121 protein-coding genes and 1 tRNA gene (1 of these 122 only partly in view) are annotated in these 111861 nt (G+C 63.7%); 50 read left to right on the plus strand and 72 right to left on the minus strand.

Annotated features, from left to right (window positions below):
* The 5 genes from coaA to mscL form a co-directional block, all read left to right on the plus strand.
* Positions 1 to 800: the 3' portion of a type I pantothenate kinase gene (coaA, locus tag LDO86_RS13880; RefSeq protein ID WP_186447803.1), read on the plus strand. 196 nt of this gene lie to the left of the window's left edge; 800 of the gene's 996 nt are visible here — the last part of the coding sequence; its start codon lies off the left edge, out of view; its stop codon occupies positions 798 to 800.
* Positions 801 to 805: 5 nt separating this feature from the next.
* The gene (locus LDO86_RS13885) at positions 806 to 1669 is read left to right on the plus strand and encodes a M15 family metallopeptidase (protein ID WP_018769180.1); all 864 of its coding nucleotides are present in this window, start codon (positions 806 to 808) and stop codon (positions 1667 to 1669) included.
* A gap of 173 nt (positions 1670 to 1842) precedes the next feature.
* A complete protein-coding gene (locus LDO86_RS13890; protein ID WP_224084031.1) occupies positions 1843 to 2922 on the plus strand; it encodes a hypothetical protein in 1080 nt (359 codons plus the stop codon).
* A gap of 28 nt (positions 2923 to 2950) precedes the next feature.
* Positions 2951 to 4513, plus strand: a complete 1563-nt coding sequence (locus LDO86_RS13895; RefSeq protein WP_018769178.1) for a hypothetical protein — start codon at positions 2951 to 2953, stop codon at positions 4511 to 4513.
* 81 nt (positions 4514 to 4594) lie between these two features.
* Entirely contained in the window at positions 4595 to 4996 is a 402-nt protein-coding gene (gene mscL, locus LDO86_RS13900; RefSeq protein ID WP_018769177.1) for a large conductance mechanosensitive channel protein MscL, read from the plus strand.
* Positions 4997 to 5078: 82 nt separating this feature from the next.
* Here the strand turns inward: mscL and glmM are convergent, their stop codons facing one another.
* A complete protein-coding gene (gene glmM, locus LDO86_RS13905) occupies positions 5079 to 6440 on the minus strand; it encodes a phosphoglucosamine mutase (RefSeq protein WP_026265751.1) in 1362 nt (453 codons plus the stop codon).
* Positions 6441 to 6507: 67 nt separating this feature from the next.
* The gene (locus LDO86_RS13910) at positions 6508 to 7644 is read right to left on the minus strand and encodes an acyltransferase (protein ID WP_081620189.1); all 1137 of its coding nucleotides are present in this window, start codon (positions 7642 to 7644) and stop codon (positions 6508 to 6510) included.
* Between the two features lie 180 nt (positions 7645 to 7824).
* Between LDO86_RS13910 and LDO86_RS13915 the strand changes: the two genes are divergently transcribed.
* Genes LDO86_RS13915 through LDO86_RS13925 form a run of 3 tightly spaced genes read left to right on the plus strand, consistent with a single transcriptional unit; the run spans position 7825 to position 12792 of the window.
* Positions 7825 to 9042: a bifunctional glycosyltransferase family 2/GtrA family protein gene (locus LDO86_RS13915; protein WP_018769173.1), complete on the plus strand. Its 1218-nt coding sequence runs from the start codon at positions 7825 to 7827 to the stop codon at positions 9040 to 9042.
* Positions 9039 to 10916 (plus strand): glycosyltransferase family 39 protein, encoded by a 1878-nt coding sequence (locus tag LDO86_RS13920; protein WP_155845555.1) that lies wholly within the window; start codon positions 9039 to 9041, stop codon positions 10914 to 10916. Before LDO86_RS13915 ends, LDO86_RS13920 begins: the two co-directional genes overlap by 4 nt.
* Positions 10888 to 12792: a glycosyltransferase family 39 protein gene (locus tag LDO86_RS13925; protein ID WP_196804753.1), complete on the plus strand. Its 1905-nt coding sequence runs from the start codon at positions 10888 to 10890 to the stop codon at positions 12790 to 12792. The genes LDO86_RS13920 and LDO86_RS13925 overlap by 29 nt, the downstream gene beginning before the upstream one ends.
* An 83-nt stretch (positions 12793 to 12875) precedes the next feature.
* On the opposite strand, the gene rpsI is transcribed toward LDO86_RS13925, so the two are convergent.
* Together rpsI and rplM are read right to left on the minus strand one after the other, a co-directional pair.
* On the minus strand, positions 12876 to 13379 hold the full coding sequence (gene rpsI / locus LDO86_RS13930) for a 30S ribosomal protein S9 (protein WP_018769171.1): 504 nt from the start codon (positions 13377 to 13379) through the stop codon (positions 12876 to 12878).
* A gap of 38 nt (positions 13380 to 13417) precedes the next feature.
* The gene (gene rplM, locus LDO86_RS13935) at positions 13418 to 13861 is read right to left on the minus strand and encodes a 50S ribosomal protein L13 (RefSeq protein ID WP_015937805.1); all 444 of its coding nucleotides are present in this window, start codon (positions 13859 to 13861) and stop codon (positions 13418 to 13420) included.
* A gap of 334 nt (positions 13862 to 14195) precedes the next feature.
* Here rplM and LDO86_RS13940 point away from each other — a divergent pair, with 334 nt between their 5' ends.
* From LDO86_RS13940 to LDO86_RS14025, 18 genes are all read left to right on the plus strand, one after another.
* Positions 14196 to 14822, plus strand: coding sequence for a prepilin peptidase (locus LDO86_RS13940; protein ID WP_043424896.1), 627 nt, complete (start codon positions 14196 to 14198; stop codon positions 14820 to 14822).
* A gap of 278 nt (positions 14823 to 15100) precedes the next feature.
* Positions 15101 to 15307 (plus strand): Flp family type IVb pilin, encoded by a 207-nt coding sequence (locus tag LDO86_RS13945; RefSeq protein ID WP_018769170.1) that lies wholly within the window; start codon positions 15101 to 15103, stop codon positions 15305 to 15307.
* Positions 15308 to 15454: 147 nt separating this feature from the next.
* Positions 15455 to 15793, plus strand: coding sequence for a TadE family protein (locus LDO86_RS13950; RefSeq protein ID WP_331274137.1), 339 nt, complete (start codon positions 15455 to 15457; stop codon positions 15791 to 15793).
* A complete protein-coding gene (locus tag LDO86_RS13955) occupies positions 15781 to 16794 on the plus strand; it encodes a pilus assembly protein TadG-related protein (protein ID WP_043424895.1) in 1014 nt (337 codons plus the stop codon). Before LDO86_RS13950 ends, LDO86_RS13955 begins: the two co-directional genes overlap by 13 nt.
* A 20-nt stretch (positions 16795 to 16814) precedes the next feature.
* A complete protein-coding gene (locus tag LDO86_RS13960; protein ID WP_026265749.1) occupies positions 16815 to 17597 on the plus strand; it encodes an RcpC/CpaB family pilus assembly protein in 783 nt (260 codons plus the stop codon).
* A complete protein-coding gene (locus tag LDO86_RS13965) occupies positions 17594 to 18796 on the plus strand; it encodes an AAA family ATPase (RefSeq protein WP_018769166.1) in 1203 nt (400 codons plus the stop codon). The genes LDO86_RS13960 and LDO86_RS13965 overlap by 4 nt, the downstream gene beginning before the upstream one ends.
* Entirely contained in the window at positions 18793 to 20268 is a 1476-nt protein-coding gene (locus tag LDO86_RS13970) for a CpaF family protein (protein WP_018769165.1), read from the plus strand. The genes LDO86_RS13965 and LDO86_RS13970 overlap by 4 nt, the downstream gene beginning before the upstream one ends.
* Before the next feature lie 178 nt (positions 20269 to 20446).
* Positions 20447 to 21223, plus strand: a complete 777-nt coding sequence (locus LDO86_RS13975; protein ID WP_224084032.1) for a type II secretion system F family protein — start codon at positions 20447 to 20449, stop codon at positions 21221 to 21223.
* Between the two features lie 15 nt (positions 21224 to 21238).
* Positions 21239 to 22120: a type II secretion system F family protein gene (locus LDO86_RS13980; protein ID WP_018769163.1), complete on the plus strand. Its 882-nt coding sequence runs from the start codon at positions 21239 to 21241 to the stop codon at positions 22118 to 22120.
* 266 nt (positions 22121 to 22386) lie between these two features.
* Positions 22387 to 22620 (plus strand): Flp family type IVb pilin, encoded by a 234-nt coding sequence (locus LDO86_RS13985; RefSeq protein WP_018769162.1) that lies wholly within the window; start codon positions 22387 to 22389, stop codon positions 22618 to 22620.
* Positions 22621 to 22713: 93 nt separating this feature from the next.
* A complete protein-coding gene (locus tag LDO86_RS13990; RefSeq protein ID WP_026265748.1) occupies positions 22714 to 23103 on the plus strand; it encodes a TadE/TadG family type IV pilus assembly protein in 390 nt (129 codons plus the stop codon).
* 59 nt (positions 23104 to 23162) lie between these two features.
* Positions 23163 to 24122 (plus strand): Tad domain-containing protein, encoded by a 960-nt coding sequence (locus LDO86_RS13995; RefSeq protein ID WP_231377422.1) that lies wholly within the window; start codon positions 23163 to 23165, stop codon positions 24120 to 24122.
* A gap of 39 nt (positions 24123 to 24161) precedes the next feature.
* Positions 24162 to 24911, plus strand: coding sequence for an RcpC/CpaB family pilus assembly protein (locus LDO86_RS14000; protein ID WP_026265747.1), 750 nt, complete (start codon positions 24162 to 24164; stop codon positions 24909 to 24911).
* On the plus strand, positions 24908 to 26101 hold the full coding sequence (locus LDO86_RS14005) for an AAA family ATPase (protein WP_018769158.1): 1194 nt from the start codon (positions 24908 to 24910) through the stop codon (positions 26099 to 26101). Before LDO86_RS14000 ends, LDO86_RS14005 begins: the two co-directional genes overlap by 4 nt.
* On the plus strand, positions 26101 to 27597 hold the full coding sequence (locus tag LDO86_RS14010; RefSeq protein WP_018769157.1) for a CpaF family protein: 1497 nt from the start codon (positions 26101 to 26103) through the stop codon (positions 27595 to 27597). Before LDO86_RS14005 ends, LDO86_RS14010 begins: the two co-directional genes overlap by 1 nt.
* A 10-nt stretch (positions 27598 to 27607) precedes the next feature.
* A complete protein-coding gene (locus LDO86_RS14015; protein WP_018769156.1) occupies positions 27608 to 28540 on the plus strand; it encodes a type II secretion system F family protein in 933 nt (310 codons plus the stop codon).
* Between the two features lie 7 nt (positions 28541 to 28547).
* Positions 28548 to 29432, plus strand: coding sequence for a type II secretion system F family protein (locus tag LDO86_RS14020; protein ID WP_018769155.1), 885 nt, complete (start codon positions 28548 to 28550; stop codon positions 29430 to 29432).
* A 93-nt stretch (positions 29433 to 29525) separates the two neighbouring features.
* The gene (locus tag LDO86_RS14025) at positions 29526 to 30005 is read left to right on the plus strand and encodes an Hpt domain-containing protein (protein WP_018769154.1); all 480 of its coding nucleotides are present in this window, start codon (positions 29526 to 29528) and stop codon (positions 30003 to 30005) included.
* A 3-nt stretch (positions 30006 to 30008) separates the two neighbouring features.
* On the opposite strand, the gene LDO86_RS14030 is transcribed toward LDO86_RS14025, so the two are convergent.
* Positions 30009 to 30794 (minus strand): response regulator transcription factor, encoded by a 786-nt coding sequence (locus LDO86_RS14030; protein WP_026265746.1) that lies wholly within the window; start codon positions 30792 to 30794, stop codon positions 30009 to 30011.
* A 252-nt stretch (positions 30795 to 31046) separates the two neighbouring features.
* Here LDO86_RS14030 and LDO86_RS14035 point away from each other — a divergent pair, with 252 nt between their 5' ends.
* Positions 31047 to 32714 carry a sensor histidine kinase gene (locus tag LDO86_RS14035; RefSeq protein ID WP_018769152.1) on the plus strand — a complete coding sequence of 556 codons (1668 nt, stop codon included), beginning with the start codon at positions 31047 to 31049 and terminating at the stop codon, positions 32712 to 32714.
* Here LDO86_RS14035 and LDO86_RS14040 read toward each other — a convergent pair whose 3' ends face one another.
* The 8 genes from LDO86_RS14040 to LDO86_RS14075 all read right to left on the minus strand — a co-directional run bounded on the left by LDO86_RS14040 (position 32715) and on the right by LDO86_RS14075 (position 37963).
* A complete protein-coding gene (locus tag LDO86_RS14040; protein WP_026265745.1) occupies positions 32715 to 33608 on the minus strand; it encodes a tRNA pseudouridine synthase A in 894 nt (297 codons plus the stop codon).
* 32 nt (positions 33609 to 33640) lie between these two features.
* Complete coding sequence (rplQ, locus tag LDO86_RS14045) at positions 33641 to 34222, minus strand: 50S ribosomal protein L17 (RefSeq protein ID WP_026265744.1); 582 nt, start codon at positions 34220 to 34222, stop codon at positions 33641 to 33643.
* Between the two features lie 68 nt (positions 34223 to 34290).
* The gene (locus LDO86_RS14050) at positions 34291 to 35301 is read right to left on the minus strand and encodes a DNA-directed RNA polymerase subunit alpha (RefSeq protein ID WP_013601812.1); all 1011 of its coding nucleotides are present in this window, start codon (positions 35299 to 35301) and stop codon (positions 34291 to 34293) included.
* Positions 35302 to 35431: 130 nt separating this feature from the next.
* Entirely contained in the window at positions 35432 to 35833 is a 402-nt protein-coding gene (rpsK, locus tag LDO86_RS14055; protein WP_018769149.1) for a 30S ribosomal protein S11, read from the minus strand.
* 54 nt (positions 35834 to 35887) lie between these two features.
* Positions 35888 to 36262 carry a 30S ribosomal protein S13 gene (rpsM, locus tag LDO86_RS14060; RefSeq protein WP_003803743.1) on the minus strand — a complete coding sequence of 125 codons (375 nt, stop codon included), beginning with the start codon at positions 36260 to 36262 and terminating at the stop codon, positions 35888 to 35890.
* 184 nt (positions 36263 to 36446) lie between these two features.
* Positions 36447 to 36560: a 50S ribosomal protein L36 gene (gene rpmJ / locus LDO86_RS14065; RefSeq protein WP_009358722.1), complete on the minus strand. Its 114-nt coding sequence runs from the start codon at positions 36558 to 36560 to the stop codon at positions 36447 to 36449.
* 71 nt (positions 36561 to 36631) lie between these two features.
* Positions 36632 to 36853 carry a translation initiation factor IF-1 gene (infA, locus tag LDO86_RS14070; RefSeq protein WP_009358723.1) on the minus strand — a complete coding sequence of 74 codons (222 nt, stop codon included), beginning with the start codon at positions 36851 to 36853 and terminating at the stop codon, positions 36632 to 36634.
* A gap of 171 nt (positions 36854 to 37024) precedes the next feature.
* Complete coding sequence (locus tag LDO86_RS14075; protein ID WP_018769148.1) at positions 37025 to 37963, minus strand: P1 family peptidase; 939 nt, start codon at positions 37961 to 37963, stop codon at positions 37025 to 37027.
* Between the two features lie 215 nt (positions 37964 to 38178).
* Here LDO86_RS14075 and LDO86_RS14080 point away from each other — a divergent pair, with 215 nt between their 5' ends.
* Genes LDO86_RS14080 through LDO86_RS14090 form a run of 3 tightly spaced genes read left to right on the plus strand, consistent with a single transcriptional unit; the run spans position 38179 to position 41465 of the window.
* Positions 38179 to 39138 (plus strand): sugar ABC transporter permease, encoded by a 960-nt coding sequence (locus LDO86_RS14080; protein WP_026265743.1) that lies wholly within the window; start codon positions 38179 to 38181, stop codon positions 39136 to 39138.
* 41 nt (positions 39139 to 39179) lie between these two features.
* Positions 39180 to 40055 (plus strand): carbohydrate ABC transporter permease, encoded by an 876-nt coding sequence (locus tag LDO86_RS14085; protein WP_223995246.1) that lies wholly within the window; start codon positions 39180 to 39182, stop codon positions 40053 to 40055.
* A gap of 60 nt (positions 40056 to 40115) precedes the next feature.
* Entirely contained in the window at positions 40116 to 41465 is a 1350-nt protein-coding gene (locus LDO86_RS14090) for an ABC transporter substrate-binding protein (protein ID WP_018769145.1), read from the plus strand.
* Positions 41466 to 41573: 108 nt separating this feature from the next.
* Here LDO86_RS14090 and map read toward each other — a convergent pair whose 3' ends face one another.
* The 23 genes from map to rpsJ all read right to left on the minus strand — a co-directional run bounded on the left by map (position 41574) and on the right by rpsJ (position 54666).
* Complete coding sequence (gene map / locus LDO86_RS14095) at positions 41574 to 42401, minus strand: type I methionyl aminopeptidase (protein ID WP_018769144.1); 828 nt, start codon at positions 42399 to 42401, stop codon at positions 41574 to 41576.
* 72 nt (positions 42402 to 42473) lie between these two features.
* On the minus strand, positions 42474 to 43043 hold the full coding sequence (locus tag LDO86_RS14100; protein ID WP_018760442.1) for an adenylate kinase: 570 nt from the start codon (positions 43041 to 43043) through the stop codon (positions 42474 to 42476).
* A gap of 5 nt (positions 43044 to 43048) precedes the next feature.
* Positions 43049 to 44359, minus strand: coding sequence for a preprotein translocase subunit SecY (gene secY, locus LDO86_RS14105; protein WP_026265742.1), 1311 nt, complete (start codon positions 44357 to 44359; stop codon positions 43049 to 43051).
* A gap of 210 nt (positions 44360 to 44569) precedes the next feature.
* Positions 44570 to 45055, minus strand: a complete 486-nt coding sequence (rplO, locus tag LDO86_RS14110) for a 50S ribosomal protein L15 (RefSeq protein WP_013601817.1) — start codon at positions 45053 to 45055, stop codon at positions 44570 to 44572.
* Complete coding sequence (gene rpmD / locus LDO86_RS14115) at positions 45056 to 45262, minus strand: 50S ribosomal protein L30 (protein WP_009358731.1); 207 nt, start codon at positions 45260 to 45262, stop codon at positions 45056 to 45058.
* 2 nt (positions 45263 to 45264) lie between these two features.
* A complete protein-coding gene (gene rpsE / locus LDO86_RS14120; protein WP_018769142.1) occupies positions 45265 to 45981 on the minus strand; it encodes a 30S ribosomal protein S5 in 717 nt (238 codons plus the stop codon).
* On the minus strand, positions 45978 to 46361 hold the full coding sequence (gene rplR, locus LDO86_RS14125) for a 50S ribosomal protein L18 (RefSeq protein ID WP_018769141.1): 384 nt from the start codon (positions 46359 to 46361) through the stop codon (positions 45978 to 45980). Before rplR ends, rpsE begins: the two co-directional genes overlap by 4 nt.
* Before the next feature lie 2 nt (positions 46362 to 46363).
* Positions 46364 to 46900 (minus strand): 50S ribosomal protein L6, encoded by a 537-nt coding sequence (gene rplF / locus LDO86_RS14130; RefSeq protein ID WP_018769140.1) that lies wholly within the window; start codon positions 46898 to 46900, stop codon positions 46364 to 46366.
* Between the two features lie 18 nt (positions 46901 to 46918).
* Positions 46919 to 47317, minus strand: coding sequence for a 30S ribosomal protein S8 (rpsH, locus tag LDO86_RS14135; protein ID WP_018769139.1), 399 nt, complete (start codon positions 47315 to 47317; stop codon positions 46919 to 46921).
* A gap of 82 nt (positions 47318 to 47399) precedes the next feature.
* Positions 47400 to 47981, minus strand: a complete 582-nt coding sequence (rplE, locus tag LDO86_RS14140; protein ID WP_018769138.1) for a 50S ribosomal protein L5 — start codon at positions 47979 to 47981, stop codon at positions 47400 to 47402.
* Positions 47981 to 48343 carry a 50S ribosomal protein L24 gene (rplX, locus tag LDO86_RS14145; RefSeq protein WP_015937845.1) on the minus strand — a complete coding sequence of 121 codons (363 nt, stop codon included), beginning with the start codon at positions 48341 to 48343 and terminating at the stop codon, positions 47981 to 47983. Before rplX ends, rplE begins: the two co-directional genes overlap by 1 nt.
* Positions 48344 to 48346: 3 nt before the next feature.
* Positions 48347 to 48715 carry a 50S ribosomal protein L14 gene (gene rplN / locus LDO86_RS14150; protein ID WP_003803789.1) on the minus strand — a complete coding sequence of 123 codons (369 nt, stop codon included), beginning with the start codon at positions 48713 to 48715 and terminating at the stop codon, positions 48347 to 48349.
* A 598-nt stretch (positions 48716 to 49313) separates the two neighbouring features.
* The gene (gene rpsQ / locus LDO86_RS14155; RefSeq protein ID WP_018769137.1) at positions 49314 to 49619 is read right to left on the minus strand and encodes a 30S ribosomal protein S17; all 306 of its coding nucleotides are present in this window, start codon (positions 49617 to 49619) and stop codon (positions 49314 to 49316) included.
* Entirely contained in the window at positions 49616 to 49945 is a 330-nt protein-coding gene (rpmC, locus tag LDO86_RS20250) for a 50S ribosomal protein L29 (RefSeq protein ID WP_018769136.1), read from the minus strand. Before rpmC ends, rpsQ begins: the two co-directional genes overlap by 4 nt.
* 2 nt (positions 49946 to 49947) lie before the next feature.
* On the minus strand, positions 49948 to 50364 hold the full coding sequence (rplP, locus tag LDO86_RS14165) for a 50S ribosomal protein L16 (protein ID WP_015937848.1): 417 nt from the start codon (positions 50362 to 50364) through the stop codon (positions 49948 to 49950).
* Positions 50365 to 51195: a 30S ribosomal protein S3 gene (gene rpsC / locus LDO86_RS14170; RefSeq protein WP_018769135.1), complete on the minus strand. Its 831-nt coding sequence runs from the start codon at positions 51193 to 51195 to the stop codon at positions 50365 to 50367. It lies immediately after the preceding gene.
* Positions 51196 to 51561, minus strand: coding sequence for a 50S ribosomal protein L22 (gene rplV / locus LDO86_RS14175; protein WP_009358304.1), 366 nt, complete (start codon positions 51559 to 51561; stop codon positions 51196 to 51198).
* A gap of 38 nt (positions 51562 to 51599) precedes the next feature.
* On the minus strand, positions 51600 to 51881 hold the full coding sequence (gene rpsS, locus LDO86_RS14180) for a 30S ribosomal protein S19 (RefSeq protein ID WP_003803803.1): 282 nt from the start codon (positions 51879 to 51881) through the stop codon (positions 51600 to 51602).
* 12 nt (positions 51882 to 51893) lie between these two features.
* Positions 51894 to 52733 (minus strand): 50S ribosomal protein L2, encoded by an 840-nt coding sequence (gene rplB / locus LDO86_RS14185; RefSeq protein ID WP_026265741.1) that lies wholly within the window; start codon positions 52731 to 52733, stop codon positions 51894 to 51896.
* Positions 52734 to 52762: 29 nt separating this feature from the next.
* Positions 52763 to 53068: a 50S ribosomal protein L23 gene (rplW, locus tag LDO86_RS14190; RefSeq protein WP_011692807.1), complete on the minus strand. Its 306-nt coding sequence runs from the start codon at positions 53066 to 53068 to the stop codon at positions 52763 to 52765.
* On the minus strand, positions 53065 to 53685 hold the full coding sequence (rplD, locus tag LDO86_RS14195; RefSeq protein ID WP_018769134.1) for a 50S ribosomal protein L4: 621 nt from the start codon (positions 53683 to 53685) through the stop codon (positions 53065 to 53067). Before rplD ends, rplW begins: the two co-directional genes overlap by 4 nt.
* Positions 53686 to 53689: 4 nt before the next feature.
* Positions 53690 to 54340 (minus strand): 50S ribosomal protein L3, encoded by a 651-nt coding sequence (gene rplC / locus LDO86_RS14200; protein WP_018769133.1) that lies wholly within the window; start codon positions 54338 to 54340, stop codon positions 53690 to 53692.
* Between the two features lie 17 nt (positions 54341 to 54357).
* Positions 54358 to 54666, minus strand: coding sequence for a 30S ribosomal protein S10 (gene rpsJ, locus LDO86_RS14205; protein WP_003803825.1), 309 nt, complete (start codon positions 54664 to 54666; stop codon positions 54358 to 54360).
* A 398-nt stretch (positions 54667 to 55064) separates the two neighbouring features.
* Here rpsJ and LDO86_RS14210 point away from each other — a divergent pair, with 398 nt between their 5' ends.
* Positions 55065 to 56501: a GH1 family beta-glucosidase gene (locus tag LDO86_RS14210; protein WP_018769132.1), complete on the plus strand. Its 1437-nt coding sequence runs from the start codon at positions 55065 to 55067 to the stop codon at positions 56499 to 56501.
* Between the two features lie 57 nt (positions 56502 to 56558).
* On the opposite strand, the gene LDO86_RS14215 is transcribed toward LDO86_RS14210, so the two are convergent.
* From LDO86_RS14215 to LDO86_RS14250, 9 genes are all read right to left on the minus strand, one after another.
* A complete protein-coding gene (locus LDO86_RS14215; RefSeq protein ID WP_026265740.1) occupies positions 56559 to 57809 on the minus strand; it encodes an Nramp family divalent metal transporter in 1251 nt (416 codons plus the stop codon).
* A gap of 109 nt (positions 57810 to 57918) precedes the next feature.
* Complete coding sequence (locus LDO86_RS20230) at positions 57919 to 58044, minus strand: hypothetical protein (protein ID WP_018769130.1); 126 nt, start codon at positions 58042 to 58044, stop codon at positions 57919 to 57921.
* Between the two features lie 101 nt (positions 58045 to 58145).
* Positions 58146 to 59336, minus strand: a complete 1191-nt coding sequence (tuf, locus tag LDO86_RS14220; protein ID WP_013601835.1) for an elongation factor Tu — start codon at positions 59334 to 59336, stop codon at positions 58146 to 58148.
* Between the two features lie 257 nt (positions 59337 to 59593).
* Positions 59594 to 61708 (minus strand): elongation factor G, encoded by a 2115-nt coding sequence (fusA, locus tag LDO86_RS14225; RefSeq protein WP_018769129.1) that lies wholly within the window; start codon positions 61706 to 61708, stop codon positions 59594 to 59596.
* 69 nt (positions 61709 to 61777) lie between these two features.
* The gene (gene rpsG / locus LDO86_RS14230; protein ID WP_003803829.1) at positions 61778 to 62248 is read right to left on the minus strand and encodes a 30S ribosomal protein S7; all 471 of its coding nucleotides are present in this window, start codon (positions 62246 to 62248) and stop codon (positions 61778 to 61780) included.
* A 1-nt stretch (position 62249) separates the two neighbouring features.
* The gene (gene rpsL / locus LDO86_RS14235) at positions 62250 to 62624 is read right to left on the minus strand and encodes a 30S ribosomal protein S12 (protein ID WP_009358312.1); all 375 of its coding nucleotides are present in this window, start codon (positions 62622 to 62624) and stop codon (positions 62250 to 62252) included.
* 384 nt (positions 62625 to 63008) lie between these two features.
* On the minus strand, positions 63009 to 66908 hold the full coding sequence (locus LDO86_RS14240) for a DNA-directed RNA polymerase subunit beta' (RefSeq protein WP_018769128.1): 3900 nt from the start codon (positions 66906 to 66908) through the stop codon (positions 63009 to 63011).
* Positions 66909 to 67011: 103 nt separating this feature from the next.
* Positions 67012 to 70521 carry a DNA-directed RNA polymerase subunit beta gene (rpoB, locus tag LDO86_RS14245; RefSeq protein ID WP_018769127.1) on the minus strand — a complete coding sequence of 1170 codons (3510 nt, stop codon included), beginning with the start codon at positions 70519 to 70521 and terminating at the stop codon, positions 67012 to 67014.
* Positions 70522 to 70830: 309 nt separating this feature from the next.
* The gene (locus LDO86_RS14250; RefSeq protein WP_026265739.1) at positions 70831 to 71322 is read right to left on the minus strand and encodes a hypothetical protein; all 492 of its coding nucleotides are present in this window, start codon (positions 71320 to 71322) and stop codon (positions 70831 to 70833) included.
* 255 nt (positions 71323 to 71577) lie between these two features.
* Here LDO86_RS14250 and LDO86_RS14255 point away from each other — a divergent pair, with 255 nt between their 5' ends.
* Complete coding sequence (locus tag LDO86_RS14255) at positions 71578 to 72777, plus strand: acetyl-CoA C-acetyltransferase (RefSeq protein ID WP_026265738.1); 1200 nt, start codon at positions 71578 to 71580, stop codon at positions 72775 to 72777.
* Complete coding sequence (locus LDO86_RS14260; protein ID WP_018769124.1) at positions 72777 to 73274, plus strand: YbaK/EbsC family protein; 498 nt, start codon at positions 72777 to 72779, stop codon at positions 73272 to 73274. The genes LDO86_RS14255 and LDO86_RS14260 overlap by 1 nt, the downstream gene beginning before the upstream one ends.
* A 72-nt stretch (positions 73275 to 73346) precedes the next feature.
* On the opposite strand, the gene rplL is transcribed toward LDO86_RS14260, so the two are convergent.
* The 9 genes from rplL to LDO86_RS14305 form a co-directional block, all read right to left on the minus strand.
* Complete coding sequence (rplL, locus tag LDO86_RS14265) at positions 73347 to 73724, minus strand: 50S ribosomal protein L7/L12 (RefSeq protein ID WP_018769123.1); 378 nt, start codon at positions 73722 to 73724, stop codon at positions 73347 to 73349.
* A 78-nt stretch (positions 73725 to 73802) separates the two neighbouring features.
* Positions 73803 to 74384, minus strand: a complete 582-nt coding sequence (gene rplJ, locus LDO86_RS14270) for a 50S ribosomal protein L10 (protein ID WP_018769122.1) — start codon at positions 74382 to 74384, stop codon at positions 73803 to 73805.
* A gap of 297 nt (positions 74385 to 74681) precedes the next feature.
* The gene (locus tag LDO86_RS14275) at positions 74682 to 75800 is read right to left on the minus strand and encodes a GNAT family N-acetyltransferase (protein WP_018769121.1); all 1119 of its coding nucleotides are present in this window, start codon (positions 75798 to 75800) and stop codon (positions 74682 to 74684) included.
* A 7-nt stretch (positions 75801 to 75807) separates the two neighbouring features.
* Positions 75808 to 76905, minus strand: coding sequence for a GNAT family N-acetyltransferase (locus LDO86_RS14280; RefSeq protein WP_018769120.1), 1098 nt, complete (start codon positions 76903 to 76905; stop codon positions 75808 to 75810).
* 132 nt (positions 76906 to 77037) lie between these two features.
* Positions 77038 to 77745: a 50S ribosomal protein L1 gene (gene rplA / locus LDO86_RS14285; RefSeq protein WP_018769119.1), complete on the minus strand. Its 708-nt coding sequence runs from the start codon at positions 77743 to 77745 to the stop codon at positions 77038 to 77040.
* Positions 77746 to 77923: 178 nt separating this feature from the next.
* Positions 77924 to 78355, minus strand: a complete 432-nt coding sequence (gene rplK, locus LDO86_RS14290) for a 50S ribosomal protein L11 (protein ID WP_003803853.1) — start codon at positions 78353 to 78355, stop codon at positions 77924 to 77926.
* 128 nt (positions 78356 to 78483) lie between these two features.
* Positions 78484 to 79302: a transcription termination/antitermination protein NusG gene (gene nusG / locus LDO86_RS14295; RefSeq protein ID WP_018769118.1), complete on the minus strand. Its 819-nt coding sequence runs from the start codon at positions 79300 to 79302 to the stop codon at positions 78484 to 78486.
* 115 nt (positions 79303 to 79417) lie between these two features.
* Entirely contained in the window at positions 79418 to 79702 is a 285-nt protein-coding gene (gene secE / locus LDO86_RS14300) for a preprotein translocase subunit SecE (RefSeq protein WP_018769117.1), read from the minus strand.
* An 82-nt stretch (positions 79703 to 79784) separates the two neighbouring features.
* Positions 79785 to 79857 (minus strand) — tRNA-Trp (locus LDO86_RS14305).
* A gap of 276 nt (positions 79858 to 80133) precedes the next feature.
* Here LDO86_RS14305 and LDO86_RS14310 point away from each other — a divergent pair.
* Complete coding sequence (locus tag LDO86_RS14310; protein ID WP_018769116.1) at positions 80134 to 81351, plus strand: pyridoxal phosphate-dependent aminotransferase; 1218 nt, start codon at positions 80134 to 80136, stop codon at positions 81349 to 81351.
* A gap of 155 nt (positions 81352 to 81506) precedes the next feature.
* Here LDO86_RS14310 and LDO86_RS14315 read toward each other — a convergent pair whose 3' ends face one another.
* Both LDO86_RS14315 and LDO86_RS14320 read right to left on the minus strand, forming a co-directional pair.
* The gene (locus LDO86_RS14315; RefSeq protein WP_018769115.1) at positions 81507 to 82196 is read right to left on the minus strand and encodes a response regulator transcription factor; all 690 of its coding nucleotides are present in this window, start codon (positions 82194 to 82196) and stop codon (positions 81507 to 81509) included.
* Positions 82193 to 83560 (minus strand): ATP-binding protein, encoded by a 1368-nt coding sequence (locus LDO86_RS14320; RefSeq protein ID WP_018769114.1) that lies wholly within the window; start codon positions 83558 to 83560, stop codon positions 82193 to 82195. The genes LDO86_RS14315 and LDO86_RS14320 overlap by 4 nt, the downstream gene beginning before the upstream one ends.
* 125 nt (positions 83561 to 83685) lie before the next feature.
* Between LDO86_RS14320 and LDO86_RS14325 the strand changes: the two genes are divergently transcribed.
* The 5 genes from LDO86_RS14325 (at position 83686) to LDO86_RS14345 (ending at position 87878) form a co-directional block, all read left to right on the plus strand.
* Complete coding sequence (locus tag LDO86_RS14325; protein WP_018769113.1) at positions 83686 to 85350, plus strand: PspC domain-containing protein; 1665 nt, start codon at positions 83686 to 83688, stop codon at positions 85348 to 85350.
* Position 85351: 1 nt separating this feature from the next.
* Positions 85352 to 85609: a hypothetical protein gene (locus LDO86_RS14330; RefSeq protein ID WP_018769112.1), complete on the plus strand. Its 258-nt coding sequence runs from the start codon at positions 85352 to 85354 to the stop codon at positions 85607 to 85609.
* A gap of 3 nt (positions 85610 to 85612) precedes the next feature.
* The gene (locus LDO86_RS14335) at positions 85613 to 85870 is read left to right on the plus strand and encodes a PspC domain-containing protein (RefSeq protein ID WP_018769111.1); all 258 of its coding nucleotides are present in this window, start codon (positions 85613 to 85615) and stop codon (positions 85868 to 85870) included.
* Between the two features lie 238 nt (positions 85871 to 86108).
* Positions 86109 to 87134: an ATP-dependent 6-phosphofructokinase gene (locus LDO86_RS14340; RefSeq protein WP_018769110.1), complete on the plus strand. Its 1026-nt coding sequence runs from the start codon at positions 86109 to 86111 to the stop codon at positions 87132 to 87134.
* 27 nt (positions 87135 to 87161) lie between these two features.
* Complete coding sequence (locus LDO86_RS14345; RefSeq protein WP_018769109.1) at positions 87162 to 87878, plus strand: GNAT family N-acetyltransferase; 717 nt, start codon at positions 87162 to 87164, stop codon at positions 87876 to 87878.
* Here LDO86_RS14345 and LDO86_RS14350 read toward each other — a convergent pair.
* From LDO86_RS14350 to LDO86_RS14375, 6 genes are all read right to left on the minus strand, one after another.
* On the minus strand, positions 87840 to 89363 hold the full coding sequence (locus LDO86_RS14350) for a DHA2 family efflux MFS transporter permease subunit (protein WP_018769108.1): 1524 nt from the start codon (positions 89361 to 89363) through the stop codon (positions 87840 to 87842). The two genes, LDO86_RS14345 and LDO86_RS14350, sit on opposite strands and share 39 nt — an antisense overlap.
* Positions 89364 to 89414: 51 nt before the next feature.
* Complete coding sequence (locus LDO86_RS14355; RefSeq protein WP_018769107.1) at positions 89415 to 89846, minus strand: ankyrin repeat domain-containing protein; 432 nt, start codon at positions 89844 to 89846, stop codon at positions 89415 to 89417.
* A complete protein-coding gene (locus LDO86_RS14360; RefSeq protein ID WP_026265737.1) occupies positions 89846 to 90928 on the minus strand; it encodes a glycine cleavage T C-terminal barrel domain-containing protein in 1083 nt (360 codons plus the stop codon). Before LDO86_RS14360 ends, LDO86_RS14355 begins: the two co-directional genes overlap by 1 nt.
* Before the next feature lie 22 nt (positions 90929 to 90950).
* Positions 90951 to 91685 carry a flavodoxin family protein gene (locus tag LDO86_RS14365; RefSeq protein ID WP_018769105.1) on the minus strand — a complete coding sequence of 245 codons (735 nt, stop codon included), beginning with the start codon at positions 91683 to 91685 and terminating at the stop codon, positions 90951 to 90953.
* Positions 91686 to 91701: 16 nt separating this feature from the next.
* The gene (locus LDO86_RS14370; protein WP_018769104.1) at positions 91702 to 92310 is read right to left on the minus strand and encodes an FABP family protein; all 609 of its coding nucleotides are present in this window, start codon (positions 92308 to 92310) and stop codon (positions 91702 to 91704) included.
* Between the two features lie 173 nt (positions 92311 to 92483).
* The gene (locus LDO86_RS14375) at positions 92484 to 93251 is read right to left on the minus strand and encodes a hypothetical protein (protein ID WP_043424912.1); all 768 of its coding nucleotides are present in this window, start codon (positions 93249 to 93251) and stop codon (positions 92484 to 92486) included.
* Positions 93252 to 93590: 339 nt separating this feature from the next.
* On the opposite strand from LDO86_RS14375, the gene LDO86_RS14380 reads away from it, so the two are divergent.
* From LDO86_RS14380 to LDO86_RS14425, 10 genes are all read left to right on the plus strand, one after another.
* Positions 93591 to 94289 carry a response regulator transcription factor gene (locus tag LDO86_RS14380; protein WP_018769102.1) on the plus strand — a complete coding sequence of 233 codons (699 nt, stop codon included), beginning with the start codon at positions 93591 to 93593 and terminating at the stop codon, positions 94287 to 94289.
* 34 nt (positions 94290 to 94323) lie between these two features.
* Positions 94324 to 95292, plus strand: a complete 969-nt coding sequence (gene mshD / locus LDO86_RS14385) for a mycothiol synthase (RefSeq protein WP_018769101.1) — start codon at positions 94324 to 94326, stop codon at positions 95290 to 95292.
* Between the two features lie 130 nt (positions 95293 to 95422).
* Positions 95423 to 97672: an RNA degradosome polyphosphate kinase gene (locus LDO86_RS14390; RefSeq protein ID WP_018769100.1), complete on the plus strand. Its 2250-nt coding sequence runs from the start codon at positions 95423 to 95425 to the stop codon at positions 97670 to 97672.
* A 9-nt stretch (positions 97673 to 97681) separates the two neighbouring features.
* Positions 97682 to 98650 (plus strand): NUDIX hydrolase, encoded by a 969-nt coding sequence (locus LDO86_RS14395; RefSeq protein WP_018769099.1) that lies wholly within the window; start codon positions 97682 to 97684, stop codon positions 98648 to 98650.
* Positions 98651 to 98670: 20 nt separating this feature from the next.
* On the plus strand, positions 98671 to 99474 hold the full coding sequence (locus LDO86_RS14400; protein ID WP_018769098.1) for a thymidylate synthase: 804 nt from the start codon (positions 98671 to 98673) through the stop codon (positions 99472 to 99474).
* Positions 99471 to 100055 (plus strand): dihydrofolate reductase, encoded by a 585-nt coding sequence (locus LDO86_RS14405; RefSeq protein ID WP_018769097.1) that lies wholly within the window; start codon positions 99471 to 99473, stop codon positions 100053 to 100055. Before LDO86_RS14400 ends, LDO86_RS14405 begins: the two co-directional genes overlap by 4 nt.
* A 4-nt stretch (positions 100056 to 100059) precedes the next feature.
* Positions 100060 to 100278 carry an NF038396 family protein gene (locus LDO86_RS14410; protein ID WP_018769096.1) on the plus strand — a complete coding sequence of 73 codons (219 nt, stop codon included), beginning with the start codon at positions 100060 to 100062 and terminating at the stop codon, positions 100276 to 100278.
* 91 nt (positions 100279 to 100369) lie between these two features.
* A complete protein-coding gene (locus LDO86_RS14415) occupies positions 100370 to 100696 on the plus strand; it encodes a hypothetical protein (RefSeq protein WP_043424891.1) in 327 nt (108 codons plus the stop codon).
* Positions 100697 to 100736: 40 nt separating this feature from the next.
* Complete coding sequence (locus LDO86_RS14420) at positions 100737 to 101141, plus strand: VOC family protein (protein ID WP_018769094.1); 405 nt, start codon at positions 100737 to 100739, stop codon at positions 101139 to 101141.
* Positions 101138 to 101422: a helix-turn-helix domain-containing protein gene (locus LDO86_RS14425; protein WP_018769093.1), complete on the plus strand. Its 285-nt coding sequence runs from the start codon at positions 101138 to 101140 to the stop codon at positions 101420 to 101422. Before LDO86_RS14420 ends, LDO86_RS14425 begins: the two co-directional genes overlap by 4 nt.
* 266 nt (positions 101423 to 101688) lie before the next feature.
* On the opposite strand, the gene LDO86_RS14430 is transcribed toward LDO86_RS14425, so the two are convergent.
* Positions 101689 to 102612 (minus strand): phosphotransferase, encoded by a 924-nt coding sequence (locus tag LDO86_RS14430; protein WP_018769092.1) that lies wholly within the window; start codon positions 102610 to 102612, stop codon positions 101689 to 101691.
* A gap of 250 nt (positions 102613 to 102862) precedes the next feature.
* On the opposite strand from LDO86_RS14430, the gene asd reads away from it, so the two are divergent.
* The gene (gene asd, locus LDO86_RS14435; protein WP_018769091.1) at positions 102863 to 103993 is read left to right on the plus strand and encodes an aspartate-semialdehyde dehydrogenase; all 1131 of its coding nucleotides are present in this window, start codon (positions 102863 to 102865) and stop codon (positions 103991 to 103993) included.
* Between the two features lie 15 nt (positions 103994 to 104008).
* On the opposite strand, the gene LDO86_RS14440 is transcribed toward asd, so the two are convergent.
* The 9 genes from LDO86_RS14440 to LDO86_RS14480 form a co-directional block, all read right to left on the minus strand.
* Positions 104009 to 105025, minus strand: coding sequence for a type IV toxin-antitoxin system AbiEi family antitoxin domain-containing protein (locus tag LDO86_RS14440; RefSeq protein WP_018769090.1), 1017 nt, complete (start codon positions 105023 to 105025; stop codon positions 104009 to 104011).
* Between the two features lie 130 nt (positions 105026 to 105155).
* Positions 105156 to 106259: a winged helix DNA-binding domain-containing protein gene (locus tag LDO86_RS14445; RefSeq protein WP_018769089.1), complete on the minus strand. Its 1104-nt coding sequence runs from the start codon at positions 106257 to 106259 to the stop codon at positions 105156 to 105158.
* 72 nt (positions 106260 to 106331) lie between these two features.
* Complete coding sequence (locus LDO86_RS14450) at positions 106332 to 107399, minus strand: UDP-N-acetylmuramate dehydrogenase (RefSeq protein ID WP_018769088.1); 1068 nt, start codon at positions 107397 to 107399, stop codon at positions 106332 to 106334.
* Between the two features lie 22 nt (positions 107400 to 107421).
* The gene (locus tag LDO86_RS14455; protein WP_018769087.1) at positions 107422 to 108696 is read right to left on the minus strand and encodes an MFS transporter; all 1275 of its coding nucleotides are present in this window, start codon (positions 108694 to 108696) and stop codon (positions 107422 to 107424) included.
* A 30-nt stretch (positions 108697 to 108726) separates the two neighbouring features.
* Positions 108727 to 109164: a MaoC family dehydratase gene (locus tag LDO86_RS14460; protein WP_018769086.1), complete on the minus strand. Its 438-nt coding sequence runs from the start codon at positions 109162 to 109164 to the stop codon at positions 108727 to 108729.
* A 2-nt stretch (positions 109165 to 109166) separates the two neighbouring features.
* Complete coding sequence (locus LDO86_RS14465; RefSeq protein ID WP_018769085.1) at positions 109167 to 109628, minus strand: MaoC family dehydratase N-terminal domain-containing protein; 462 nt, start codon at positions 109626 to 109628, stop codon at positions 109167 to 109169.
* A gap of 66 nt (positions 109629 to 109694) precedes the next feature.
* Complete coding sequence (locus tag LDO86_RS14470; RefSeq protein WP_018769084.1) at positions 109695 to 109919, minus strand: DUF3188 domain-containing protein; 225 nt, start codon at positions 109917 to 109919, stop codon at positions 109695 to 109697.
* Positions 109920 to 109954: 35 nt separating this feature from the next.
* A complete protein-coding gene (locus LDO86_RS14475) occupies positions 109955 to 110914 on the minus strand; it encodes a DUF2797 domain-containing protein (RefSeq protein ID WP_018769083.1) in 960 nt (319 codons plus the stop codon).
* Between the two features lie 27 nt (positions 110915 to 110941).
* A complete protein-coding gene (locus LDO86_RS14480) occupies positions 110942 to 111805 on the minus strand; it encodes a CoA ester lyase (protein ID WP_018769082.1) in 864 nt (287 codons plus the stop codon).
* Positions 111806 to 111861: the final 56 nt, after the last annotated feature.

The raw sequence follows: 111861 nt of genomic DNA on the forward strand, positions 1-111861 counted from the left end.
GGGATGTCTACCTGCCGCTGTCACGGCTGCTGCACCTGTACGTTGAGGCGGCGGGGCAGCTGCACGCGGCCACTACCACGTTCCTGGGCGAGCAGACCCAGCGCACCCCGTTCGTGATCGGCGTGGCCGGTTCGGTTGCCGTGGGCAAGTCCACCATCGCCCGCGTGCTGCGTGAGATGCTCCGCCGCTGGCCGGGCACCCCCAACGTGGAGCTCATCACCACCGATGGCTTCCTCTACCCCCTGGCCGAACTCAAGCGCCGGCAGCTGCTGGACCGGAAGGGCTTCCCCGAGTCCTACGACCGGCGGGCGCTGCTGCGCTTCGTGAGCGAGATCAAGGGCGGCGCCGAGGAAGTGCGCGCGCCCTGGTACTCCCACGTCACGTACGACATCGTGCCCGGCAAGGAAGTGGTGGTCCGCCGCCCGGACGTGCTCATCGTGGAGGGCCTGAACGTCCTGGCTCCGGCACGGCCCCGGCATGACGGCCGCCAGGGGCTGGCACTGAGCGACTTCTTTGACTTCTCCATCTACGTCGATGCCAAGACCTCCTACATCGAGGAGTGGTACGTGGACCGGTTCCGGAAGCTGCGCAGCACCGCGTTCGCACAGCCGGAGTCCTACTTCCACCGCTACGCCACGCTGTCCGACGAGGAAGCCGAAACCACGGCACGCGACATCTGGAAGCGGATCAACGAGCCCAACCTGGAGGAGAATGTCCTTCCCACGCGGGGGCGGGCGCAGCTGGTGCTGACCAAAGAAGCGGACCACTCCATTCGCCGCATGCTCCTCCGGAAGGTGTAGCACAGGTGTGCTACCAATGCGGGTCCCCCAGCCGGCGCAGCTTCACCCGGTTCCTCGCAGCGGGGGCCGGGCTGACTGTCCTGGCAGCGTGCACGCCTGAGGCACCCAAGGCCGTGCCGGCGTCGTCCGCTGCTTCTTCCGCAGCCCCCTCCCGTGCTGCGGTCACCGCTTCAGCGGGCCCGACGGCGGAAGCCGCCACGGTGGGCCAGTCACCGGAGGTGCCGTCCCCCGCACCGTCACCGTCGCCGTCGGCGGCCCTGGCGCGCCAGTTTTCGCTTGATGACCCGGCCAGCCAGTGGGTCATCGTCAACAAGCACCGGCCCCTGAAGCCGGCGGACTTTGTGCCGGCGGACCTGGCGCGTCCCGCCGTCGCCATTTCCGCCGCGGGCGAGGCGGCGCTGTTGAACAGCACGACGGCGGCGGCGGTCGAAGCGATGTTCGCGGCCGCCGCGCAGGATGGCGTGGCTTTGGTCCTGGCCAGCGGCTACCGCTCGTACAGCACGCAGGTGACCACCTACAACGGGTACGTCGCGGCGCGCGGGCAAGCCGATGCCGACACGGCCAGTGCCCGGCCCGGCCACTCGGAGCACCAGACGGGGTGGGCGTTCGACATCGCGGACGGCGGGGGCGCCTGCAGCTTCCAGCCGTGCTTTGCCGACCAGCCAGCGGCGTCCTGGGCGAAAGCCAACGGCCACCGCTTCGGATTCGTGGTGCGGTATCCCTGGATGCTGCACCCCATCACGGGGTACTACTACGAGCCGTGGCACCTGCGGTACGTGGGCGTGGAGGCGGCCACGGACATGCTGAACCGGGGCATCGGCACTCTGGAGGAATACTTCGGCCTGGAGGCGGCACCGGCGTACCTGTAATGCCGGTGATACCGCTTCACCTGAGCGGGCCGGAGTGTAAAGGGGCCAAGTCAGGCTGCCATTCCTGACAACCCCTAAGTCCAGGCTGGCGAGAGGCCATCGGTGCCTCAAGTATTGCGCAGGATTTGAGCACCAAGATAGTCATTGCTAGCTGCGTCTCATAGATTGACGGCATGGTTATGGATGCCGGAGCCCTTTGGCTCGATCTCGTTAATGACGTTCGCTGGTATCCCTCACCTCATAACTCCCAGCCGATTAAGTTGAGAGCCATCAGTGAGACGGCGGCAGTTATTTATTATGACCTTGACCTCGGATTGCCTGCCGAGTCGTTTGGTATCCCCTTCGGCCATGTCTGTGCGGGTGTATCTTTGGAGTCGTTGTCCGTAGTCGCTGCGGCCCGCGGCTACCGGACAACGGAATTCCTTGAACACTCGGAAATGGATTTCGCCGCCGAAGACCGGCTTCATGTTATTGGCACAGTGCGATTGGAACCCGCTGCCGGTGACGACGCGCTGCAATCTGAGTCTTTACGTCGGCTAGCCGCGTTCCGCGCCAGACGAACCTCCCGCCGACCCTATGACAGCAGGATTGTGGGCGATGAGTTGCTGGTCTCTGCTTCCACAATCGCGGCCGCCCAAGGATTCGAATTCCGATCGACGGTTGATGCCGGCCTTGTTTCTTTACTCGTGCAAATCAATCAAAAGACTCTGTTTTCGGATTTGCGAAATGATGCCGTCTACGCCGAGATTATGCACTGGTTGCGGTTCTCAAAGGAAGAAGCGGCCGCAAAGGCCGACGGCTTGAGTGCGGAAACGATGATGATGCCTGGTCGGATCCTTCGCTTCGCGATGGGTCACCGCGGCATGTGGTCCCTTCCTCTGATCGGCGGTCTCATAAGGGGCCTCTACTTGCGCACAATGCATGGGGTGCGGCAACTCGGGTGGCTGGAAGGGCGGTTCGCCGAGCCCGCCGATTATTTGGAGGCCGGGCGGACGTTCATGCGGATCTGGCTTTTCTTTACGGAGAAAGGCGTCTGCCTCCATCCCTTCGGCACCGTTATCACCAACCCGGCCTCTCACGCCGAGTTTGTACAGGCTGCGGGAATACGTGAAACCGCGAACAGAATGGCTTGGATGCTCTTCAGATTCGGCTATAGCGACACCCCTCCAGCCGCCCACCGCCGCCCCGCCACCTCGACTCTGCTTAGTCCATTGCCTGAAGACATGTCACTACAGGAGCCCCTCCGTGAATAAAAGGTTCATATTCGTATTCGTGTTTCTCATGGACAGGTTTGTTGGACTGTTCACCCCGAGAATCTCCACGCACCGGATCCTGCTGATGCCGGGCATCGAGCCTTTCCGGTGGACAGCCGGCCGCTGGAGGGCATGGCGGACCTTTGAGATGGCAGCCAAACGCGTACCAGCCTATCGCGAGTTTCTCGCCGAAAACGGGGTACCTGGGAAGCTTTCACTCGGAGGCAAAACACTGACGCGGGCCTTCGCAGCGCTGCCGGAGATGGACAAAGACAGCTATATCAAACGTTGGACCATTCCCGCCCGCAGCGTCGACGGGGTGCTTCCCCGCCACGGCGTAGTGGTCGACGAATCCTCTGGAAGCTCAGGTGTTCCCACCAGCTGGGTACGGGGCCTTGAGGAGCGCCTCGCCACACGGCAGCTGCTCCAGGTGGGCTTTTCCCGGACTGCGGAAACGCTCAAGAAGCAGCCCTTCGTGCTCAACTGCTTTTCGCTCGGAGCGTGGGCCACAGGGATGAACGTGACGACTTCCCTCACGGACGTCACGATGATCAAATCCATTGGCCCGGACCGTGACAAAGCAATCGCCACGATGCTCGAATTCGGGCCCGACTACACCTACATCATCCTCAGCTACCCGCCCTTTTTGAAATCCTTGTTCGACGACGACCGGGTCAAATGGGAAGACTACGACATTGTTGCCGCGTTCGGCGGCGAGGGTATCAGCGAGAACATGCGGGCCCACATCACCAAGTACGCCCACAGCGCCTTTGGGTCCTACGGTGCCTCCGACCTGGAAATAAACATCGCCATCGAAACCGATTACACAGTGGAACTTCGCAAGGCGTTAGATGCCAACGCTGAACTGTCAGCACGGCTCACGCGGCAGGACGAATACGGCGTCCTACCGATGATCTTCCAGTTCAACCCGTACGACTACCTGATGGAGACGAACGCGGACGGGGAACTCGTCGTCACTATCGTGCGGAAAGAGAACGTCAACCCGAGGATCCGTTACAACATCCACGATCGAGGGCACGTGCTACGTGTACGTGAAGTCAATGCCGTGCTGAAGGACTTCGGGCTCGAAGACGTTATTCGTCAACAGTTCCTCGATCTGCCGCTGCTCTTCCACTACGGCAGGAGCGACCTGTCCGTCGACTTCAACGGGGCGGTTGTGGCACCGGATGCGCTGCGCGATGTGCTCAGCAGCGACCAAACCCTTCTCGCAGCCGTAGAAAACCACCGCCTCGTCAGTTTCGAAGATGAGCAGGGAAACCGGCAGCTGCACATTGCACTGCAACTGACGGCAAAGGCCACCCACGAGCGCACGTTGGACGAGGCTGCATACAGGAACTACATCCTCGAGCAGCTGAGAAAAATGAACGGCGATTTCAACAACGCAATCCTTACATCGGCGGAATCGAGCCTGCCCACCATTGCGTTCTATGGACGGCGCACCGGCCCGTTCACTTCTGATGGCGTGAAACTCAAGAACGAATACGTTTGGCAGCTCGGTCCCTCAGCTCCCCAAGACTGGACCCTGGACTTGGCCTTTCGGGCGCAGAAGAATCCAGCAGCCGCTATCTGATCCGTGACGTGATGTTTTCTCAAACGTGTGACGCCCCTAACCGGAAGTCCGGGGACTGGGACATGCGCTAGTTTGGTTCGTATGCTGACTGGATTCAAAAACTTCATCATGAAGGGCAACGTGGTTGACCTTGCGGTCGCCGTCGTCATGGGTACTGCTTTCGGCGCCGTGGTGACGGCGCTGGTCAACAAAGTGCTGATGCCCTTCGTCTCAGGCCTGGTGGGTGCGCCCAACTTCGACAGCTTTGGAAGGGTGGAGCTGAACGGCAACGCCATCGAGTTCGGGGTGCTGCTGACCGCTGTGGTGAACTTCCTGCTGATTGCGGCGGCCATCTATTTTGTGGTGGTGATGCCGATGAACATCATGATTGAGCGCCGCAACCGCCGGCTTGGGATCAACAAGGATGTGAAGAAGGACGCTGCAGAGGATCCGCAGGTTGCGCTCCTGACCGAGATCCGGGATGCATTGAAGGACCGGGTCTAAGCCTTTCCAACCGCAAAGTGGCCCGTCTCCCTGTTGGGAGGCGGGCCACTCTTTTTGCTGCGGTTGTTTTGAGCCGCGCCGGCTAGTTGGAGGCGAGCTCCAGCGCGAGTTCGGTGCGGACCACCTGGGCCAGGTGTTCGGCGATGGACTGGGCCGTCTCCTCGTCGGCGGCCTCCACCATGACGCGGACCACGGGCTCTGTGCCGGATGGGCGGAGCAGGACGCGGCCGGTTTCCCCAAGCGCTGCTTCCGCCGATGCCACGGCCTGGGCCAGGACATCGCTGCTGCCCACGCGGGTGCGGTCCACGCCCTTGACGTTGATGAGGACCTGCGGGAGCTTGGTCATCACGGTGGCGAGTTCCTTGAGCGGTTTCCCGGTCAGGGCCACCTGTGCGGCGAGCTGCAGGCCGGTGAGGAGGCCGTCGCCGGTGGTGGCGTGGTCGGCGAAGATGACGTGGCCGGACTGTTCGCCGCCCAGGTTGTAGCCGCCGTCGCGCATGCCCTCCAGCACGTATCGGTCCCCCACCGCGGTTTCCACGATGGTGATGCCGGCTTCGCGGAGGGCGATCTTCAGGCCGAGGTTGCTCATGACGGTGGCTACCAGGACGTCATCCTTGAGTTTGCCGGAGTTCTTGAGCGCGACGGCGAGGATGGCCATGATCTGGTCGCCGTCAACCTCGTTGCCTTCGTGGTCCACGGCCAGGCAGCGGTCGGCATCGCCGTCGTGGGCGATTCCCAGGTTGGCACCGTACTTGATCACGGCTTCCTTGAGCGGGCCGAGGTGGGTGGAGCCCACGCCGTCGTTGATGTTGAGTCCGTCCGGATCGGCGCCGATGACGACCACGTCAGCTCCGGCGTCCTTGAAGAGCTGGGGCGAGCAGCCGCTGGCCGCACCGTTGGCGCAGTCAAGGACCACGGTGAGGCCATCGAGGCGGTGCGGGAGGGTGCGGAGCAGGTGGACGATGTAGCGGTCCTCTGCGTCGGAGAAGCGCTGTATGCGGCCCACGTCGGCGCCGGTGGGCCGGACGGCTTCCTTGCCCATCTGGGCTTCGATGGCGTCCTCCACCTCGTCGGGCAGCTTCTGGCCGCCGCGGGCGAAGAACTTGATGCCGTTATCCGGTGCCGGGTTGTGGGAGGCGGAGATCATGACGCCGAAATCCGCGTCCAGGTCCGCCACCAGGTAAGCGGCCGCGGGGGTGGGCAACACCCCTGCGTCATAGACGTCGATGCCTGAGCTGGAGAGCCCGGCTTCCACGGCTGCGGCGATGAATTCGCCGCTGGCGCGCGGGTCGCGGGCCAGCACGGCGCGGGGCCGGGAGCCGTTGGAGTTGCGGTCGTGGCCGAGCACGACGGCGGCCGCCTGGGCCAGCTGCAGGGCCAGTTCTGCTGTCAGCAGGCCGTTGGCCAGCCCCCGGACACCATCAGTTCCAAATAATCTAGACACCGGTCAAGTGTAGAGGATGGGTTCGCCGGCCTCGCAGCGGGGTCCCGGATAGACGTGCGGCGACTGTCTACGGCTGCGCCATCATAAGATCCTGCTTGCGGGAGCCCATCCTGCCCATGAGACGGCCAACCCGCCCGGCAAGCAAGAGACTGGGCCGCTCGATGAATCGGTAGAAAATTTCGGTTGCTACCAGCGACAACGGGATAGCCAAGGCGGCAATCAGGAATGGATTGGTGATATGGGAAGCGAATCCAATCGATACCACGATTGGTTCGTGCACGAGATAGAGGCTGAAAGACCGAGTCCCCAGCCATTGCAGGATTCGGTTCTTTCCAAGGGCCTCGGTGGGGCGCCAGGCGATGCATGCAAATATAAGCAGCGCCCCGCCAGCGGCACTCAACGCGATGAACCCGGGAAGTTGCGGAAACAGCCATTGTGCACAGAGGAGAACTAAGGAGGCCGCCGTAATTCCTGCCCATCCCCAGGATCCAACTCTCCTACCTGTAACTCTTAGCAATTGGACGCGCGCAGCCAGCATCACCCCAATCCCAAACATCGGCAAGTAGACGGCGAAGGCCGGCAGCCGCTCGCTGGCAAGAGCGATCAAAACGAGGAGACTGAACACTCCGGCCAACCATGCTCTGTTGATTCTTATCGCCACGAAAATGTACAACGGCAAAAGCAGGGAAAATATCATCTCCCACTGCAGGGACCATAGAGGTGAATTCAGGGATCCGGGTCCCGAAAGCAGAAGCGCGTCGGAGAACCACCGCGTTGCTTCGTCATGCATATTCAGCCAGGGGCTCAACCCGCTGCTCGCCTCTCGAGGAATGGCGTCTGCCAGCGCGAGTGCAAAGACAAGGGATGCCCACACCGGCAAGTAGATCCTGACAAGACGCTTGGAGAAGTAGGCTGGCCATTTGGGGCCCGAATTGTTGACGACGGGAAGCGCGAGAACGAAGCCGGACAGAATAAAGAAGACATAGACTGCCTCCTTGCCGGCCCAAATAAGATGGACCGGAGTGTAGGTCATCCACCATAACCATGATGCCATAGGCCCTTGACCGCGACTCTCCACCGCGCCAACCAATGCGGGTGAGACAAGACAGCAATGATGAATCAGCACAACCATCGCGGCCAGGCCCCTCAACGCGTCAAGTGATGAGTAGCGCGGCCCTTTGTCAGTGACACAAATAGCCCCCATGGGCGCGACGATATCGAGTTTCGGGGCAGCAGGCCCCAGTAGCAACTACCTGCATGCAGAGGCTAGCGATTATGTGTACTACTTGGGTTCTTGCTTGCAGTACGTGTCTTTCGAAATAAGCCTCGTCACCGGCCCTTCCGGCACCCTACTCTCTGATGCATGACACCTAGCTATGGGGGCTTGGCGCTCGAAATTGTTGTACCGGTCCACAACGAAGAAGCGGTACTCGAAAGCAGCATCACTAGGCTCGCCGAATATCTCACGAATGAAATGCCGTCGACGTGGAAAATCACCATCGCCGATAATGCAAGCACTGACCGTACGTCAGTTATTGCCGCCCGCCTTAGCGAGCACATGCCGAACGTTGGATATCGCCGCCTTGAGTTGAAAGGGCGGGGTTACGCGCTAAAGGATGCCTGGAGCGCTTCCCAGGCTAAAGTGCTCGCATACCTCGACGTTGATCTGTCAACCGATCTCACTGCGCTGCCTCCACTCGTCGCACCACTCTTGTCCGGGCATTCCGATATCTCGATAGGGACAAGGCTTGGGCAGAGCTCCCGAGTGATCCGAGGTCCCAAACGCGAATTCATCTCCAGGTCTTACAACTTCCTTCTCCGTCGGACAATGCAGGTGCGGTTTTCTGACGCCCAATGCGGGTTCAAGGCCATTCGTGCGGATGTTGCCAAGCGCCTGCTTCCCCATGTCGAAGACACCGGTTGGTTCTTTGACACAGAGTTGCTGATTATCGCTGAGCGTTCCGGACTTCGCATCCATGAGATTCCGGTCGACTGGGTGGACGATCCGGACAGCAGAGTGGACATCCGGCAGACAGCTCTTGATGACCTAAAAGGAATGGTGCGGGTTGCCGGATCGCTAGTAAGGGGCGTGATCCCCGTCCAGGCAATCTACGCAGAGTTGGGGCGTCGTCCAATAGTGCCAGTCGGCCGGCCTAGCTTTTTTGGGCAGGTGCTGCGGTTTGGAGTGGTGGGAGCCGCGTCCACGCTCGTTTTCGCGCTCCTGTACCTGATGATGCAAGGGCCATTTGGTTCCCAGGAAGCCAACTTCCTGTCTCTTTTACTTACCGCTATTGGAAATACAGCTGCAAACCGCAGGTTCACTTTCGGCATCAGCGGGCCAGCAAGACTATTTACTCAGCAGTTTCAGGGCCTGATTGTCTTCTTGCTTGCCTGGGGAATAACCTCATCGTCACTGATGGTGCTGCACGCAGTAAGTCTGGACTCAGCACCGAGCATGGAACTCCTGGTCCTCACCGGGGCCAATGTCCTCGCCACGCTTATTCGATTCGTGCTCCTTCGCCTCTGGGTATTCCGGCCTCGGCACAGCAATAAGCATTCGACTGTGCTGGCCATGCGGCCTGCAGGACAGGCTGTCCGTTGAGTATCAAGGAAAGCCTCCGCCTTCCTACTCCTGCAAACAACATCCAAAAACGCCATCTACCGTGGGAACATATAGGGCTCGCAGTGCTCTTAGCAGGCACCGGAGTGTGCTTCATTTGGGGTCTGGACCAGAACGGCTACGCCAACCCTTACTACTCGGCAGCCGCACTTGCCGGATCGCAGGACTGGACAGCGTTCTTCTTCGGCTCACTCGATGCCGGGAACTTGATCACGATCGACAAGCCGCCACTGAGCATCTGGATCATGTCATTGTCTGTCCGGCTTTTTGGACTTAATTCCTGGGCTCTCCTGCTTCCTCAGGCGCTTATGGGCATCGCCACAACTTGGCTTGTCTACAAGATCATGCGGCGCAATCATGGCGCCGCACCAGCGCTTCTCGGAGGCCTGATCTACGCGACCACGCCTGTGGTTCTGCTGATGTCACGCTTCAACAATCCTGAGCCTCTGATGGGGCTCCTTATGGTAGCGGCAGTCTATTTCACGATCCGTGCGATGGAACAAAACGGGTGGACTTGGTATCTACTTGCCGGCGGAGCATTGGGGCTCGGATTCATGGCAAAGCAGATCCAGGCTTTCCTCGTCATTCCGGGTTTGGTGGTGGCCGTGCTTCTACTGGGTGCGGGCACCTTGAGGTCACGACTTGGCCGACTTCTGGCGGCCTTATTCACGCTGATCCTGACAGGAGCGTCTTGGATGGCGGTGGTGGACCTCACGCCGGCCTCATCGCGCCCATACGTTGGCGGGTCCGTGTCCAACAGCATGTTGGAACTGACACTTGACTACAACGGGCTTGCCCGTTTCTTACGTTTCGGCAGTCAGCCCCAGACGGCGGACGCAGCAAAGTCTCCTCTCGGAGATCTTACGTACGATGGGGGGCTTGGCAGACTCTTCAACGCCAATTTTGCCAACGAGGGTGCTTGGCTGCTCTTCTCTGCACTTATCTGCGCGGTTGCTCTGATGGTTCTCCAGCGGCAGTCAGGACGCGATAGGGCCTCGTCCCGATTGATGATTATCGGCGTCGTATGGCTCCTTTCAGCGTTTTTAGTAGTCAGCTTTATGGGCACCATGACGCACACCTATTACATCTTTTCCACGGCCGCGCCGGTCGCGATAGTGGTTCCTCTTGGGCTGCATCTGCTCTGGAATCAGCGCCAAAGGTTGGTACCTCGTGTTATTGGTGCGTTGTTGATCTCCGGAACGGGATACATAGCGTTTCGCATATTCCAGTACAGTGACGAATGGGGGCAATGGCCCGCTGTTGTGGCTTGCCTAACGGTCTTTGCGACTGTGGGCTGGCTTCTCTGTCAAAAGCCAGTGAGTCAGCTTCTAACACTTAGTCTCGTTACTTTTACCTTGGTCCTCGCACCAATCCTGACGGACGCGATCACCCTTGCAAAACCCCAGGCAGGGACAAATCCACTGTCGGGCCCTGTCAGCAACAACCCACAGGCGCTCTCATCCCATCTTGAGGCTGCACGACTCGGGAACCCGCCCCTATCGCGACATCTTGGTTTCGGGGTCGAGCCTTCCGGCCAGGTGACCGAATTGCTCAAGTCGAGCGGGACCAAGTGGGCCGCTGCGACCTACACCGCGCAAAATGCTGCCCAATACCAGCTTGCCTCCCAGCGGCCGGTCGTGGCTCTTGGTGGCTGGCTCGGTACTGATCCAGCACCCACTTTTGAGCAATTCAAGGCCCTTGCTGGGGACGGTCAGATCGCATATTTCATTTGGCAGCAGCCAATACTGGATGCCGTTCCGCTTGGCAGGGATGCGTTGGCCATTACCGAATGGGTCCAAAAAAACTTCGACGCGAAGGACGTTGACGGTGTCAAACTATACGACCTTAGAAGTTAGAAAATTGCCGACTCCCCCGGAAAAAGAGCGCCGCCGTCCATGGGAGCTTGTAGCGCTATTGGTCATCCTGTTAGTGGCCGCTGGACTGTACACTTGGCGGCTTTCGGAAAACGGGTGGGCGAACGCGTACTACTCGGCCGCAGTGCAGTCCGGTCTTCATGACCCGACCGCCTTCTTCTTTGGGTCTGCAGACTGGGGAAATTCCATATCGGTGGACAAACCGCCTCTGAGCCTCTGGATCATGGGTTTGTCCGTGCGTCTCTTCGGTCTTAACACCTGGGCACTACTGCTGCCGCAGGCCGCGATGACGCTCGGAAGCACACTCATGATCTTCCAACTTGCTCGGAAGTATCTGCCATCTTACGCAGCACTCGTTGCTGCCTTCGTTTTCGCGACAACTCCGATAACGGTTTTGCTGGCCCGCTACAACAACCCGGACCCTCTCATGATCCTGCTAATGCTGTCCGCGTTATATGCAGGGATCCGGGCAACAGAAACCGCAAGGTCACGATGGTTGTATTTCGCGGCCGGCCTTCTCGCCTTGGGCTTCCTCGCCAAGCAGCTTCAAGCTTTCATGGTCTTGCCTGCGCTGGGTCTGGTTTTCTGCCTTTTCGTGGGACGCCCATGGCGGAAAGTGGCAACCTCACTGAGTGTGGCGGGCCTGATTCTTGCCGCAGGGTCTATGGCATGGCCGATAATTGTCGATCTCACACCAACCAGCAGCCGCCCATACGTGGGTGGATCCAAAACCAACAGTATGATCGACCTCACTCTTGGATACAACGGGCTGGACCGCCTGCTCCAACAGCAAGGTGGGCGCTCTGCAGCCCTCACGCCTCAGGAATTTCAAGGTGCCAGCTCAGATGCAGGTCTATTTCGCTTGTTCAATGCGAACTATGGCCAAGAAGCTGCGTGGTTACTGCTGCCGGCGTTAGTCGTTGCTGTTGTTGTTATAGTCCGGTCAATTCAGCGGCGTCGCACTTCCGACAGGCCGATACTAATGGTCGCCGCGGCAACCTGGATGATTTCAGCATATTTGGTGCTCAGTTTCATGGGTAACAGCATCCATTCTTACTACACGGCTTCACTCGTGGCCCCGATGGCACTGTGCATTGGCATCGGGAGCAAGCTGTTGGTTTCGTCTTCCACATCCATTGCCCGGCGTGCCGGAACTTCTGTCGCCTTGCTGCTGGCCGCACTTTTCGCAAACTTGATATGGGGTCTCAGCCCTTCCAACCCAGCCAGCGTCGCCCAGGTTTTACTCCTTGTGACGTTGGTTGCAACATCAGCGCTCACGGTTCCAACGCCCTACAAATGGCTCACCCCGCTTGCCGGCTCGGTAGCCCTAGCGAGTCTGCTTGTAGGACCTATCGTGGGTTCTCTTGTCACGGTATCGACGCCGCAACAGGGATCAAACCCGCTGTCCGGGGGGCTAACCAGAAGCCCAGCATCACTCAGCCATTTTCTCTATCAAGTAAAGAACGGTGATCCCGCAGGCGTCCATGAGCTGGCTATAGGATCCACACCCGGCCCGGGTCTGGAAGCCTACTTGCGGGCTACACCGTCCCGCTGCAAATGGGCGGGCGCAACCTACCCTGGACAGACTGCTGCCCAATTCCAGCTGAGCATTGGGCGCCCCATAATGCCACTTGGCGGTTTTGCGGCGACTGACCCAAGCCCAACGTTGGCGGCGTTCCAGAATCTGGTTCGAACTGGCCAGGTCTGCTCCTACATCCTCCAACCCGAGCAACTCAAAATTCCGGGAGTGAGTGACGAACTCGTAGCGATCCACAACTGGGTGAGCGAAACCTTTCCCGCTAAAGAAATCGATGGCATCAGGGTCTATGACCTTGCAGGCCAGAACACTCGTCCTTAGTTCTGCACACCTGCCCTTCGGGCCGTCTATACAGCAGAAGCCCGCCCCGCTGAATAGCGGGACGGGCTTCTGTGCAAGCGGGTTTAGCGCTTGGAGTACTGCTGGGCCTTACGGGCCTTCTTGAGACCGGCCTTCTTACGCTCGATGACACGGGCGTCGCGGGACAGGTAACCGGCCTTCTTCAGGGTGGCGCGGTTGTTCTCGACGTCGATCTCGTTCAGCGAACGGGCGATGCCGAGGCGCAGTGCGCCGGCCTGGCCGGAGATGCCGCCGCCGTGGATACGGGCGATGACATCGTAGGCACCTTCGAGATCGAGGATCTTGAAGGGCTCGTTGACGTCCTGCTGGTGCAGCTTGTTCGGGAAGTAGTTTGCCAGCTCGCGGCCGTTGATGGTCCACTTGCCGGAGCCGGGCACAACGCGGACGCGTGCAACGGCTTCCTTGCGGCGGCCAACAGCTGCGCCGGCAACGGTCAGGGCCGGGCGCTCCTTCTTGGGAGCAGCTTCAGCAGCTGAACTCTCAGAGGTGTAGCTGGTCAGGTTTTCCTCGGCCTCGACGACCTCGGTGGTCTCTTCGTTCTGAGCCACGATTCTCCTTGTATAGATAAGTTGTTTGGTGGCCAGGACTACTGGGCGACCTGGGTGATTTCGAAAGTCTTGGGCTGCTGGGCGGCGTGCGGGTGCTCGGCACCGCGGTACACCTTCAGCTTGCCGAGCTGCTGGGCAGCAAGGGAGTTCTTGGGGAGCATGCCCTTGATGGCCTTCTCAACGGCGCGGACCGGGTTGGATTCCAGCAGTTCCGCGTAGTTGACGGAGGTCAGGCCGCCCGGGTAGCCGGAGTGGCGGTATGCGCGCTTCTGCTCCAGCTTGGCGCCGGTCAGGGCTACCTTCTCGGCGTTGATGATAATGACAAAGTCGCCCATGTCCATGTGGGATGCGAAAGTGGCCTTGTGCTTGCCGCGCAGCAGGATTGCGGTCTGGCTTGCAAGACGACCAAGGACAACGTCGGTGGCGTCAATGACGTGCCACTGGCGGTTGATATCGCCGGGCTTCGGGGTGTACGTACGCACGGTGTTTGCCTCGTTCTTGTTCTGGCGTTCTTGTTTAGGTGTCGCTAGCTCGCGCACCTACTGTCTGCGCGCTACCGGAACAGAGGTGAGGGCTCCATGTAACCAGTCATCCTGAAGTTCCGAATGTGCACGTTGAGTAGTTATCCTGCAACCGGATTCTCAAGCGGGCACGCACCATCGGAATAGGACACGCACAACGACTACCAAGATTAGCGCGTCAGGGGGTTCAGGGTCAAAATGGGGTAGCCGGCGGCTGGTACATCGCGCGCCGGCCCAAGCTACTTAGGGGGCCGCAGTGGTATCAGCAGGGGGCAACGGTCCGACCGCTGGGCTCATGGTCGTTGCCATCGGCCTCCTGGGGCTCTTCCTCTCCCCCGTGGCCGAGCTCTTGATTTCGCGACTGCTCCCGCGACTGGGTGGCCTTCCTACGTTGCGGGTTCGGATTACGACGGCGGGACTTACCGGCATCGCAAGCGTAGCCTTTACCTTGCATTTTGGAATTTCCTTTAGCCTTCCAGCGTTCCTTTTTCTTGCACTATTAGGCACGCAGCTCGCACGGATCGACGTGGCGCTTCATTTGTTGCCAAACCCGCTCGTACTCATACTGCTTGCCGGCGGCATTCTGCTGTTTCTGTGGCCCGGTATATTCGCTAAGCAATCGGACGATCTGCTTCGGGCTGTCCTTGGAGCAGTCATTTTGTTTGTCGGCTACCTGATTCTGGGGCTTATTTCTCCCCGCGGAATCGGCATGGGCGACGTTAAGCTCGCCGCGCCCGTGGGTCTTTACCTGGGGTACCTAGGTTGGACCCAACTCCTGTACGGCGGCTTACTGGGCTTCATACTCAATGGCCTTGTTACGGTCGCAGTGGTTACCAAAAAGGGCCGGGAACAAGCCCCAGAAGTGGCTCACGGCCCCTCCATGCTGGGTGCCCTGGCCGCCGTAACGCTTCTTGTGAGCTAAGCCCCCCCCAAAGACCGTCGTCAGCTCCTCGCGTCAAGTTCCGACCACGTCCGAGTGGTCGACGAGGTACTCACATTGGTTTCCGAGTACTGACTCCATCTTCCGAGTACGCGCTTTTGCGGTTCCCGAAAAAAGTCGAGTACCACTACGCATTGTTGCCCATGGGATCAAGTGACAATCTTTTCTTAGCGAAGTCCAGCCGCTAAGGATTTATGGGGGCAGCTGGAAATTCGTTGAAATACAAATCACTTCAATTTCACCGAATTAAGGAAAATGCAATGACTTCACTCCTGGTCTCAATGACTGCTTACATCGCCGGCATCAAGGATCGTTTCGCTTCCGAAAAGGGCGCAACAGCGACGGAATACTCGCTTCTGATCGCATTTATCGCGTTCCTCATCATTGCCGGCGTCACGTTGTTCGGCAACGCCCTTAGCGGCTGGTTCTCCACCCTCGGCTCGACCGTGACGGCCTGGACGGTCTAGTTCGATCTTCCGGGATCCATCAGTGTGGGCCGCTCACGCCGCTGGCGGAAGCGGCCCACACCACTTTGTAGGTACACAACATCTTGAGGGGGAACTTTGAGGAAGCGCGGACTTGTCAGGACCGAGCGCTCGCGCGGCGCAGTCGCAGTGGAATTCGCCTTGGTCGCACCAGTACTTCTGGCCCTTGTCGCCGGCATCGTCGAGTTTTCACACACATACAACCTCCAGATTTCAGTGACCCAGGCTGCCAGGGAAGCCGCCCGGGAAATGGCCATCTCAAACAATCAGGCTGCAGCAAGAACCGCCGCGGTAGCCGGGGCACCTGGACTAAACCCGACGGCGTTTTCATACACCTTCAACCCGGGGACCTGCGCCGCAAATACGAACATGACGGTCAGCATTTCGTACACGGGCAACACCATGACGGGGCTTTTCGGCAGCACTATCACCGTTGGTGGAGTAGGAGCAATGCGATGCGGTGGTTGACGCACCCGAAGGAAAAAGAACGCGGTGCCGCTGGAGTATTAGTTGCAGTCATGATGCTCGTCCTTATTGGGGCAGGCGCAATGGCCGTCGACGTGGGCCAGATCTACTCCGAACGGGCACAACTCCAAAATGCGGCCGACGCCGGCGCCCTTTCAGCAGCGCAACAGTGCCATAAAGCCGGCACCTGCAGCGTTTCACAGGCTACGGCTTGGGCACAGGCCCTTGCGGGACCTAACTCGAATGATGGGTCAACCGACGTAACCTCCGTCGACCTATCGGTTCCCAATAAGGTGACCGTAGCCACGGCTACCCGCAACGGCTCGAATGCGTTTCTGACGAAGATGTTTGCGAGCGCACTCAACGCTCCGCCCGTCAGGGTAGGAGCCCACGCGACGGCTTCCTTTTTTCCGCCCGGATCCGGTTCCGGGTTTCCCTTGGCGCTCTCGAACAGCTGCTTCAACCTAACAGCCGCCAGCCCTACCGGCCAGGTTCAGAAGATCTCCTACAAGCCAGGCGGGACATGCACGGGACCCTCGGGGACCCAGATTCCCGGTGGCTGGGGATGGCTGGACCAAGATGCGCCCTGCCAGGCCGTTACGCAGACGGGCAGCAATGAAATTGGTTCGGACCCGGGGAACAATCCGCCGACGGAGTGCCAGACCATTCTTACTCAATGGAAGAACACAATTCTGTCTGGCGGTGAGGTGCGTGCCGTCTTCCCGGTCTTTGATGACGCCACCAATCAGGGCCAGAACGGCAACTTCCACATCATAGGCTACGCCACGTTCAAAATCTGGGGCTGGAAATTCGGCAACAACGGTGTTTATGAGTTCCGCAACAAAGCCAGCGATCCCGGAATGACACCCTCGCTCGCCTGCCCTGGCGGCAACGACCGCTGCGTCATTGGGCAGTTCGTCAAGTTCGAAACCATCAATTCAACTGGGGGAACCCCCGGCACCGGCTCCAATCTTGGAACCGTCGAAATCCGGCTCATCAAGTAGCCACGTTGTAAGGGGAAGAAATGAAAACACGCCTACTGGGAGGCATTGCCGCACTACTTGTGGCGATTATCGGAACTGTCCTCCTTGTGTCCTATGTCCAGGCCGCTGATAAGCGGGCAATGGCCGGCACTGAAACTGAAACTATCTACGTAGTGCAGCAGCCGATCCCGGCTGGATCACCTGCAGATAAAGTCATGTCGTCGGTGACCAAAAAGGAGGTTCCCAAGGCGGCCGTTGCCGACAACACGGTGACTGATCTCGGGACTCTCGATTCGAAGGTAACGTCCGTAGCTCTGGTCCCAGGCGAACAACTCTTGGCCAGTCGGATGGTGGACCAGGATGCCTATCTTGGTCCGGCACGGATCCAGGTGCCTTCAGGCCTTCAAGAAATCACTCTCAAGCTTCCCATCGAAAGGGTGGCCGGAGGCAAGATCAATGCTGGTGACACAGTGGGCGTCTTTCTTTCGCTGAATAGTGCCGGGGGCACTGATGGGCAAACCAGTTCCAGCAAGACCCAGCTCAGCTTCCACAAGGTTCTGGTTACTGCAGCCCAGTTCAGCAATGGTTCGGCCGCCCAAACGGAGGCAACCGCCTCCAATTCGGGGGCCAGTCAGGTTGCGTCGACTTCAAGCACCAAGGAACAGTCCGATGACACGTACCTGATTACGATTGCACGGGACTCAGCAGACGCCGAGCGCATCGTCTTCGCAACCGAGTTCGGGAAGGTATACCTGTCCAAGGAGCCGTCGGATGCCACCGAGTCGGGATCGAGCTTCGTAGACTCCTCAAGGTTGTTCCGATGAGCCGCTTCATCCTGATCACGCCCGACTCAGAGTTCGAAAAGCTCGTTCGTTCCGCCACCGCGGGGATCCACGGCGATCTGCACGTATTCCAAGCCGACTACCTGCCCGAGAGTCCTGGCGATATTCTCCGCCAGATGGTCGGAGAGCCGCCGGAAGTCCTCATGCTGGGGCCCGGTTTACCGGTCGAAGAGTCGCTCAAGTTGGCCGCGGTCATGGATCTGCAGTACCCGGAGATCAGCGTCATCCTTGCTGTTACGACAACTCCCGAGACCGTTCTGCAAGCAATGCGCGCAGGTGTGAGGGATCTGTTGGACCCAGGCTCGGATCCGGACACGATCCGCGTCATGCTCGAGCGGGCCAGCCTGGCCGCGGCAGGCCGGCGACGGGGGCTGGCTCCGCAAACATCCGAACACGCTGACCATGCAGATGGACGTGTCATTGCAGTGATGTCTCCGAAAGGCGGCGTCGGCAAGACAACGGTGGCTACGAACCTGGCTGTTGGTCTGGGCAAGGGCTCTCCCATGAGCGTCGTCATCGTGGATCTCGACCTTCAGTTTGGCGACGTGGCCAGCGGTCTATTGCTCAAACCCGACTTCACCATTACGGATGCGGTTATGGGGGCGGCAAGTCAGGACTCGATGGTCCTCAAGACATACCTGACTGTGCACCCTGCCGGCATTTACGCCCTCTGTGCTCCCAACTCCCCTGTGGAGATGGACCGGATCAGTGCCGCCAATGTCTCCCATCTACTGGAGCAGCTCAAGAAAGAGTTCCAATACGTCGTGGTGGATACGGCGCCGGGTTTGGGTGAACATGTGTTGGCCACACTCGAACAGGCCACGGATGCCGTTTGGATTTGCGGCATGGACGTACCGAGCATCCGGGGAATGCGTACAGGTTTCCAAATCCTTGATGAGCTAAACCTCGTCCCGGAGATGCGCCACATTGTGGTGAACATGGCGGACCGCCGGGCGGGGTTGAGCTTGAAGGATGTTGAAGCCACCATCGGGGCGCCTGTTGACGTGGTGCTGCCTCGTTCCAAGACCCTTCCCTTCTCGACGAATAAGGGTGTTCCTGTCCTGCAGGACGGAGGCCGGGACCCGGCACTTAAAGGGCTGCGGCAGTTGGTTGACCGCTTCAGGCCAGATTGGGAAAGCAGACCCCACAAGCAACTTCACAGAAGGGCGGTAGTGCAATGAGTCTTTCGGACCGGTTCCAGAAGCTTCGCGGCGATTCAGCGTTCGAGCAGGAAGTGGAACCCCGCGCTTCTGCAGATGTGTTTGCTGTGCCCGCCCAGCCAGCCACCCTTGGTCGGATTCTCGAAGCCAAGACGGCGGCCGAAGCGCAGCCGGGCTCCTCCGAGGTTCCACAAATCGCATCGGTGGCCAGCGATGCTTTGAACTCGCTCAAAGAGCGCGCGAGCCAGGCTTTGTTTGAAAGACTCGGCGCACGGATTACCGATTCGTCCATTGACGAGGCCGAGCTCCATCAGTCGGTCAAGGATGAGCTCAAAGCCGTCGTCGAGGCGGAACAGATTCCGCTTACCGCCCTCGAACGCCAGCGGCTAATCCGGGACATCGTTGACGATGTCCTCGGACATGGACCCATTCAACGTTTTCTTGACGACCCTGCAGTAACGGAAGTCATGGTCAACCGCTTTGACCAGATATACGTTGAACGCCAGGGACAGCTTCACCTCACGGACACGAAGTTCACATCTGATGATGCGCTGCGTCGGGTTATCGAGCGCATTGTATCCAATGTCGGTCGTCGTATCGATGAATCATCGCCCTTGGTTGATGCGAGACTTGCCGACGGATCCCGGGTCAATGCCATCATTCCACCTTTGGCGGTAAACGGGCCGGCTCTGACCATACGTAAATTCGGCCGTGATCCGTTGACTGTTCATAATCTGATCGCCATGGGCAGCCTTTCGCCGGAAATGGCCGAACTGCTTAGGGCCTGCGTTCTCGCCCGACTCAACATCATTGTTTCGGGTGGAACGGGAACCGGTAAGACAACGTTGTTGAACGTCCTTTCATCATTCATCCCCGCTGCGGACAGAATCGTCACCATCGAAGATGCCGTGGAACTCCAACTGCAGCAGGACCACGTGGTTCGTCTCGAGAGCCGGCCACAAAACATTGAGGGCAAAGGCGAAGTCTCAATCCGCGATTTGGTCCGGAATTCCCTTCGTATGCGCCCCGATCGCATAGTGGTTGGCGAGGTTCGCGGAGGTGAATGTCTCGACATGCTTCAAGCCATGAACACCGGCCACGACGGTTCCATCTCCACCGTGCACGCCAATTCTCCCAGGGATGCCATCGCACGATTGGAGACCCTCGTGTTAATGGCGGGCATGGACCTTCCTTTGCGTGCCATCAGGGAACAAGTGGCATCCGCAGTGAACCTCATCGTCCACATCTCGCGGCTGCGCGATGGCAGCCGACGCGTTACCCACATCACAGAAGTGCAAGGGATGGAGGGAGATGTGGTCACGCTTCAGGATGCCTTCGTATTCGACTATTCAGCTGGAGTTGACGCAAGCGGCCGATTCCTAGGAAAACCAATTCCGACCGGCGTCCGCCCACGTTTTACCGATCGCTTCGCCGAGCTTGGCATCCCGATTTCGCCTGCTGTCTTCGGCGGCCAAGCCGTCAGGGGGCGGTGAAGTGGATTCCGATCAGTCTCCCCTCCTCCTTGTCGGCGGACTTCTACTCTCCTATCTGGCTTTGGCCCTCTTGATTGCAGTCGCCTTTAGGTCCAGAACACAGCTGCCGTTGTCACGCCGACGGCCAGGCGACACAACGATCCACTCGTCGAACCTCACACGCCTGACAAACCAGGCCGTGGAATCGCTGAACAGGCGCATTCACCTGCGTCGGTTCTCAGTAGTCAGTACTGAGAAGTTTGAGAATGCGGGCCTGCGAAAACAGCCGGGCGATTATCTCCTGGCTGCTGGTTCTATCACTTTCGTGGCTGTCGTTTTTGGTTTCTTGCTCGGTGGTTTGCTCTTTTCGATTCTGCTGCTGGTTCTGACTCCAATAGGCCTGGTCCTGTTCCTAAATCTGCTCGTGGCTCGTCGGAGGAAGAACTTCGACGAGCAGGTACCCGACACTCTGAACATGCTGGCCGGTGGACTGCGAGCCGGGCACAGCCTTCTTCGCTCGATCGACGCTGCCGCCGAGGAAAATGAGGCACCGATGAAGGAAGAACTAAATCGGGTGGTCACTGAAACCAGGATCGGAAGGGACTTAGGTGAATCCCTTGCTGATGTGGGGACCAGGACGAACAATGACGACTTCCGGGCCATTACAAGGGCTATCGAAATTCACCGCGAAGTTGGCGGAGACCTCGCCCATGTGTTGGACAACGTGGGCGAAACTATCCGCGACCGAAACCAGATCAGGGGCCAGGTTCGGGCCTTGAGCGCCGAAGGGAGAATGTCCGCCATCGTTCTCATGGCACTCCCGGTTGTCATGTTCATTGGCCTCACGCTTTTCAACCCGCTCTATTCCAGGGTCTTTCTAACTACGGTTCCTGGTTACCTCATGATCGCCGTGGCCATCATTCTGCTGACTTTGGGCGGTTTTTGGCTCAGCAGACTCATCAAACCGAAGTTCTGAGAAAGGGAGCAACTCATGCAGACCATTGCTTACGCCGCCATACTGGCGGTAATTGCACCTCTCTCGGTCATGACTTGGCTGGCCTTCACCGGCGACCGTGCCGGGCTGCGGAACATCCAGTCAAACTTGGGGCGTATCGCCCGTCCTAACGGTTCAGCTTTCACCGCCAACGGACAACTTGAAGAATTCAGCAGGCGGGTCACACCCAAGGGCTACACGGCATGGCTGGACAAGCAACTTGCGGGTGCCGGGCGTCCGAAAGACTGGCCTCTTGGCCGCATCATCATGGTGAAGCCGCTCCTTGCCCTCTCAGGCGCGATGTTCGGCATCTTCCTGGTGGCAGCGGACCCTTCCGGGATAAAAGTATTCCTCATGGTCGTGATGACGGCCGTGGCCTATTTCCTTCCTGACATTTTGATTCGCAACTACGCGCAAAAACGCCGCGAACGCATCAAACTGGACCTCCCGGACACCTTGGATCAAATGCTCATCTCTGTGCAGGCCGGCCTCGGCTTCGAAACGGCGATGGCGCGGGCAGGACAGAACGGTAGCGGACCACTTGCTGACGAGCTCATCAGGACACTGCAGGACATCCAAGTGGGCCGGTCGCGTAAGGAAGCGTACGCCGCCATGGCAGAACGGGTAGACGTTCCCGATCTCCGATCGTTTGTCCGAGCCGTAGTGCAGGCAGACACCTACGGAATTGCCATAGCCAATGTGCTTAATGCCCAGGCGAAGGATATGAGGGTGAAGCGCCGCCAGCGAGCGGAGGAGCATGCGATGAAGATGCCAGTCAAGATGCTTTTCCCTCTGATCTTCTTCATCCTTCCCACATTGTTCGTTGTAGTACTGGGGCCAACAGTCCTCAGCATCATGGAAGTATTTGCGAACAAATAAACCCAGCACGCAGAAGCCTCGCGCCCCTGCGTCACAAAGACCGGACCCCCTCGGCACCCAGAACCGAGGGGGTCCTTTTGCGTGCCCAGCGCTCATGGAAAGACAGCATTAGCGCAGGAAAAACCCAGCGGCTGCGCATTGAAAGGGCACCCGGTAAAGGCTTTGCGCAGGATGCTGCAAGATCCGGTCAATGTCGCATCAAGCGTTGCTAACTTCGTTTCAGTGCTGGTGCAGGGCCAGCCGATCCGTCTCGCTCAGGAGTCAAAATGCTTTCTCTCTACACCACCCTCACGACCCGCCTTCGCAGCGAAAAGGGTGCAACTGCCGTTGAGTACGGCATCATGGTCGCGCTCATCGCCGTCGTCATCATCGCCGCCGTCACACTTCTCGGGGGAACGTTGACAGATCTCTTCACCCAGGTTCAGTGCACGATGACCAAGGGCACTTTCACCCCTGGTGTTGACGGTGCGGCCGCCACCTGCGCCGCTGCCGCTGGCTAAATAAGAAGTTCCGTTGGCAGAGTGGCGGGTGCGACGCTCCCCACCGCCACTCTGCTTTCGCTCAACAACAATGACCGGTCGAAAGGCACCATCATGTCCCGATCATCCGAACGCGGCGCAGCCGCGGTCGAGTTCGCGATCGTGGTGCCGGTCCTGGTCATGCTGCTGTTGGGCATCATGGAATTCAGCCGGGCCTACAACGCACAGGCCTCGCTATCGGCGGCCGCCCGCGAAAGTGTCCGCGTGATGGCCATTTCCAATGATCCTGTGGCATCGCGCACCGCAGCCAAGAATACGGCTATCGCTCTCAAGCCATCGCTCGCGGATTCCAACATCACCTTCAAGAATCTCGATTCGGGCACCGCAACTTGCGCGTCGGGCACCCGAATGAAGGTCACCATCACCTACACCCTCTCAACCATGACTGGAATAGCAGGACCCTTCACCATGACAGGGCAAGGAGCCATGCTGTGCGGAGGCTGAAACTACCCCCTGAAAACAAGGACATCGAACGCGGCGCCGTGAGCGTCATTGTTGCGCTGATGCTGGTGGTCCTGCTCGGATTCGGTGCCATGGCGGTCGACGTGGCAATGATGTACTCCGAGCGAACCCAGCTGCACAACGGAGCCGACTCCGCCGCGCTGGCTATCGCGCAGAAATGTGCCAAGAATCCCAACGATTCGGACTGTTCCAACACTTCGTCTCTGGCTAAAACCCTGGCGAACAGTAACGCCAACGACGGCCTCAGCAACCTCAAGTCCGTTACGATCGACACGACAAACCGCAAGGTGTCGGTCTCAGTTGCATCCCAGGAGGCAGGGCACACGCCCAATCAGGTGTCCCTCTTCTTCGCCCGCGTCCTAGGGATCAACACGGCTGAGGTCAACGCGCCGGCATCCGTGCAGTGGGGCAGCCCCACCAAGGGCTTGGCTGCTTTTCCCATCACCGTTTCCGTCTGCCAGGTGCGAGGACAGACTGGCGTGCTGCAGCTGCTTCAGTTGCACGGTACCGGCGCCAACCCAAGCTGCAATTACGGTCCCTCCGGCGCAGCGGTGGAGGGTGGCTTCGGGGGTCTCAAACAGGATCCTTCGGCATGCGGCGCCACCATCGACATCTCGAAGAGCACCGCCGGCGGAGACACTGGAAACAACCCCCCGCCCTACTGCGACACCCTCTTGAATTCATGGGCGGCCGATATGACCGCCGGCAAAGACGTTATTGTTCTGATTCCCGTCTTCAACGCCGTCACCGGGACAGGAAATAATGCCGTCTTCGGGCTCACCACCTTTGCCGCTTTCAAGGTATCCGGTTGGAAATTCGGCCCCACAGGCCTTCCCTACACGTTCCGCAACAGGACGCCGGACGTACCGGCCGCGGTGCAGTGCCGGGAACCATGCCGCGGCATTATCGGCACCTTCGTCAAATACGTTTCCCTGGCCAACGGCTACACGCTGGGCCCAGTCAACCCGGACGGCGCCACCATTGTGGCAATAGCAAGCTAAAACGCAACACCCTATCTGTGAAAGCAACAGGAGCAGTCAGTGAAGTCACGTATGTTGGCCGGTGTATCAGCAGTGGTGCTGGCCATCATCGGAGCGGTTCTTATCGTCACCTACGCCCAAGGTGCCGACCAGCGCGCCATGAAGGACATGGACCCCACCGGGGTGATGGTTGTGACCAAGGCCGTGCCGGCCGGCGCTTCCCTCGACACCGTAAAAGCGTCCGTGACCATGCAACAGGTACCCGCCACTGCTGTTTCGAAGACCGCCCTGAAAAACCTCGACGATTCAGCCGGCAAAGTCGCCGCCGTGGACCTGGTCCCCGGCGAGCAACTCCTGGCCGAACGACTGGTTGATCCGAAAGACGTCAAGTCCAGCGGTGCAGTAAAAGTGCCGGCCGGGTTGCAGGAAATCACCTTCGAACTCGAAGCCAAGCGTGTAGTGGGCGGCCGCATCGAGGCCGGGGACCACGTGGGTATCGGTTTCAGCTTTGGCGCGGGCGCTGACAAGACCAAACCAGGCGAAGGAACCACCCAGCTCACCCTCCGCAAGGTTCTTGTCACAGCGGTCCAGAGGGCCCCGCAACCAAGTGCCAAGCCCACGGATGGCACGAATCCCCAGGACACTACGCTCCCGCAGGGATCGTTCATGGTCACCGTCGCCGTGAATGACATCGACGCCACCAAGATCATCTACTCCTCGAACAACGGTGACCTCTGGCTCACCAAGGAGCCCCTTGACGCGCAGGACAACGGCGGCTTCATCGCCAGGAAGGACAACGTGTACAAATGAGCCGCTTCGTCCTCCTCTCCCCCAGCGGCGACTTCGACCAGAAGCTGCGTTCCGCCGTCGCCCATGGCCTGCGCGGCAGTGTGCAGACAATCTCGAGCGACATCCTCCCCGCCGGCCCGGCGGAACTGTTTGCCCTCCTCAACCAGGAACAGCCGGAGGTCCTCATCATCGGCCCCGACGTTCCCTATGAAGAGGCGTTGCGTTTCGCCAAGGTCTTCGACGTCCAGTTTCCGGGCCTCAGCCTGGTCCTGGTCAGCGACGTGGACCCGTCCTTCCTCCTGCACGCCATGCGCGCCGGCATCCGGGACATCCTCAGCCCCCAGGCGGATGCAGCCGAAATACGGGTACTGCTGGAACGCGCCTGCCAGTCCTTTGCCACCAGGCACCGCGGGGCCGAACCGCAGCAATCAGAGAACGGCAAGGGCCTGGTCATCGGCGTCTTCTCCCCGAAGGGCGGCGTGGGCAAAACCACCCTGGCCACCAATATCGCCATCGGCCTGGGCCAGGTGGCGCCCATGAGCGTGGTCATCGTGGACCTGGACCTCCAGTTCGGGGACGTCGCCTCCGGCCTCTACCTCAACCCCGAACACACGGTCACGGACGCCGTCACCCCCGCCGCCGCCCAGGACTCCCTGGTCCTCAAGGCCTTCCTTACCGTGCATCCGGCCGGCATCTACGCCCTGTGCGCACCGCCCAACCCGGTGGACGCGGACCACATCACCCCGGACCAGGTCAGCCGGCTGCTGGAGCAACTGGCCCAGGAGTTCCAGTACGTGGTCATCGACACCGCCCCCGGCATGCCGGAAATCGGCCTCGCCGCCATGGAGCAGTGCACCGACGTGGTCTGGGTCAGCGCCATGGACATCCCCAGCCTCCGCGGCCTGCGCTCCGGACTGGAAGTCCTCCGCCAGCTGGACATCATGCCCGAATCCCGCCACGTGGTCCTGAACATGGCCGACGCCAAAGCCGGCCTGAACGTCCAGGACGTCGAATCCACCATCGGCGCCCCCGTGGACGTCAGCGTCCCACGATCCCGTGCCGTGGCGCTGTCCACCAACCGCGGCATCCCCGTCCTCCAGGAATCAAAGAAGGACCCCGCGGTTAAAAGCCTCCGCCAGCTCGTGGAGCGCTTCAACCCGGCCTGGCGCACGCAGACCCAAAGGAAGCTTCACCGAAGGGTGGTCATCTGATGAAACTCTCCGAACGCATCAACGCGGTCCAGGGCCGCAACCAGGCTTCTGCCGCGGGATCGGGGTCGGCCACGGCCCTGCTTGAGCCCCCGCAGCCGGCGCCTTCCCCAAGCGCCGCAGACGGTGCGGAACGGCACCTTCCGGCGCACGCCGCCGTCGTCCATCCAACGTACGACGACGGCGCGCAGCAGGTGCCCACGGCACCCCGGGTGGACGTCTTCGCAGCCATGAAGGACAGGGCGGCCACCGCCCTCTTCGAACGCATGGGCACGCGGTTCAACGACGCCGCGGTCACGGAACAGGAACTGCGGAGCACCGCCAAGAAGGAACTCACCCGCATCATCGACGCCGAGCAGGTGCCGCTGACGCCGGAGGAGCGCACCCGCCTGGTCCAGGACGTTGCCGACGATGTGCTGGGCTACGGCCCCCTCCAGCGCCTGCTGGACGACCCCGCCGTCACCGAAATCATGGTCAACCGCATGGACCAGATCTACGTGGAACGCAAGGGCAAGCTGACCCTCAGCGAGTCCCGCTTCAGCTCAGAGGAACACCTGCGCAAGGTCATCGAACGGATCGTGTCCAAGGTGGGCCGCCGAATCGATGAATCCTCGCCCCTGGTGGACGCCCGCCTGGAAGACGGCTCCCGCGTAAATGCGGTCATCCCGCCGCTGGCCGTGGGCGGCTCCTCCCTGACCATCCGAAAATTCAGCAAGACCCCGCTGACGGTCCGCAACCTGATCGACTTCGGGACCCTGACCCCGGAGATGGCCGAACTGCTGAACGCCTGTGTGAAGGCCAAACTGAACATCATCGTCTCCGGCGGCACGGGCACGGGCAAGACCACGCTCCTCAACGTCCTGTCCTCATTCCTTCCGCACGACGAACGCATCGTCACCATCGAGGACGCCGTGGAACTTCAGATCCAGCAGGACCACGTGGTCCGGCTGGAAAGCCGGCCGCCCAACACCGAAGGCAAGGGCGAAGTCACCATCCGCGAGCTGCTCCGCAACTCCCTCCGTATGCGCCCGGACCGGATCGTGGTGGGTGAGGTCCGTGGCGGCGAATCACTGGACATGCTCCAGGCCATGAATACGGGCCACGACGGCTCCCTGTCCACGGTTCACTCCAACTCCCCCCGCGACGCCGTGGCCCGCCTTGAAACCCTGGTGCTGATGGCTGGCATGGACCTCCCGCTGCGGGCCATCCGCGAACAGATCGCCTCCGCGGTGAATCTGATCGTCCAGATTTCCAGGCTCCGCGACGGTTCCCGCCGGATCACCCACGTCACCGAGGTGCAGGGCATGGAGGGCGACATTGTCACGCTCCAGGATGCCTTCGTCTTCGACTACTCCGCCGGCGTCGACGCGCACGGCCGGTTCCTGGGCAGGCCGGTGGCCACGGGCATCCGGCCGCGGTTCATCGACCGGTTCGAGGACCTGGGCATCCACGTGTCCCCGGCAGTATTCGCCGGGCCGCTGTCACCGGGCGCCAAGTAGGGACGCGGCCATGATCATCGCCATTGGAAGCGTCCTCCTCCTGGCAGCCATCTGCCTGCTCGGTGTGGCCGTGCTCCTGCCGAGCGCCCCGGCGGTGCCGCTGGACCGCCGTCGTCCGTTTGAACCGGAGCCGCCGTCCTCGCTGTCGCGCCTTGCCCTGTCCGGGGTCAGGTCCTTTGAACGGCTGCTCGCCGGCCGGAACGTCAAGCTCTTCTCCCGCGCGGAGCTGGAGAACGCCGGCCTGCGCCTCAGCCAGGCCGAATTCTTCCTGCTGGTGGGCATCGGCGCGTGCGTCGGGATGCTGGTCGGCACCGTGACGGTGAGCCCCCTCGTGGGGGTGCTGCTGGCCCTGCTGGCACCCTTCGCGGGCAAGCTCGTCCTCGGATTCCTTGCCGGCAAGCGCCGCGGCGCGTTCGACAGTCAGCTGGGCGACACACTGCAGCTGCTCTCCGGCGGCCTCCGGGCCGGCCACAGCATCCTGCGCGCCATCGACGCCGCCGCCACGGAGTCCCAAAAGCCGACATCGGAGGAGATGCGGCGGGTGATCACCGAAACCAGCCTGGGCAGGGACCTGCTGGCCGCGCTGAACGACACCGCGGACAGGATGAAAAACGAGGACTTCGTGTGGATCTCGCAGGCCATCCAGATCAACCGGGAAGTGGGCGGCAACCTGGCGGAGGTGCTGGACCAGGTGAACGAGACCATTCGCGAGCGCGCCGAGATCAAGGGCCACATCAAGGCACTGGCCGCGGAGGGAAAGTTTTCCGCGTACATCCTGATCGCCATGCCGTTCGGCATCGTGGCCATGCTGCTGGCCGTAAGCCCCAGCTACATGAACTCGATGTTCACCCATCCCCTGGGCTGGGTGATGATCGGCGCCTCCTTTGTCCTCATGACCATCGGCGCACTCTGGATGCGCAAGATCATCGACCTGAAGTTTTGAGGACCCCATGAACCTGATCGTCCTCCTCTCCGTTCTCCTGGTCTGCATCCCCCTGGCGGCCCTGGCCTGGTCCGTCCTGACCGTGGACAAGCAGGGGCGCCTGGCCGTCTCTGACCTGCTCTCCCGCGGCGCCCCGCCTGTTGCAACGGCAGCCGCCGGAGCGCCGGGGCTGCTCGAGGCCATAGGCCGGCGCCTCACTCCCCCGGCCTATGTGGCATTCCTCGACCGCCTCCTGTCCCTCGCCGGCCGGCCCGCCTCCATGCCGCTGGGAAAAGTGCTGGGATCCAAACTCGCCATCGGCCTGGCCGGGGTGGCAATGGGCGGCTGGCTGGCAGGCGTGGGAAGCAGCCCGCTGATGAAGCTCGCCGGGCTCTTCGTCCTCTTCCTGGGCTACTTCATCCCGGATCTCCTCCTGTACAGCAAGGGCCTGGAGCGGCAGAAGGCGATGCAGCTGGAACTGGCCAACACGCTGGACCAGATGCTCATTTCGGTTGAGGCTGGGCTGGGCTTTGAAGGCGCCATGGCCCGTGCAGGCGAGAACGGCAAGGGCCCCCTTGCCGAAGAACTTGTCCGCACCCTGCAGGACATGCAGGTGGGACGCAGCCGCCGTGAGTCCTACATCGCCCTGGCGGAACGGACCAACATCCCGGAACTGCGCAGCTTTGTGCAGGCCGTGGTGCAGGCGGACACGTACGGAATCGCCATCAGCCGGGTCCTGCGCGTCCAGGCGAAGGTCATGCGGGTCAAACGGCGCCAGCGGGCCGAGGAAAAGGCCATGAAGCTGCCCGTCATGATCCTCTTCCCGCTGTTGTTCTTTATTTTCCCGGTCCTTTTCATTGCCATTCTGGGGCCGGCCGTGATCAATGCAGTGGTGACCTTCAGCGGCCAGTAAAGATGCTCAGCGCGGCGGCAAGGTTGTCTCAAGGTTTACACAGAATGATGAAAAACAGGACCCCGAAGCATTTCCAGGAAGTAGCCTTGAACAATGAACAGTCCCGATCCCGGTTCCAGCGGAAAGAGCCCCGCTGCGGACTTCCCGCTGTCCGGGGTCGGTTTTCCTCCCGCTCCCGCTCCCGCCGGCGTGGACCCCTCACTGGAAGCGGCCGCCCTCTTGCCGTTGGTTGACGCCGCAGTGCTGGCGGAACTCGAAGATGAGCTGGCCGGGTCCGGACTGGCGCAGCGCTTCGCCAGGGACTACGCGGCCATGTGGGACGTGCGGCTGGCCCGGCTGGGAACAGCGGTGCTGAGCCGGGACGGGGACTCTGCCCTGGACGCGGTCATCAGCCTCAAAATCAGTTCCGCCATGGTGGGCGGGGTACGGCTGGCAAAGCTCGCCGAACTCCTGGAGGGCCTGATCCGGCGGGGTGACTTTGTCCAGGGCCAGGCGATGATGGCAGGCGTGGCCCAGGACGGGGCACGCACCGTGTCCGAACTGCAGTCAACCTACATCATGGAGAACGGCTAGCAGTTAAGCATCGTCCGGCCGCCTCGGCGCCAGCCGGTAACCCACCCCACGGACTGTCTGCAGCCAGCGCGGGGACAACTGGTCCTCTTTGAGCTTGCGCCGCAGGTTTCCCACGTGGACCTCCACCGCCCGCTCGTCCGCCTCGCTGATGTAGGTGTCCCGGTCATAGAAATCGCCCCGCACCGCCCGCACCAGGTCCGCCCTGGTGCACACGGCACCACCGCCCTTCAGCAACACGTGGAGCAGGTCGAACTCGCTGCGGGTCAGGCCCAGCGGCTCGCCCTTGACCTCCACGGTGCGTGTCCGGTGGTTCAACAGGAGTCCGTTGTGCCGCAGGACGCCGGGCTCGAGCTGCGCGGCGGCAGGAACCGGTGCCTGGCCCCCGTGTGACGCGGATTCATGCTGCTCGTTCACCTCGTGGCGCGGCCTGCGCATCATGGCTGCCACCCTTGCCCGGAGTTCCCTGGGCCTGAACGGCTTGGCGATATAGTCATCCGCGCCCGCATTCAGTGCTGACAGCAGGTCCGGTTCGTCGGTCCGGCCAGTCAGCATGACCACGTACGCGTTGCTGAAATTCCGGATTCGCCGCAAAACCTCGAACCCGTCGATATCCGGCAGGCCGATATCCAGCGTCACAACGTTGGCCTGCTTAGTGCGGACCACCTCAACCCCGGCCCGTCCGTCAGCCGCCGTATGAACTTCGAAGCCCGCCTGGGTCAAGACACCTTCGAGGAGGTTGCGTACGTCGTCGTCGTCCTCGATAACCACCGCTACACCAAGATCGTCCATTGCTACCCCTGCGCCAGGCGGAGATGGCCCCCCATTGGCCCAGCGCCAATGCCATTCCCGCTCCAACAATTTATACGCTACTAGTAAGCCCGGCTGTTCACATACGAATCGACACTGAAAATTGAAAAGTCAATTACTATGACAAGACATGTGCATTATCCAAGGGAAAGGGTGCTGGCCAAGGTAACTGGGGGGAATTGCTACACTTGGCGGCGCCTGCTTTCCGGACCTAAAGGGGTACGAGTCAGAAACATGGCCGAGCCGTTGTTCCAGCGTGGACCCGGACGCATCTTCCGGCGGCTGGGAACCCGCGCCCAAGTGGCGCTGTGCCAGCTCCCCCTTACCTTCCTTGTGCTTGTCATTGCCGTGGCCACCCCCTTCGCCTGGCCCTCGCTCATGCACTCCCCCTTGTACGTGGCCGGCCTTGCCCTGAACGCGGTTTTGTTCCTGGGCTGCTTCCTGGTTCCCTGGGAACGCCTGGCGCACCGCCCATACCTGCTGATCCCCGTGCTGGACTTCGCGCTGATCGGGTTCCTGCGCAACGGCGCCGCTCCGCTCCTGCCGGGCCTCGCGGTACTGGTGGTCTTCCCGGTCATCTGGCTTTCCGCCTCCGGCATGCTGGCGCGCAGCAGCCTGGTGCTCAGTTTTGCGGGGCCCTTCCTGATCATGGTTCCATCTGCCGTGGGCCATTTCCCCACCGTCACGGCCTCGGACCTCACCACCGTCCTGCTCTTTCCCGTGATGATGCTCGCTGTATCCCTGGCCATCCGCTTCGCGAGCGTAAGCCTCCGGCAGCAGCAGCGTGAACTGGCGGACAAGGACCGTGAACTCCGCGAACTGCTGGCCGCAAGCCGGGAACGGGAGAAGCTGCTCGAAACTGTATTGGAGGCCACCGACGTCGGAATTGCCGCCGTCGACCGCTCCGGCCACTTCCTGGTGTCCAACAGCCGCCAGCGCAACTTCCGCCGTGTCACGGGCGCTGACGACGCCCTCCCCGGCCAGGGGCACCAGCTCATCTTTGGACAGGACCGGCGCACGCTGCTCCCCCGGGACCGGCGGCCCATCAACAGGGCCATGGCGGGTGAGTCTTTCGCCGACTACCTGGTGTGGGCCGGCGAAGGCCCGGAGCAGCGCGCCATATCCACCGCCGCCCGCCCGCTGGTCGGCGAGGACGGCCGGCTGACCGGGGCAGTGGTGGTCTACACGGACGTCACCGGCTGGGTGGAGTCCCTGGCCGCGAACCAGGAGCTGGTGTCCAACGTCTCGCACGAGTTCAAGAACCCACTGAACTCGATTCTGGGCAACGTGGACCTGGTCCTGGACGACGCCGACAGCCTGCCCCGGCAGGTGTCCCAGCGCCTGCTCGTGGTGCAGCGCAACGCGGAACGGCTGCTGGACCTGGTGGCCGACCTGACGGCCTCCGCCTCCACCACCTTGAACGTCCACCCCAAGCGGACCGACCTGGCCAGCCTGGTGGAGACCAGCCTGGGTTCCGCCCAAGCCCTGGCGCAACGCTCCCACGTGGAGATCGCCGCCGACGTCCCCTCGCCGCTGTGGGCCTACGCGGATCCGCTCAGGATCGGACAGGTGCTGGACAACCTCGTGTCCAACGCCATCAAGTACTCGCCCGACGGCGGCAAGGTCAGCATCAGCGCGGACGCGGACCGGCAGTGGGTCCGGCTGAGCGTCACGGACACCGGGATGGGCATGTCCAGCGAGGACGCGGCGAGGGCTTTCAACCGGTTCTTCCGCGCCGAGACCGCCCGGAAGGCCGCCATCCCGGGCGCAGGTCTCGGTCTGTCAATCACCCGAATGATTGTGGAGCGGCACGGCGGGACGATCGACTGCGAGAGCGGCGAGGGCCAGGGCAGCACGTTTACGGTGACGCTGCCGGCCGAGGGTCCACCCCCGGCGTTCTAGTCAGGGTTCGCGGAGCGCCCGGGTCTGTTCGGCGCGGGCCAGGAGTTCGCTGTCTGAGGGGTAGGCCACTTCCTCAAGCACCAACGGATGCGGGGCGGCCAGGACCGACTTGGCGTCCCGCTTCTGCAGCAGCAGCCGTTCGTGCAGCCAGCCCGGCTCCACAACGCCTTCACCCACGTACAGCGCGGAGCCGATGAGGGCGCGCACCATGTTGTGGCAGAACGCATCAGCCTGGACGGTGGCCACAATGACGCCGTCCTCGCCGCGCCTGAACTCAAACCGCTGGAGTTCCCGGATGGTGGTGGCGCCTTCGCGCGGCTTGCAGAAAGACAGGAAGTTCTGCAGGCCCAGCAGCTGCGAGGCGCCCTCGTTCAGCAGTCCCACGTCCAGCGGATTCTTGTGCCACAACGTGAAATACCGCTCCAACGGATCCCACAGGGCGGGCCCGTCTGCGATCCGGTAGCTGTAGCGGCGCCAGAGAGCCGAGAAGCGGGCGTCAAAGCCCACAGGTGCCAACGAGATGTCATGCACTTCCACGGCCCCGTGAAGATCGCCCAGGGCCCGGTTCAATGCCCCGCGGAGCCTGCGCAGCATGGCGACGGCGGGATCCAGTTCGTGCCCGCGCGGCAGGTTCTGCCACTCGTCTTCGGTGAGGTCCAGGTGGACCACCTGGCCGCGGGCGTGCACGCCGGCGTCGGTCCGTCCCGCCACGGTGACACGCACCGGACGGCGTACCAACAGGGCGATCGCCTCTTCCAAGACGCCCTGGATAGTGCGCCGTCCCGGTTGCAGTGCCCACCCGCTGAACGGGCCGCCGTCGTACGAAAGGTCAAGCCGGATACGCAAAAACCCGCCGCCCCCTGGAACGGGGGCCGCGGGTTTTTGGTGGTTCACAGACCTAAGTCTATGCGAAGAGAATCAGCGAATTACTTCGCGTCCTTCTCTTCGGCGGCGGGAGCCTCGGGAGCTTCCTCAGCGGCGGGAGCCTCTTCGGTTGCAGCCTCTTCAGCCGGAGCCTCAGCAGCTTCGGTCTCCACGGCCTCAGCCTCGGGAGCTTCTTCTGCAACGGGTGCAGCAGCAGCTTCCTTCTTGTCGGCATCGCGCTTGGCCGCGGAGGTAGCCTCGGCTACGACGGCCTGCTTGGCGGAGACCGGCTCGAGGACCAGTTCGATGACAGCCATGGGAGCGTTGTCGCCCTTACGGTTGCCGATCTTGGTGATGCGGGTGTAGCCGCCATCGCGGTTCTCCACAGCCTGGGCGATGTCGGTGAACAGCTCGTGGACGATGCCCTTGTTGCTGATCAGGCCGAGAACGCGGCGGCGGGAAGCGAGGTCGCCACGCTTGGCGAAGGTCACCAGGCGCTCTGCGTACGGCTTCAGGCGCTTGGCCTTGGTCACCGTGGTGGTGATCCGCTTGTGCTCGAACAGGGATGCTGCCAGGTTCGCGAGCATGAGGCGCTCGTGAGCCGGGCCGCCTCCGAGGCGCGGACCCTTAGTGGGGGTAGGCATAATTGTTTCTCCTCATGTGGAAGCCGTGGGCGGCACACCGTGGTGCTGCCCTCCGGCCAAGGTCTGGTTTAGAGTTCGTCGTCGCCGAAGGCGGCGTCGTCCTCTTCGATTGCTGCGGCGCGTGCTGCGAGGTCAAAACCGGGAGGCGAGTCCTTGAGGGACAGGCCCAGTTCAACCAGCTTTGCCTTGACCTCGTCAATGGACTTTGCACCGAAGTTGCGGATGTCCATCAGGTCAGCCTCGGAGCGGGCAACGAGTTCACCCACGGTGTGGATGCCCTCACGCTTGAGGCAGTTGTAGGAACGGACGGTGAGGTCCAGATCCTCGATCGGCAGTGCCATGTCGGCTGCCAGGGCAGCGTCGGTGGGCGACGGGCCGATCTCGATACCTTCAGCTGCGGTGTTCAGCTCACGGGCCAGACCGAACAGTTCCACCAGGGTGGTGCCTGCGGAAGCGACGGCATCGCGCGGGGCGATGGCCTGCTTGGTCTCGACGTCGACAATCAGCTTGTCGAAGTCGGTGCGCTGCTCAACACGGGTTGCTTCCACGCGGAAAGTAACCTTCAGCACCGGCGAGTAGATGGAGTCGACCGGGATACGGCCGATCTCTGCATCGCCGGACTTGTTCTGAGCTGCCGAAACGTAGCCGCGGCCGCGCTCGATGGTCAGTTCGAGTTCGAACTTGCCCTTCGAGTTCAGCGTGGCGATGTGCAGATCCGGGTTGTGGAATTCGACGCCGGCCGGCGGAGCGATGTCCGCGGCGGTGACGACTCCGGGGCCCTGCTTGCGCAGGTAAGCCACGACGGGCTCGTCGTGCTCGGAGGAAACCGACAGGCTCTTGATGTTAAGGATGATCTCGGTGACATCTTCCTTGACACCCGGAACCGTGGTGAACTCGTGCAGCACACCATCGATCCGGATGCTGGTTACGGCAGCACCGGGGATGGAGGAGAGCAGGGTACGGCGGAGGGAGTTTCCGAGGGTGTAGCCGAAGCCCGGTTCCAGCGGTTCGATGATGAAACGCGAACGGTTTTCGGAGACTACCTCTTCGGAGAGGGTGGGGCGCTGTGCAATGAGCACTTAGGTTTCCTTTCGGCGAGCATCCGCTATATGACGCAACACAGGTGGTGGAAATTCGGTCTGAAGACTTAACGCGCTGGGCTTGCCCGGACCATCGCTGGTCCGGGCAAGCTCCTGCTGCGGAAAAGAATTAGACGCGGCGGCGCTTCGGCGGGCGGCAGCCGTTGTGGGCTGCGGGGGTGACGTCCTGGATGGAGCCAACCTCGAGGCCTGCGGCCTGCAGCGAACGGATTGCCGTCTCGCGACCGGAACCCGGTCCCTTGACGAAAACGTCTACCTTGCGCATGCCGTGCTCCTGCGCACGCTTGGCAGCGGCTTCAGCAGCCATCTGTGCAGCGAACGGGGTGGACTTGCGCGAGCCCTTGAAGCCAACCTCACCGGAGGAAGCCCAGGAAATAACAGCGCCGTTCGGATCCGTGATGGAAACGATGGTGTTGTTAAAGGTGCTCTTGATGTGCGCCTGGCCAAGCGCGATATTCTTCTTGTCCTTCTTACGCGGCTTGCGAACCGCGCCACGAGTCTTCGGGGGCATTTTTTCTCCTACAGAAAGTTATTGGGGAAAGTCCGTAAATCCCGAGCGGGGATTTTAACGGGCCTTCTTCTTGCCGGCGACGGTACGCTTCGGGCCCTTGCGGGTACGTGCGTTGGTCTTCGTACGCTGACCGCGTACGGGCAGGCCCTTGCGGTGGCGCAGGCCTTCGTAGCTGCCGATTTCAACCTTGCGGCGGATATCTGCTGCTACTTCGCGGCGAAGGTCACCCTCAACCTTGTAGTTGCCTTCAATGTAGTCACGCAGCTCAACCAGCTGGGCGTCAGTCAGGTCCTTGACGCGAACGTCAGCGCTGATGCCCGTGGCAGCCAGGGTTTCGTGTGCACGGGTCTTGCCCACGCCGTAGATGTAAGTAAGCGCAATTTCCAGCCGCTTTTCGCGGGGAATGTCTACGCCAGCGAGACGAGCCATAGTGGCAGTACTCCTTGATAAACCGGAGGTCGTAGGCAGTACACCCGCATGTTCCATGCGGCCCCAGCCTCCGACCGGGGGTTAGCTGTCCGGACTCTTTCGAGCTCAATGTTCCAGATCAGCTTGTGCTGCCTTTATTTACTTGCGTGGGTTAGCAACCCAGGATTTCCTTCAGGGAAGGAAATTAGCCCTGGCGCTGCTTGTGGCGCGGGTTCTCGCAGATCACCATGACCCGGCCATTACGGCGGATCACTTTGCACTTTTCGCAGATCTGCTTGACGCTCGGCTTGACCTTCATGGCGTTCCTTTGCGTGTAGCAGTGTGGTCAACTGGAGCAGCGGTCAGCTTGTGCTGAAGCCGCCCAGCAATTTACTTGTAGCGGTAGACGATACGACCACGGGTGAGGTCGTACGGGCTCAGCTCCACCACTACGCGGTCCTCGGGGAGGATTCGGATGTAGTGCTGACGCATCTTTCCAGAGATGTGTGCCAGAACGATGTGCTTGTTGGTGAGCTCAACGCGAAACATCGCGTTAGGCAGCGCCTCGGTCACAACGCCTTCGATCTCAATGACCCCGTCCTTCTTGGCCATACCCTCCGCTAACTGTTGTTGCCGCAGTCCCGCCGGAATGCACCGGGCATGACCACGAACGTTTTTGTTGGATCGATTGCCGCCTCCAGGCCCAAAAGGGCGTGGCAGTCCAGACAACCAACAAACAACACTACCCCGTTGGCCGGTAAAAGTTAAATCGGCCATAGTAGCCTACGCCGGGCGGTACGCACCATATTCGCCTGCTGGAGTGCTGACGCCTGCAGCGCTGGCCACGCCGTCCAGGATGGCCAGGCGGACGACGTCGGCTGCCGCACTCTGCAGCGTAATAAGGCTGACCTGCCGGGCAGCTTCGTCCGAGCGGTCCAGTGCCACGGCACCGGTCGCCAGGCAAAAAACGGTGTCCCCGTCGGCGAGGGTGTGGCTGGGATTCAAGGCACGGGCAATCCCCGCGTGCGAGGCAGCCGCCGTGCGCTTGCACTCGGCCGCATCAAGGACGGCGTTCGTGGCCAGCACGGCAAGGGTGGTGTTCGTCGTGGTCGCTGCTTTGATTGGCGCTGGAAAGCCAGGTTTGGTCTGGTCGAACGGGAGCCCGAGTGCGTTGACTATGGCCAGCGCGCCGACCACTACCCCGTTCTCCAGCGTGACCGACGCCGTGCCAACTCCCCCTTTGTAGTGCCCCCTGCCAATAAGTGCCCCGGTTCCGGCACCCACGTTGCCGCGTTCGACGACGTGCCCTTCCTTCTGTGCTGCCGCGGCGGCCGTTGCCGCGTAGCCCATGTCCGGCGTCGGCCGTGCCTTGAAGTCGCCGCCCCTGCCAAGGTCGAAGATCGCGGCAGCGGGGACGATGGGCACGACGCCCCCGGGAACGGCGAACCCCCGCCCGTTCTCCTCGCACCAGCGCTGGGCACCGGCCGCGGACGCCAGCCCGTAGGCGCTGCCGCCGGTCAGCACCACGGCGTCCACCGACCTGACCAGGGTGGTGGGGTCAAGGGCGTCCGTTTCATGTGTGGCAGGGCCGCCGCCCTGGACCTCCACCGAACCCACGCAGCCCGGCGGCGGCAGGACCACGGTGACGCCGGTCAGCCAGCCCCCGCTGTCCTTGTGGACCTGGCCTACCCGGATGCCCGGCACGTCGGTGATGGTTCCCATTCCCCTATTCTCCCCTCTGTGAGCGCGCCCCTGCCGCATCGCGGGACTTTGTGCGAGACTGCATTCAACACAGCGTTAACGGGCGACGAAGCCTTGGATAACAGTCCCCTGACAAGGGCATATGCGGGTTTCAGCCCCCTGACGGTCTGGTGTAGTAGTCCCTAGATCAAGCCAGGGCCGGCCACGAGCAGGCTCCCAACCCGGGAGAGACACGCATGACCCGTCAACTCGCCCCCCACCCCGCCGCCAAACCCAAGAGGCCTCCGGGGCGGTCCGCGAAAATCCCTAAGCGCCGGTGGACTGCACGGACCCGCAGGGACTTCTTTGTCTTCCTGGCCATGGCGCTGCCCAACCTGGTGCTGATCGCCGTCTTCACCTACCGGCCGCTGTTCAGCAATATCTATTACTCCACCCTCGACTGGACCCTTGGCTCCCCCACGGCCACCGTGGTTGGCCTCAGCAACTACGTCACCTTCTTCACCAGCAATGATGCGCCGAAAGTCCTGGGGACCACGGCTGTGTTCACCGTGGTCACGGTGGGCGGCTCCATGGTGCTGGGCCTGCTGGTGGCGCTGGCACTGAACGCGAAGGTCCGCGGCACCACCTTCGCCCGTTCGGCCGTCTTTGCCCCGTACGTACTCTCCGGCGTCGGCGTGGGCCTGGTGTGGCTGTTCATCTTCGACCCCGGCTACGGCGTCCTGGCCTGGCTGCTGCGCGGCATCGGGCAGCAGAGCCCGCAGTGGATCAACGACCCCCAACTCTCGCTGGTCATGGTGATCCTGGTCTACGTCTGGAAAAACCTGGGCTACTGCGCCGTGGTGTACCTTGCGGGGCTCCAGTCCCTCCCGGCGGATGTCATGGAAGCCGCGTCCCTGGACGGCGCCAACGGATTCCGCCGCTTTGTCAGCATCTCGCTGCCGCTGCTGTCCCCCACCACGTTTTTCCTCCTGATCACCACCATGCTCAGCTCGCTGCAGGCCTTCGACCTCATCCGGATCATGACGCCGCTGGGCACCGGCACCAGCACCTTGATCTACGAGGCCTACCTGCAGGCCTTCGGGGCGTACAACAGGGCCGGCTACTCGGCAGCCATTTCCGTGGTCCTGTTCGCAATCCTCCTGGTGATCACCGTGCTGCAGCTGCGGTTCGTGGAACGAAAGGTGCATTACTCGTGACTTCCCTTTCCCCGGTCAGCCCCGACCCCGCAGCTCCCGCCATTGCCGGACCGGAGCCAAGCCTCCACCGTGACCGGCCGTTCTCCCGCCGCAACCTCATCCGGACCGTGGTGGCCGGCTACCTGCCGCTGCTCGTGGCCACCCTGGTGGTGTTCCTGCCCCTCCTGTGGATGGTCCTGAGCTCCTTCAAGACGTCCGGCGAGATCGTCACCACGGACCTGAAGATCCTCCCTGAAAGCCTGGACCTGCAGAACTACCGGACCGCCATGACCACGGTGCCGTTTGGGCAGTTCTTCCTGAACAGCACCATCGTTACCCTGGCCGGGGCCACCATCAAGGTGCTGCTGGCGATCCTGACGGCCTATGCCCTGGTGTTTGTCCGCTTCCCGTTCCGGAACTTCATCTTCCTGCTGATCCTGGTGGCCCTCATGGTGCCGCCGCAGGTGTCCATCCTGCCCAACTTCATCCTGATCGCCGGCATCGGCGGGAAGAACACGCTGTGGGGCATCATCCTCCCCGGCCTTGGCACCGCGTTCGGAACGTTCCTGCTCCGCCAGCACTTCCGCACGCTTCCCGCCTCCATCCTGGAATCGGCCGAGGTGGACGGTGCCGGCCACTGGCGCCGGCTCTGGCAGATCGTGGTTCCCGTCTCGGTCCCGTCCATCGCCACCGTGGCACTGGTGACGATCGTGACCGAATGGAATGACTACATCTGGCCCCTCATCATCACGGACCGCCCCGAAACCATGACCCTGCCCGTGGGTCTCACCCTGCTGCAGAACAACGAAAGCAACGCCGCCGGCTGGGGCGTCCTCATGGCCGGGGCGGTCCTGGTCATCGTTCCCATCCTGATCATCTTCGCGGCCCTCCAGCGCTACATCGTTGCGGGCCTCACCCAGGGCAGCGTAACCGGCTAAGCTGCCGGCCGCCGTCGTACTTTCCAACCTTTACCAAGGCAACAACCGAAAGGAACCGTCATGACACTGCACCTGGACCGGAGGCATTTCCTGGGCCTGGCAGGGGTATCCGCCTCTGCAGCTGCCCTGGCCGCATGCGGCGGACCATCAACAACCGGCGGCGGCCAGGCTACCTCCCAGGCAGCCGAGATCGACTTCAACGGCGTGAAGCCCGCCGCCAAGATCGACTTCTGGTCCAGCCACCCTGGCCAGTCCCAGGAGGTGGAGAAGAGCCTGATCGACAAATTCCACGCCAAGAACCCGGACATCACCGTCAACCTGGTCACCGCCGGTGCCAACTACGAGGAAATTGCCCAGAAGTTCCAGACCGCCCAGGCCGCTAAGTCGGGCCTGCCGGGCGTGGTGGTCCTGTCCGATGTCTGGTGGTTCCGCTACTACACCAACGGCAGCATCATTCCGGTTGACGGCCTTATCAAGCAGCTGGACATGAAGATGGACGACTTCCAGCAGTCGCTGGTCAATGACTACAAATACGACGGAAAGCAGTGGGCACTGCCCTACGGCCGGTCAACGCCGCTGTTCTACTACAACAAGGACCACTTTGCGGCGGCTGGAATTCCCGACCGTGCCCCGAAGACCTGGGACGAGTTCAGTCAGTGGGCACCCAAGCTGAAGGCAAGCTCGGGCGCGCAGTACGCCTATATCTACCCCGCACTCGCCGGGTACGCGGGCTGGACGCTGCAGAACATGCTGTGGGGCTGGGGCGGCGGCTGGTCCAAGGAATGGAACATCACGTGCGACTCCACCGATTCCGTGGCGGCCCTGCAATGGGCGCAGGACTCCATCTACAAGGACAAGTGGGCCGGTGTTTCGTCCAAGGAAGCGGCGGATGACTTCTCGGCCGGGCTGACCTCCACCACCATTTCGTCCACCGGTTCGCTGCTGGGGATCCTGAAGTCGGCCAAGTTCAACGTTGGTGTTGGCTTCCTGCCGGGCGGTCCCAAATCCCAGTCGAACGTGTGCCCCACGGGCGGCGCCGGGCTGGGCATCCCCAGCGGGATCACCAAGGAGGAACAGCTGGCCGCCGGCAAGTTCCTGGACTTCGTCACCCAGCCGGAGAGCACGGCGGAGTTCTCGGCAGCCACCGGCTACATGCCCACCCGCAAGTCCGCGGACATGGCGGCCGTCCTGGCCAAGACGCCACAGATCAAGACCGCCATGGACCAGCTGGCGGTGACCAAAGTCCAGGACAACGCCCGGGTGTTCCTGCCGGGCGCCGACCAGGAAATGGCCAAGGCCGCCGCCAAGATCCTCACCCAGCAGGGCGACGTCAAGTCCACCATGACGGACCTGAAGAACACGCTGCAGAGCATCTACGACCGCGACGTGAAGCCGAAACTGAAGTCGTAGCACCTGGCCGACGCGCAAAAGCCCTGGCGACACCCACTTACAGGTGTCGCCAGGGCTTTTGCGTGTCGTGCGTGAAGGCCCGCGTCGCTTACGGAATCGGCGCGTCGCCTATGGGATCGGCACGGGGGTGACGCCGAGGGGCAACAGGTGCTCCGCGCCGCCGTCGGGAGCTGAAAGCACCCAGATGCCTTTTTCGTGCACGGCCACGGAGTGCTCCCACTGGCAGGAACGCTTGGCGTCGGTGGTTACCACCGTCCAGTCGTCATCCAGGACTGCCGTGTCAATGCTGCCGCGGACCAGCATGGGCTCGATGGCCAGGCACAGGCCCGGTTTGATCTTGGGCCCGCGGTGGCTGGTGCGGTAGTTCAGGACGTCCGGTGCCATGTGCATCTCGGAGCCGATGCCGTGGCCCACGTAGTCCTCCAGGATGCCAAGCGGTTTGCCCGGCACAGATGAAACGTAGTCGTCGATGGCGGCTCCGATGTCTCCCACATGCGTGCCGGTTGCCAGTGCCGCGATCCCCCGCCACATCGCTGCATGGGTGACGTCGGACAGCCGCTGGTCCTCGGGGTCCGCGTTTCCCACGATCACCGTGCGGGCGGAGTCCGAATGCCAGCCGTTGACGATCGCGCCGCCGTCGATGGAGATGATGTCGCCGTCCTGCAGGACGCGGCTGCCGGGGATGCCGTGCACCACTTCCTCATTGACGGACGTGCAGATGGTAGCGGGGAAGCCGTGGTAGCCCAGGAAGTTGGACTTGGCACCTGCCTCGTTGAGGACTGCGGCGAAGACGTCATCCAGGTGCTTGGTGGTGACCCCCGGCACCGCGGCGGCAACGGCGGCATCCAGTGCACGGCTGAGGACCAGGCCGGCCTCATGCATGGTGCGCATCTGGGCGTTGTTCTTGAATTCGATGCGGGGCTGGCCGAAGGCCATGGTGTGTCCTTTCAAATGGCTGAGGCTCCTCCCGGATGCCGGGAGGAGCCTCGATAAACCGGGCGCCTGGGGTCAGGCTGCCTGTGCGGCCTTGATGGCCTGCATTACGCGGTTGGTGACTTCGTCGATGGGACCGATCCCGTCAACCTGGGTGAGGATGCCGCGCTCGGCGTACTTTGCCACCACGGCTTCGGTCTGCTCGTGGTACAGGTCAAGGCGGTGGCGGATGACGGCTTCGTTGTCGTCGCTCCGGCCCGTTTCCTTGGCCCGGCCCAGGAGGCGGTGGACCAGTTCCTCGTCATCGGCGGTCAGCTGCAGGACCACGTCGAGCTTCTCGTCGCCGTCGGCGAGGATCTCGTCCAGGTAGTCCACCTGCGCGGTGGTGCGCGGGTAGCCGTCAAGCAGGAAGCCGTTCTCGACGTCGGACTCGCCCAGGCGGTCGCGGACCATCTTGTTGGTCACGCTGTCCGGAACAAAGTCACCGTTGTCCATGTACTTCTTGGCCTCGATGCCCAGAGGGGTTTCACCCTTCACGTTGGCCCGGAAGATGTCACCGGTGGAGATGGCCACAACGCCGAGGCGTTCTGAGATCCGCTCCGCCTGCGTTCCTTTTCCGGAACCGGGAGGTCCAATAATCAGCATTCTCGTCATCGCAAAAGCCCTTCGTAGTGACGTTGTTGTAGCTGCGCATCAATTTGCTTTACGGTCTCCAACCCAACGCCCACCATGATCAGGATCGAGGTGCCACCGAACGGGAAGTTCTGGTTTGCGTTGATCAGTACCAGTGCAACCAACGGGATCAGCGCCACGAAGCCCAGGTAGAGGGCGCCGGGCAGGGTGATCCGAGAGAGCACGTACTGCAGGTAATCAGCGGTCGGCCTGCCGGCGCGGATACCTGGGATGAAGCCGCCGTACTTCTTCATGTTGTCTGAGACTTCTTCAGGGTTGAAGGTAATCGCGACGTAGAAGTAGGTGAAGAACACGATCAGGACGAAGTAAACCGCCATATAGATCGGGTGGTCACCGCGGGTGAGGTTGTTGTTGATCCATTCAACCCACGGTTGCATCGACTCGCCGTTCCGGGGCTGGTTGAACTGTGCGATCAGCCCGGGAATGTAGAGCATGGAGGAGGCGAAGATCACCGGAATGACACCGGCCATGTTCACCTTGATGGGAATGTAGGTGCTGGTGCCGCCCACGGTGCGCCGGCCGATCATACGTTTGGCGTACTGGACCGGAACGCGCCGCTGGGACTGTTCCACGAAGACCACCAGCGCGACGGTGAGCAGGCCAACGGCCAGGACAATGAAGAAGGTCCCGGGGCCCTGCGAGGTCCAGATGGCACCCAGCGAGGTGGGGAACTGCGCAGCGATGGACGTGAAGATGAGCAGCGACATGCCGTTGCCCACGCCCTTCTCGGTGACGAGCTCACCCATCCACATGATCAGGCCGGTGCCGGCCGTCAGCGTGATGATGATCAGGATGGTGGTGATGATGCTGTTGTCCGGGATCACCGGCAGCTGGCAGCCGGGAAGCAGCTGCCCGGAGCGGGCCAGGGACACCAGCGTGGTGGCGTTGAGCAGGCCCAGCGCGATGGTGAGGTAGCGGGTGTACTGGGTCAGCTTGGACTGTCCCGACGCGCCCTCGTCGTAAAGCTGCTGGAACCGGGGAATGACCACCCGGAGCAGCTGGACGATGATGCTGGCCGTGATGTAGGGCATGATGCCCAGGGCGAAGATGGACACCTGGAGCAGCGCACCGCCGCTGAAGAGGTTAACGAGCTGGTACAGCCCGCCGGCGGTCTGACCGTTTTGCAAGCATTGCTGGACATTCTGGTAGTTCACACCTGGCGAGGGAATGAAAGCACCCAAGCGGAATATGGTGATGATTCCCAGCGTGAACAACAACTTGCGTCGCAGATCAGGCGTGCGAAAGGCCCGGCCAAATGCGCTAAGCAAGCGTCCTCCTGTGGTGTCAATAAGAGTGGGGGTGCGGAACTTGATAAATCCCGACAACCGAGTCTAACGGTTGAATGTGCCGTGCGAACAATCCGCGCCAGCGCGCATGCGCCGGATGGCAGGAAAATATCGCCCGGCGGATGTGAAAAACTCCCGGTATCCGGGGCCGAAGCCCGCGGATACCGGGAGTTCAACAGCTGGCGCCGTCCCTTAGAGGGCGGTGGTGCTTCCGCCTGCTGCAGCAATCTTTTCAGCGGCACTGGCCGAGAATGCGTGGGCGGTGACGTCAACCTTGACGGTGATGTCGCCGGTGCCCAGCACCTTGACGGGCTGGTTCTTGCGAACTGCGCCCTTTTCGACCAGGTTCTCCACGGTGACTGCGCCACCTTCCGGGAACAGCTCGTTGAGCTTGTCCAGGTTTACAACCTGGAACTCAACCCGGAACGGGTTCTTGAAGCCACGCAGCTTCGGCAGGCGCATGTGCAGCGGCAACTGGCCGCCGGCAAAGCCAGCCTTCACCTGGTAGCGAGCAGCCGTACCCTTGGTACCACGGCCGGCAGTCTTACCCTTGGATGCCTCACCACGACCAACACGGGTCTTAGCGGTCTTGGCACCCGGCGCGGGACGCAGGTGGTGAACCTTCAGGGCGTTCTGCTTCTCAGCAGCCTGTGCCTTATCAGCAGTGTTCTCTGCCATTTACTTCGCCTCCTCTACCTTTACCAGGTGCGGAACCGTGTTGAGCATTCCAACGGTCACGGCATCGGCGGTGCGGACAACGGTGTGTCCGATCCGCTTCAGGCCGAGGGACCGAAGGGTGTCGCGCTGGTTCTGCTTGCCGCCAATGGCGGACTTGATCTGAGTGATCTCCAACTGAGCGTCGGAGGGGACCAGGTTCTTAGCCATGACTAAACACCTGCCTTAGGGGCGAGGAGGGCCTTCACCAGTGCCGCCGGAGCGATCTCGTCGAGGGGCAGGCCGCGGCGTGCTGCCACTGCTGCCGGCTCTTCGAGGCGCTTCAGGGCATCAACAGTCGCGTGAACGATGTTGATGGCGTTGGAGGAACCGAGCGACTTGGAGAGGATGTCATGGATACCCACGCACTCCAGTACTGCACGGACCGGACCACCGGCGATAACACCGGTACCGGCGGAGGCCGGACGCAGCATTACAACGCCTGCAGCGGCTTCACCCTGAACGCGGTGCGGGATGGTGCTGCCTACGCGGGGAACGCGGAAGAAGGACTTCTTGGCCTCTTCAACGCCCTTGGCGATAGCAGCGGGAACTTCCTTGGCCTTGCCGTAGCCCACGCCGACCATGCCGTTACCGTCACCAACGACGACGAGTGCGGTGAAGCTGAAGCGACGACCACCCTTGACGACCTTGGAAACGCGGTTGATGGTGACAACGCGCTCTACGAACTGGTTCTTCTCGGCTTCACGGCCACCGTCGCGGCCGCCACGGCCACCGCGGTCGCCGCGGCCCTGGCCGCGGTCGCCACGCTCGCCGCGACGGGCGCCACCACGGCGGTCCTCGGCAGCGGGGGCAGTGGTCTCAGCAGCTGCGGCTTCGGGCGCCTTCTGATCTGCAGACACAGTGTCCTTTTCCTTGTTTGCTTCGGTCACAGTGACAGCCCACCTTCGCGTGCACCGTCAGCGACGGCGGCAATGCGGCCGTGGTACTTGTTACCACCACGGTCGAACACGACAGCCTCGACGCCGGCAGCCTTGGCACGTTCGGCAACGAGCTCGCCGACGCGCTTGGCCTTGGCAGTCTTGTCACCGTCGAATGCACGGAGGTCAGCTTCCAGGGTGGACGCGCTTGCTACGGTCTGGCCAATGCTGTCATCGACAACCTGGACAAATACGTGGCGTGCGGAGCGGTTGACCACCAGGCGGGGGCGGGCAGCCGTACCGGCAATGCGCTTGCGGATACGAAGCTGGCGGCGGCTGCGGGCAGCAGCCTTGCTCTTGTTCGTACGCTTCTTGTTAATGGAGATGGCCATGGTTACTTACCAGCCTTTCCGACCTTGCGGCGGATGACTTCGCCGGCGTAACGGATGCCCTTGCCCTTGTAGGGGTCCGGCTTCCGCAGCTTACGAATGTTGGCAGCAACTTCGCCGACCTGCTGCTTATTGATACCTGAGACAGAGAGCTTGGTCGGTCCCTCTACTGCAAAGGTGATGCCGGCCGGAGCGGAAACGCTGACCGGGTGGCTGTAGCCGAGAGCGAACTCAAGGTCAGATCCCTTGGCCTGAACGCGGTAACCGGTACCGACGATTTCAAGCTTCTTCTCGTAGCCTGCGGTGACGCCCTGGATCATGTTGGCGATCAGGGTGCGGGTCAGGCCGTGGAGCGAACGGGAGGCGCGCTCGTCGTTCGGGCGGCTGACGGTCAGGGTGTTCTCGTCCAGGGCAACCTCGATGGGGCTGGCCACAGTGTGGGTCAGCTCCCCCTTGGAACCCTTGACGCTGACGACAGAGCCGTCAACCTTGACCTCAACGCCGGCAGGAACGGTGATGGGGAGACGTCCAATACGTGACATTATTCTCTTCCTTTCCCGTTACCAGACGTACGCGAGGACTTCGCCGCCCACGCCCTTCTTGCCGGCCTGCTTGTCAGTCAGGAGGCCGGAAGAGGTGGACAGGATTGCGATACCCAGGCCACCGAGCACGTGAGGCAGGTTGGTGGACTTCGCGTAAACGCGGAGACCCGGCTTGGAGATGCGGCGTACACCGGCGATGGAACGCTCGCGGTTCGGACCGAACTTGAGTTCGAGGGTCAGCTTCTTGCCAACCTCAGCGTCCTCTTCCTTCCAGCCGGCGATGAAACCTTCGGCCTTGAGGATGTCGGCAACGCGTGCCTTGAGCTTGCTGTAAGGCATAGACACGGAGTCGTGGTATGCCGAGTTTGCGTTACGCAGGCGCGTAAGCATATCTGCGACAGGATCTGTCATTGTCATGTGGGCTCATGCCCTTCCTCGTAACGGTTTCCGCCGTTCCCTCCTTGATGGAGCGGAGCGGCCGGACCTTTTACGTAGTTAATTAAGCTTCGGTTTTGAACGGGAAACCAAGCGCCTTGAGCAGCGCGCGGCCTTCGTCATCGGTCTTGGCGGTGGTCACAACCGTGATGTCCATACCGCGGACGCGGTCGATCTTGTCCTGGTCGATTTCGTGGAACATAACCTGCTCGGTCAGACCGAAGGTGTAGTTGCCGTTGCCATCGAACTGCTTGCCGCTGAGGCCGCGGAAGTCGCGGATACGGGGCAGGGCCAGGGTGACCAGGCGGTCCACGAATTCCCACATGCGGTCGCCACGCAGGGTTGCGTGTGCACCGATGGGCATGCCTTCGCGCAGCTTGAACTGTGCGATCGACTTGCGGGCCTTGGTAACCTGCGGCTTCTGGCCGGTGATCTGGGTGAGGTCGCGGACAGCGCCGTCGATCAGCTTGGAGTCCTTGGCGGCATCTCCAACACCCATGTTCACAACAACCTTCACCAGGCGGGGTACCTGGTTCACGTTCTCGTACTTGAATTCATCCTGGAGCGTTGCCTTGATGGATTCGGCGTACTTGGTCTTCAGACGAGGAACGATCTTCGTTGCCGGAGTCTCGAGAGTCTCAGTCATTAGATGTCCTTCCCGGAGCTCTTGGACACGCGGATGCGGACGGTCTTCTTGACACCGTTCTTCTCCACCGTGTCGAGGCGGAAGCCCACGCGGGTCGGCTTCTTGGTCGACGGGTCAACCAGGGCCACGTTGGAAATGTGGATCGGGGCCTCTACGACCTCGATGCCACCGGTCTTGGTGCCGCGCTGCGACTGTCCAACCCGGGTGTGCTTGGTGACGCGGTTGATACCCTCAACCAGCACGCGGTTGGTGTCGGTGAATACGCGCAGAACCTTGCCCTGCTTGCCGCGGTCGCCGCCGCGCTCAGCCTTGGCGCCAGTGATGACCTGAACCAGGTCACCCTTCTTGATCTTTGCAGCCATGGACTAGAGCACCTCCGGAGCCAGAGAAACGATCTTCATGAACTTCTTGTCACGCAGTTCACGACCAACCGGTCCGAAGATACGGGTACCGCGGGGGTCACCGTCGTTCTTCAGGATCACAGCTGCGTTCTCGTCAAACTTGATGTAGGAACCATCCGCACGGCGGCGTTCCTTCTTGGTACGGACGATGACGGCCTTGACCACATCGCCCTTCTTTACGTTGCCGCCCGGGATTGCATCCTTGACGGTGGCGACAATGACGTCACCGATGCCTGCGTAGCGACGGCCGGATCCACCGAGAACGCGAATGGTAAGGATTTCCTTAGCACCCGTGTTGTCGGCGACCTTGAGTCGCGACTCCTGCTGAATCACTATTTACTCCTTGCGTCGCGCCGGTTCTCAGGCCGTGATCTTGCTACGGAATGAGCCTTGCGGAACGGTTGATCGGGGTGTCTCTTGACCTGCCTGGATTTTGCCAGACCAGGCCTAAACGCCCGTGCCAGAAGCAGTTGCTCCCATCCGGTCCGGGACGGATCCCGGGCGCACAGGGGCACTATGCTGTGGCACGCTTGTTTACGAGGTTGATGACGGCGCGCGAAAGGCGCCATACAAACTCAATATCCTAGCACGTTTTCCGCCGGTCCCCATATCACCACCGCCCACCACCCCGCAAGACGGACGACGGCGTCACGCAGGGCAGCCTTTCGGCCCACCAAAGGTGCCACTCCCCCGCCAGTCCAGGCGCCGCCGTCGTCCGGCAGTCCACTACGCCCCATCACTACCTGCAGGAAATCCTCCAACGCGCCATCACCTCCCGCTGGTACGTTTCGGCAAGTGATGTGGCGTTTCCGAAAAGCGTGCAGGAAGTGATGGGGCGTCTGTGTGGGACGGACGGCCACGCCCGCTGTCCGTTAAACGAGGAAGCCCCTGCTCCCGGGAGGGAGCAGGGGCAACAGCTAAGCAGCAGGTGCTACTTGGCCTTCTCGAGGATTTCCACGAGCCGCCAGTTCTTGGTGGCGGACAGCGGACGGGTCTCGGCGATGACTACGAGGTCGCCGATGCCGGCGGTGTTCTCTTCGTCGTGTGCCTTGACCTTGGAAGTGCGGCGGATGACCTTGCCGTACAGTGCGTGCTTCACGCGGTCTTCAACCTCGACGACGATGGTCTTTTCCATCTTGTCAGAGACCACGTAGCCGCGACGGGTCTTGCGGTAACCGCGCTGCCCAGCCTTGGCTGCGGTAGCAGTTTCGGTCACGTTCTGGTCCTTTTCACTCACTTGGCGTCCTCCTCGGTCTCAGCCTTTTCAGCCTTGTCGGCCTTCTTGGTTGAAGCCTTCTTGGACTTCTTCTCTTCCTTGGCTTCCACAACCGGTGCGGCAACCTCGGCACGAATGCCCAGCTCGCGTTCGCGGAGAACGGTGTAGATGCGGGCGATGTCCTTCTTTACCGCGCGCAGGCGACCGTGGTTCTCCAGCTGTCCGGTGGCGGACTGGAAACGCAGGTTGAACAGCTCTTCCTTGGCCTTGCGGAGTTCTTCAACGAGACGCTCGTTGTCGAAACCGTCCAGCTGTGCGGGAGCCAGATCCTTGGATCCTACTGCCATTTCTACTCACCACCTTCGCGACGCACAATGCGTGCCTTCAACGGCAGCTTGTGGATTGCCAGGCGCAGGGCCTCGCGAGCTACCTCTTCATTGACACCGGAGAGTTCGAAAAGAACCCGGCCCGGCTTGACGTTGGCGACCCACCATTCCGGTGAACCCTTACCGGAACCCATGCGGGTTTCGGCCGGCTTCTTGGTCAGGGGACGGTCCGGGTAGATGTTGATCCAGACCTTACCGCCACGCTTGATGTGGCGGGTCATCGCAATACGGGCAGATTCGATCTGGCGGTTGGTGACGTATGCCGGGCTCAGGGCCTGGATACCCCACTCACCGAACGAGACCTCGGTGCCGCCCGTGGCAGCGCCGGAACGACCCGGGTGGTGCTGCTTACGGTGCTTGACTCGACGTGGGATAAGCATTTAAGCCTGTCCTCCTTCTACAGCAGCAGGTGCTGCTTCAACTGCCGGTGCTTCGGCAGCAGGAGCTGCGTCAGCGGCCGGGCGGTCGGTGCGACGGCGGCGGTCACCACGGTCAGCGCCACCCGGGCGGCCGGGACGGTCGCCACGGTTACCGCGGGACGGAGCTGCAGCAGCCTGTGCTGCCAGTTCCTTGGCGGTGACGTCACCCTTGTAGATCCAGACCTTCACGCCGATACGGCCGAAGGTGGTCTTGGCTTCGTAGAAGCCGTAGTCGATGTTCGCGCGGAGGGTGTGCAGGGGCACACGGCCTTCGCGGTAGAACTCCGAGCGGGACATTTCAGCGCCACCCAGGCGGCCCGAGCAGGCGATACGGATGCCCTTGGCACCTGCACGCTGAGCGGACTGCATGGCCTTCTTCATCGCACGGCGGAATGCCACGCGGGAAGTCAGCTGCTCTGCAACGCCCTGGGCAACAAGCTGGGCTTCCATCTCGGGGTTCTTGACCTCGAGGATGTTCAGCTGGACCTGCTTGCCGGTGAGCTTTTCGAGCTCGCCGCGGATGCGGTCTGCTTCTGCTCCACGGCGGCCGATGACGATGCCGGGACGTGCCGTGTGGATGTCCACGCGGACACGGTCACGGGTGCGCTCGATCTCGACCTTGGCGATGCCGGCGCGCTCCATGCCCGTGGACATGAGCTGGCGGATGCGGATGTCTTCGCGGACGAAGTCCTTGTACCGCTGGCCTGCCTTGGTGCTGTCAGCGAACCAGTGCGATACGTGATCGGTGGTGATGCCGAGTCGGAACCCGTGCGGGTTTACTTTCTGTCCCACTTAGCGAGCCTCCTCTTTCTCCGGGGTAGCGACTACCACGGTGATGTGGCTGGTGCGCTTCTTGATCTGAAATGCACGACCCTGGGCACGCGGCTGGAACCGCTTCATGGTCGGGCCTTCATCAACAAACGCTTCGCTGATGATGAGGTCGCCTTCGTCAAACGCCACGCCGTCGCGGTCCGCGAGGACCCGGGCGTTGGAGATTGCCGACTGAACTACCTTGAATACCGGCTCCGAAGCTGCCTGGGGGGCAAACTTCAGAATTGCCAGAGCCTCATTCGCTTGCAATCCACGAACAAGGTTGACGACGCGCCGGGCCTTCATAGGCGTTACGCGGATGTGGCGCGCAATTGCCTTGGCTTCCATTGCTTTCCTTCTCTCGTCTTTGACGTAAACGCAGGCGCCTAGCGGCGCTTGCCCTTACGGTCGTCCTTGACATGGCCGCGGAATGTCCGCGTGGGAGCGAATTCGCCGAGCTTGTGCCCGACCATCGACTCAGTGACAAACACCGGGATGTGCTTGCGTCCGTCGTGTACGGCGATCGTGTGTCCGAGCATGTCGGGGATGATCATCGAACGGCGGGACCAGGTCTTGATGACGTTCTTGGTGCCCTTTTCGTTTTCCCTGGCTACCTTCACAAAGAGGTGCTGGTCAACGAAAGGACCTTTTTTCAGGCTGCGTGGCATGTGTCCAGGCTCCTATCGCTTGTTCTTGCCAGTACGACGGCGACGCACAATAAGCTTGTCGCTCTCTTTGTTGGGGCGGCGGGTGCGGCCTTCACGCTTACCGTTCGGGTTGACGGGGTTACGTCCACCGGACGTCTTACCCTCGCCACCACCGTGCGGGTGGTCAACCGGGTTCATGGCAACACCACGGACGGTCGGGCGGACGCCCTTCCACCGCATACGGCCGGCCTTGCCCCAGTTGATGTTCGACTGCTCGGCGTTGCCCACCTCGCCGACGGTTGCGCGGCAGCGCACGTCAACGTTGCGGATTTCACCGGAAGGCAGGCGCAGCTGGGCGAAGCGGCCTTCCTTGGCAACAAGCTGGATGGATGCGCCGGCGGAGCGGCCCATCTTGGCGCCGCCACCCGGACGCAGTTCCACTGCGTGGATAACGGTACCCACCGGGATGTTGAGCAGGGGCAGGTTGTTACCGGGCTTGATGTCAGCACCGGCACCTGCCTCGACAACGTCACCCTGGGAGAGCTTGTTGGGAGCGATGATGTAACGCTTGGTGCCATCAACGTAGTGCAGGAGGGCGATGCGAGCCGTGCGGTTCGGATCGTACTCGATTTCGGCAACGCGGGCGTTGACGCCGTCCTTGTCGTGGCGACGGAAGTCGATCAGACGGTACTGGCGCTTGTGCCCACCACCCTTGTGACGGGTGGTGATCTTACCGGTGTTGTTACGGCCGCCCTTCTTGGGCAGCGGACGTACCAACGACTTTTCCGGCGTCGCCCGCGTAATTTCGATGAAGTCCGCTACGCTCGAGCCACGACGGCCCGGGGTAGTCGGCTTGTACTTACGGATTCCCATAATTTATTTCCTCGTTAAAGTGGTCTCCGCTACGCGAGCGGACCGCCGAAGATGTCGATGGTGCCTTCTTTGAGGGTGACAATCGCACGCTTGGTGTTCTTGCGGGTACCCCATCCGAATTTGGTGCGCTTGCGCTTACCGGCACGGTTGATGGTGTTGATCGATTCGACCTTGACGGAGAAGATCTTCTCCACGGCCAGCTTGATCTCGGTCTTGTTCGAACGGGGGTCCACCAGGAAGGTGTACTTGCCCTCGTCGATCAGGCCGTAGCTCTTTTCCGACACGACGGGTGCAAGCACGACGTCGCGGGGATCCTTGATGGTGGCTGCACTCACTTGGCATCCTCCTCGTTCTTAGCTGCCTTAGCGGCAACGAATGCGTCGTAGGCAGCCTTGGTGAAGACAACGTCATCAGAGACGAGAACGTCGTAGGTGTTCAGCTGGTCTACGTACAGAACGTGAACGCCGGCGAGGTTGCGCACGGACAGTGCGGCAACGTCGTTATCGCGCTCGATGACGACCAGCAGGTTCTTGCGGTCGGACACACCGCGGAGCGTTGCCAGTGCGGTCTTGGCGGAGGGCTTGGTGCCTTCAACCAGTTCTGCGACAACGTGGATGCGACCGTTGCGGGCCCGGTCAGACAGTGCGCCGCGCAGTGCAGCAGCAATCATCTTCTTGGGGGTGCGCTGGCTGTAGTCACGCGGGGTGGGACCGTGGACGATGCCACCGCCGGTCATGTGGGGAGCACGGATGGAACCCTGACGGGCGCGGCCGGTGCCCTTCTGCTTGAACGGCTTGCGTCCTGCACCGGAAACTTCAGCGCGGGTCTTGGTCTTGTGGGTTCCCTGGCGGGCAGCAGCGAGCTGGGCAACGACAACCTGGTGCAGCAGCGGCACGTTGGTCTGAACGTCGAAGATCTCTGCAGGCAGGTCAACCTGGACAGTGTTAGCCATTGAACTAGGCTCCCTTCACGGCGGTGCGTACGAGTACGACCTGGCCGCGGGCGCCGGGAACGGCACCCTTGATCAGGAGCAGCGACTTCTCGACGTCAACCGCGTGGACCGTGAGGTTCAGCGTGGTGTGACGAACGGCGCCCATGCGGCCGGCCATTTTCATGCCCTTGAAGACGCGGCTCGGGGTGGATGCGCCACCGATTGAACCGGGCTTACGGTGGTTCTTGTGGGCACCGTGGGAAGCTCCAACACCGTGGAAGCCGTGACGCTTCATAACACCGGCGAAGCCCTTACCCTTGGTGGTGCCGATGACGTCGATCTTCTGGCCGGCTTCGAAGACCTCTACGGAGAGCTCCTGGCCCAGCTCGTACTCGGCAGCATCTGCGGTACGGAGTTCGACGACGTGGCGGCGAGGCGTGACGCCTGCCTTTTCAAAGTGACCAGCCAGCGGCTTGGTGACCTTGCGGGGATCGATCTGGCCGTAGCCGATCTGAACGGCGACGTAGCCATCGGTCTCAGCGTTGCGCAGCTGGGTGATGACGTTCGAGTCTGCCTGGACCACAGTGACGGGGATGAGCTTGTTGTTCTCGTCCCAGACCTGGGTCATGCCGAGCTTCGTGCCCAACAGGCCCTTTACGTTACGGGTTGCGGTCATAGTTTCTCAGCACCTCCCTACAGCTTGATTTCGATGTTCACGTCAGCCGGCAGGTCGAGACGCATGAGCGAATCAACAGCCTTCGGCGTGGGATCGATGATGTCGATAAGACGCTTGTGCGTGCGCATTTCAAAGTGCTCGCGGCTGTCCTTGTACTTGTGCGGAGAGCGGATCACGCAGTACACGTTCTTCTCCGTCGGCAGCGGCACGGGGCCGACTACCGTTGCGCCTGCGCGCGTGACCGTCTCAACGATCTTCCGTGCTGAAACGTCAATGACCTCGTGGTCGTATGACTTCAGCCGGATGCGGATTTTTTGTCCCGCCATGTCGCCTGACTCTCTTTCAGTCTGTGCTTCCCCGGTTTAGGGCTGCCCTGTTCACTTACTCGTTGTATGGCTGCCGAAGCATTTGAGGTCGTAACCACCATCCGCCGCACAAACTGAATCCGGATGAATCCGGGTTCCTCACCTTGCCGGCGTAACCGACCCCCGCGGTCGGGCGTGTCGCGCTGGGCGCACATATAAATCCGCAGTTCCATGGGGGTGGGTTATGTTTGGTCTTCAGCTTGGACCCTGCACCCGGCATTATCCGGATCGGGACGCGAAGAAGCGCTTGAACAACTCATCTAGTATGCCGGAAATCCGCGGCAGATGCGAATCGGCTCCGGGTCCGGGCTGGTCACCGGCCATTGCCGCGGACCCGAACGCGCTGGATGATAGGGAGCATGACCCTGGAAGGCACTGAATCGGTGACCGAACTGGCCGGACGCGTTCCGCCGTCGTTCACGCTTGGCGTCGCGGCGGCGGCGTTCCAAATTGAAGGCGCACTCAAGGCCGGGGGCCGTGGGCCATCGGGGTGGGATGCCTTTGCGGAGAAGCCCGGCGCCATCCAGGACGGACACTCCCCCGCCGTGGCCTGCGACCATTACAACAGGTTGCCGGAGGATGTGGCGCTGCTCAAGGAACTGGGCGTTGACTCATACCGGTTCTCGCTGTCCTGGCCACGCATCCAGCCGGATGGCCAGGGCGGCTTCAATCCCGAGGGCCTGGACTTTTACGACCGGCTGATCGACCAACTCCTTGAGGCCGGCATTTCCCCCATGGCAACGCTCTACCACTGGGACACCCCGTTGCCCCTGGAACACCGCGGCGGCTGGCTGAACCGTGACACCGCGGAGCGGTTTGGCGAGTATGCCAGGGCTGCCGGCGAGCGGTTCGGCGACCGTGTGGCGCAGTGGGTCACCCTCAACGAACCGGTCTCGGTCACCCTGAACGGCTATGCCCTTGGAGTGCACGCACCGGGGCGCCGGTTGATGTTTGACGCCCTTCCCGCCATCCATCACCAGCTCCTGGCGCACGGGCTCGGCGTGCAGGCACTGCGGGCTGCCGGCGTGGCGGGCGGCATCGGCCTGACCAACCTGCATTCCCCCGTTAGGCCCGCCACCAGGAAGCTTGGCGACCGGCTGGTGGCCCATCTCTACGACCTGCTCATGAACAGGATCTATGCCGACCCCGTCCTGCTGGGCCAATACCCCTCGCTGCCGCTGTACGCTAAGCCCTGGCTGCGATCAATCGGCAGGATTTCCGATGCGGACCTCCGGACCATCCACCAGCCGCTGGACTTCTACGGACTGAACTACTACTTCCCCGTCAAGGTGGCCCTGGGGCCGGGCATCACTCCCCTGCCTGCGGATATGCACAAGCAACTCGCCAAGCTGCCCTTCCACGAGGTTGGCTACTCCGAGTTCGACAGCACAGGATTCGGCTGGCCCGTGGCACCTGACCATCTGGGAATCCTGCTGCGGGAAATGCGGGACCGGTACGGAGCGGCCCTCCCGCCGGTGTACATCACCGAGGGCGGTGCCAGCTTCCCCGAACCCGACCGTATCGCCGGCACACTGGAAGACACCGACCGCGTGGAGTACCTTGCCGCACATCTGACGGCAGCGCTTGACGCCACCGCCCCCGGCGGCCACGCCGAGGGCGTGGATCTCCGGGGCTACTACGTCTGGACGCTGATGGACAACTTTGAGTGGGCGGCCGGCTACTCGCAGCGTTTTGGGCTGGTGCACGTGGACTTCGAGACACTGGAGCGGACGCCCAAGCGGTCCTTCTACTGGTACCAGGCGTTGTCCAGGGCACGGCGCCACCGGCCACATTAGTGGCGCGCCACCGGCCAGGTTAGTGGCGCCACCGGCACCGTAGCGACGGCGGCGGGTTCAGCCGTGTCCCAACACCGTGAGGAAGATCAGCACGCAGTTCAAACCCACGATCAGGGTGGCGCTGGTCCACCCGGCGATCTTGAGCGGCTTTGAATCGGCATGGATGCCCATCACCTTGCGGCTGCCGGTGAGCCGGATCAAGGGGATCAGCGCGAACGGGATGCCGAAACTCAGGAGGACCTGGCTCAGGACCAACGCCAGCGTCGGTTCAATCCCTGCGCCCAGGACCGCCAGCGCGGGAATCAGGGTGACGGTCCGCCGGACCAGCAGGGGAATCCGCACCTTGAGGAGGCCGCCCATGATGGTGGCCCCGGCGTAGCATCCCACCGAGGTGGACGCCAGGCCGGAGGCCAGCAGGCCCACAGCGAAAACGACGCCGATCACAGGGCCCAGTGCGGACGTCACGGCAGCGTGCGCGCCGGCTATGGTGTCAGTACCCTCCACGCCGCGAAGGCTGGAGGCAGCCAGCAGCAGCATGGCAATGTTGACGACGCCGGCGAGCAGCAGAGCGCCGGCGACATCCACGCGCGTGGTTCGGATCAGCCGGGTCCTGACCGCCGGATCTTCCGAGAATCCGTGGCGGTCGCGGGCAAGGGCGGAATGCAGGTAGATGGCATGCGGCATAACCGTGGCCCCGAGCATGCTCGCCGCGAGCAGCACGGTGTCGGTTCCCTCGAACCGGGGCACCAGTCCGGCCAGGGCGCCGCCGGCGTCAGGCGGTGCGACGAAGAGGCCCGAAACGAACCCGACAGCAATGACGCCCAGCAGGGTAAGAATGGCAAATTCGAAGGATTTCTGGCTGCGGTGCGACTGGAGCGCCAGCAGCAGCATGGACGCCAGGCCGATAATGACGCCGCCGGTCAGCAGGGGCAGGCCGAACAACAGGTTCAGTGCCACTGCCCCACCGATAACCTCGGCCATGTCAGTGGCCCCGGCAACGATCTCGGCCTGCACCCAATAGGCGCGGCGGCGCCGCGTGCCCAGGCGCTTCCCAAGGATTTCGGGCAGGCTCATGCCGGTGGCGAGCCCCAGCTTGGCTGACTGGTACTGGATCAGTACGGCCATGCCATTGGCTGCAACGAGGACCCAGACCAGGAGGTAGCCGAAGCTGGCGCCGGCGGTCAGGTTGGCGGCGACATTTCCCGGGTCGACGTAGGCAATGGCAGCAACGAATGCCGGCCCGAGCAGGAGCAGGCGGGACCAGATCCTGGGGGTGGCGGATTCCGCCGTCATTGTTGAAACAGCCATTGCGTGTCCTCGTCGTTGCGGGCGTCGATATGACGAGGATACCCCGAATTTAGGTATACCGAAAAGTAGGAGTAAGGAGTACCGGCAGATCGGTGTGCTGCCGCTGTTGCTACTGGTTTTTGTTTGCCCTGTTGATCCGCTTGGCCCGGTCAATCTCGCGCCGGAAGTACTTCCTGGTCCAGAACACCCCGGCTACAACGGCAACCGCGATGATCAGGAAAATAAGCCATCCCATGATGAACTCCTTTCAGTGGTGCAACAGTACCAGTGGGCCCTTAACGAAAAAGGACAGCCCCGCTGCTACTGCAGCGGGGCTGTCCTTCAGGTCAGCAAGTACTACTTGATGATCTTGGTAACACGTCCCGAACCAACGGTGCGGCCGCCTTCGCGGATTGCGAAGCCGAGGCCCTCTTCCATAGCGATCGGCTGGATGAGCGCAACGGTCATCTCAGTGTTGTCGCCAGGCATAACCATTTCCGTGCCCTCGGGCAGGGTGATAACGCCGGTTACGTCCGTGGTGCGGAAGTAGAACTGCGGGCGGTAGTTGGAGTAGAACGGGTTGTGACGTCCGCCTTCGTCCTTGGAGAGGATGTAGACGTTGGCCTCGAAGTCGGTGTGCGGGGTGATGGAACCCGGCTTGACGACAACCTGGCCACGCTCGACATCGTCGCGCTTCAGACCGCGGAGCAGGAGGCCACAGTTCTCGCCAGCCCATGCTTCGTCCAGCTGCTTGTGGAACATCTCGATACCGGTAACCGTGGTCTTCTGGACCGGGCGGATGCCGACGATCTCGACCTCGGAGTTGATGGCGAGGGTTCCACGCTCGGCGCGGCCCGTAACAACGGTGCCACGACCGGTGATGGTGAAGACGTCCTCGATCGGCATCAGGAACGGCTTGTCGCGGTCACGTACGGGGTCCGGAACGGACTCGTCGACAGCAGCCATCAGGTCCTCAACGGACTTGACCCACTCGGGGTCGCCTTCCAGGGCCTTCAGGCCGGAAACGCGGACAACCGGAGCGTTGTCGCCATCGAAGCCCTGCGAGCTCAGGAGCTCACGAACTTCCATTTCGACGAGGTCGAGGAGTTCCTCGTCCTCAACCATGTCAGCCTTGTTCAGCGCGACCAGCAGGTAGGGAACACCAACCTGGCGGGCGAGCAGAACGTGCTCGCGGGTCTGAGCCATCGGGCCGTCGGTAGCGGCAACCACGAGGATTGCGCCGTCCATCTGGGCAGCACCGGTGATCATGTTCTTGATGTAGTCAGCGTGGCCGGGGGCGTCAACGTGTGCGTAGTGACGCTTCTCGGTCTGGTACTCCACGTGGGAGATGTTGATGGTAATACCGCGCTGACGCTCTTCGGGTGCAGAGTCAATCGACGCGAAGTCACGCTTCTCGTTGAGATCCGGGTACTTGTCGTACAGCACCTTGGAAATGGCGGCCGTCAGCGTCGTCTTACCGTGGTCAACGTGACCAATGGTGCCGATGTTGACGTGCGGCTTAGTCCGCTCGAACTTTGCCTTTGCCACAGGTTCCTCCTAGAACGTTTTCAAATAGCTTGCCCTCCAGCCGCGCTTATCGCGGTAGAACTCAGGCAAGTCTACTTGGGGGGCTTTGGATTGGTGAAATTGCAGATTCAGGAACTAATACTAATCCCCTGAGCCTGTTCGTGCAGGGGCCGGACCGGCTTGCCGGATGAATCCGGCCGGCCCGGCCACCTGCACCGGCTGCGCTGTCCGCTGGCGGACTGCCCAACCGAGGTGTTCGCTTTGAAAGTCCGGAAGGACTACTCGCCGCGGGACTTCTGGATGATCTCGTCGGCAACTGCCTTCGGGACCTCGGCGTAGCTGTTGAACGTCATGGAGTACACAGCGCGGCCCTGGGTCTTGGAGCGCAGGTCACCGATGTAGCCGAACATGCCGGACAGCGGAACGTGCGCACGGATGACCTTGACGCCCTGTGCATCTTCCATGGACTGCATCTGGCCACGGCGGGAGTTGAGGTCACCGATAACTTCACCCATGTATTCCTCAGGGGTGCGGACCTCGACATCCATCAGTGGTTCGAGCAGAACCGGGTTCGCCTTGCGTGCAGCTTCCTTGAAAGCCATACGGCCGGCGATCTTGAACGCCATTTCCGAAGAGTCAACATCGTGGTACGCGCCGTCAATCAGCGTGGCCTTGATGCCTACAACCGGGTAGCCGGCCAGGACGCCGTCGTTCAGCGCATCCTGGATGCCCGCGTCAACGGACGGGATGTACTCGCGCGGAACGCGGCCACCGGTGACCTTGTTCTCGAACTCGTACAGCTCGCCTTCGGCGGTGTCCAGCGGCTCGATGGCGATCTGGATCTTTGCGAACTGGCCCGAACCACCGGTCTGCTTCTTGTGCGTGTAGTCGTGGCGTTCGACGGCGCGCTTGATGGTTTCGCGGTAGGCAACCTGGGGCTTGCCCACGTTTGCCTCGACCTTGAACTCGCGGCGCATGCGGTCCACCAGGATGTCCAGGTGGAGCTCGCCCATGCCGGCGATGATGGTCTGGCCGGTGTCTTCGTTGAGGGACACCTGGAAAGTGGGGTCCTCAGCGGAGAGCTTCTGGATGGCCGTGGAGAGCTTCTCCTGGTCACCCTTGGTGTTCGGCTCGATGGCAACCGAGATCACGGGCTCCGGGAAGCTCATGGACTCAAGCACGATCTGGTTGTTGGCATCACACAGGGTGTCACCCGTGGTGGTGTCCTTCAGGCCAATGGCTGCGTAGATGTGGCCGGCGGTAGCGCCCTCAACGGGCATTTCCTTGTTGGCGTGCATCTGGAACAGCTTGCCGATGCGCTCCTTCTTGCCCTTGGTGGAGTTGACCACCTGGGCGCCTGCTTCCACGTGACCGGAGTACACGCGGATGAAGGTGAGCTGGCCGAAGAAGGGGTGCGCAGCAATCTTGAACGCCAGAGCCGAGAAGGGCTCTTCCGAGGAAGGCTTGCGCGTCAGTTCCTTCTCTTCGTCGCGAGGATCGTGGCCGACCATCGGGGGGACGTCGAGCGGGTTCGGCAGGTAGTCCACAACTGCGTCGAGCATGGGCTGAACGCCACGGTTCTTGAAGGCGGAACCGCAGAAGATCGGGTAGAGCTCGGAGTTGATGGTCATCTTGCGGATGCCGGCTTTGAGCTCGTCGATCGAGATCTCTTCGCCCTCGAGGTACTTGTCCATGAGTTCCTCGGAAGACTCAGCGACAGTCTCAACGAGCGTCGCGCGGTATTCCTCAGCCTTTTCCTGGAGGTCAGCCGGGATCTCGCGGATCTCGTACTTGGCACCCATGGTTACGTCACCCTTGGCGTCGCCGGGCCATACCAGGGCGCGCATGTAGAGCAGGTCAACGACGCCGATGAAGTCGTTCTCGGCACCGATGGGCAGCTGCATGACCAGCGGCTTGGCACCGAGGCGGCTGATGATGGTGTCTACGGTGAAGTAGAAGTCAGCACCGAGCTTGTCCATCTTGTTGACGAAGCAGATACGCGGAACGTTGTACTTGTCAGCCTGGCGCCAAACAGTCTCGGACTGCGGCTCAACGCCTTCCTTGCCATCGAAGACGGCGACTGCACCGTCGAGGACGCGCAGGGAGCGCTCAACCTCAACCGTGAAGTCAACGTGGCCGGGGGTGTCGATGATGTTGATCTGGTTGTTTTCCCAGAAGCAGGTCACGGCGGCAGACGTGATGGTGATGCCGCGTTCCTTTTCCTGTTCCATCCAGTCGGTGGTCGAAGCGCCGTCGTGCGTTTCGCCGATCTTGTGGTTCACACCCGTGTAGAACAGGATGCGCTCGGTGGTGGTGGTCTTGCCGGCATCAATATGGGCCATGATGCCGATGTTGCGGACCTTACTAAGGTCGGTAAGCACGTCCTGTGCCACGGGGTCTCCTTTTGGGATGGACTACGCGTTCGCCGCCGGCTCTGTTGAGCCGGCGGCGTCCGGGGAGTATTACCAGCGGTAGTGTGCGAAGGCCTTGTTGGACTCGGCCATCTTGTGGGTGTCTTCGCGACGCTTCACAGCGGCACCGAGACCGTTGGACGCATCCAGGATTTCGTTCTGGAGACGCTCGGTCATCGTCTTCTCGCGGCGGGCCTTGGAGTAGCCAACCAGCCAGCGCAGGGCGAGTGCGGTGGAGCGGCCGGGCTTGACCTCAACCGGAACCTGGTAGGTGGCGCCACCGACACGGCGGGAGCGGACCTCGAGGGAAGGCTTGACGTTGTCCATGGCCTTCTTCAGGGCTGCAACGGGGTCGCCGCCGGACTTGGCGCGTGCGCCTTCGAGTGCACCGTAGACAATGCGCTCTGCCGTGGACTTCTTGCCGTCAACGAGCACCTTGTTGATGAGCTGGGTTACCAGCGGGGAACCGTATACCGGATCCGAAACGAGCGGCCGCTTGGGGGCCGGACCCTTGCGAGGCATATTACTTCTTCTCCATCTTTGCGCCGTAGCGGCTGCGGGCCTGCTTACGGTTCTTCACACCCTGGGTATCGAGGGCGCCACGGACGATCTTGTAGCGGACACCCGGGAGGTCCTTCACACGACCACCGCGAACGAGCACAATGGAGTGCTCCTGCAGGTTGTGGCCAACACCGGGGATGTAGGCGGTAACTTCCACGCCGCCGTTGAGGCGCACACGTGCCACCTTACGCAGAGCCGAGTTCGGCTTCTTCGGGGTGGTGGTGTAGACGCGGGTGCAGACACCGCGGCGCATGGGGCTGCCCTTAAGCGCGGGAGCCTTGGTCTTTGAGACCTTAGGCGTGCGGCCCTTGCGGACCAGCTGGTTAATCGTAGGCACTCTCGTGTTCTCCGTTTTATCCGGAGTGGCTGTTTCCGGCCACTCTCCTGTTGCGTTGCCCCGCCGCCCGGGCCTTGAAGAAGATCTCCAGGGCGGCGAAGGCGAAGCCTTAATAGTCGGATCGCATTCCCGGGGGCGACTGGCGTCGGACAAGTCCCTAGGCATGCAAAAATGTGGCATACGTTGCACAAGAACCCTGCAAACCGGAAACGTCGCTCTGGTCCAGCTTTTCAGCTGATACCGGCGCTCTCATCCACTGCCACAATAACAATTGGTAACAAGTCTAGCACGGACAGGCTCCATGCCTTAATCGGGGGGTTAAAGCGGATGGTCCCCCACCTTTCGGTGCGGGACCATCCCCTCGTAAGGCTCTACCGGAGTTGGTTACCGGAAGTCGTTGCCCAGGTCGTAGTCATCCAGCGGGATGGCGTGGAACTCGGGAGCTCCGTCACCGCCCAGGGTGTCGTACGAGAAGTCACTGAATGCGCTGGGGCCGGTGAACAGGTTGGCCTTTGCTTCCTCAGTGGGCTCGACGGTGACCTCGGTGTAGCGCGGGAGGCCCGTGCCGGCCGGGATCAGCTTACCGATGATGACATTCTCCTTCAGGCCCAGCAGCGGATCGCTCTTGCCTTCCATGGCCGCCTGCGTCAGGACGCGGGTGGTCTCCTGGAAGGAAGCTGCGGACAACCAGGACTCGGTGGCCAGCGACGCCTTGGTGATGCCCATGAGCTCCGGACGTCCGGAAGCCGGAGTCTTGCCCTCGGACACAACGCGCCGGTTCGCTTCCTCGAACCGGCTGCGCTCGGCGAGTTCGCCGGGCAGCAGGTCCGATTCACCGGACTCGATGACCGTGACGCGGCGCAGCATCTGGCGGACGATAACCTCGACGTGCTTGTCGTGGATACCGATGCCCTGGCTGCGGTACACGCCCTGGACTTCGTCCACCAGGAACTTCTGTGCCGCACGCGGACCCATGATGCGCAGGACCTGCTTGGGGTCCACCGGGCCGTTGATCAGCTTCTGTCCGACGGAGACGTGGTCGCCGTCTTCGATCAGCAGGCGTGAACGGCGCAGGACCGGGTAAGCGATCTCTTCCGTTCCGTCATCCGGGGTGATGACCAGGCGCATCTGGCGCTCGGACTCTTCGATGGTGATGCGGCCGGCTGCTTCAGCAATCGGGGCGACACCCTTCGGAGTACGGGCTTCGAAGAGCTCCTGGATACGGGGCAGACCCTGGGTGATGTCGTCGCCGCCGCTGGCGGAAACTGCACCACCGGTGTGGAACGTACGCATGGTCAGCTGGGTACCGGGTTCACCGATGGACTGTGCGGCGATGATGCCCACGGCCTCGCCGATGTCCACGGTCTTGCCGGTGGCAAGCGAACGGCCGTAGCACAGGGCGCAGGTGCCGACGCTGGACTCACAGGTGAGTACGGAGCGGACCTTGACCTCGGTGATGCCTGCCTTGAAGAGCTCGGCGATGACGACGTCGCCGCAGTCGGTGCCGGCGGCTGCGAGGACGTTGCCCTCGGAGTCCACGACGTCGACGGCGAGCGTACGTGCGTAGGCGCTGTTCTCGACGTTCTCGTCCAGGACGAGCTCACCGTTGGAGTCGGCGACGGCGATGGGCGTGACCAGGCCACGCTCGGTGCCGCAGTCTTCTTCGCGGACGATTACGTCCTGGGAGACGTCCACCAGACGACGGGTCAGGTAACCCGAGTTGGCGGTACGCAGAGCGGTATCGGCCAGGCCCTTACGGGCGCCGTGGGTGGCGATGAAGTATTCCAGCACCGACAGGCCCTCACGGTAGGAGGACTTGATGGGGCGCGGGATGATCTCGCCCTTCGGGTTGGCCACCAGGCCACGGATACCCGCGATCTGGCGGACCTGCATCCAGTTACCACGTGCACCGGAGGACACCATGCGGTTGATGGTGTTCATCGGGGACAGGCTGTCACGCATTGCCTGGGCGATCTCGTTGGTTGCCTTGTTCCAGATCTCGATCAGTTCCTGGCGGCGCTCGTCGTCGTCGATCAGGCCCTTGTCGTACTGGCCCTGGATCTTGGCGGCCCGCTCTTCGTACCCGGCAAGGATTTCCGGCTTGGCGGCCGGGACCTCGATGTCGGAGATGGCGACGGTGACGCCCGAACGGGTGGCCCAGTAGAAACCGGCATCCTTCAGGTTGTCCAGCGTTGCTGCGGTGACGACCTTCGGGTAGCGCTCGGCAAGGTCGTTGACGATGCGGGACAGTTCGCCCTTGTCGGCAACAGCCTCAACCCAGGGGTAGTCCTCGGGCAGGGTCTCGTTGAAGAGGACCTGGCCCAGGGAGGTCTGGACGAGTGCGGGCTGACCCGGCTCCCAGCCTTCCGGAGCTTCCCAGCCGGCGTAGGGCACGAAGCCTTCGAGGCGGATCTTGACCTGCGAGTTCAGGTGCAGCTCGCGGGCATCGAACGCCATGATGGCTTCCGAAACCGAACCGAAGATGCGGCCTTCGCCGGCTGAACCGACACGCTTTGTGGTCAGGTGGTAAAGGCCGATGATCATATCCTGCGAAGGCAGGGTGACCGGGCGTCCGTCGGAGGGCTTCAGGATGTTGTTCGAGGACAGCATCAGGATGCGGGCCTCAGCCTGCGCCTCGGGGCTCAGCGGCAGGTGCACTGCCATCTGGTCGCCGTCGAAGTCGGCGTTGAACGCGCCACAAACCAGCGGGTGAAGCTGGATTGCCTTGCCTTCGACAAGCTGCGGCTCGAACGCCTGGATGCCCAGGCGGTGCAGGGTAGGTGCACGGTTGAGCAGCACCGGGTGTTCGGTGATGATCTCTTCGAGCACGTCCCAGACCTGCGGGCGGTAGCGCTCCACCATCCGCTTGGCCGACTTGATGTTCTGGGCGTGGTTGAGGTCAACCAGGCGCTTCATCACGAACGGCTTGAAGAGCTCCAGGGCCATCTGCTTGGGCAGGCCGCACTGGTGCAGCTTCAGCTGCGGGCCGACGACGATGACCGAACGGCCGGAGTAGTCGACGCGCTTGCCGAGGAGGTTCTGGCGGAAACGGCCCTGCTTGCCCTTGAGCATGTCGCTCAGGGACTTCAGCGGACGGTTGCCCGGTCCGGTGACCGGACGGCCGCGGCGGCCGTTGTCGAAGAGGCTGTCAACAGCTTCCTGAAGCATGCGCTTCTCGTTGTTGACGATGATCTCCGGAGCACCCAGGTCAAGCAGGCGCTTGAGGCGGTTGTTGCGGTTGATCACGCGGCGGTACAGGTCGTTGAGGTCGGAGGTCGCGAAGCGGCCACCGTCCAGCTGGACCATGGGGCGCAGTTCCGGCGGGATCACCGGGACGGCGTCGAGGACCATGCCAAGCGGGCTGTTGTTGGTGGTCAGGAACGCGTTGACCACCTTCAGGCGCTTGAGGGCGCGGGTCTTGCGCTGGCCCTTGCCGTTGGCGATGACGTCGCGCAGCAGGTCGGACTCGGCCTGCATGTCGAAGTTCTCAAGGCGCTTCTTGATGGCTTCGGCACCCATGGAGCCCTCGAAGTACATGCCGTAGCGGTCCCGCAGTTCGCGGTACAGGCCTTCGTCACCTTCGAGGTCGGCGACCTTCAGGTTCTTGAAGCGGTCCCAGACCTGCTCGAGGCGCTCGATGTCGGCGTCGGCACGCTTGCGCACGTTGGCCATCTGGCGGTCGGCGGAGTCGCGGGCCTTCTTCTTGTCGGCAGCCTTGGCGCCTTCGCCTTCGAGGCGTGCGATTTCGCCTTCGAGGTCGCGGGCGATCGCGGCGATGTCGGCATCGCGGTTGTCGATCAGCTGCTTCTTCTCGATGTCGTGCTCAACCTGCAGGTTGGGCAATTCCTCGTGGCGGGCAGCTTCGTCGACGCTGGTGATCATGTAGGCGGCGAAGTAGATGACCTTTTCGAGGTCCTTCGGGGCCAGGTCAAGGAGGTAGCCCAGGCGGGACGGAACACCCTTGAAGTACCAGATGTGCGTGACGGGGGCGGCCAGTTCGATGTGGCCCATGCGCTCACGGCGGACCTTGGCGCGGGTGACTTCAACGCCACAGCGCTCACAGATGATGCCCTTGAAGCGCACGCGCTTGTACTTGCCGCAGTAGCATTCCCAGTCCCGGGACGGGCCGAAGATCTTCTCGCAGAAGAGGCCGTCCTTCTCGGGCTTGAGCGTGCGGTAGTTGATGGTTTCCGGCTTCTTAACCTCGCCGTACGACCAGCCGCGGATGTCTTCCGCGGTGGCGAGGCCGATCTGCATGAGGCCGAAGGAGGATTCGCTGGACATATGGTCCCTGTTCTCTCTTGTTCTCTAAATTCTGAAGTCTTGGTGCGGGATGAGGGAGGGGGCGTACGACGGCGGGTGGTCACCCGCCGTCGCAAACCTCCTGCTAGACCTCTTCTACGGAGCTGGGCTCTGCGCGAGACAGATCGATGCCCAGTTCCTCCGCAGCCGTGAAGACTGCGTCATCAGAGTCACGCATTTCAATTGTGGTTCCGTCCGTGGAAAGGACTTCCACGTTCAGGCACAGCGACTGCATTTCCTTGATCAAGACCTTGAAGGATTCGGGAACGCCCGGCTCGGGGATGTTCTCGCCCTTGACGATCGCTTCGTAGACCTTCACACGACCGTGGATGTCATCCGACTTGATCGTGAGGAGTTCCTGGAGCGTGTAGGCGGCGCCGTAAGCTTCGAGCGCCCACACTTCCATTTCACCGAAGCGCTGGCCACCGAACTGTGCCTTACCACCCAGGGGCTGCTGCGTGATCATGGAGTACGGGCCGGTGGAGCGTGCGTGGATCTTGTCGTCCACCAGGTGGTGGAGCTTCAGGATGTACATGTAGCCGACCGAGATCGGGTCCGGGAACGGCTCGCCGGAGCGGCCGTCAAACAGGCGGGTCTTGCCGGAGGAGTTGATCAGGCGCTCACCATCGCGGGTCACGTTGGTGGAATCCAGCAGGCCCGTGATTTCCTCTTCGCGGGCACCGTCGAACACCGGCGTTGCAACAGTGGTGGGACCACTCTCGCGCGGCAGGTTCGGCAACTGCTTGACCCACTCGGGCTCGCCTTCGATCTTCCAACCGGTCTTGGCAACCCAGCCAAGGTGGGTTTCGAGCACCTGGCCCACGTTCATACGGCCCGGAACACCCAGCGGGTTCAGGACGATGTCAACGGGGGTGCCGTCGGCAAGGAAGGGCATGTCCTCAACGGGGAGGATCTTGGAGATAACACCCTTGTTGCCGTGGCGGCCGGCGAGCTTGTCGCCGTCGGTGATCTTGCGCTTGGCGGCCACGTAGACGCGGACCAGCTGGTTCACGCCCGGGGGCAGCTCGTCGTCGTTGTCGCGGTCGAAGACGCGGACGCCGATGACGGTGCCGGACTCGCCGTGGGGCACCTTCAGGGAGGTGTCGCGGACTTCGCGGGACTTCTCACCGAAGATGGCGCGCAGCAGGCGCTCTTCCGGGGTCAGTTCGGTTTCACCCTTCGGGGTGACCTTTCCAACCAGGATGTCCCCTGCTTCAACCTCGGCACCGATGTGGATGATGCCGCGCTCGTCCAGGCCTGCCAGGACTTCCTCGGACACGTTGGGGATGTCACGGGTGATTTCCTCGGCACCAAGCTTGGTGTCGCGGGCATCGATCTCGTGCTCCTCGATGTGGATGGAGGAAAGGACGTCCTCGGCAACGATGCGCTGCGAGAGGATGATGGCGTCCTCGAAGTTGTGGCCTTCCCATGACATGAATGCCACGAGCAGGTTCTTGCCCAGTGCGAGCTCGCCCTGGTCCGTTGCCGGGCCGTCGGCGATGATGCCGCCAACTTCCAGGCGCTGGCCTTCGTTCACCAGGACGCGGTGGTTGTAGCAGTTGCCCTGGTTGGAGCGGGCGAACTTGTTGATGCGGTAGTTGGTCTCGGTGCCGTCGTCGTTGAGCATGATGACGAGCTCGGCGGAAACCTCGGTGACCACACCCGCCTTCTTGGCGATGACAACGTCACCGGCGTCGACGGCGGCAGCGCGCTCCATGCCGGTGCCCACGAACGGGGCCTCGGAACGGACCAGCGGCACAGCCTGGCGCTGCATGTTGGCACCCATGAGTGCGCGGTTGGCGTCGTCGTGCTCCAGGAACGGGATCAGGGCGGTAGCCACGGACACCATCTGGCGCGGGGAGACGTCCATGAACTCAACGTCCGCGGCCGGAACCAGGACGGGCTCGCCCCCACCACCACGGGCACGGACCAGCACGGTGTCTTCAGCGAACTTGTTGTTCTCGTCCAGCGGCGCGTTGGCCTGGGCGATCAGGACCTCGGCCTCGTCGTCGGCTGTCAGGTACTGGACGTCGTCGGACACGACGCCGTCCTTGACCAGGCGGTACGGGGTTTCGATGAACCCGAACGGGTTGATGCGTCCGTAGGATGCCAGCGAACCGATCAGGCCGATGTTGGGGCCTTCAGGGGTTTCGATGGGGCACATACGTCCGTAGTGGGACGGGTGCACGTCACGGACTTCCATGCCGGCGCGGTCACGGGACAGACCACCGGGGCCAAGGGCCGACAGGCGGCGCTTGTGGGTCAGGCCCGAGAGCGGGTTGTTCTGGTCCATGAACTGCGACAGCTGGGAGGTTCCGAAGAACTCCTTGATGGCTGCGACCACGGGGCGGATGTTGATCAGGGTCTGCGGCGTGATGGCCTCGACGTCCTGGGTGGTCATACGCTCGCGGACAACGCGCTCCATGCGGGACAGGCCCGTGCGGACCTGGTTCTCGATGAGCTCGCCGACGGCGCGGATGCGGCGGTTGCCGAAGTGGTCGATGTCGTCGATTTCGACGCGCAGGTCCACTTCCTGGCCATCGCGGGTGCCCTTGATGGTCTTCTCGCCGGCGTGCAGCGCGACGAGGAACTTGATCATGGCAACGATGTCTTCAACGTGCAGGACAGAAGCTTCCTTGTCGCCAAGGGAGCGGTCGATGCCCAGCTTGCGGTTGATCTTGTAGCGGCCAACCTTGGCCAGATCGTAGCGCTTGGAGTTGAAGTACAGGTTGTCCAGCAGGGACTGGGCAGCCTCGACGGTGGGCGGCTCGCCCGGACGCAGCTTGCGGTAGATGTCCAGCAGGGCGTCTTCGCGGGTCTCGGTGGCGTCCTTCTCCAGGGTTGCCCGCATGGAGTCGTACTGGCCGAACTCTTCGAGGATCTGGCCTTCGGTCCAGCCAAGGGCCTTCAGCAGGACGGTGACGGACTGCTTGCGCTTGCGGTCGAGGCGGACACCGACCTGGTCGCGCTTGTCGATCTCGAGCTCAAACCAGGCACCGCGGGAAGGGATGATCTTCGCGGTGAAGATGTCCTTGTCGCTGGTCTTGTCAGCGGCGCGCTCGAAGTAGGCGCCCGGGGAACGGACCAGCTGGGAGACGACGACACGCTCGGTGCCGTTGACGACAAAGGTGCCCTTCTCGGTCATCAGCGGGAAGTCACCCATGAACACGGTCTGCTGCTTGATTTCGCCCGTGTTGTTGTTCATGAACTCGGCCTTGACGTACAGAGGAGCCGAGTACGTTGCGTCCCGGTCCTTGCATTCGGCCATGGTGTACTTGGGGTCAGCGAACTCCGGATCGGAGAAGCTCAGGGACATAGTGCCCTGGAAATCCTCGATCGGGGAGATCTCTTCGAAGATGTCCGACAGGCCGGACGTGGTGGCGACGCTGAGATCGTTTTCTTCGACAGCCTTTGCCACGCGTGCCTGCCAGCGCTCATTGCCGACCAGCCAGTCAAAGCTGTCCGTCTGCAGGGCAAGCAGATTCGGAACGTCAAGAGGTTCGTGAATCTTTGCGAATGAGAGCCGGCGAGTGGCACCATCAGTGCTGTCGGCAGTGTTAGCGGTTTCGTTATTAGAGGTGCTCGAGGCGACCAAGAGGGATCCTTCCACAGACCTTCAGGCGTTTTCAGATCTCCCCCGCTGTGCACCCTGCGGAGTGACTCCGCAGCGCTACCATCCGGTTCCGCTATATGACCCGGGACCTGATACTGACTATGCTGTGACCGTTGTTACGGCACGTTGATTGCCAGCTGCCAGGCAAAGCCCACCGCTATATGAAGGCTGAAGGTAAACAGGGAAGACGCAAATATCTACGATACGGCAAAATAACCTACGTGTCTACCCCACATCCGGCCGGATTGCAAGCACCTGATTTTTGGGGATCCCTAGGGCGCCGCCCGGATACTAGAGCCTGAGCGTGACGCCCGCCGCCGTGCAAGCCGCGGAGTTGGCGAAGACGGCGTCCCGCACCGCGTCCTGGGACTCCGGCGCCGGCTTGGCTCCGGCCTCCGCCGCGGATGAGTGGTCGATGGCCAGCAGGCTCAGGGAGGCAAACAGTCCCTGCAGATCCCCGGAGACAGTGTCCTTGGCGTCCTGGGCCTTCAGGTACACGTCCTCATAGCCCTTGGAGTCAGTGGGTGCAACAGCGGAGTAATCCGCCACCAGCCTGTTGAAGAGCTCGCAGGCTTCCCGGGTTCCGCCCGCCCTGGCACCCTGGCTTGCCGTGCCGCCGGTGGCCAGGGGGCTGCTGCCGGCCGCATCCCGGGTCTGCTCCGGCGATGCGGTCGACTGGACCGATTCCGCCGGCGCCGGGGTGGACACCGAGCAGCCTGCCATCATTCCGCCCGCCAGTAAGGCCGTGGCGGCCGTGGCTGCCGCGATAGATGTCGTCTTCACTGTGTCGCTCCGTCCGTCCCGGCTCCGGACCATCTGTCCCCCTGCAAAGCATGTGCCCCTGCAAAGCCTCGCCGTCCACCCTACGCAAGAGGCCGCCGTCGTGCACAACGCTGCCGATGGGGACCTCTCCCCTGCCGCGTGTGGAACGAACTGATTCAGGAATGCACATAGGGGTTCCAGCGTTTGAATAGTTGGGTGACCAGGGTCACGATAGCCTTGGTGGCTTACACCGGAACCGGACTGAAAGTGAAAACCATGGGCAACTCTCCCGACAACAGTGACGTTGTCATCCTCGGGGCAGCACGGACTCCGCAGGGCCGGATCAACGGCCAGCTCTCGAGTCTCACCGCCGTGGACCTTGGCGCCCACGCCATCAAAGCCGCACTGGAATCCAGCGGCGTCGGCACCGGCGACGTGGAGGCCGTGATCATGGGCCAGGTGCTTCAGGCCGGTGCGGGGCAGAATCCAGCGCGGCAGAGCGCCGTCGGCGCCGGCATCGGCTGGAACGTCCCCGCCGTCACAGTCAATAAGGTGTGTCTTTCAGGCCTGACGGCGGTGATCGACGCCGCCCGGATGATCCGTGCCGGCGAGGCCGCGGTGGTGGTGGCCGGCGGCCAGGAGTCGATGAGCCGGGCGCCGCACCTGCTCCCGGGGTCCCGCCAGGGATGGACGTACGGCTCCATCCAGGCGCTGGACGCTGCCGCCCATGACGGCTTGACCGATGCCTTCGACGGGCAGTCCATGGGCCTGTCCACGGAAACACGGAACCTCACGCTGGGCATTGACCGCACGTCGCAGGACAACGTTGCCGCCCAGTCCCACCAGCGCGCGGCGCTGGCGGCAAAGAACGGAACGTTCGACGGCGAGATCGCACCCATCAGCGTGAAGCAGCGCAAGGGCGAGCCCCTGGTGGTGGATTCCGACGAGGGCGTCCGCCCCAACACCTCGGTGGAGTCGCTGGCAGGCCTGCGCGCAGCGTTCGTCACCGATGGCACCATCACCGCCGGTAACTCCTCTCCCCTGTCCGACGGCGCCGCCGCCCTGGTGCTCGCATCCCGAGGCTACGCGGAGGAGAACGGGCTGGAGTACCTGGCCGTGGTGGGAAAGCCGGGACAGGTGGCCGGCCCTGACAACTCGCTGCATTCCCAGCCGTCAAACGCCATCATGAACGCCTTGGGCAAGGCCGGGTGGAGCACTGCGGACCTTGACTTCATCGAGATCAACGAGGCCTTCGGGTCCGTGGCGGTACAGTCCCTGAAGGACCTGGACTACCCCCTGGAAAAGTGCAACATACACGGCGGTGCCATCGCGCTGGGACATCCGATCGGGGCCTCGGGCGCACGGCTGGCGGCCCATGCGGCCCATGAGCTGAAACGGCGCGGAACGGGCAAAGCCGCCGTGTCCCTCTGCGGCGGGGGCGGGCAGGGCGAGGCCCTCCTGCTGTACCGCGACTGATGGCGGGCGCATCCGGAAACGGAACGGACGGCGTCGGACGGGAACGCTTCCTGGCCGACGCCGCGGCCCGCGGCCTGCAGGTTGACGTGGTGCAGCGCCCGGCAGCAAAGAGCCTCGAAGAGGCAGCCGGCATCCTGGGCATCAGCCCGGCCGACATCGTCAAATCCCTGGTGGTCAGGCACAAGGACGGCACCTTTTTGTTCGCCCTGGTCCCGGGCGACCGGCAGATCTCCTGGCCCAAGCTCCGCGCCCTGGTAGGCGTCAACAAGCTGTCCCTCCCGCCCGCCGCTGCCGCGCTGGAGGCAACCGGCTATGAGCGGGGCACCATCACTCCGCTGGGGAGCACCACCGCCTGGCCGGTCTATGCCGACGCCACGATCACTGGGCGACGGATCTCCATGGGGGCCGGCGCCCATGGCTACAGTGCGTTCGTTGACGCCGATGCCCTGACCGCAGCCCTGGACGCGGTTGTGGCGGATATCAGCGACCCCGCGTAACGCGGGAGACCCGTTTAAAGCAGGAAACCCCGCCCACCGGAGTGGACGGGGTTTCCTGAGGAAAAGGCGTTGTTACTTGAGGGTAACGGTGGCGCCTGCAGCCTCGAGCTGCTCCTTGGCCTTCTCGGCAGCTTCCTTGTTGGCGCCTTCGAGGACAGCCTTGGGGGCACCGTCAACCAGGTCCTTGGCTTCCTTGAGGCCGAGGGAGGTGATGGCGCGAACTTCCTTGATGACTGCGATCTTCTTGTCGCCGGCAGCTTCGAGGATGACGTCGAAGTCGGTCTTCTCTTCAACCTCTTCAGCAGCTCCGCCACCGGCGGGGCCGGCAACTGCAACAGCAGCGGCGGTAACTTCGAAGGTCTCTTCGAAGAGCTTGACGAACTCGGAGAGCTCGATGATGGTCAGTTCCTTGAAAGCTTCAATGAGCTCTTCGTTGCTGAGCTTCGCCATGGTAGGCGTCCTTCCTGTTGTGGTGTCCGCAATGGCGCATGGCCTGAGGGGCACCGGAGTCTGGTGGGGGTAAGAGAATCAGTTCTCTTCGGCAGCGGGAGCTTCAGCGGCAGCTTCAGCTTCAGCGGCGGGGGCTTCTTCAGCGGCGGGCGCTTCGGCAGCTGCCGGTGCACCGTTCTCTTCTTCAAGCTTGAGGCGCAGTGCGTCGATGATGCGTGCAGCTGCGGCGGCCGGTGCCTTGAGGACACCTGCAACCTTGGCGAGCTGCAGCTCACGGGACTCGAGGGCAGCAAGTGCGGCAACCTCGGTGGCGTCCAGGGCCTTGCCCTCGAAGTAACCGGTCTTGATGACCAGCTGCTTGTTGGCCTTGGCAAAATCCGTCAGGCTCTTGGCAGCGGCAACTGCGTCACCCTTGATGAACGCGATTGCAGTGGGGCCGGCAAGCTGGCCGTCGAATGCTTCGACGCCGGCTTCCTTGGCTGCAATGGCGGTCAGGGTGTTCTTGACGACCGCGAACTTGGTGTCCTGGCCGAGAGAAACACGCAGCTGCTTGAGCTGTGCAACGGTGAGCCCGCGGTATTCGGTCAGGACAGCGGCGTTCGATTCCTTGAAATCGTTAGTGATCTCAGCTACTGCTGAAACCTTGGTAGGCGTTGCCATAACCCTCCTTCCGGGGATAGTGCCGGTATTCGACGGTCCCCGCTCAAGAGAGCTAAAACTAAAAACGCCCCGCGCAGATGCACGGGGCTTGGCTCAACACGGCTGTACCGCGGAGCTTTGCTTCGTTCACCTGCGCCGGCCGCCCTGCGTTGAGGGTCCTTCGTCCGGAAACCCACTGTGGCCTCCGGAGCACAACTGCAGAGTTGAGCCATGTTCAGGAGAGTGGATTTCCAACAACCGACGGTCTTTGGTACTCCCAGCTTACGCGAGGCGTTGCCGCTCCGCCAAATCGGGGGCTCAGCTGGTACTGGTGTGCAACGTGGGGAGCTCTTTTTGCCAGATCCCGGTGACGCCGGCCGTCTGGAAGCCGAGCTGCCTGTTGACGGTCAGGAGGTACCGGTTCTCCGGCGCGTTCCAGGTGTAGATGATGCGGGCGTCAGGAAACTGCTCGCTGAGCCGCTCCATGTTGGCCACCTTAATCAGCAGGCCCAGCTTGTTGCCGCGGTGTTCCTGCAGCACCAGGGTGTCGTCCTGGAACACGACGTCGGCCCGGTGCGCCAGCACGGTGATGGTGGTCAGTCCCACCAGGGCTCCGGTGGCGATGTGCTCGACGGCGGTGACCACCGTTCTGCGGCCCTGCGCGATGGCGACGTCCTCCGCCTCCCGCAGGATGCCGCCGTCGAACACCATCTCCTGCTCAACGGGCGCGTCCAGCGAGGGATCCAAATCGGCCCCGGCCTGGTTTTCCAGGACGGCCACGGCCTCCAGCCAGCGTTCCGGGCAGCGGTCGGTCCAGTGGTGCAGCCTGTACCTGCCGTTGTTTGCTTCGTCGGCCTCAGCCTGGAGGTCCGCCACCAGCTTGCTGTCCAGCGGCAAGCGGCAGGAGCTGAACTGCTCGATGTGCTGCAGCGTGTATCCGGTCTTCTGCGCGAACTCCACTTCGCGGCTCTCCAGCGGCACGAACCCCTGGCCGGTACCGGGAACCAGCAGGGCCTGTTCAAACTCAGACAGGGACGCGCCGGGGTGGTTGGTGTCCACCAGGATCATGCTGCGCCCTTCCCCCCTTGCCAGTTGTTCGGCTGCCTCCAGCAGCCGCCGTCCCACGCCCTGCCGCTGGTACTCGGGGAGGATGTCCAAAGTGAGTTCGGCGAGGTCCAGGTGGTCAGTCAGCGGCAGTGCAATGTCCACCGTTCCGACAATGGTGCCATCCACCTTGGCCACGAGGATCAGCTGGCGCTCATACGGATCCGCGAACTCAAGCAGCTTCTCCAGTGGACCGTAAGCCAGATCGTCGCTGCCCCACGTGGCCATCCGCACCTTGCGGCCGACTTCGACGGCGGCAAGGAAGTCCGCTGCGTCGGGGGTGTCCAGTGAGTCGGGGATCCAAAGCTGCTCGATCTTTACGTCTATTGCCATTCGGGCATCATCCCAGCCGTTTCTGCCACTCACCTTCATAGCCAGCGGGCCTGAATCCAAGTGCGGTATTTATCGCCAGCATATGCTGGTTTTCGCTGGCATTCCATGTCAGGACCGAGCGCGCCCGGGGCCACTTTTCCTGTGCGCGGCGGAGGTTGGCCACCTTGACCAGCATGCCCAGCCGGTGGCCGCGGTGTTCCTCCGAGACCAGGGTGTCCTGCTGGAGCAGCGACCCCGGCACCAGCGGCCGCCAGGTCAGGACGGTATAGGCCACCAGCTCACCGGTGCGGGGGTGCAGGGCCGCCGCCACGGATGAGTGCACGCCGCTCCTGGCCAGCGCCTGCTCATCGTCCCGGACGCGGGCGGCGTCCCAGTCCTCGCGTTCCCAGTCCATCCCGGCGGTGGGCGCATCGGTGCTCATTTGTGCCCGCAGGGCGGCGTACCGGGCGATCAACGGGTCCGGACAGTGCACGTCCCAGGCCGTCAGCCCATAATGGCCGGCGTGGCTGAGGGCATCAGCCTCCAGCCGCGCCAGCAGTTGTCCCGGAACGGGGAGGTCGAGCCGGCTGGAACGCTCCACCTGTTCCAGCCGGTACCCGGCGGACAGGGCGAAGGAGGTGGCCGGGTCAGCCAAAGGAAGTCCCCCGGCCCGCGACATGGCAGGTACCAGCGGACCCGCGTCATCCACCAGGCGGGCAGGGAGTTCAAAGTAGCCATCCAGCGACGTCCGGTTGTTGGCGCGGGCCACCTTCTCCGCGTGGTCAAGGAGCCGCCGCCCCAGCCCGCGCCGCCGGAAGGCCGGCGCCACCAGGACGTTGATCCCTGCCGTGGCGGTGTTCTCCCGCAGGGGCAGCGTCACCGAACACATGCCCACCGGTTCCTTGCCCAGCCGGGCGACAAAGAGGTGCCGCGCCTCGTATGCGGTGCCGCGCCAGTGTTCCACCTCCTCCGCGTAGGTGTAGCCACGGTCAAGGTCGCCCCATGTCTGCAGTTCGTGCGCTTCCCGCATTGACTGGCAGTCGTTGAAGTCCTGAAAGTCGCTGCCGCCCTCGGTTGACGGAGGAACAACGACGGCGGAAATCACCAGGGCGTTCGGCTGCGTCATTCCCCAAGCGTAGCCAGCCGTGGACGGCTGTCGAGGGTGCGCAAGCGGCCTTTAACGCCTGAAGGGACCGCCCGGCTGGTAGCCGGACGGTCCCTTCAGAAGTGCCGGAAGGCACGGGACGCTGCTGAGGATTTACGCCTCGGTGAGCACCTTGGTGACGTTGGGGTCAACGGAGATGCCCGGGCCGAACGTGGTGGCCACGGTGGCCTTCTGGATGTAGCGGCCCTTGGATGCGGACGGCTTGAGGCGAAGGACCTCTTCCAGTGCGGCTGCGTAGTTCTCGGCCAGCTTCACGGCGTCGAAGGAAACCTTGCCGATGATGAAGTGCAGGTTGGAGTGCTTGTCGACGCGGAAGTCGATCTTTCCACCCTTGATGTCGTTGACGGCCTTGGTGACGTCGGGGGTCACGGTGCCCGTCTTGGGGTTCGGCATCAGGTTACGCGGACCCAGGACCTTACCGAGGCGGCCAACCTTGCCCATGAGGTCAGGGGTGGCAACGGCGGCGTCGAAGTCGGTCCAGCCGGCGGCGATCTTTTCGATCAGGTCGTCGGAACCAACGAAGTCGGCGCCGGCTGCGATTGCGGCCTCAGCCTTGTCGCCCGTGGCGAAGACCAGGACGCGGGCCGTCTTACCGGTGCCGTGGGGCAGGTTGACGGTGCCGCGGACCATCTGGTCGGCCTTGCGGGGGTCAACGCCGAGGCGGAAGGCAACCTCAACCGTGGCGTCGAACTTGGACGGGTTGGTGTCCTTGGCCAGCGTTACTGCCTCGAACGGCGCGTAGTGCTTCTCCGCGTCGATCTTGGCGGCTGCTGCCTCATATGCTTTGCTGCGCTTTGCCATGCTGCTTATTTCTCCTTGTGCAGTTGTGGTCTGCGGACCGCGCTGGGCCCTGCCACAGTCGGTGATCCGGTTCGTTATCCGGCCCGGATGACCAACATTTCAATGTGTTTGGTGCCGGTGTCCCGGCGGTGCCGCCCGTCGTCGTCAACTACCTGACGCTGGACAGCGGGAAGGGTGGTTAGCCCTCGACGGTGATGCCCATGGAGCGGGCGGTGCCGGCGATGATCTTCGCTGCGCCTTCGAGGCTGGTGGCGTTGAGGTCTTCCATCTTGGTGGAGGCGATCTCGTTGACCTGGGCCTGGGTCAGCTTGGCAACCTTGACGGTGTGCGGAGTTGCTGAACCCTTGGCGACGCCTGCAGCCTTCTTGATGAGTTCTGCAGCCGGCGGGGTCTTGGTAATGAACGTGAAGGAACGGTCTTCGTAGACCGTGATTTCCACGGGGATGACGTTTCCGCGCTGGGCTTCCGTCGCAGCGTTGTACGCCTTGCAGAATTCCATGATGTTGACACCGTGCTGGCCAAGCGCAGGACCGATCGGCGGGGCCGGGTTGGCGGCACCTGCCTGGATCTGCAGCTTGATGAGGCCGGTGACCTTCTTCTTGGGAGCCAATGTAGGGTCCTTCTCTCAATAACGTCCTGGGGCACAGGAGCGTGCCTCAGGTTTTTGGCCGCCATGGCAAGGCGGCCGGCCGTTCCGGTGCAGCTAAGCGGGCGGCGCCGGGACGAATTCTAGGATTCTCAGATCTTGGTGACCTGGTTGAACGCCAGGGTGACGGGCGTTTCGCGCTCGAAGATGGAGACCAGCACCACGAGGGTCTGGGACTCGGGCTTGATCTCGGAGATCGTGGCGGGAAGGGTCTCGAAGGGACCTTCCTTGACGATGACGGATTCACCGACCTCGAAGTCGACGGCCACGGGAGCCTGGTTCTGCTTGTTGACCGGCTTGCCCTTCTCGGCTTGTTCCTCTTCGAAGACAGGGGCGAGCATGGAGAAGACCTCGTCAAGGCGCAGCGGGACCGGGTTGTGGGCGTTGCCCACGAATCCGGTGACGCCGGGGGTGTGGCGGACGGCGCCCCAGGAGGCGTCGGTCAGGTCCATGCGGACCAGGACGTAGCCGGGGATGCGGACGCGGTTGATCACCTTGCGCTGGGCGTTCTTGATCTCCACGACTTCTTCCATGGGCACCTGGATTTCGAAGATGTAATCTTCCATGTCCAGGGTCTGGATGCGGGTTTCAAGGTTGGCCTTCACGCGGTTTTCGTAACCTGCGTACGAGTGGATGACGTACCAGTCACCTTCCTGGCGGCGCAGCTTGGCCTTGAACTCCTCAGCGGGATCCACGGCTGCAGCTGCTGCCGCGGCGGCGAGGGCGTCGGCGGACTCGTCTTCCCCGTCAGCGTCTGATGCATCGCCTTCGGCAGCAACTACCACGTCGGAGGCGGCGTCGTCGGATTCGGGCGTGGAGGACTCAACCTCGGACTCTTCACCGGCTTCTGCCGTGACGTCCGGGGATTCTTCCAGCCCCGTCTCGGTTACCTCGAGCTCCTGCTCAGACACTTGGTCTCCTGCTTCCTCATTGCCTAACATGCCTATTTAAATGGCTCAATCCCGCACACCGGCGCATCCCTTCCGGTTTTCCGGATGGAACACGCGGCCTGCGGACTGTGCAGCCTTAGCTGTCCCTGGGGCCGGTACCGCCGAAGATCCAGCTGACAGCGGTTCCGAAACCAATGTCCAGCAGGCTGACGATGACCATCATGATGGCCACGAACACCAGCACCACGAGCGTGTAGTTGATCAGTTCCTTGCGGGTGGGGGCAACAACCTTCTTCAGTTCGCCGATAATCTGGCGGACAAAGAGTGCAATGCGGGCGAAGAAGTTTGCCTTGGCTTCCTTCTTAGCTGGGCGGCCCTTGGAGCTGCTGGCAGCTGTTTCGGTCACCTGGTCCTCGCTCATCTTTGCAATGGTGGATTACCCGGCCCTGATCAGAACCATGGTTGCTGCGCCTGCCCCGGGCTTTCGCCCGGAGCAGCTTGCGCAGGGCAGACAGGACTCGAACCTGCAACCTGCGGTTTTGGAGACCGCTGCGCTACCAATTGCGCCACTACCCTATGGAGTGAATTCCACTCTTTGACGACCCAACACCAGCTTGAACTGGGGCGCACGTCATCATCCGTGTTTCAACACCGGTGAACCAGTCTACGCAAGAACTTCGCGTAGGTAAAACCAGCCCGGCCCGGTCCGTCCGAAGTCCGGCCTGAAAGGTTCTGCGCAGGGCAGTCATAAATCAAAACCGGCTCCCCGGAGGGTCCGGTGAACAGCATAGAGTAGAACTCGTCGAATCCCACATTCCAGCCACCCGGCTGCAAGCGAAGAACGGACCTGCCATGTCTGCCGCCCGCGTTTCCCAACGCATTTCCGCAATTGCCGAATCCGCAACCCTGGCCGTCGATGCCAAGGCCAAGGCGCTGAAGGCAGCTGGCCGGCCCGTTATTGGCTTCGGCGCGGGTGAACCCGACTTCCCCACCCCGGACTACATCGTGCAGGCGGCAATCGAGGCTGCGGGGCAGCCCAAGTTCCACCGCTACTCCCCCGCCGGCGGCCTGCCCGAGCTGAAGAAGGCCATCGCCGAGAAGACCCTCCGCGATTCCGGCTACCAGGTGGACCCCTCCCAGGTCCTGGTCACCAACGGCGGCAAGCAGGCCGTCTACAACACCTTCGCCACCCTGGTGGATCCGGGCGACGAAGTCATCGTTCCCACCCCGTTCTGGACCACATACCCGGAGGCTATCCGGCTCGCCGGCGGCGTCCCCGTGGAGGTTTTCGCCGGCCCCGAACAGGATTACCTGGTGACCGTCGAACAGCTCGAAGCAGCCGTGACGGACCGCACCAAGATCCTGCTGTTCGTCTCGCCGTCGAACCCCACCGGCGCCGTCTACTCCCCTGAGCAGGTGGCGGAAATCGGCAAGTGGGCCGCCGCCAAGGGCCTGTGGGTGGTCACGGACGAAATCTATGAGCACCTGACCTACGACGGCGTGCCGTTCACGTCGATCGCCACCGCGGCCCCCGAACTGGGCGACAAGGTGGTCATCCTCAACGGCGTTGCCAAGACGTACGCCATGACCGGGTGGCGCGTGGGCTGGATGATCGGCCCGGCCGACGTCATCAAGGCTGCCACCAACCTGCAGTCGCACGCCACCTCCAACGTGTCCAACATCATGCAGATCGCCGCCCTCGCCGCCGTGTCCGGTCCGCTGACCGCCGTGGACGAAATGAAGGTTGCGTTCGACCGCCGGCGCAAGGCGATCGTGGCAGGACTGAACGCGATCGACGGAGTGGAATGCCCGACGCCGAAGGGCGCCTTCTACGTGTACGCGGACGTCCGTGCCCTGCTGGGCAAGGAATTCCCGACCGCGTCCGGTACGGCCACGCCGCAGACCTCCGCGGAACTGGCCTCGCTCATCCTTGACGAGGTTGAGGTGGCAGTGGTTCCCGGCGAAGCCTTCGGCCCCTCGGGCTACCTGCGCCTGTCCTACGCCCTGGGCGACGACGACCTCGCCACGGGCGTCCAGCGCCTGCAGGACTTCCTGGGCAAGGCCCAGTAGTCGCTCCATCACCTTCCGCAGGAACAACCCAAACGCCCCATCACCTTCCGCAGGAATAAACCAAACGCCCCATCACCTGGTGATGGGGCGTTTGGTTTTAAGGCCCGAAAGATGATGGGGCGTTTGGGTTTAAGGCGCAGGATCTGATGGGGCGTCTAGAGGAGGCGGCGCTCGGCTGCCCACTTGGTCAGTTCGTGGCGGCTTGAGAGCTGGAGCTTGCGCAGCACGGCTGACACGTGGGTCTCCACCGTCTTGATGCTGATGAAGAGCTCCTTGGCCACCTCCTTGTAGCTGTAGCCGCGGGCGATGAGGCGCATGACCTCAAGTTCCCGGGCGGAGAGCTTGTCCAGCTCGTCATCGGCAATATCCGCAGGAGCGGTGCCGAAGGCGTCCAGGACGAACCCGGCAAGGCGTGGGGAGAAGACCGCGTCGCCGCCGGCCACCCGGAACACGGCGTCGGTAATCTCGGCACCGGAGATGGTCTTGGTGACGTATCCGCGGGCACCAGCGCGGATGACGGCCACCACGTCCTCCGCAGCGTCGGAGACGCTTAATGCCAGGAACCGGGTGGTGGACAGGAGCGCGGCGGAGCCGGCGATGACTTCCCGGCCGCCGCCGCCCAGTCCTCCGGGCAGGTGGACATCGAGAAGAACGACGTCGGGCCGCTGCTGGGCGATCACGGCAATGGCCTGTTCAACGGTGGCGGCCTCCCCCACCACCTGGATGCCGGCGTCGAGGTCAGCTTTCAGCCCGGACCGGAAGATGGCGTGATCGTCCACGATGACCACCCTCACGGAGTTTGCCGGCCGGGCGCTTCCGGTACTTGTCCCCTGGGTCGTGTTCATGATTTTCCTTCCGCGTGTTCTGCTGCAGCCGGCAGCCTCAGGCGGACCTCGGTACCGTCCCCCGTGCTGAGGATGGCCGCCGAGCCGCCATGCCGTTTCATCCTGCCGATGATCGATTCCCTGATACCGAGGCGGTCCGCCGGGACGTCCCCCAGCTGGAAACCGGGTCCCCTGTCCTTGATGAAGATCTCAGCCTGCCCGTCCGATGCCTCAAGGTAGACCGAGACGGTTCCGCCGCCGTGCCGCGAGGCGTTGAGCATGGCCTCCCGGCTTGCCTGGACCAGGGCTTCGTGCGCCTCGGTCATGGCGGCGTCACCCACGGTGACCACCTCCACGGCGTTGCCAAGCAGGTCCTCCACCTCCGCCGCAACAGCCTTGATCCGGTCTGAAAGCTGTCCGCTTTCACGGCCGGGGTCCTGGAACAGCCAGCCGCGCAGCTCGCGTTCCTGGGCACGGGCCAGGCGGACCACGTCATGCTCGTTGCCGGCGCGCCGCTGGATCAGGGCCAGTGTCTGCAGCACGGAATCGTGGAGGTGGGCAGCGATCTCCGCCCGTTCCGTCTCCCGGATCCGGCCGGCTCGTTCCGATTCCAGGTCCCGCCAGAACTTCAGCGCCCACGGCAACAGGACCAGCACCACGCCGCCCAGGACGGCCACGGACGCCAACAGCGCCAGCCAGGTCTGTTCCCAGGAGCCCGAGCCGGACACCATCACCAGGACCCCGGCCACCACCAGCGCCAGTCCTGCAGCGAGCCTGCCCCACCCGCCGGCCTGGTCCGCTTTGGTCTTGTCCACCAGCCCTGCGCGGCGCGTCTCATCCAGCTGCATCCAGGCGATCGACGCGCCGCCCAGCACAGCTGCAGCCGGGATCAGCGTCCCCAGGGACACGTCCACGCCCAGCATCTGGGCAATCATGATGCCGGCCACCAGCAGGAGCCCGCAGCCCAGCAGGATTTCCTTGCCGTACCGCATCCCGCGCGCCCGGAACCAAGGGGGCTCTCCGGAGGCTCCCGCTCCGGCCGGAACGGGCCCATCGGCACCTGCTGTTGTTCCGCCGTCGGACGCCGTCTCCTGCGCCGGCTGGGCCTGCTGCTGCTGGCCCGGTCCCAGCTGGCTGACGGCGGGAGCAATGGGCGACGCCGGCCGGCGGGCGTTGCGGCGCGCGGCCTCATCCGCGGTGGGCACCATGATCCAGAGCCATGCGTAGAAGACCAGGCCGGCCCCGCCGGCGAAGGAGGCGAGGACCATGCCCAGCCGGACATTCTTGACCGGCCAGCCCAGGTGCGCGGCGAGGCCGGAGCAGACGCCGGCGATGACACGGTCGCTGCTCCGTGCCAGGGGCGGGCGCACCGGGAGGGTTGTCATGGATCAATCCAAACACGGATCAGGGTTGCCCGGACCGTATCCGGCCGCTTACCGGGGACAGCTCAGGGGCCGTTCAGGGTATCCCCCAGTAGAGCGGCGACCCGCCCGGACGGGAGGATCGAGGTATGAACTCGCAGACCCCCTCCCCTGACGACGAACACCCTGCCGGGGCCATCCCCGGATCCGACAGCGAGCGGCCCACGGAGCCGCTGCCGTCCTCCCCTGCAACGCCTCCGGAGCCTGAGGTTGGCCCGGGTGCCGGTCCCGCGGCCGGCCCGTCAGGCGGTCTTGGCGCCGGTCCCTCAGCTGATCCCGGTGCCGGACCGGGCCCTGATCCCGCTGATAACACCCAGGGCTATGCCTACCGCAGCAGCCCCACCGCCCCAACTCCTTCCACCGACTTCTTCGGCTGGATCCGCAGCAACGGCGTTTACCGGGGCAACGACCGTTGGGTCGGCGGCGTCTGCAGCGGCATCGCCCACCGGCTGAACGTGGACCCGATCATCATCCGCGGCGCCTTCATAGTCCTCACCCTCCTGGCCGGCATTGGCGTGTTCTTCTATGGCCTGGCATGGGCGTTCCTGCCGGAACCGGACGGCCGGATCCACGTCCAGGAAGCCGGCGCCGGACGTTGGTCCAGTGGCATGACGGGCTCCCTGATTGCCACGGTCCTGGGTCTCACCGGCCTGGGCGGAGGCTTCTGGGGCTGGAGCCATAACGGACTCAGCGGACTGCTCTGGACCGTCTTCTGGGTGGCCGGCGCAATCTATTTGGTCTACTACCTTTCCCAGCGCAACAAGTCCCACCCCACCATGGCCGGCCACACGCCGGCAGCCCCCGGCGCAGGCCACCCGGCCGGACGCCCGGGCGCGGACTACACCTCGTCGTTCTCCGCAGGCACGCCCTCCGGGCCGGCGCCCGGCTTCCCGGCGGCGCCGCGGTACAGCGGCGGCCCCACCAGCTCAGCATCCACCGGCATCTATGGCCCGGGCGGACACAGCACTCCTATCGGAACCGGTGTCGGAGGCACCTCCGCCGGCCCAAACGGCACCGGTTCAGGCAGCACAGGCCCAGGCGGGCCGGGCACAGGCGGGCCGGGCAGCGGCGTTCCCGGTGGAAGCAGCTACCCCGCACCGTGGGTGCCCCCGCAACCGCCAAAGCCCCGGCCGTCCGGCCCCGGCGCTCCCGCCGTCGCCATCGCCACGGGCTCGGCCCTGGTAGTGGGCGGTGGCCTCAAGGCGCTGGATGCCGCAAACATCATCGACCTGGGCGGCTCCGCCAACGCCATCGTGTGGGCCAGCGCGGCAGCAGTGCTAGGCCTGGGCATCCTGGTGGCGGGTTTCCGCGGCCGCACCTCCGGCGTCCTGAGCCTCTTTGCCGTAATCGCCCTGGTTACCGGCGGCATCTACAACACGCTGGACGACGGCCGGATGCGTATCCAGCAGGTGGACTGGAACCCCGCAAGCATTGAGGAGGCACGCGGCGGCATCGACATCACCGCCGGGCGGGGCACCGTGGACCTCACGGGCCTGTCACCCACCGCCCCCCTGACGTCCGACGTCGTGGTTCCCCTGGACATCACCGCCAGCAACGTGACCGTGGTGATCCCGCAGAACCTGCCCGTCGACATCAAGGCGGACATGACCATGGGAAACCTTAACGAGGCCACCGGCCAGCGCGGCGGCACCACCACCCGCGAAAGCAGCTACAACGCGGACAAGCCCGGCAACCACCTGGTGGTGCGGATCGACGGCACGTTCAGCAACGTCACAATCCAGGAAGGCAACTGACATGGACAGCAGCAACATTCCGACGACGGCGGGCCAAGACCCCGCCGGACCGGCACCGGCGAGGGTGGGGACGGTGGTGTGGGGACTGATCGTCCTGGCGCTGGCCGCACTCATCATCGTGGCGCAGCTGGGCATCGTGACACTCAATGGCACCTACGTCCTGATCGGCCTCATGATCGGCGCAGGTGTGGCCCTGGTGGCCGGCGGCCTGCTCTCAGCCCGCAAACGTGACAACGCATCAACTACAGGGAAGTCTTGAACCATGGATAAGTTCTTCAGCATTGTCAGGGGCCTTGGCCTGCAGCGCGGCCCACAGCGGTGGCTCGGCGGAGTGCTGGGCGGCATCGCGGCCAAGCTCAACGTCGACGTCGCCTACGTCCGCATCGCATTCCTGCTGTTCTGCCTGCTCCCCGGACCTGCCGTGATCTTCTACCTCCTGGCCTGGGTGATCCTCCCGGACCAGCGCAACGAGATCCTGCTCCAGACGTTCCTGGACCGCCGGTCGCTCAACCGGCCCTGACCAGCCAAATCGCCGGCGCCGGACACACTGGCGCCGGCACCATAAATCGGCCACGACCACGGCCCCTGCTTTCGCGGACACTCCCCGACAGCAGGGGCCTTTCCTGTCCCGGCACTGCCCGGCCCGGGCACCCCCATGTAACCGGTTTGTGTCGTACCCCACACACCCCATTACACTTCTAGGTGAGCTCAGCGTGGCGCTCTGCCTGTAAACCTTCTCTCCAGGATTTGAGCCGAACATGAAAATTGGAATCCTCACCAGCGGTGGCGACTGCCCCGGACTGAACGCCGTGATCCGAGGCGCCGTGCTTAAGGGCATCGCCGTCCACGGCCAGGAATTCGTCGGATTCCGCGATGGATGGCGGGGTGTGGTGGAGGGGGACATCATCGACATCCCCCGCACCATGGTCCGCGGCATCGCCAAGCAGGGCGGCACCATCCTTGGCACTTCCCGCACCAACCCGTTCGAAAACGGCGGCGGCCCCGAGGCCATCAAGGCCCACATGGACCGGCTGGGCATCGACGCCATCATCGCCATCGGTGGTGAGGGAACACTCGCCGCCGCCAAGCGCCTGACCGACGCCGGACTCAAGATCGTCGGCGTCCCCAAGACCGTTGACAACGACCTTGACGCCACCGACTACACCTTCGGGTTCGACACTGCCGTGCAGATCGCCACCGAAGCCATCGACCGGCTCCGCACCACCGGCGAATCCCACCACCGCTGCATGATCGCCGAAGTGATGGGCCGGCACGTGGGCTGGATTGCCCTGCACGCCGGCATGGCCGCAGGCGCGCACGCCATCCTGATCCCGGAGCAGAAGGTCAGCATCGAGCAGATCACCGAATGGGTCAAGGAAGCCCATCATCGTGGCCGCGCGCCCCTGGTGGTGGTGGCCGAAGGCTTCGTACCCGAACACATGGAAAGCCCGCACTCCGAGCGCGGCCTGGACACCTTCGGCCGTCCCCGGCTGGGCGGCATCGCGGACCAGCTCGCCCCCGAACTGGAGGCACGCACCGGCATTGAAACCCGCGCCACCATCCTGGGCCACATCCAGCGCGGCGGCGTCCCGTCGGCCTTCGACCGGGTCCTGGCCACCCGGCTTGGCATGGCTGCCATCGATTCCGTGGTGGAAGGCTACTGGGGCACCATGGTGGCGCTCAAGGGCACCGACATCCGGCACGTTGCCTTCGAAGAGGCCCTGGGCCAGCTGAAGACCGTCCCGCAAAACCGCTACGACGAAGCCGCGGTCCTGTTCGGCTAAGTCAGTGGGCCGCCCTAGGCTGGGACCATGACACTCGATCCCGGCTCAGCGGCCATCATCCAGCTGGCGTGGGCACGCCGGCTGGGCCTTGACGACGACGCGTTCGGGGACGCCCTGGTCTCCGGGGCAAGGATCGTCCGGGCGGACGAATCGGCCCGGACCGTCGAGTTCGTCCGGTTGTTTGGCAGTTCCGCGCTGGTGGGCCCGCAGAGCGTCATCGAAGCCGCAACGGACATTCCGGAGGAGGAGATGGCCCAGCACGTCACGCTGCTGAAACTGACCAGGGACCGGGGCGGCCATGGGCTCGGCGCTGCCGCCCTGTTCTTCGCCGACGACCTGCCGCTGCAGCAGCCCTCCGGGGAACTCACGGTCTCGCACGGGAACCCGGAGGCCATTGAACTGGAGGGCCGCTGCCCGCCGGACGACGTCAACGAAGTGGGGCTCTCCGACCTCGAAAACCGCTACACCATCGTGCATGAGCAGGACGGCAGGCGCGTGCCCCTGGCCTGCGGTGCGTACGGCGAATGGGAGGGCCTGCTGGCCAACATGGGCGTACTGGTGGACCCGGAATGGCGGCGGCGCGGCCTGGGCTCGCTGGCCGCGTCCATCGCGGCGCACGAGGCCCTCGCCGCCGGGCTGACGCTGCAGTGGCGTGCGGACGTCAGCAACACCGGCTGCCTGGCACTGGCCAGGCAGCTTGGCCTCTCAGCCGGCGGAATCCAGACCAGCGTCCACCTTCGCTGACGCCTGGTCCTGGCCCTGCGTCCCCCAGCCCTGGACCGGCTGCGGCTTGGCGAAGAACAGTGCCACCGCCGCCCCCACCAGGATCACTCCGGCGGGCAGCAGGATGGACTGGCCCATCGCGGTCGAGAATCCGGCGTGCAGGAACCCGGGCAGCGAGCCACCCATTGCCAGTCCTTCCCCGGCGGACCCGCCCGGCCCTCCCGAGGGAAGCTCGGCGGCCAGCCGCGACTGGATCAACACAGCGATGGCCGCACTGCCCAGCACCGCGCCGATCTGGCGGGTGGTGTTGTACACGCCCGAACCGGCACCCGCCTGGCGCGGCGGCAGGTTCCTGGTGGCAGTGGTGCTCAGCGGGGCCCAAATGCCGGCGTTGGCGAAGCCCAGGACGGCGCTGGGCAGCAGGAACATCAGGATGGGCGTATCCGGCTGCATCAGGACCGAGTTCCACAGCAGCGCCACCGCCATGAGCACCAGCCCGGTGGCCGTGATGAACTTCGGGTTCACGCGGTCCACCAGCTTGCCCACCACGGGTGCAAGCCCGCCGGAGATCAGTGCCATGGGCACCATCATGAGGGCGGACTGTGTGGGGGTTAGGCCCCGGACCAGCTGGTAGTAGAAGATCAGCGGCAGGCTGAAGGCGGTCACCGTGAAGCCGACGGTGGTGATCCCGATGTTGGCCAGCGAGAAGTTGCGGTCCCGGAACAGCGCCAGCGGCAGCAGCGGCTCGCCCTTGTTGAACCGCTGCCACAGGACGAAGACAGCCAGCACCACGATGCCGGCGATTATCAGGCCCCACACGCTGATGGGCCCGGTGATGGTGCCCCAGTTGTAGGTTTCGCCCTCCTGGATCCCGAACACCAGAAGGAACAGCCCGACGGCGCTCAGCAGGACGCCGGGAATATCGAAGCGGTGCGGATGGGTGCTCAGGGCCGGGACGTTGCGCAGCGCCAGGATGAAGCCCACGACGCCGATGGGCACGTTGATGAAGAAGATCCACTCCCAGCCCAGGCCGTCCACCAGGACGCCGCCAAGGATGGGCCCGACGAGCGTCGCCATGCCCGCTGTTGCGCCCCAGACCGCCATGGCTGAGCCGCGGCGGTCCGGCGGGAAGATCCGGGTGATCACGGCCATGGTCTGGGGCGTCATCATCGCGGCGCCAAGGCCCTGGAGGACACGGGCGGCGATCAGGATCCGGACGTCGCCTGAGAGGCCGCACCACAGCGAGGCGAGGGTGAAGACCACCAGGCCGGAGAGGTAGAGCTTCTTGGGCCCGAACCTGTCGCCCAGCCTGCCGGTGATGAGCAGCGGGACGGCGTAGGCCAGCAGGTAGGCGCTGGTCACCCAGATGACCGAGTTGATGTCGGCGTCCAGCCCCTCCATGATGCGGGGGTTGGCCACGGACACGATGGTGGTGTCGATCAGGATCATGAAGAACCCGATCACCAGGGACCACAGTGCCGGCCAGGGCTTTGCTACGTTTTCCACTCGGTCATCCTTCAGGAGTTTTTGTTGGTGCCGGGCGGAACCCGGGCAGAGCTAGCCCAGCAGGTCCAGGATCTCCGTGCGGGCAAACATTTGCGCCGCGGCGCGTGCCGAGGGCGCACCGGCGTCCGGATCCGCTCCGGCGTCAAGCAGGACCCGGGCCACGTCCGTGTAGCCCTTGAATACGGCGCCTGCGAGCGGGGTCTGGCCCCGGTCGTTGGCGGCGTTGGCGTCGGCGCCGTGTTGCAGGAGCAGCCCAACGGTGCCGGCGTGGCCGTGGTAGGCGGCCAGCATGAGCAGGGAGTCACCGGCGGAGTTGGTCATGGTGGCGGGAACCCCGGCGTCCAGGTAGGCACCCAGCAGGGCGTCGCTCCCCTCACGCGCAGCCTCGAAGAGCGCCTGCGCCAAAGCCAGCGCGTCGTCGTCGTGCCCTTCCGCTGCCGTCGTCCCAACGCCGGCAGGCGTGGTCCCGGTGTGCTCGGTCATCAGCGTGGCCCCCTCAGGAATCCGGTCTGGCGCCCCACCACCTGGCCGGCATCGGGGGCAACAATGATTTCCTGGACGGCGGCATACGGCTCATCGCCGTCCAGGACGGTCAGTATCTCATCCGCGGCCACGGAACGTTTTATGACTGCCAGGGCCACAGGACCCATCTCGTAGTGCTGCGCCACGGAGGTGACGGTCCCGACTTTCCGGTCCCCTGCCATGACCGGGCTGCCGGCGGCGGGGAGGGTGTGCTGCGAGCCGTCCAGCTGCAGGAAGACCAGCCGGCGGGGCGGGTGGCCCAGGTTGTGGACGCGGGCGATGGTCTCCTGGCCTTTGTAGCAGCCCTTGGCCAGGTGCACCGCAGTGCGCAGCAGGTCAAGCTCGTGCGGGATGGTCTTGTCATCCGTCTCGGCACCGATCCGGGGGCGCCAGGCGGCGACCCGCAGGGCTTCCGCGGCGAGGACACCGGTCAGAGACCGCCCCGCGACGGCCTCTTCCAGTTCGGCGGCCGGGATGAGGTACTCGAACCAGGGGCGCTCCAGCCCCGGATGGTTCTCCTCCGACACGGTGGCATAGGAGTATCCGCCGGCGGATACGTGCGGCCACGGGTCCTGCCAGGCGAGGCGGCCGGACCACTCCGGGACGGCCCGGGTGCTGCCCACGACTGCCCAGTCGGACGAGACGTCGGCGATTTCCACCCGCAGCATGAACTTCATCCGGTTGAGGTACTCCGCCAGCGGCGCTGCCTCGGCGGCCTCAACGATCAGCCACGTGGTCCCGCCGTCGTCGACAACCCGGGCGTCAAAGTCGATGCGGCCCTGGACGCTGAGGAGCAGCAGCTCGCTGGACTCCCCCGGCTTCAGCGCGGCCACCTGCTGGGAGGACAGGGTATTAAGCCAGCTCAGCCGGTCCGGGCCGGTGACGGTGACCACGCCGCGGTGGGAAAGGTCGACGACGGCGGTTCCGGCAGCGAGCGCGCGCTGCTCGCGCAGCGGCTCGCCGTAGTGGGCGGCGACTCCGGCGTCAGGGCCGCCGGCCTCGACGGCGCCGGGGCGCGACAACAAGGGGCTGGGCGTAGTCATATGAAGTAGAAGTCCTTGGAGGCTAACGGTATTCCGGATTTTCGAAATCGAAATGGGTACCGGCGTTCCATTCGTTGGGCAGGTTGCCGTAGGCCGGGTAGCCGCCCGCATCCTTCAGCATCCTTGCCAGGTGCAGGAGGTTCCAGGTCATGAAGGTGGTGTTGCGGTTGGTGAAGTCGCTCTCCGGGCCGCCGGAGCCTTCATCCAGGTAGCTTGGGCCCGGACCAACCGGCCCGATCCAACCCGCGTCGGCCTGCGGCGGGATGCTGAAGCCGATGTGCTGAAGACTGTAGAGGATGTTCATGGAACAGTGCTTGATGCCGTCCTCGTTGCCGGTGATCAGGCAGCCGCCCACCTTTGGATAGAAGGCCCACTGGCCCCTGTCATTGAGCTGGCCGGAGTGGGCGTAGAGGCGCTCGATAAGTTTCTTGGTCTGCGACGAGTTGTCACCGAGCCAGATGGGGCCCGCCACCACCACGATGTCAGCTTCCTGGACAGCGGGATAGAGATCCGGCCACTCGTCCGTGGCCCACCCGTACTGGGTCATGTCCGGGTAGACACCGCTGGCGATGTCGTGGTCCACGGTACGGATCACCCTGGTGCTGACACCCTGCTTTTCCATGATGCGGCGGCTGATGGCAATCAGCCCGTCCGTGTTGGATGTCTGCGGCGACTTCTTCAGGGTGCCGTTGAAGAAGACGGCCTTGAGGTCGCCGTAGCCGCTGGGCTTTCGTGCTTGATCCGTGCCGTCTTCCATGAGGTTTCTTTCCTGTTCAGGAGACTCTATGCAGGAACGCGGAGGCGTGGGCTTCAAGGCCCTTGCCGGTTTCGCCGCCTGTCGCCACGTCCCACCGCCACAGGAGGTTGCCGTCCACCAGGCCAAAGATCCGGGTGGCCGCACTGTACTCCTTGGAGTGGCTGCCACGCATCACCATGTCGGTGGTCAACTGGATCTGCGGGCCCTTGATCTGGCCGTAGTACAGCTCGGTGATGCCGCCTGGGTGGGCGATGGACACCGAGATGTCGAAGCCGCCGTCCTTGTTGCGCAGCGCCTCCACCTCATCGGCACTCTTCAACACCGGGACGATGTCGGCAGGCACCAGGCCCGGGCCGCCGTCGGCATCCAGCTGCTTGCGTTCAAGCGCCCAGAAGCCGGTCTCAACGGTGAGCGGCCGCAGGCGCGTGCCCTCGTCGTCGGTCAACCAGCTCTCGGCCCGGTACTGCAGGTACGGCAGGCCGTTGTGGGTGAAGGAGACGTGCTGCAGGAAGTGTTCCGAATCCTCGTCGCCGCTGCCCAGCCGGCCGCGGCCCTCCCACTCGCCAATGAGCCACGAAAGGGGGACGAGTTCAGGGGTCAGATCTGTAGGAATCTCAATGGGCATTTGTACTACCTCGAGATACGGCCGGCTCCGGAAGAGGGGTGGCTACTTCTGGCCCTTGAAGAGGCGGTAGACCACGAATCCGGCGAACCAGGCCATGGACAGGCTCGCGATGCCGAGCAGGACAAGGAAGAAGATTTCAAAAGCAAGTACGGACATGGTGCCATCCTAACCCGTTAGTAGATGAGTAGTTTGTCTATGAAGTAAGCGAGGGATCCCACCGCTGAGACGGGGGCCAGGCCCATGCTCAGTGCGGCCGCAAAATTCAGCGGGGCGCCGCGGAGCGTGGCCAGTCTGCGGAAGCTTGCCAGGACCGCGCCCACCACCACGCCGAAGACCGCGGCCGGCAGGACGGCGATGTCCGACAGGACCAGTCCGGCGAGCGGCCCGGCCAGGCCCGCCAGGACAATGCCCAGCGGAGCAATGATGCTGTCCGGCCAGCGGATAAGGCCGGCGAGCAGGGCCACCGCGGCACTGATTGCCGCCACCAGCAGCATTTCGCGGACGCCGTTGAACCGCGCTCCGGCAACCCAGCCGGCGCCGAGGCAGGACAGCAGGACACCGGCGCAGCAGCCCAGTGTGGACTCCAGCCGCTGGGCCTGTCCCGTACCGCGGACCAACTGCACCACAAACACCGCCATCATTCCCAGCGCCACGAAGGCCGGCGTCCAGTCCAGGTAGCCCGGGGCCGGCGCCACGCCGGCCGCCACGGCAGCGCCTGCGCCCGGCAGGGCGATGACGGCGGCAAGGGTCTTCTTGGCGGGGATGCGGAGGAAATGCGGCCACCCGATCCCCACTGCGGCGGCGATGGCGACACCGACGGCGACGAGCGCTTCAGGCGAGGCATAGACCCCGGCGATGATGGCGGCCAGGCCGGCGATGCCGACAACGCCGATGGTCCAGGAACCCAGCGAACGCACGGGTGCCTGCAGGTCCGCCGTCATGCAGGGCCCGGCCTGTGCTTCGTCGGTGCACTCACTGCGCTGTTTTCCCATCCTGGCGTTGGCCGGAAGGCTGGTCCGCCCCCTCATGGCAGGGCTGGTCCGCCCTGCTTCAATCCTGCCTTATGTGAAGGGCATATGTCGCAAAACGCTCCCGTCCGCGGCCTGGATCTGTGGCCTGGAGGAGGCCGCCGGGTATACTCAAGGTTCAGCTACGCTCCCTGCTGAGGTAGCCGGCCGGCGGCGTGCTGACGGCCCAGAGCCTCGTGCAGGAAGCCAGTACCGGCCGGTGAGAATCCGGTTCAGTCGCCCAATGATGCGCGGACGGCCCTTGGAGGAACAATGTCGCACATCCTGTTACTGACCAACAGCACCGGTTCTTCGGTGGACATCCTGCCTGCCCTCGAATTGCTGAACCACAGGGTCCACATCCTCCCGGCCGAGCCCACGGCCCTCCTTGAGACAGACCCCTGCGACATCGTCCTGCTGGATGCCCGCAAGGACCTGGTGGGCGCCCGTTCACTCACGCAGCTCCTGAAAGCCACCGGGCTGAGCGCTCCCCTGGTCCTGATCCTCACAGAAGGCGGCATGGCCGCCGTTTCCTCTGCGTGGGCCGTTGACGACATCGTCCTCGATTCCGCCGGACCCGCCGAAGTGGAGGCGCGTATCCGGCTGTCCGTTGCCCGGGCAGTCCCCGAGCAGGAAGACGCTCCGAGTGAGATCCGCGCCGCCGGCGTCATCATCGACGAGGCAAGCTACACGGCACGCGTCAACGGCGCCCCGCTGAACCTGACGTTCAAGGAGTTCGAGCTCCTGAAATACCTGGCCCAGCATCCAGGCCGCGTGTTCACCCGGCAGCAGCTCCTCACCGAAGTCTGGGGCTACGACTACTACGGCGGCACCCGCACCGTGGACGTCCACGTCCGGCGCCTCCGGGCAAAGCTCGGCGCGGACCACGAGAACCTGATCAGCACGGTCAGGAACGTCGGCTACCGCCTCACCCTCGTCCGGCAGCAGGAAGACGAACTCACCGAGGCCTGAGCCCCGGCGCGCCATTGACGTATAGCCTTGGCTCATGACTCCAGCGCATCCGCAGAAGTGGCCCGTCCATGTCGTCCGGGGCGGAGTTGACCAGCAACTCCTGAAGGACTGCCGCGACCTCCTGGCCGCGGCTGAGGAATCGGATGGAAACCCTTCCATCTCCGAGCAGACCCTGGTGACCATGCGCGCCGGGGACTCCGCGGAGCACACCCTGCTGACGCTGGCCCTGTATGCACCCGACGAGGACTCCGATCCGGCGACCGGACAGGACCTGGCGGGCTTCGCCGTCGTGGTTGAGGAGCCGGACGGCCACGGCATCCTGGAGATCGCCGTCCACCCCTCCTACCGGAACCAGGGCGTGGCGGACCGCCTGGTGGGGGCCCTCAAGGAGGTCCGGGGCTTTGGCGGGCTGAACGCCTGGTCCCACGGCAACCACGAGGCAGCTGCCGACCTTGCTGCGCGGTACGGCTACGCGCCGGTGCGTGAGTTGTGGAAGATGCGGATGACGACGGCGGGCGCGGAGCTTCCCGACGCCGGACTCCCGGACGGGGTGGCCATCCGCACCTTCGTGCCGGGCAAGGATGAGGACGCCTGGCTGGCCGCCAACAGGGCCGCCTTCGCCCACCATCCGGAACAGGGGAACCTCACCCGGGCGGACCTCGAGGCGCGCATGGCGGAGGACTGGTTCGATCCGGCCGGGTTCTTCCTGGCGGAGGACCGGGCCGGCCGCCTGCTGGGCTACCACTGGACCAAAGTCCACCCCCGGCACGGCTCGCACCCAGCCATCGGCGAGGTGTACGTGGTGGGCGTGACACCCGAAGCCCAGGGCATGGGCCTGGGCAAGGCATTGACCATCGCCGGCATCAGGCACCTCCGCGACTCCGGGCTGAACGGGGTCATGCTCTATGTGGACGCCGACAATGCCGCGGCCGTCGCCCTCTACCGGCGGCTCGGCTTTACGCGCTGGGACATGGACGTCATGTATGGCCCGGCGGCGGGGTAGGCAGGACAGCCGGAAGAATCCCCCGCCCGGGAGAAACAGGGGCCGTGGCGTGGGTGAATGCTTGTAAGGTTGAAAGGGAACCGCGCGGGGCGGAAGCGCCGGCACAAACGCGCCAGCTAAAGGAGAAGCCATGAACCCGGAACCCTCCGGAACAGCTACGTCCCAGGATGTTGCGGCGCCTGTACGGGCACGCTTCGGCTCCTCCGAGGTACCGGCCTCAAGGGCCACCCAGGACCGCATTGACATCCCTGAATTCGCGCCGAACCTGCAGCCGGAAGGAGACATCCGGCCTGACCGGTTCCTGGACCGCGAGCTGAGCTGGCTCGCCTTCAATTCGCGGGTCCTGGAACTGGCCGAGGACCCCACCCTGCACCTGCTGGAACGCGTCAGCTTCCTCTCCATTTTCGCGTCCAACCTGGACGAGTTCTTCATGGTCCGCGTGGCCGGCCTCAAGCGCCGTATCGCCACGGGACTCGCCGTCCCCTCCCCCGCCGGCCTGAGCCCCGTCGAGGTGCTGGAGCGGATCAGCGAGGAAGCCCACCGGCTCCAGGCACGGCACGCCCAGGTGTTCGCTGACCAGATCCGCCCGGCCCTGGCCTACGAGCACATCCACCTCATGCACTGGGACGAACTGGACGACGCCGCCAAGCAGCAGCTGAGCGTGATGTTTGCGGAAAAAGTCTTCCCCATCCTCACCCCGCTGGCCGTTGACCCTGCCCACCCCTTCCCTTACATTTCGGGCCTGTCACTGAACCTGGCGGTGGTGGTCCGGAACCCCGTCAGCGACAAGGAGCTCTTCGCCCGTCTGAAGGTGCCGGACCAGTTGCCCCGCCTGATCTCCATCGACGGCCCCCGCGCCGGCGCGGTGCCCGGGCGGGTGGCCCGGTTCATTGCGCTGGAGGAAGTCATCGCCGTCCACCTGGACAAGTTGTTCCCGGGCATGGAGGTGCTGGAACACCACACCTTCCGGGTCACCCGCAACGAGGACCTGGAGGTGGAGGAGGACGACGCCGAAAACCTCCTGCAGGCCCTGGAGAAGGAACTCCTGCGCCGCCGCTTCGGCCCGCCCGTCCGGCTGGAGGTGGCCAACGACATCAACCCCAACATCAGGGCCCTGCTGATCCGCGAGCTGGGCGTGGAGGAATCCGAGGTCTACTCGGTGCCGGCTCCACTGGACCTTCGCGGCCTGTCCGTCATCGCCGGAATCGACCGCGCGGACCTGCATTACCCCAAGCACGTGCCGCACACGTCCCGGTACCTGAATGAGTCCGAGACCTCCAAGGCGGCGAACGTCTTTGCCGCCATGCGCCGCCGCGACATCCTGCTGCACCACCCGTATGATTCGTTCTCAACTTCGGTGCAGGCGTTCCTGGAACAGGCCGCGGCGGATCCCAAGGTGCAGGCCATCAAGCAGACCCTGTACCGCACCTCCGGCGACTCCCCCATCGTTGACGCGCTGATTGATGCCGCCGAGGCCGGCAAGCAGGTCCTGGCTTTGGTGGAGATCAAGGCGCGCTTCGATGAGCAGGCCAACATCTCCTGGGCCCGCAAACTGGAGCAGGCCGGCGTGCATGTGGTGTACGGGATCGTGGGCCTGAAGACGCACTGCAAGCTGTCGCTGGTGGTCCGCCAGGAAGTGGACGGGCTCCGCCGCTACTGCCACATCGGCACCGGCAACTACCACCCGCGGACCGCCCGCTACTACGAGGACCTGGGCCTGCTGACGGCGAACGAACAGGTGGGCGAGGACCTGTCCAAGCTGTTCAACCAGCTTTCCGGCTACGCACCGAAATCGACCTTCAAACGGCTCCTGGTGGCACCCCGTTCCGTCCGGTCGGGACTTATCGACCGGATCGAGACCGAGATCCGCAACGCCAGGGCCGGCGTGCCGGGACATGTGCAGATCAAGGTGAACTCCATGGTCGATGAGGCCATCATCGATTCCCTTTACCGCGCCTCCCAGGCGGGGGTCAAGGTGGATGTGGTGGTCCGCGGCATCTGCTCGCTGCGCCCCGGCGTTCCCGGGCTGAGCGACAACATCACTGTCCGGTCCATCCTGGGCCGGTTCCTGGAGCACTCCCGGGTGTTCGCTTTCGCCAACGGCGGGGATCCCGTGGTGTACATCGGTTCGGCCGACATGATGCACCGCAACCTGGACCGCAGGGTGGAGGCGCTGGTCCAGCTGGCCAGCGCGGACGACATCGCCTATGTCCTGGACCTCATGAAGCGCTACATGGCGCCGGAAACATCCAGCTGGCACCTGGACAACGAGGGCCGCTGGAACCGGCACCACCTGTCCGAGGACGGGAAGCCGCTTGAGGATGTCCAGTCCTGGTTGTTGGCGTCCCGGCCGCGTCAACGCAGCCTGAGCCGGCGATAGGCAGCCGCGTTGTCGAGCGATGCACTCGTAGCCGACCAGACTGACCACCCGGGGGAACCCGTAGCCGTAACCGCTGCGGGCGCCATCCCGTGGCGGGTCAACAAGGACCTCCTGGAAGTCGCGCTGATCCACCGCCCGCGCTATGACGACTGGTCCTGGCCCAAGGGAAAGATCGACAACGGCGAGACCATTCCCGAATGCGCCGTCCGTGAGGTGTGGGAGGAGATCGGCCTCCGCGCGCCCCTGGGCATACCGCTGCCGCCTATCCACTACCACGTGGCGTCGGGCCTCAAGAAGGTCTACTACTGGGCGGTCAAAGTCAACGGCAACACCCTGGTTCCGGACGGCAAGGAGGTGGACAGCGTCATGTGGTGCGCCCCAGAAAAGGCGGCCGGCCTGCTGTCCAACCCTTCCGACGTCGCGCCCCTTGAACACCTGCGGGACGCGCACGAAGCGGGCACCCTGGACACGTGGCCCCTGCTGGTGCTCCGGCACGCCAAAGCCAAGCCGCGCTCATCCTGGAGCAAGGCAGAGGGCGAGCGTCCGCTTGCGGCCACAGGCAACCGCCAGGCACAGGCCGTCGGCCGGCTCCTGGATGTGTGGAAGCCCATGCGGGTGGTCACCAGCCCATGGCTGCGCTGCGTGGCAACCGTGGCCCCCTACGCGCGGGCGGCGGGGGCCAAAGTGAAGCTGGCGGAAGGCCTGACCGAACACAAGCACCAGCGCAGTCCCAAGAAGACCGCGGCCGTCATCGAATCCCTTTTCGACAAGCAGCGGCCCGTGGTTGTCTGCACGCACCGGCCGGCACTGCCCACCGTCCTCAAGCAGGTGGCCACCCATACGCCGGCACCCTTGGCGAAGCTCCTGCCCGGCCGCGAGCCCTACCTGTCCCCCGGCGAGGTGGTGGTGTGCCATGTGGCCAACGGCGGAATGAAACGGGTCGTGGCGGTGGAGCAGTTCAAACCCTTCGACGACTAGGCAGCCAGTAGACTTGGGGCGTGAGCATCCCTACTCCCTACGAAGACCTCCTGCGCGATGTCCTGGCCTCCGGCACCCATAAGTCGGACCGCACGGGAACCGGAACCACCAGCGTTTTCGGCCGCCAGATGCGCTTTGACCTGGCCAAGAGCTTCCCGCTGATCACCACCAAGCGGGTCCACTTCAAGTCCGTTGCCGTTGAACTCCTGTGGTTCCTGCGCGGTGAAACCAACATCAAGTGGATGCAGGACCAGGGCGTCACCATCTGGAACGAATGGGCGGACCAGGACGGCGACCTGGGCCCGGTCTATGGTGTGCAGTGGCGCAGCTGGCCCACACCGGACGGCGGGCACATCGACCAGATCGCCGAACTGATCGAGAACCTCAAGTCCAACCCGGACTCCCGGCGGCACCTCGTGTCCGCCTGGAATGTCTCCGAACTCAACGACATGGCGCTGCCGCCCTGCCACGCGTTCTTCCAGTTCTACGTGGCCAACGGCAAGCTCTCCTGCCAGCTCTACCAGCGGTCGGCGGACATGTTCCTGGGCGTCCCGTTCAACATCGCCTCCTATGCACTGCTCACCTGCATGGTGGCCCAGCAGGTGGGGCTTGAGCCCGGCGAATTCATCTGGACCGGCGGCGACGTGCACATCTACGAGAACCACATGGACCAGGTCCTCAAGCAGCTGGAACGCGAGCCGTACGAATACCCGCAGTTGAAGATCACCCGCAAGCCGGCATCGATCTTCGACTACACGCTGGAGGACTTCGAGGTGGTGGGCTACAAGCACCACCCCACGATCAAGGCACCGATTGCCGTATGAGCACCGAAAACTTCACCGATCCCCAGTCCTTCACGGAGGAGCTCGCCGCGTCCATCACCGGCGTCGGCCTGGTCTGGGCGCAGACGTCCGACGGCGTCATCGGCAAGGACGGGGACATGCCCTGGCACCTGCCCGAGGACCTGAAGCACTTCACCCGCCTCACCACCGGGCACCCGGTCATCATGGGCCGCAAGACCTGGCTGTCCTTCCCGGACAAGTACCGCCCCCTGCCCGGCCGCACGAACATCGTCATCACCCGGCAGAAAAGCTGGGCCAGTACGCCTGAGGCGGAGGGCGCCGTCGTGGTTCCCTCCCTGGATGACGCGCTCCTTGAGTCGCAGTTTGTCGACGGCGGCGAAACGGTCTGGATCCTGGGCGGTGGCGATGTTTTCCGCCAGTCCACGGACCTCGCCAACGTTGCCGTGGTCACCACCATCGACATGAAGGCCGACGGCGACACGTTCGCTCCCGAGCTTGGTCCCAGTTGGGTGGCGTCCGCCTCCGTCCCGCCGGACGGCTGGCTGACAGCCGCCAACGGCACGCGCTACCGATTCACCAAATGGTCACGGACCGAGGGCTAGGAACATGCTGAAGAAACCCGAAACCCTGTTCGTCCTGGGCTACATGCTGCTGCCCCTGCTGGCGCTCCTGTCCGCGATCGTCGGCCTGACCATGATCCTGGGCGGCAACAAGATCGCCGGTGCAATCGTGCTGGTTGTCGTCACCCAAGCCTTCGCCTTCGGCGCGTTCTTCGCGCTGCGGGCCCGGAAGGCTGCCGTGCTGGAGGAGTCGGACCGGGGTTAGTGCATACTGCCGTGCATGGGCAGGACAACCCAACGCGGCCGTTGTGATCCTGCCTGAGGCTGGGGCCTGCAGCGCGCTGAACTGCTGCGGGATGAAAATTGGGGGAATCCTGGTGGCAGGGACTTTGTGGGCTGCCGACGTCGATCCACTGCGCACCCTCGCGCAGCTCTTCAGCAAAACCGCGGACCTGCTGCAGCAGCAATCGACACAGCTGGGCAGCCAGATCAACAACAATCCGGCGTGGAAAGGCGCGGACTGGCTCACTGATCCCGAAGCCAACCTCATGGTTATCAAGCAGCACCTTGGCAGCAACCCAGAGGGCGGCGTCACTCTTCGCCCGCCGCGAGGATCCCACCGTACAGACCCTTTCCGTGAAGAATGGCGGCGACGGATCATGGACCACTATCTCCACACATAGAGGCTTGACGATGTACTTGCATTTTGCAAGTATGAGCCGCATGAGCCTTTTCATCACCTGCCCGGTTGAGAGCGTCGAGCGCGCAACCGCCTTCTACACCGCCTTGGGCTGGACCCTTAACGCCGAGATGTCCGATCACAACGTGTCATGTTTCCAGATTGCGCCCGAGCAGTACGTCATGCTCGGAAGCCGCGAGATGTACGCAAGCGTCGGCGGCGCCGAGGAGCTGGTCGGCGGACCCGACACTCCTTCGAAGATCACGGTCTCATTCGACCTCGGCAGCCGCGAGGCGGTCGACGAACTCACCGAACGCGCCGGCGCAGCCGGCGGGCGGATCGGTGACACCGACGACTACCCCTTCATGTACCAGCGCCAGTTCGACGACCCCGACGGCTACCACTACTCGCCGTTTTGGATGAAGCCGGACACCGACGCGACCGAGTGAGCGACCTCGCCGCGGCCCTCGACGTCGTCGGAGCACGGTGGGCCCTGCTCATCGTAGAGCGGCTGCTCGACGGGCCACAGCGCTACGGCGATCTGCAGCGCGACCTCGGAGTGCCGACCAACATTCTCGCGACCCGCCTGCGCGAGCTTGAGGCCGCCCGCGTACTGTCCCGTCTGCCCCTCCGGCACAACACCCGGGCCTATGCGCTGACCGACCGGGGGCTCGCCTTGCGCGAGGCGATCGTCGCGCTGGCACGCTGGGGCGGCGAGGAAGTGGTTTAGGTGTGGCGAGGAATCGCGATGCGCTCCACAAGATCGGTTATGCCAGGGTTGTGAGTTGCAGCGGGAGCCCTGAAAGCGGTCCCGGCACAGCGGCGAGTAGGCGATGCCTCTGGTTGTCTGCCGTGAAGATCTTCATCCGCGAAAAAAGAAGTGGCGTCGGCGCCGCTCACTTCATTGACTTGGTGCTGCCCGCGAGGGGCCGGCGGCACCGAGCGGAATCGGGAGCGCGCCTTACGCCGCGTACCACGGACCGACGCAGGTCGCTGTCACAGGAGCAGCGCCTCGAGCTCCGGAAGTCGGCCGAACAGGTCGGGGAGGCCGCGCACCCCGTTGCGCACAGCCTCGTGCGACAGCGGGAGGTCAGGGCCGGTGCTCGCCTCGACACCGGCGAGGCACCGGAGGATGTTCCACCTTGTGTGCCCCAGCCAGCCGCCGATCATGAATACAAACCAGCTTGGACCTGAAGGCGGCAGGGTTCCGTCCCCCGCGACATAGCCGTCGAGAACCGAGCGGAAAATGCTGGGCTTGATGTCGTCGAAACCACACCCCTTCGCGATGCTCAGCGCGGTCGAGCCGAGCTCACCGGACAGGTCGAGCATGCCGGAGAGCTCCCAGTCGAGCACCACCGGCCGACGCTCTCTAGTGAGCAGATTCCATGGTTGGATGTCCCTGTGGGTCAGTACGACGGGGCCTGGCCGTTCGCAGGTGTCGACGAAGCGGGCAATCTCGAGGAACGTCTCGACGTGAGAAGCGAGCTCGTCGGCCCACGGTTGTCCGGTCGCCGCCGCCCGCACTGCGAGTTCGGGCCAGTCCCGTGGCACCGGGTCCTCGACCGGCACCTGCGTCCACGGGATGTCGAGTGGATGGACGCGCGCGAGGATCTCACCGATCTCAAACGCGTACTCCGCCGACACCGGCGCTTCGGGCAGCTTCTCGCCTTCGACCCATCGGTGAACGAGTGTATGGTGGCTGGCCGAGATCGGCTCTGGCATCGGAATGCCGGCAGCGAACGCAGCCCGCTCAAACCTGAACACATCCTCGACGCGATAGGTCCAGCGGCGGTCGACGAGGTTCAACTCCTTCACCGCGAACGACCCCTGGTCAGTGTCGAGTCGGTACACCCGGTTGGCGAACCCGCCGTGGACACGAATCATCGGCCCGATCGGCGCGCCGAGATGCGAAAGGTTCACCCACTGATTCTAGGAGCTGGCAGTTCCTTGATACACCGAACTTTCCCGGCCGCTTGCCGGGACCAGGCCAACGAGCTGCGCAAGAAGCGGCAGGCACCCGAACCTGGAACAGGACACGTCAGCAAATGACCCGCAAGGCGTTGCCGGGACAACGGGCCCCTCACGCAGGCCGCCGTCGTACCTTTCCGGGCTGCCGGCGGCGTGACGTAACCGACTGCGACCTGCCGGTTCCGAAGTCTAAACTGGACCAATGACTACAGCAGCTACCCCTTCCGTCGGCCTGGTCGGATGGCGCGGCATGGTCGGTTCCGTCCTGATGCAGCGCATGCAGGACGAGGGCGACTTCGCCAACATCAACCCGGTGTTCTTCTCCACCTCCAACGCGGGAGGTGCCGCGCCTTCCTTCGCTGAAGGCGCCGGCAAGCTCGAGGACGCGTTCGACGTCGACACCCTGGCCAAGCTGCCGATTATCGTTACCGCACAGGGCGGCGACTACACCAAGCAGGTCCACGGCGAACTGCGCAGCCGCGGCTGGGACGGCCTCTGGATCGACGCCGCTTCCACCTTGCGCATGAATGACGATTCGATCATCGTGCTGGACCCCATCAACCGCGACGTCATCGACAAGGGCCTGGTCAACGGCACCAAGGACTTCATCGGCGGCAACTGCACCGTTTCCTGCATGCTGATGGGCCTCGGCGGCCTGTTCAAGAACGGCCTGGTGGAGTGGGGCACCTCCATGACCTACCAGGCGGCGTCCGGCGGCGGTGCCCGGCACATGCGTGAGCTGCTCAGCCAGTTCGGCACGCTCAACGCCGAGGTCAGCACGGAACTGGACGACCCGGCGTCGGCCATCCTGGACATTGACCGCAAGGTCCTGGCCCACCAGCGCACGGACATCGACGCGACCCAGTTCGGCGTTCCCCTGGCCGGGTCCCTGATCCCCTGGATCGACGCCGACCTGGGCAACGGGCAGTCCAAGGAAGAGTGGAAGGCCGGGGTGGAGACCAACAAGATCCTGGGCACCTCGGAGGAAAATCGCGTGATCATGGACGGCCTGTGCGTCCGCATCGGCGCGATGCGGTCGCACTCCCAGGCTTTGACGCTCAAGCTCCGCGAGGACCTGTCCGTCGCCGAAATCGAAAAGCTCCTGGACGAGGACAACCAGTGGGCCAAGGTCATTCCGAACACCAAGGAAGCCTCCATGGCGGAGCTGACCCCCGTGGCCGCCTCCGGCACCCTGGACATCCCGGTGGGCCGCATCCGCAAGATGGAGATGGGCCCGCAGTACATCAGCGCCTTCACCGTGGGCGACCAGCTCCTCTGGGGCGCCGCCGAGCCGCTGCGCCGCATGCTCAACATCGCCACCGGCAACCTGTAAGCCCTAGAGCTGCCCTTAAAAGCGGCCCCTGCCCACACGGACGGTGCTCCCCAGCGCCGTTCCTGCGGGCAGGGGCCGCTTTGGTGTTCCGGGCTGTCCGAGGAACGCCGTCAGCCGGGCACGGAGCTCCCCGGGCCGGTCCAAGTGATTCCAGTGCAGCCTGAAGACCCGCCACCCGGCCTCCACAAGCGCATTTTCCCGCCAACGCTCCGCGAGCAGCACTTCCTGTGTCGGTTTGTGGTCCGTGTATTTGACGGCGCCGTCAAATTCGACGATCACCCGGGTTTCAGCATCGGCGAAGTCTGCCCGGAAGAGGCCCGCAGTCGTCGTGATCTCCACCTGTGGCTTGAATGTGGCCAGACCGAACGAGCAGAGCAGCAGCCTGGTCCTGGTCTCCCCGGCCGATTCCGATCTCGCATCCAGAACCTGCAGCAGGTCCGAAGCGCGCCTGCCCCCGCGCGTGACATGGCTTTCCTCCAGCAGCCGCCGCATGGTGGCCAATGATGCGCCCTTGCGGAGGGCGTGGTCGCCGATGACGGCAGCCTTGTCGAGGGGCAGGGTCCGGGCGCAGTCCAGCACGGTCCTTTCGATGGAAGTGGTCAGGATTTCGCGTCCGTCGGGCGTCCACAATGAAGCCAGTTCTTCTTCTGTGAGCGGGAGGCGGTGGGTCTGGACGTCCTGGCCGGCGCTGGCCCGCGAATTGGAGTACTGCGTTGTCACGTGGACCAGGGATCCGGCGTTCCACACATGGCAGCCGTGCAGCCGTGCCGCGCTCGCATGGCTGTAGCGGGCCCGTCCCGAGGTCGACTCAAAGTGCGCCATGATTCGGAGCTGGTCCCGGTCCCACGGTTTTATGGTGTTCCAGTGTGCGGCAAGGACATATGCTCCCCGCCGCACGCGGAGCAGGGCACCGCTCTTCACTGCTGTCACCACCCGGTCATCCAGCCCGGCAGCGGCCAGCTGTGCGGTGGAGGCAACGGCTCCTTCAGGCCAGCGATCGTGAACCAGGGCACGTACTGTCTCGGCTTTCATCGTTCAAGCGTCGCTGGCGTGCAGGCATGGTGACAGCCGCCCCCACCGCCATGTGGATTGTCGGTAGCCTGAGCGGCCCTTGCCCGCAATACCGTTGCTGCCCAGCACCGGTTATGCGGGGCAGCACCGCTCACGTGGCAAGGAACGTTAGATACCGCCGGGCGGCCCTGGTGAGGGCTGCCTGGGCTGCCGGCCCCAGCTGCCGGGTCTCGTCGAAGAGTTCGGGCACGACGGCGGCACTGCTGCCCGTGCCCTGGAGCGCCCAGGTGCCGACCACCTTCCCCGCCGCAACCACCGTCTTCTTGAAGACTCCGTTGCCGCCGGGAACTATCAGGTCCGAATGCTCCGGCGCCAGGACGGGAGTCCGGTCCGTGTAGCCGAGGACGAACTCATCGAACCCGGGCAGCAGGTGAAGGGAGCGGCCTCCGGGAACACCGGAATCCAGGAGGGATGCCACCTCCGGTGAGAGCCAGTAGCTGGTGCCATCGATGTCCAGCTCCACCAGTTGGCCCTGCACGTGCTGGAACGCGGCGCGCACCTCGGTCAGCGGCAGCTGGGTCCACCAGGCAAAGTCGCGCACGGTGGCCGGGCCATGGCTCCGGAAGTACCGAACCATGAACTCGCCGATGGCCTCCTCGCGCCCAGGAAGGCGGGACGCCGGAATCCACTCGTCGAAAGCCGCGATCAGCTGCTGGTTACCCGAAAGCGGCCCCGGCACCAGCCAGCCGTGCCGGCACAGCGTACCCAGGAGATGGATGCCGCGCTGGCCCTGCGTTGGCTGGCCGCCGGCGTCGAAAACCTTGAACAGCCCGGAACGGCTGACGGGACCATCGGCCAGGATGCGGTCCAGCGCCAGGTCGCGCGCCTTCTCAACATCAGCCCAGGCAATCTCCAGCTGCCGGTGCCTGGCCGCAATGCTCCGGGTAAGCCGCTCGGCGGTGAGGTCCAGCATCCAGCGCAGGTCCTCGGGGGCAACCAGGTGCAGCGTTCCACGCATGGGCCACGACCGGACCACACTCCCGGAATCGATGGCAGTGCGGACGTCGGCGATCCCCGCACCGGGTACCCGGACCCCCACTGCCCACAGCGCCGCCGGCAGGTCCTGCGCCTGCATGGCGGTCATCCACCGGACCAGTTCCGGTACTGAGGCGGCACCGTCCCCGGTGAGACGCTGCGACACCAGCCGGAGCCTGCCGATCATCCTGTGGTCGCGCACGGAACCAGATGCAGCCATGCGCCCATCCTAGGCCGGGGACCGCGGTGGCGGGATGCCTACAGTTCCAGCGCGCCTACAGTTCCGGGATGCCTACAGTTCCAGGCCGATGAGCAGCGGCTCCGGGTGCAGCTGGATGCCAAAGCGGCGTTCGACGCCGGCCCGCACCTCCCGCGCCACAGCCACCATGTCGGCGGCGCTGGCTGAGCCGCGGTTGGTGATGGCCAGGGTGTGCTTGGTGGACAGTGAGGCGCGGCCACCGGCCACGCCATCCGGTTCCAGGCCAAAGCCCTTGCCGAACCCAGACTGGTCGATCAACCACGCGGCGGAAAGTTTCACCAGTCCGTCCTGGCCTGCCGGATACCGTGGCGCTGCTTCGGGCAGCGTGTCCGCGACAGCGGCCGGGACGATGGGGTTGGTGAAGAAGGAACCCGTGGAATACGTATCACGGTCGGCGGCGTCCCACACCATGCCCTTGGAGGCACGCAGCCGGAGCACTTCACGGCGGACGTCGTTGGCGTAGGCGCGCTTGCCCACCTCCACCCCGAGGGATCGGGCCAGTTCGGCGTAGCGGATGGGGGCGCTCATCCGTCCCAGCGGCAACTGGAATTCCACAGTGAGCACCACGTACCGGGGCGAGCCGTTGACGGTGGTCTGCTTGAGGATGGAATCCCGGTAGCCGAACTTCAGTTCGGAGTTGGTGAAGGTCTGCACGGCGTTGCGTTCCCGGTCCCAGGTGCGCACGGCGGCAATGGTCTGCGAGACCTCAGAGCCGTACGCCCCCACGTTCTGGACCGGCGTGGCACCCGTTGAGCCGGGGATCCCGGACAATGCCTCAATCCCGGACCACGCGTGGCGGACGGCGTGCTCCACGAGCTTGTCCCAGTTATGGCCGGCCTGGACCACCACTGCCACGCCACCGCACGAGTCCTCGGCGTTGACCGTGAACCCCTCCGAGGCGATCCTGACAACGGTCCCGGGGAACCCGTCGTCGGACACCAGGAGGTTGGACCCGCCGCTGATGATCAGGACCTGCTCGCCGGCCGCGTCCGCGGACCGGACGGCGTCGATGATCTCTGCCTCGCTCCGGGCCTCAATGAACTTGCCGGCGGGGCCGCCGACGGCGGACGTGGTCAGGGAGGAAAGCAGGGTGGGAGTCACCCATCAACAATACTAGGGAAACCTAGGCGGGCTTCCGGGCCACCGGGGACAGCACGAAGCTCACGGCCAGCATCACCACCACGGCAAGGAGCGAGTGCAGGATGCCCACGTGTTCGGCCAGCAGGCCCAGCAGCGGCGGCCCGCACAGGAACGCCCCGTAGCCGATGGTGGACACCACCGATACCCGGGCCGCTGCCTTCGCGGGATCGTCGGCTGCTGCGGACATGCCCACCGGGAAGCCCAGGGACGCACCCAGGCCCCACGCGGCGAGGCCAACATAGGCGAGCAACGGCGCCGGGGCGAACACGAAGACGGCCAGGCCCAGGACAGCCATCGCAGCGCACCAGCGCATGACGGGTACCCGCCCAAACCGGTCCAGCAGCGGCGTCCCGGCGAACCGGCCGATGGTCATGAACGTGACAAACAGGCCGTATCCGGCGGCGCCGGCGGCATCGCTCTGGCCGTGGCCGTCCGCCAGGGCCAGGGCCACCCAGTCCCCCGCGGCGCCTTCGGCAAGGGCGAGGCCGAGCACCAGGACGCCCAGCAGCAGTGTCCGGCGGTCCCGCCACGCCTGCGCGATCTTGCGCTTGTTGTCCAGCGGCGCCTCCGCCGTGCTCCCGGCGCGGATCAGGGGGATGGGGCCCGTGATGGGGTCTTCGAAGTTGTCCGGGGAGTAGGTGCGCTCCCCCGCCACCGGGGTGACGTCGGCGCGGAACCAGGACGCCGCCGTCGCCACCGACACGGCCACCACGGCCCCCGCCGCCGCAAGGTGCCAGAACACTGGCAGGGACACTGCCGCCGCAGCGGCACCAAGACCCGCACCCGCCACCGTGCCAAGGCTGAAGGCACCGTGGAGCCGGGGCATGATGTGGCGGCCCACTGCACGTTCCACGGCTGCGCCTTCCACATTGGACGCGGTGTTCCAGCTCCCCGTCCCCAGGCCGATGATGGCCAGGCCTATGGCCGTTGCCACCGGGCTTGCCAGCACGGTTGTGCCAAAACCGGCGGTCAGCAGCCCGGCCCCCACCATGATGCTGCCGGTGCGGATGGTCCGTTTGGACCCCAACCGCAGGACGATCAGCCCGGAGGCCGAGACAGAGGCGAAGGAGCCCAGCGTCATGCACAGCAGGATCACGCCGATGTTGCCCGGGCTCAGGTCCAGCGCGTCCCGGATGGCGGGCAGCCGGGACACCCAGGAGGCGAACGCCAGGCCGCTGGCGCCGTAGGCCACCACGACGGCGTTGCGCCAGTGGGCGACCTGGGCGGCGGTAGCCCCGGTTTTGGGAGCGGAGGTCAACGGGTGCAGCCCATCATCACCAAGCGCGCATCAGGACAGCTTGACGAGGGCCTGGGCCTTCATCAGGACCTTCTGCCCTGCGGAGACAACGGTGAGGTCAACGCGGGCGGTGCGTGCGTCGGCGTCGAGCTTTCCGATGGTGCCGCTGACTTCGATGGTGGCGCCGGGCTGGTCCGTTCCGGTGGTGTCCGCGACCAGGACCGGCTTGGTGAAGCGGGTCTGGAAATCGACGACGGCGGCGGGGTCGCCTGCCCAGTCGGTCACCAGCTGGACGGCTGAGCCCATGGTGAACATGCCGTGTGCGATGACGCCCGGCAGCTCCACGCTGGTGGCAAAGGCCTCGTTCCAGTGGATGGGGTTGAAGTCGCCGGAGGCACCGGCGTACTTGACCAGGTCCGTGCGGGTGACCTCGATGGTGCGGCTCCCGATTTCCTGGCCGGCGCTGAGTTCATTGAAGCTGGGGCTCATGGTTACTGTCCCTCTCCGCGGACCAGGATGGATGACGTGGTGGTGGTGACCGGTTCCCGTGAACCGCCGGAACCGAGGGCGAAGATCTCCGAGCGGGTGGTGATCATGGCACCGCCGCCCATGGCCCGGACGCCGTCGACATGCAGTTCCGCGACGAGGCGGTCCCCGGCAATGATGGGCCGGTGGTGGGTGAAGCGCTGGTCCGCGTGGACCACGCGGGAGAAGTCGATGCCGGATTCCGGATCCTCGATGAGCTGGGCGTCGGCCCGCTGGGCGATGATGATCGCGAAGGTGGGCGGCGCCACCAGGTCCGTGTGGCCCAGCGCCTCGGCGGCGTCGACGTCGAAATGCGCGGGGTGGGTGGCCTTCACGGCGCGGGCGAACTCGCGGATTTTCTCGCGGCCAACGTCGTACACCTCTGCGGCAGGGTAGCTTCGGCCCTGCAGATCCGGATTGATAGTCATGGATTCCAGCCTATCGCCCGCGTGTTGGCGGGCAGAAAAGGCCCGCCGCAACCGTTACGGCGGGCGCTACCGGCGCAGGTTCTTCCGGATGGCCTGGCCGCGGACCACGATGCCCACGACGTGCAGGACAAGGCCCAGTCCGATCAGCGGCAGGGAGGCCCAGGCCAGCGTTTGGTTGCCGCCGGTGTTGCCGATGATGTTCAGGATGATGCCGACGGCGATCAGTCCCATCGCGCTGAAGACCAGGACTTTGTAACGGGTTGGCGCGGTGGCCCAGAATTCGTTCAGCACCGTGCAAGTCTACCCGCCGGGCCTGCCGGATCCCGCTAGAACAGGGATTCCTGCACCGCCGGGACCTCCGAGGCGTAGCCGCCCAGGATGATGGTCCGGGCGGCCAGTTGGGAGAGGTTGACCACGAACGCGGCGTCCGTTCCATCCAGCCGGGCCAGAGCATTTGCCCCGCTCAGGGCAGTGACCGTGAAGCCGTGCTGCCCCTGGTCCAGCGCGTGCGGGTAGGCATGGCGTTGGGCGGGCCCGTAGAGGGCTTCAGCGTGCGCCGGCCTCGCCCACTGCTCCTCCACAGTTACAAAACCGTCGACGGCGGTGCGTGCCAGCAGTGTGCGCACCTCGCCGGCCGCGCGGGCGTTGGCGGCCTGCAGGTCCGGTTCCGGGAGCGGCTGCAGGAGGGCGTCCGCTTTGGCTGCGGACCGCACCTGCTGCGTCAGGCCCACCTCGGCTGTCACCAGGTCCTCCAGGATCCGCACCACCCGGCCGTCCCGGGCCCGGGCAACATAAGCGGCCGCAGCGGCCCCCTGCTCCGCGAGCCTGTTCCACTTCCGCGGGCCGGAGGCCGTTCCCACCTTGGTGGCACCGCCCGCGAACGTGGCAACGTACAGCCAGTGTTCCTGCATCAGGTAGTCACGGAGGCCCGGAGTGACCCTGCCGCCCCGGTGGAAGTCGTGCATGAGCCGGGATTCGTCCAGCACAAAGCACCGCTCGCACTGCTTTCCCCGCAGGGCCGGGGCAGCGGAGGCGCAGAGGACGTGGCTCCGCGAGGTTGCCGACTGGACCCGGATGTGGCCCAGGCAGGACCTGCCCGGTTCCACCACCTCGAAGCCGAGGCGCCGGCCGGGGCTGAGGCTGAACTGACGGAAGTCCCCCTCCGGTGACTGGAGGCGCAAAACCGCGCCGCCGCCGTCGTCCGCGGCCCTGGAACCCTCCGGCGCCCTGGAACCCGGCAGCGCATCCCAAAAGACCCCGTGGACCAGATAGCGGGTATCGGTCACGGGGTCTCCTGAAGTGGCGGGTGGGTGTTACAGCGCGGGCTGCACCCCGAAGGCTACGGCGAGCTTCATGATCTTCTCGGCGCGGCCAAGGCGGGGCAGGTCGGAGCCGTCACGGATGACGCGGCCGTTGGCTTCGAAGTCGTTCATGAAGTCGGTGGCCCACGCGACGTCCGACGGCGTGGGGCTGATGACCTCGTTGATGACCGGCGTCTGGTCAATGGCCAGGCACAGCTTGCCGGTCATGCCCATCATCACGGTGATGCCGGTCTGCTCGCGCAGGATGGGGTGGTTGGTGCCGACGGTGGGGCCGTCAATGGGGCCCGGCAGGTTGCCCACCCGGCTGGCGACCACGAGCTTGGCCCGCGGGTAGGCCATGGCCTCCGGGGTGGCGGCCATGCCGGTATCGCGGCGGAAGTCGCCGGAACCGAAGGCCAGGCGGAACGCACCCTGGGCCTTGGCGATATGGTTGGCTTCCTCGATGCCCAGGGCGGATTCCACCAACGGGATCACGGGGGTCTTGCCGTCCATGCGGTGGAAGCTCTCGGTGACCTGGTCCGCGGATTCGGTCTTGGCGAGCATGACGCCCAGCAGGCCCGGGGTGCCGCGCAGCCCGGCAAGGTCATCAGCCCAGAACGGGCTGGTGGCGTCATTGATCCTCACCCAGGCCTTGCCGCCGCCGGTCAGCCAGCCGATCACGTTGGCGCGGGCCTGGTCCTTCTGGGACGGGTCCACCGCATCTTCAATATCCAGGATGATCGAATCGGCGCGGGAAACGGCCGACTGGTCGAACAGCTCCGGCTTCATGGCATTGACCAGCAGCCAGGAACGGGCGATCTCTGCGGGGATATTGCGTTCCGGCCTAACAGTTTCGGCGGCGATGGTAGACGTCATGCTTTCTACAGTATCCGCCCCACAAGCGGCAAGGCGAAGAAATCGGCCAGCTTGTG

Source organism: Arthrobacter sp. StoSoilB19, from assembly GCF_019977275.1.
Lineage (GTDB): Bacteria > Actinomycetota > Actinomycetes > Actinomycetales > Micrococcaceae > Arthrobacter.

Bases quoted from the DNA above. Each gene is read 5' to 3' on its own strand.
- LDO86_RS13890 (WP_224084031.1), top strand. From the start codon at position 1,843: ATGGTTATGGATGCCGGAGCCCTTTGGCTCGATCTCGTTAATGACGTT.
- LDO86_RS13895 (WP_018769178.1), top strand. From the start codon at position 2,951: ATGGACAGGTTTGTTGGACTGTTCACCCCGAGAATCTCCACGCACCGG.
- mscL (WP_018769177.1), top strand. From the start codon at position 4,595: ATGCTGACTGGATTCAAAAACTTCATCATGAAGGGCAACGTGGTTGAC.
- LDO86_RS13910 (WP_081620189.1), bottom strand. From the start codon at position 7,644: ATGGGGGCTATTTGTGTCACTGACAAAGGGCCGCGCTACTCATCACTT.
- LDO86_RS13940 (WP_043424896.1), top strand. From the start codon at position 14,196: ATGGTCGTTGCCATCGGCCTCCTGGGGCTCTTCCTCTCCCCCGTGGCC.
- LDO86_RS13945 (WP_018769170.1), top strand. From the start codon at position 15,101: ATGACTTCACTCCTGGTCTCAATGACTGCTTACATCGCCGGCATCAAG.
- LDO86_RS13955 (WP_043424895.1), top strand. From the start codon at position 15,781: ATGCGGTGGTTGACGCACCCGAAGGAAAAAGAACGCGGTGCCGCTGGA.
- LDO86_RS13960 (WP_026265749.1), top strand. From the start codon at position 16,815: ATGAAAACACGCCTACTGGGAGGCATTGCCGCACTACTTGTGGCGATT.
- LDO86_RS13965 (WP_018769166.1), top strand. From the start codon at position 17,594: ATGAGCCGCTTCATCCTGATCACGCCCGACTCAGAGTTCGAAAAGCTC.
- LDO86_RS13970 (WP_018769165.1), top strand. From the start codon at position 18,793: ATGAGTCTTTCGGACCGGTTCCAGAAGCTTCGCGGCGATTCAGCGTTC.
- LDO86_RS13980 (WP_018769163.1), top strand. From the start codon at position 21,239: ATGCAGACCATTGCTTACGCCGCCATACTGGCGGTAATTGCACCTCTC.
- LDO86_RS13985 (WP_018769162.1), top strand. From the start codon at position 22,387: ATGCTTTCTCTCTACACCACCCTCACGACCCGCCTTCGCAGCGAAAAG.
- LDO86_RS13990 (WP_026265748.1), top strand. From the start codon at position 22,714: ATGTCCCGATCATCCGAACGCGGCGCAGCCGCGGTCGAGTTCGCGATC.
- LDO86_RS13995 (WP_231377422.1), top strand. From the start codon at position 23,163: ATGCTGGTGGTCCTGCTCGGATTCGGTGCCATGGCGGTCGACGTGGCA.
- LDO86_RS14005 (WP_018769158.1), top strand. From the start codon at position 24,908: ATGAGCCGCTTCGTCCTCCTCTCCCCCAGCGGCGACTTCGACCAGAAG.
- LDO86_RS14010 (WP_018769157.1), top strand. From the start codon at position 26,101: ATGAAACTCTCCGAACGCATCAACGCGGTCCAGGGCCGCAACCAGGCT.
- LDO86_RS14015 (WP_018769156.1), top strand. From the start codon at position 27,608: ATGATCATCGCCATTGGAAGCGTCCTCCTCCTGGCAGCCATCTGCCTG.
- LDO86_RS14020 (WP_018769155.1), top strand. From the start codon at position 28,548: ATGAACCTGATCGTCCTCCTCTCCGTTCTCCTGGTCTGCATCCCCCTG.
- LDO86_RS14025 (WP_018769154.1), top strand. From the start codon at position 29,526: ATGAACAGTCCCGATCCCGGTTCCAGCGGAAAGAGCCCCGCTGCGGAC.
- LDO86_RS14030 (WP_026265746.1), bottom strand. From the start codon at position 30,794: ATGGACGATCTTGGTGTAGCGGTGGTTATCGAGGACGACGACGACGTA.
- LDO86_RS14035 (WP_018769152.1), top strand. From the start codon at position 31,047: ATGGCCGAGCCGTTGTTCCAGCGTGGACCCGGACGCATCTTCCGGCGG.
- rplQ (WP_026265744.1), bottom strand. From the start codon at position 34,222: ATGCCTACCCCCACTAAGGGTCCGCGCCTCGGAGGCGGCCCGGCTCAC.
- rpsK (WP_018769149.1), bottom strand. From the start codon at position 35,833: ATGCCCCCGAAGACTCGTGGCGCGGTTCGCAAGCCGCGTAAGAAGGAC.
- rpsM (WP_003803743.1), bottom strand. From the start codon at position 36,262: ATGGCTCGTCTCGCTGGCGTAGACATTCCCCGCGAAAAGCGGCTGGAA.
- rpmJ (WP_009358722.1), bottom strand. From the start codon at position 36,560: ATGAAGGTCAAGCCGAGCGTCAAGCAGATCTGCGAAAAGTGCAAAGTG.
- infA (WP_009358723.1), bottom strand. From the start codon at position 36,853: ATGGCCAAGAAGGACGGGGTCATTGAGATCGAAGGCGTTGTGACCGAG.
- LDO86_RS14075 (WP_018769148.1), bottom strand. From the start codon at position 37,963: ATGGGAACCATCACCGACGTGCCGGGCATCCGGGTAGGCCAGGTCCAC.
- LDO86_RS14080 (WP_026265743.1), top strand. From the start codon at position 38,179: ATGACCCGTCAACTCGCCCCCCACCCCGCCGCCAAACCCAAGAGGCCT.
- LDO86_RS14090 (WP_018769145.1), top strand. From the start codon at position 40,116: ATGACACTGCACCTGGACCGGAGGCATTTCCTGGGCCTGGCAGGGGTA.
- map (WP_018769144.1), bottom strand. From the start codon at position 42,401: ATGGCCTTCGGCCAGCCCCGCATCGAATTCAAGAACAACGCCCAGATG.
- LDO86_RS14100 (WP_018760442.1), bottom strand. From the start codon at position 43,043: ATGCTGATTATTGGACCTCCCGGTTCCGGAAAAGGAACGCAGGCGGAG.
- rplO (WP_013601817.1), bottom strand. From the start codon at position 45,055: ATGGCAGAGAACACTGCTGATAAGGCACAGGCTGCTGAGAAGCAGAAC.
- rpmD (WP_009358731.1), bottom strand. From the start codon at position 45,262: ATGGCTAAGAACCTGGTCCCCTCCGACGCTCAGTTGGAGATCACTCAG.
- rplR (WP_018769141.1), bottom strand. From the start codon at position 46,361: ATGGCCATCTCCATTAACAAGAAGCGTACGAACAAGAGCAAGGCTGCT.
- rplF (WP_018769140.1), bottom strand. From the start codon at position 46,900: ATGTCACGTATTGGACGTCTCCCCATCACCGTTCCTGCCGGCGTTGAG.
- rpsH (WP_018769139.1), bottom strand. From the start codon at position 47,317: ATGACAATGACAGATCCTGTCGCAGATATGCTTACGCGCCTGCGTAAC.
- rplE (WP_018769138.1), bottom strand. From the start codon at position 47,981: ATGACTGAGACTCTCGAGACTCCGGCAACGAAGATCGTTCCTCGTCTG.
- rplX (WP_015937845.1), bottom strand. From the start codon at position 48,343: ATGGCTGCAAAGATCAAGAAGGGTGACCTGGTTCAGGTCATCACTGGC.
- rpmC (WP_018769136.1), bottom strand. From the start codon at position 49,945: ATGGCAGTAGGATCCAAGGATCTGGCTCCCGCACAGCTGGACGGTTTC.
- rplP (WP_015937848.1), bottom strand. From the start codon at position 50,364: ATGCTTATCCCACGTCGAGTCAAGCACCGTAAGCAGCACCACCCGGGT.
- rplV (WP_009358304.1), bottom strand. From the start codon at position 51,561: ATGGAAGCCAAGGCAATTGCGCGCCACATCCGCGTAACGCCTATGAAG.
- rpsS (WP_003803803.1), bottom strand. From the start codon at position 51,881: ATGCCACGCAGCCTGAAAAAAGGTCCTTTCGTTGACCAGCACCTCTTT.
- rplB (WP_026265741.1), bottom strand. From the start codon at position 52,733: ATGGGAATCCGTAAGTACAAGCCGACTACCCCGGGCCGTCGTGGCTCG.
- rplD (WP_018769134.1), bottom strand. From the start codon at position 53,685: ATGGCTAACACTGTCCAGGTTGACCTGCCTGCAGAGATCTTCGACGTT.
- rplC (WP_018769133.1), bottom strand. From the start codon at position 54,340: ATGACCGCAACCCGTAACGTAAAGGGCCTGTTGGGCACGAAGCTCGGC.
- rpsJ (WP_003803825.1), bottom strand. From the start codon at position 54,666: ATGGCGGGACAAAAAATCCGCATCCGGCTGAAGTCATACGACCACGAG.
- LDO86_RS14210 (WP_018769132.1), top strand. From the start codon at position 55,065: ATGACCCTGGAAGGCACTGAATCGGTGACCGAACTGGCCGGACGCGTT.
- LDO86_RS14215 (WP_026265740.1), bottom strand. From the start codon at position 57,809: ATGGCTGTTTCAACAATGACGGCGGAATCCGCCACCCCCAGGATCTGG.
- LDO86_RS20230 (WP_018769130.1), bottom strand. From the start codon at position 58,044: ATGGGATGGCTTATTTTCCTGATCATCGCGGTTGCCGTTGTAGCCGGG.
- rpsG (WP_003803829.1), bottom strand. From the start codon at position 62,248: ATGCCTCGCAAGGGTCCGGCCCCCAAGCGGCCGCTCGTTTCGGATCCG.
- LDO86_RS14240 (WP_018769128.1), bottom strand. From the start codon at position 66,908: ATGTCCAGCGAATCCTCCTTCGGCCTCATGCAGATCGGCCTCGCCACC.
- LDO86_RS14255 (WP_026265738.1), top strand. From the start codon at position 71,578: ATGGGCAACTCTCCCGACAACAGTGACGTTGTCATCCTCGGGGCAGCA.
- LDO86_RS14260 (WP_018769124.1), top strand. From the start codon at position 72,777: ATGGCGGGCGCATCCGGAAACGGAACGGACGGCGTCGGACGGGAACGC.
- rplL (WP_018769123.1), bottom strand. From the start codon at position 73,724: ATGGCGAAGCTCAGCAACGAAGAGCTCATTGAAGCTTTCAAGGAACTG.
- rplJ (WP_018769122.1), bottom strand. From the start codon at position 74,384: ATGGCAACGCCTACCAAGGTTTCAGCAGTAGCTGAGATCACTAACGAT.
- LDO86_RS14275 (WP_018769121.1), bottom strand. From the start codon at position 75,800: ATGGCAATAGACGTAAAGATCGAGCAGCTTTGGATCCCCGACTCACTG.
- LDO86_RS14280 (WP_018769120.1), bottom strand. From the start codon at position 76,905: ATGACGCAGCCGAACGCCCTGGTGATTTCCGCCGTCGTTGTTCCTCCG.
- rplA (WP_018769119.1), bottom strand. From the start codon at position 77,745: ATGGCAAAGCGCAGCAAAGCATATGAGGCAGCAGCCGCCAAGATCGAC.
- secE (WP_018769117.1), bottom strand. From the start codon at position 79,702: ATGAGCGAGGACCAGGTGACCGAAACAGCTGCCAGCAGCTCCAAGGGC.
- LDO86_RS14310 (WP_018769116.1), top strand. From the start codon at position 80,134: ATGTCTGCCGCCCGCGTTTCCCAACGCATTTCCGCAATTGCCGAATCC.
- LDO86_RS14315 (WP_018769115.1), bottom strand. From the start codon at position 82,196: ATGAACACGACCCAGGGGACAAGTACCGGAAGCGCCCGGCCGGCAAAC.
- LDO86_RS14320 (WP_018769114.1), bottom strand. From the start codon at position 83,560: ATGACAACCCTCCCGGTGCGCCCGCCCCTGGCACGGAGCAGCGACCGT.
- LDO86_RS14325 (WP_018769113.1), top strand. From the start codon at position 83,686: ATGAACTCGCAGACCCCCTCCCCTGACGACGAACACCCTGCCGGGGCC.
- LDO86_RS14330 (WP_018769112.1), top strand. From the start codon at position 85,352: ATGGACAGCAGCAACATTCCGACGACGGCGGGCCAAGACCCCGCCGGA.
- LDO86_RS14335 (WP_018769111.1), top strand. From the start codon at position 85,613: ATGGATAAGTTCTTCAGCATTGTCAGGGGCCTTGGCCTGCAGCGCGGC.
- LDO86_RS14340 (WP_018769110.1), top strand. From the start codon at position 86,109: ATGAAAATTGGAATCCTCACCAGCGGTGGCGACTGCCCCGGACTGAAC.
- LDO86_RS14345 (WP_018769109.1), top strand. From the start codon at position 87,162: ATGACACTCGATCCCGGCTCAGCGGCCATCATCCAGCTGGCGTGGGCA.
- LDO86_RS14355 (WP_018769107.1), bottom strand. From the start codon at position 89,846: ATGACCGAGCACACCGGGACCACGCCTGCCGGCGTTGGGACGACGGCA.
- LDO86_RS14360 (WP_026265737.1), bottom strand. From the start codon at position 90,928: ATGACTACGCCCAGCCCCTTGTTGTCGCGCCCCGGCGCCGTCGAGGCC.
- LDO86_RS14365 (WP_018769105.1), bottom strand. From the start codon at position 91,685: ATGGAAGACGGCACGGATCAAGCACGAAAGCCCAGCGGCTACGGCGAC.
- LDO86_RS14370 (WP_018769104.1), bottom strand. From the start codon at position 92,310: ATGCCCATTGAGATTCCTACAGATCTGACCCCTGAACTCGTCCCCCTT.
- LDO86_RS14375 (WP_043424912.1), bottom strand. From the start codon at position 93,251: ATGACGGCGGACCTGCAGGCACCCGTGCGTTCGCTGGGTTCCTGGACC.
- LDO86_RS14380 (WP_018769102.1), top strand. From the start codon at position 93,591: ATGTCGCACATCCTGTTACTGACCAACAGCACCGGTTCTTCGGTGGAC.
- mshD (WP_018769101.1), top strand. From the start codon at position 94,324: ATGACTCCAGCGCATCCGCAGAAGTGGCCCGTCCATGTCGTCCGGGGC.
- LDO86_RS14390 (WP_018769100.1), top strand. From the start codon at position 95,423: ATGAACCCGGAACCCTCCGGAACAGCTACGTCCCAGGATGTTGCGGCG.
- LDO86_RS14405 (WP_018769097.1), top strand. From the start codon at position 99,471: ATGAGCACCGAAAACTTCACCGATCCCCAGTCCTTCACGGAGGAGCTC.
- LDO86_RS14410 (WP_018769096.1), top strand. From the start codon at position 100,060: ATGCTGAAGAAACCCGAAACCCTGTTCGTCCTGGGCTACATGCTGCTG.
- LDO86_RS14415 (WP_043424891.1), top strand. From the start codon at position 100,370: ATGAAAATTGGGGGAATCCTGGTGGCAGGGACTTTGTGGGCTGCCGAC.
- LDO86_RS14420 (WP_018769094.1), top strand. From the start codon at position 100,737: ATGAGCCTTTTCATCACCTGCCCGGTTGAGAGCGTCGAGCGCGCAACC.
- asd (WP_018769091.1), top strand. From the start codon at position 102,863: ATGACTACAGCAGCTACCCCTTCCGTCGGCCTGGTCGGATGGCGCGGC.
- LDO86_RS14440 (WP_018769090.1), bottom strand. From the start codon at position 105,025: ATGAAAGCCGAGACAGTACGTGCCCTGGTTCACGATCGCTGGCCTGAA.
- LDO86_RS14445 (WP_018769089.1), bottom strand. From the start codon at position 106,259: ATGGCTGCATCTGGTTCCGTGCGCGACCACAGGATGATCGGCAGGCTC.
- LDO86_RS14460 (WP_018769086.1), bottom strand. From the start codon at position 109,164: ATGAGCCCCAGCTTCAATGAACTCAGCGCCGGCCAGGAAATCGGGAGC.
- LDO86_RS14465 (WP_018769085.1), bottom strand. From the start codon at position 109,628: ATGACTATCAATCCGGATCTGCAGGGCCGAAGCTACCCTGCCGCAGAG.
- LDO86_RS14480 (WP_018769082.1), bottom strand. From the start codon at position 111,805: ATGACGTCTACCATCGCCGCCGAAACTGTTAGGCCGGAACGCAATATC.